We start from the raw sequence: 115343 nt of genomic DNA on the forward strand, positions 1-115343 counted from the left end.
GTACCTATTTAAGTGGTGCTTCCACGACGTTTGCGATGTTTTTAATTATGAGAGCAATTACTGGTTTAGGAGAAGGTACTTATTATGGTTCACAGTATGGTATCTCTTCTACGATAACCCCAAAGAAATATCGCGGCTTAGTATCAGCCATTATTAACAGTGGAATGGCTTTTGGTATTTCGTTAGGATTTATGTCGTCCAGTTATTTTACCTACACATTAAATAAAGGCTGGCAGTTTCCGTTTTATGTTTTTGCAATCCCTACCGTTTTGGTTGCTATTTTAATAGGCATATTTGTTCGTGACAATTCACATAAGGAGAAGAAAGTAGAATCTGAATATGAAAAAGTCGAGATGAAGAAAATTTTCACTAAAAATCATATTTTTGTATATATCTTAATCTTTTGTTCCTTATATGGTTTTTTCGGTATGCTGACATGGCTTCCTTATTACTTACAAACAGCAAGAGACATTGAGGCCTCCCAAACTGGGATTATTTCTTCTTTAGTGCCTTGGGCTTCCATTCCAGGTGCCATTCTATTTGGCTTCTTGTCTGATCGCATTAAAAGTAAAAAGCCGCTCATTATCGCGCTGGCATTAGCTGGAGCAATTTGTCAATTTGCAATTCCTAATACAGACAATTATTCCTTGCTGATTGTCGGATTATGTTTATATGGTTTGCTTGGAAAATTAGCGCTGGATCCAGTATTAATTTCATATATGGCAGATATTACTCCAAAGTCTATGTATTCAAGAGTTTATGGATTCTTTAACTTTAGCGGGATGCTTTCTTCTATATTTGCGCCATATATTACGGGGTATTTCGCTGATAAAACTGGCAGTCTAGAATTCGGATTTTATCTAGCCGGCGGGTTATTAATCATTGGTGCCATATTGTTTATATTTACAAGCGATAAAGGGAAAGAAGACAATAAAGCAGCGATTAATGTTGGACTTAAGGAGGAAATAGTAAGTTGAATAAAGTAATAGTAGGCACAGAATCAATGATTGTAAGTCCACATTATTTAGCTTCACAAGCAGGTGAACAAATTCTCCAAAAGGGAGGCAATGCATTTGATGCTGCTGTTGCTGTGAGTGCTTGCTTAGCTGTAGTATATCCGCATATGACTGGTCTTGGGGGAGATTCTTTTTGGCTGACTTATAAGGAAAAGACAGGGAAAGTGCGTACTTATAATGGAAGTGGGAAGTCAGGAGCGGCTGTTACAAGAGAAATGTTTAAGGGAAAAGAGAGCATTCCTTTTCGAGGAATAGAAAGTGTTCTAACTGTTCCTGGCATGGTGGATAGCTGGGATGCTATCTTAAAAGAATATGGAAGCATGACTCTTGCAGAAGTCTTACAGCCTGCTATTGAATATGCAGAAAAGGGATTTCCTCTTTCTAATGATCAATATGAAAATACGGTGAAAAATGAGGGACTTTTAAGAAATATAGAAGAAACTGCGGCTGTTTTTCTGCCAGATGGAAAGGTTCCAGAAAAATTTTCTCGGTTTGTGCAAAAGAATTTAGCGAACACGTTAAAACAATTAGGAGCGAATGGAAGAGATGATTTTTATAAAGGAGAACTGGCCAACAGAATTATTTCTGGTTTGCAGAAAAAAGGCAGCTATTTAACAATAGCAGATTTTGCCGCACATAAAGGGGAATGGAGTGAACCGCTTGCTAGTACCTATCGCTCTTATACTATGTATCAGGCTCCTCCCAATTCACAAGGCTTTGTGGGACTCATGATTTTAAATATATTAGAAAATTTCGATTTTTCATCCATTCCGTATGAATCCTATGAATATTATCAGCTAATAATAGAAGCAGTGAAACGAAGCTTTCAAGACCGGAATGAGCATCTGACAGATCCGACATTTCATGACATTCCATTAGAGCAGCTATTAAGCAAAAAGTATGCAAAGGAGATGGCGGATTCCATCTCATTAGAATATACAGCAGATTATACTTCGCGCCCTGTTGGAAGCGATACAGCCCATGCCGCTGTTGTGGATAAAGATGGGAATGCTGTTTCTTTTATTCAAAGTCTATATTTTGAATTTGGTTCTGGTGTGGTTGCAGGAGATACGGGGATTACTATGCAAAATAGAGGGTCATTTTTCTCACTTGATCCTGATCATGTCAATACATTGGAGCCAAATAAGCGGACATTCCATACTTTGATGCCTGCCATGGCTTTTAAAGAGAATAAACCATATGTGTTGTATGGTACACAAGGCGGGGAAGGCCAGCCGCAGACTCAAACTTTGATGATTACGAGAATGCTTGACTATGGACTTGATCCCCAAAGAGCAATAAGTGAGCCACGGTTTGTATGGGGGCGTACATGGGGAGAAAAAACCGAAGAGCTAAAAATAGAAAACCGTATTTCGGCAAATGTTTTGGAAAAGCTGCAAAAGGCTGGTCATACCGTAAACCGAGTAGAAGCATTTGACGGAATTATGGGGCATGCAAATGCTATTTTGATCGATGAACAAGGATTTTTATATGGTGGTGTCGACCCAAGAAGTGATGGAGCTGCCATAGGAAAATAAGTAATCAAGAGTTTATGACTAAGAGTGAACTTAGAGTTTAGAAGGAAAACTTTGAATTTTATTGATCTTATTTTTTATAGTAAAATCTTGTTATGATCGCTAGGATAGGTTGCGAAATTATAGGATAAAAAAGAAAGGATGCCGTTTTGATCTCGGCATCCTTTCTTTTTATTCTGTTTTGAACCTTGCTATTTCAGCTTCTGTTGTCTCAATCAATGTAGTGAGAGAATCAGCATATTGTTTCACTTCATCTGTAGAAGCAGATTGTTCTTCCATAGAAGATAAGATTACTTCTGTAGAAGCAGTTGTTTCTTCTGAGGAAGCAGAGATTTCATTAATCATGCCACCTACCACATCTTTTTGCACATCGATTTCATGGATTGCATGATTCGCTACTTGAATATCTTCCACAATTTTTTCTAAAGAATTAGTGATTTGATTAATGGAATCAGTAACGTTATTTACCGCATCTTTTTGCTGTTCACTAATCGTATTTGTTTCCTTCATCATTGTTACAGCTTGAGCAGTATCTTGGATAACAGAGTAAATAATATTTTGAATATGTTCAGCAGATTCCTTCGATTGTTCTGCTAAATTTCGTACTTCATTTGCTACTACTGCAAAACCACGTCCGTGTTCACCAGCACGTGCAGCCTCGATACTTGCATTTAAAGATAGTAAGTTAGTCTGTTCAGAAATTTGCTTAATAACCTCAGTAACTTGGGAGATGTTTTTAGATTTATCACTTAAATCATTAACAATGAAAGCAACCTTTGATAATGAGCTTTCTAAATTTTGATACGAACTTTCTAAGTTTGTTACATTTGTTCTTCCAGACCCCACTTCTTGATGGGCATCTTGCAGGGAAAATTCCATACTTTTTGATTGTGCCACCAATCGATTAATTGTTTCATTTAACTCTTGAATGGCCATGGAGCCTTTTTCAACTTCTGAAGATTGCTGGCTATTGGCAGTAGCTATTTCTTCTATTGAGCTTGTAACTTCTGCAATGGAAGCACTATTTTGAGAAGCAATTTCAGTTAAACTTTGGGAAGTCTCCTTCACTTTAGAAAAATCAGTTTGGATTTTTTTCGTCATATGTCGAATATTTACTAACATCGTATTAAAATTTTTAGAAAATTCACCGATTTCATCATCGCTATTAATAGCCAAAGAAACGGTTAAATCCCCTTTGGAAGCTTTTTCTGTTGCTTCATTAAATTTGCGTAAATAGTTAAGAATCATTTTGGAAAGGTAGTAAGCAATTATGATACCAATGATTAAACCACCTGCACTAGTGCCTAATCCAATCCATGTAATACCTTTTAATTTCTTGGAAATCACACTATCTGCTGTCACTGAAACCACTTTCCAACCAGTCTCTTCAATCGTTGAAGAATTTACTTGATAAGAAGTACCTTCAAAGGATGCAGTTGTATCCACTGTATCTTTATCGTATAAGGAGTCTACCCAATTAAATTCTCTTTTAAAGGCTGCTTTATCTTTCACTACATCTTCTACATCTTTAATTTTTCCACTCTGTTGAATGGAAAGATTTTTTCCATTTGCGTCCAAGAAGGAAGTGACTACAACCCCTTGATTATCCAAAACCAATAATTTATTTTCTTTTCCTTTTTGTAACTGCTCTCTTAAATCACCAATAGCATCTAATGAAATATCGTATCCTAATACCCCAATAAGCTGACCATTCTTTTTTACTGGTGTGATAACGGAAGTCATCATATCGCCTGTAACATTATCTTTGTAAACTTCCATCCAGTGGGTTGTATCTGCTTCTTTTGTTTCTTTAAATGCTCTCGTATCTAATGCATTCCCAAAATCAACCCATGGAGCAATATCCATTCTGCCTGATTCAGCATCAATAAAATAAGCAGCAACTAGTGATTCATCATGAGACTTTGTATTCTCTAACAATTGAAGAATCGTTTCATTTTCTCCTTTATCGTCATACAAACTGGCAATATGTAAAGAAAGCTCTTCTACTGATTTTTCATGTTTACTTAAAAAGATTTGGATGCTTTTAGCTGAACTAACGGCAGATGCTTCGTTTTCTTCTTTATAAACATTTTTTAAAGTATTGTTAGAATAACCATAGTAGAGAGAAGAAGATCCTAGGATAGTAATTAATAGGGTAAGACCAATAATTCCGATTAATTTAACACGTATTGATTTTTTGCGAGTTGTCTTTTCTTTGTTTCTCATCGTTGAAAATTCCTTTCTTCTTTGACAATAAAACTATTAAGTTGTTTTGCTGATATTCAATTAAAAGATTGATGGAATGGCTGCAGAATTAATCTATTAATCTCGAAGGCATAGTTTTCCTATTAAGAAATGACCATTTGGTATGAAATGAGAAGTATAAAATCACTTCAGGTCAATTGCCTATATTTGTAGATAATTTAGAACCATTTTTGAAAAATCCTTTAATGTTAAAAAAATTCTATTTTATAGAAATATATAGTGCATTACTCCTTTCTATATAATCCACAATCGGAAAAATTAGTTCTATTGTATCAAAAATAAAGAAGCATAATGGGGAAAATTTCACGATTTTTAGTTTGGGACTTTGTCAATGTGATTATACGTAGGGCTGTGGTCTAAAAGAAAGTTAATTAATAAAATTGGAAATATTTTGGTTTATAATTAGAAAGAATTTAATAAAGTTTAGTACTGAAGAGAAAAAATTGAAAATCTCATAGCTTAATTACCATTATCTAGTACAATAATAGTAGCGAATTAGTACCTATTTTATATGAAAAGTAAAGCGGCCTATCTAGGTTTTCTTCCAAATATTAAATGAAACTGGATTTTTTAATTGATTAATGGAAGTAAGTAAAGAAATAATAAAATATATACTAGTAATTTCACAAATTTTTTTAGCTCATTTTTGTTGACTACAATTGTACTATCATTCATAATAACCCTAAAATGTTAAAAATTATTTTAACTCTGTTGGAGGTTTTTTAAATTGTATACTATCAGCAAAGAAAAAGTAAGAACACATATGAGAAGAAAAGGGATAGCCACCCAAAAACAACTAGCTGAGCATTTAGGGATAAGTAAAAATCAATTATCAATGTTACTTTCCCCAAACTTTAATCCAATAAAATCAAATGCAATGAAACTATGTGGGATACTAGATGTAGACTTTGAGGAGATTATTGAATCCGAGCAATTTGAATTACCTTTAGAAACAGATACTTTAATGGAGCAATCCCAAGATGAAGTAGCTATTAATGTTTTTGACTACGAAGGTCATGATTATGTAGATATAAAAAATGTTAAAAATTCGAGAGCGTATTCTGTTGTAGAGCTTTTTGCTGGAGCAGGAGGCCTTGCTCTTGGGCTTGAGAAAGCTGGGTTTCATTCTAAAGGTCTTGTAGAAATTGATAAATATGCGTGTCAGACTCTTAGAAAAAACAGACCAAATTGGAATATAATTGAAAAGGATATTATTGATGTAGCTGAGCAGGGAATCAGAAATTTTATTGATCTTCCTATAGGTGAACTTGATTTACTTTCAGGGGGGTATCCTTGTCAAGCTTTTAGTTATGCTGGAAAGAAAATGGGTTTATCTGATACAAGAGGAACAATGTTTTATTATTATGCTCAGATATTAAAACAATTACTCCCTAAAATGTTTTTAGCAGAGAATGTTAAAGGATTACTAAACCATGATAACGGTAGAACTTTCTCTTTAATGTTGAAAGTATTTTCTGACATTGGTTATACTGTTAAATGGAAAGTTTTAAGAGCATTAGATTATAATGTAGCTCAAAAAAGAGAAAGATTAGTAATGGTAGGGATTAGAAATGATCTTGTAGAAAAATATGATTTTCTCTACTGCCTTCCTCAGCCATATGGCTACGAACTTACTCTAAAGGATATTCTAAAAGATGTACCTAAATCTGAAGGAGCTAAGTATCCTGAATCCAAAAAAAAGATATTAGATCTTGTACCTCCAGGAGGGTATTGGAGAGATCTTCCTGAAGATATTGCAAAGGAATTTATGGGAAAGAGCTATTACTCCGGAGGAGGAAGAACAGGAATGGCTAGGAGGCTTTCATGGGATGAGCCATCATTAACATTAACTTGTTCTCCTGCACAGAAACAAACCGAAAGATGTCATCCAGATGAAACTAGACCATTTACTGTTAGGGAATATGCTAGAATTCAGAGTTTTCCTGATAGCTGGGATTTTGACTGTTCTATGAATAATGCCTATAAACAGATTGGTAATGCTGTACCTGTAAATATGGCTGAAGCAATAGGATTATCAATTGTTAATGTACTAAATCAAGTTAAGTAATTGTATCCGAAATGTACCTGCTGCTTCATAAATAAAATATTGTGCTACTAACCTAACTATACATTTAAACAAATTTTAGTTGGCAAATTTCAGATAGCCTGAAAAAGTATAAGGAGTATAATATACAAAAATGGGATAATACATCAATAGTTATCCCATTTTTATATTTTATGTATTAAAGATCATACTTACTTTTTTCCTCAGCAGCAATTTTCTTTTCAATGACAGGTTGCAGATTAGTAGGTTTTAATGTTTCCTCAATTTCTTTGGCTAATTCCTTAATTACTGTCTCAATCATCTCAGATCCATCAACTTCAGAAGCAACATCCCCAATTGCGTCTGTTAGCTTTTGATAAAAGTTTAATTCGCCAGTTAGTCTATACCAAAATTCCTGCCCAATTATTACCGGATACTCAATATTTATTTTTTTATAGTGGGCACTTAAATCTTTTGGTGTGCCATAAAATACACCAACAATTAAATCATCAAAACTAATACTCAACTTATTAGTTCGTGCTAGGTTTTTAACTGCTTGAAAATGGCCTTTAATTGTTTCGATATCATCCTTATTAATTGTATTTGGGCCTGCTTTGATTTGACAATATTTTTTCCTTCCATCCACTTTATCAAAAAATTCTATATCAATACCTGAAGTTGTAGATGCAAATCCCTCTAATACCTCACTACAGAATTTCTGTAATTTGTCACCGAAGATTGTATTAATAGATGTACCTAATGCTCTTGGATAGACTAGAGCCCTAGCAATACTTTCAGGATCATCATTTCCTGTTAAGAAACTTGCTTTATACTTATCCAAAAAAGGATTGAGATTGAAAGTTTTTAATCTCTTAAGTTTTAATGTATTAGTTTTGTGGCTAGGAACTATTTCATTTTTAAAAAAATCTCGTGCTTTCTTTATAATTTGATTTAAATCATCTTCGTTTAGCTTACTTTGCTCCATATTCGATTCCTCCCAACACGATGAACAAGTCATTATTACTTTCTTAATTATCGTGTTTTAGTTAAGTAACAAGTGATTTTTAAGTCATTGGATGTTTATTATATTTAAATTTACAAATGTAATGATATATTTAGACAATAAATTAAATAAGATATATTTGTGGTTATTGTCTTTTTTGGGTATTTGTAAATATGAATATGTCTTATGAACTATTTAATCAAATTAACCACTCCTAGAATATTTCCTTTTTATTACTTTAATACTAAAATAGAAAGAGTCATAATTCAATAGGAAGAGATTTAGATGAATAAAAATTGGTATAATTATATAAAATTTTAACTTTGTTTGCGCTTCCTTCTAAGAAGTAAAAAAAGGACGCGAAGGAAAGGTTGAGCTATATGAAAATGATCTACTGGTAATGGAGAAATATAGAATATAAAGTGAAATTAAATGATATTTACATAAAACTTTTGGAAAAAGATATCCAAATGTACTATTATTCAGTTGATAGAGAAGTCTAATGAGATTAAGTAGTGATCAGGGCACATACACAACTTGCGTAAAGATATATTTGGGAGAAAATTCTTTTCATTAAAGATTACAAATTGCTTTTTCTCATAAAAGATAAGATTAATTGAAAGTATACGTGGGATAATAGGGAGTATACTTCCATTTAAGTTTGATATAATTGATTGAGGAATTTTATGGTACTTTATTCAAAAATAGATTTATAAAATAAATATTCAGGAGGATACATGAATTATTTTAATATACCTACAGAATTAATTGAAATGATAAAATCTAGGAAGGTCATTCCTTTTATTGGAGCTGGTTTTTCTTCACCTTTAAATTTACCTGAATGGGAAGATCTTTTAAGAGAAATAGCTAGGGATGTAGAAGAAGATTATAAGATTACATATGAAGAAGTAAAAGAATATTGTCAAGGAAATCCATTAGAGATTGCTGAGTATTACCTTATTAAAAGTAATAAAAATATTGGCCCATTAAGACATTCTATTTCTCAAGCGTTCACTTATAAAGTACCTCCAATAATGTCTGGAGCACATGTTGAATTAATAAATTTAGGAGCTCAGCAAATTTATACTACTAATTATGACGATTTATTAGAAAAAACGTACAGATCTTTAGGGGTCAAAGTTGACGTAATAGCAACTGCAAATGATGTTGCTAATATTAAAAATGGAGATTATCAAGTAGTAAAATTTCATGGCGATTTAAAGTATGAGGATACATTAGTTCTAACTGAATCCTCCTATTTTTCTAGATTGAATTTTGATTCTCCAATGGATATTAAGTTTAGAGGGGATATTTTAGGCAAGGCAGTTTTGTTCATGGGATATAGCTTTCGTGATATTAATATACGAATTATCTGGTTTAAATTAATGGAAATGATAAACGGATTAACACAAAATAACAAACCAGTTTCATACATAGTTCGCTTTACTGAAAATCCAGTATTAGAGGAGTTATATAAATCAGTCGGTATTAAGACAATTATTTTAGATCCTAAAAAGCAATTTACTGAAAAAGTAGAGATGAATCAATTATTTGCAGAATTTATGTTTGAAATGGTAAATAAAGCTTCGTATAATAACTTAATTCCAGGGACTAAGGATTCATTGTATTTTTCTAGAGCTTTGTATAATCGTACTATGGGGCTTTTAGAGCATTATTATATGGATGTAGATAATGTAAAAAATACCATGGGTTTATCCTCCAGTTTAGATTTGGTAAGTAAAAGAAAAATCCCTGAAGAATTATATAAGGATATAGAAAAAATACTTCTCTATGTCAGTGCTGAGAATTTTAATTTAAAGGTTTTTACTTCTGAAACTATGCTATATGTTTCAAAAATTGCACTAAAAAAATTAAAAGAAAAGGGATTTAGCGATTACGTATTTCTCACATTACTCACAGGTATAGTATTTAATAGTAAGGTAAGAGAATTAGTAAAAAATGATGATATCTGCTGGGATGAGTTTTGGTCACAAAAAATGATACCGGCTCATGCAGAACGTTTTTTAAGTTTACTATTCTTTTATCATGATAGTAAAACAGATAGTTTAAATATACCTTCTCAAGAGTCTTTTGGTTTTTTAGTAGATATTGCATGTAGAATGTTGGAAGGAAGGATAGTATACAATTCTCCTACATTCATTAAGCAAAAATCAGAAGAAATTATAAATAAGTTAAGTGAATTCTATCCTACGATTAATGATTATATACCGGATGACGAATTTCCTAATATAGAAATGATAACTTTTGAATATATTGAAAAAAATAATCTTTCGAAAACATTAATATAAAAATTAATATCATAGAAATGACTTTTGATAATATATCTTACTTTAAATAAAGATAATTTAAAGTAAGATATAGTTTTATTTAGGAATTGTTGTATTAAGATAGATAAGTTAATAGCATTAGGAGATGCTTAAATGATTTGTCATCTATTTTAGAGACTGGTAGAACTTATATATAATTCATTCTTACTCATCATGAGCTAGATATTCACATAGAAATATATAAATAGTAGGTGGATTAAGATTTTTTCGTAAGACTATTTTATGGATAGCCCTCATGAGTGATTGCCAAAATATGATTATATGTATATACTTATTTTATAATCAACTATACCTTTGATAGTGGAATATGTATAGTTAAATAATTAATGTTAAGTCTATCGAATAAGGAGTGTAGCCAAATGATTCACCAATCTTTGAAAGCGTTCCCTAGTAACTTCCTTTGGGGTGCTGCATCGGCAGCTTATCAAGTAGAGGGTGCATGGAATGAGGATGGCAAGGGAGTATCCATTTGGGATACGTTTGTTAGAATACCGGGAAAAACATTTAAAGGTACAAATGGGGATGTAGCGGTAGATCATTATCATCGTTATAAAGAAGATGTACAGTTAATGGCAGAAATGGGAATGAAGGCATATCGATTTTCTGTTGCTTGGACGCGGATTTTTCCGAATGGAAAAGGAGAGGTAAATCAAGCGGGAATTGACTTTTATAATGATTTAATTGATGAATTAATTAAATATAAAATTGAGCCAGTGCTAACTCTTTATCATTGGGATCTTCCACAAGCATTGCAAGATGAATATGGTGGTTGGGAATCGCGTCAAATTATTGAGGATTTTACGAATTATAGTATTGAATTATTTAAGCAATTTGGAGATCGAGTGAAATATTGGGTAAGTTTAAATGAACAAAATATTTTCACTGGTTTAGGCTATCGAATGGCTGTGCATCCACCTGGAGTAACAGATGAAAAACGATTCTATCAAGTGAACCATCATGCGAATTTAGCGAACGCTAGTGTTATCAAGGCTTTCCGCCAATATGTCCCAAGTGGGAAAATTGGACCTAGCTTTGCTTATTCTCCTGCATATGCTTTAACTTCAAAGCCAGAAGATATTATTGCAGCAGAGAATGCGGAAGAATTAAATAGTCATTGGTGGATGGATATGTATGCTTGGGGCAGATATCCAGAAGCTGCATGGAATTATTTAGAAGCAAATGGATTGGCTCCAGAGGTTGAAGAGGGAGATTTTGAATTATTGCGAGAAGGCACTCCAGATTTCATGGGACTTAACTATTATCAAACAACGACCTTTGAGAAAAATCCTTTAGAAGGCGGAGTAGGCAGTGCTGAAATGAACACTACTGGTAAAAAGGGAACTTCGCAGGATTCAGGAATTCCTGGAGTGTTTAAAACAGTCGAAAATCCAAACTTGGAAAGAACGGATTGGGATTGGAATATTGATCCACAAGGATTGCGGATCGCTCTTCGCAGGATTACAAATAGATATCAGCTTCCTATTCTTATTAGTGAAAATGGCTTAGGTGCTTTTGATAAACTAGAAGAAGGCGATATCATCAATGATGATTACCGTATTGATTTTATTCGAGCACATATAAATGCGATGCAAGAAGCTATTACGGATGGTGTAGATCTGCTAGGATATTGTGTGTGGTCATTTACAGATCTGTTAAGCTGGCTGAATGGCTTCCAAAAACGATATGGTTTTGTCTATATCAATCAGCATGAAGAGGGAACACATGATCTTCGTCGAATCAAGAAGAAGAGCTTTTATTGGTATAAAGAAGTAATTGAATCAAATGGTGAGAATCGCTAGGAAGGTGCAGACCTGCATATATTTGCAGGTTCGCCCTTCTTTTCTTTTCGTATAGATTGCTGCTGTTCGGAAGCGTTTAAAAAAATATTAGGTTGTCTACTTTCATTTTCCTAGGTTTGAGATAGTAAAAGAGATCAAAATAACAACGTTTCTGAGGATGATAACGTAAATTTAATATCATTGTTGTTTTTTGACATCTTCTACTATAATACTAGAGCAATTGGCCATAGATAATAGTTCATCCAAATTTGTAATTTCAAAAGGATAAACCACACCTTTTATATCTGTTTTTAGAGCGATCTTGGCCAATGAAGCTGTAACTATTGCTGTTGTATGATAATCTGAAAAAGTAGATAAGGAAATTGTTCTTATCATTTTTTTATTATCGATATTCCCTTTTACTTCAACGGTAAGAAAAGCATTTTCATTCTTATTAGGGTTGTGTTTTACTACTTTAGAAACCAATTTCTTATTAAGATTTTGAAGTATATTTAAAAGACCAATCTTTCTAAGTAACGAGACTAATTTATTAAAAGGAATGACGTTCCAAGAAGTCCAATAATATATTGGTGCAACTGTCAATTTATCTTTTATAATCATTTTCTCTGAATGTTCTATAAGTCTTACCACCTTTTCTTTTGCATGATTTTGAAAATTCATCTTTCTTTTTTTGGTAAATCCCGAAAGGACATTATTTTGAAATTTAACTGGCTGTGCAATTATACTTAACATATCAAAAATTCCAGTAACTCCTGCTTGGGCATTGGCATTTTGTAATAATGCTACATTTATTTCTGTTATTTCCTGAAACTCTGCAATAGCTTTTTGTGTGATCAAGCCAGATAAACCAGGGAAAAAACCGGACATGACAACAGAAGCTGTATTATTCTTTTCAGCACGTTGATTTAGTTCCTGCACTGTCTCTACAAAGTCATAAAATGGGGTGACATCAATACACAATATTTTATTTTCTATACAAGTTTTTTGAATAGATGGTGTTTTCTGTTTTAATCCAACAATTACAATATCCACATTACGAATTACTTTTTTTATATTTTCTTCATTATCAACATCTAAATATTGGAATTCTACTCCACTGTTTAATGAGTTTGCTAAATTTTTCCCTCTTTTAATTTTATAATCTGTCACTACTAACTTTATTGAATTATTAAATATTCTCAGTAATTCAGTACAGATTAATTTGCCTAATACTCCAGCAGCTCCAACAACTATAACTTTTTCCACTTTTATACCTTCTCTCTATAAAACTAAGACGACCTTAGCTTATTTCTGTTATAGCTAAATAGACTGTTTTAAAGCTCTTCGTTAAATTAAAAAATCTTTACGTTTATAAATACGAAAGTAGTTAATATAAGAAATATGAAGAAGACAAGGGAAACTTATACATTCTTATATTATTAGATTAATTTTATCATAATATTTTCCAGTGAAAACAGTAGAAATATGGATATATACACTGAAATCTTTATATACATATCTCCATATTTTCATGTGAGAATAATCTATGCGAAAACAGCCTGCTTTTCTTTTAGTCTAATTATCTTTTTATATTTTCTGCTAGACATAAAAATGACAAAAGATGTTCATGGAATCGTCAAAAATCCACTCCATTTTTACCTTAAAAAGAATATATAATGAAACTGCAAAAGATGTATTTCAATTATTTCTTTTGAACACTATGATGAAAAAATCCTTACTCCAATAGAGTGTATCGTCAAGAAGGATAATTTGGGGATATGACTATTCTCATTAGCATAGTGATAAGAGGACTTATGAAATTTATGAACGGATTGTTTATTATGGATTTCCATGTGATTTATTTCACAAAATAATTACCTTACTAGATAAGTCTTGGAGGGACGAAAATGAAAAAGAGATTAGTGATGATTGGAAATGGAATGGCAGGAGTTCGGACGATTGAAGAAATATTGAAGAGAAATGCTGACCTTTTTGACATAACGATTATTGGGGATGAGCCTTATCCAAACTATAATCGGATTATGCTTTCAAATGTTTTGCAAGGGAAAACAACTGTAAATGATATTCATATTAATGACTGGAAGTGGTATCAAGAGAATCATATTCATCTTTTAACAGGCGAAAAAGCAATAAAGATTGATCGCGAAGAGAAAGCGGTCCTTACGGATAAAGGAAAAACGATAGAATATGATGAACTTATCCTTGCAACAGGATCTAGTGCCTTTATTTTACCGATCCCTGGAAGTGATTTAGAAGGTGTAATTGGATTCAGAACCATTGACGATACGGAAAAAATGATGGAAACAGCAAAGACTTATAAAAAAGCGGTTGTTATTGGCGGAGGATTACTAGGATTAGAAGCCGCAAGAGGATTAATAGATCGTGGAATGGAAGTTCATGTTGTTCACTTATTGCCAACTTTAATGGAGCAGCAGTTAGATGCAGCAGCAGCAAATCTTCTTAGAAAAGATTTAGAAGCACAAGGTATGAAATTCTTAATGGAAAAACAGACGGCAGAGATATATGGAGATAAACGAGTTCAAGGATTGAAATTTACAGATGGAACAACAGTTGATTGTGATCTTGTCGTAATGGCTGTTGGTATTAGACCAAATGTAGCAATTGCCCGTGAGGCAGGGTTAGAAGTGAATCGCGCGATCATTGTTAATGATCATATGGTTACATCTGACCCATCTGTCTTTGCAGTAGGGGAATGTGCAGAGCATAATGGAATTGCCTATGGATTAGTTGCTCCTCTATATGAACAAGGAATGGCTCTTGCTGATCATATAACAGGCAAAGAAGGAAAAGGATATCAAGGATCAATTCTTTCTACTCAATTGAAAGTAGCAGGATGTGACTTATTCTCAGGAGGGAAAATCCATGAGGATGAAAATACGGAAGCGATTATTGTTCATGACCAATTTGCAAAAGTCTACAAAAAGATTTTAGTAACAGATAATAAAATTGTTGGAATTGTCTTATACGGAGATGCTTCCGATGGAACTCGGCTATTTAATATGTTGAAGAAACAAGCAGATATTAGTGAGTATACAAGTTCCTCAGTATTGAGCAAGAGCGGGGAGGACGCAGAAGAAGATTTAGCAGCAAGCATGAGTGCAGATGACACTGTATGCGGCTGTAATGGGGTAACAAAAGGTACTATCGTTCATTCTATCCTAGAGCAAGGATTAACTACTTTTGAAGAAGTGAAAGGATGTACAAAGGCAGGAGCATCTTGTGGTAAATGTAAACCACTAGTTGAAGGGATTTTAGCGCATACACTTGGTGACAGTTTTGATGCATCCATTCAAAAAACAGGGATGTGCGGCTGTACAACACTTACTCGTGATGAAGTAGTAGCACAAATAAAAGAAATGCAGCTTAAATCTCCAAAAGAAGTTAGAATGGTGCTTGGTTTTGCAAGTGAAGAAGGCTGTTCAAAATGCCGCCCAGCGTTAAACTATTATATGCGTATGCTGTTCCCAGAAGAGTATGAGGACGATAAGGCATCAAGATTTGTTAATGAGAAAATGGAAGGGAATATTCAAAAAGATGGTACATTCTCCATCATTCCTCGTATGTATGGCGGAACAACTACTGCAGAGGATTTAGTGAAAATCGGAGAGGTAGCGAAAAAATACAATGTGCCATTAGTGAAAATTACCGGGGCAAGCCGGATTGGATTATATGGCGTGAAGAAAGAAGATGTCCCACATGTTTGGGAAGAGCTAGGAATGCGTTCTGGTTATGCTTATTCTAAATCGCTTCGTAACGTAAAATCATGTGTTGGGTCAAGATTTTGCCGCTTCGGCACCCAAGATTCATTGGGACTTGGCATTAAGTTAGAACAAGAACTAGAAATGGTCGACACTCCGCATAAAATGAAAATGGGAGTAACAGGCTGTCCAAGAAACTGTGCAGAAGTATTGACAAAAGACTTTGGTGTTATTTGCGTAGAAAATGGCTATCAATTGTATATTGGTGGAAATGGCGGAACAGAAGTACGTGAATGTGATAGCTTAACAACAGTTCAAACAGAAGAAGAAGTAATTACAATGGCCAAGGCATTTGTTCAATATTATCGTGAGAATGCGAATTATGGAGAAAGAACGGCTCCATGGGTGGAACGTATGGGGATTAAAACAGTGAAAGAAACACTATTAAATGCTAGAAATATGAAACAGTTTGTAAGCAGATTTGATCGTGCAAAATCAACATACGAAGAAGCTTGGTCTTCTGTCTTAAACGACCAAACAAAGAGAGAAATGTATGAAGTGATAAAAGGCTAATAGCTATAGAACAAAAATGGAGGGAATACGAGATGACGGCAACTTTAGAATGGAATAAGATTATGAAACTAGCTGATTTACCTAAACAAATTGGTAAAGAGGTTCATTTAAAAGGAAAATCAATTGCTTTATTTCATCTATCTAATGGAGAGGTTAGAGCTATTGCGAATAACTGTCCCCATCAAAATGGTCCATTGGCAGAAGGAATTGTATCAGGTGAATTTGTTTTCTGTCCATTGCATGATTGGAAAATTTCTTTAGTCACAGGAGAAGTTCAAAAACCAGATGATGGCTGTGTAGAGGTTTATGAAACACAAATAAAAGATGATTATATTTATATAATGGTGTAAGAGATGAATACGAACAAGGGGTATGTAGCATTTGTTGGAGCAGGGCCTGGGGATATTGGTTTAATTACAACTAAGGGGATAGAATGTTTAAAAAAAGCAGATATTGTCTTGTATGATCGACTTGCCAATCCACGCTTATTACGTTTTACAAGCAAAGATTGTGTGTTTATCTATTGTGGAAAATTGCCAAATAATCACATTATGAGACAAGAAAAGATTAACGAAACATTAGTAGCAGAAGCTTTAAAAGGAAAGTATGTTGTGCGGTTAAAAGGAGGAGATCCTTCTGTTTTTGGAAGAGTCGGGGAAGAAGCAGAAGCAATAGCAGCATATGATATTCCTTTTGACATAGTACCTGGTGTGACGTCAAGCATTGCAGCAAGTGCTTATGCCGGTATTCCGGTAACACACCGAGATTATAGTACTAGCTTTACGATACGAACAGGCCATGCTTGTAAGAAAAATGAAGCTGCCATTCATCATAAGCCTAAGCAAGAAGCGATAGGAGATACACTTGCTTATTATATGGGGGTGAAAGGCTTACCGGGAATTTGTGAAAGCTTAATAGCTCAAGGCAAGGCTAGTGACACAAAAGCAGCTGTTATTGAGTGGGCCACTCTGGGAAAACAACGAGTAGTCGAAGGAACCTTAGAAACAATAGTAGAAAAGGTAAAGGAAGCAAAGCTTGGAAACCCAGCACTAACAATAATTGGTGATGTTGTCCAGTTAAGATCGTCTATTGCATGGTTCGAGAAAAAATCCTTTTATCAAAAGAAGCTATTGATTGCAAAAAGCTCATCAGAAGAAAGTGTGCTAGAAAGATATTTTTCTAAAAATGGTGCAGAAGCTTATGCCTTCCCTACCATAAAATCTAACCCTCATTCCTATACAGCGGAGGAGCTGCAATTGATAGTAAATGCGGAAAGGCTGATTTTTGCTTCCGTAGAAGGAGTAGAACTTGTGTTTACCCAGCTGTTTAAAGCAAATTATGATGTGAGGGATCTTCCTCGACAAATAGAACATCTGTCTGATAAAACACGCAAGGAATTAGAAAAAAGAGGCATACACAGTCTAAAGGCATCGTATGACAAAAGAAGTGCTATTTTAATAGGAAATGAACAAGCAATCGAGAAACAAGCCTTCTCCGATAATTTACTAGCACTACCTAGCCATACTATTGAAATAGATGAACGTTTTCAAGAAGTAAATGAACGCTTGTTGACAGAAAACCAATGGGAAACGGTTATTTTTCCCAATAAACGGTCTATTGATTTATTTTTACAAGAATGGCGTAAATTTAGCACGCAGAATCCGATGGAATTGTCATTCGCGGCAATCGGCCAATCGGTGCAGGAGTATGCTGTTAAGCAGGGATTTAATCATATAGATGAACAGGTACAGCAAGTATTAGATAATCAGAAATGGAAGTGTGGAAGCTGATGGATGCAGTTGTGTATATTGGCCATGGCAGCCGTATAATTGAAGGTAATAAACAATTCATCGCATTTATCGAAGAAGCAAAAAAAGAAATAAATATTCCTGTTCAAGAAATTGCTTTCTTAGAATTAGCGTCACCATCTATTGATGAAACGATGGAAAAAGTAATCCGGGCTGGAGCAAGGGATATTCTCGTCGTACCTGTTCTATTATTTTCAGCAGCTCATTTTAAAAGAGATATACCAGAAGAATTACTGGCAGTGAAAGAAAGGTTTCCAGAAGTACGATTTTCTGTTTCTAAACCATTTGATGTCCATCCCAAAATGATGAACTTAGTTAGGAAAAGAATCTATGAAAAAGGATGGGATCATGATGGAGTAATTCTATTAGTCGGGAGGGGCAGCAGTGATCCCGAACCAATTGGGAAGCTGAAGAAAATAAGTGAGCATATACAAAAACAATTAGCTTGCTCTGTATATCCTGCATTTTTAACAGCAGGGAAGCCAGACTTTGATGAGGAACTACAAAAGCTTCAATTAGCATATAACAAGATTTATATTGTCCCTTATTTACTTTTTACAGGAAGGTTATTAAAAAGAATCGAAAGCAAGATAGAAAACAGCGACAAAGAAGTGATTGTTTGTCAGTCTTTAAAATACGACCATTTGATGAAGGAAGTTTTGCTGGAAAGAATGGAAGAGCAATTCATGAGCCTTACAATATAAAACAAAAAGGTAGAGGAGTGTCGTTATGAAAGAGGTTATTACTGCATTTAGTAATACGGCATTAATGAAAAGCAATGCTTTAAATACAAGTAAAAAGAAGTATTTAGTTGGTTCAATGCTTGCTGGTTTTTTTGTTGGATTAGGAATTATTCTTATTTTTACAATTGGCGGCTTACTTGGTGCGACTGGATTTGCAGGTACCAAAATTGTCATGGGAGTCTCCTTTGGGATTGCATTGAGTTTAGTTATTATGGCAGGGGCTGACTTATTTACCGGTAATAATATGGTAATGACAATAGGCATGCTGGAGAATAAAGTCACATGGAAGGATACCGGAAAAGTGTGGGGATACAGCTATATCGGCAACTTTATCGGCTCTATTATCGTTGCATTATTATTTAGTTATTCTGGTTTGGCAATTGGAGGGGTAGCAGAATTTATAACAAACGGAGCGGCAGCAAAAATGAATGCTCCTTTTATGGAATTATTGATTCGAGGGATTCTCTGTAATATTCTCGTTTGTTTAGCAGTTTGGTGTTCCGTAAAATTAAAGGATGAAACAGCGAAATTAATTATGATCTTTTGGTGTCTGTTTGCCTTTATTACATCTGGCTTTGAACATAGTGTCGCCAATATGACCTTGTTGTCTATTGCACTCATCATTCCTCATCCTGAAACCGTATCGATCGGCGGACTAATTGCTAATTTACTGCCAGTTACAATTGGGAATATTATCGGTGGAGCTGTTTTTGTAGGAGCTGCTTATTGGTATCATATATCAGAGAAGACAAAAGCAGTGGTTAAATCTTTTAAAAAAGAGGCTTAAATTTACTTATTTATGTGAATAATATCACAAATTGGCTATCTCGTTTGAAAAAAGAGATAGCTTATTTATATTTTTTCGGCATAAGTTTAAAAGCGTATAACGTATTATTTTCGGAACAAAATAAAAGGTGGGAAAAAACGTATTTTAAAGGATGTGCAAAAAAGTGGTTACAAAAATAAATGAAATACTTCAGCCTATTCAACAATATAGTCAACCATTTAAGAATATAGAAGATTTGCGGCACTTAATCAAAAAAGCAAGTAAGGCAAAATATGCATTATTAGGAGAAGCCACCCATGGTACGGCAGAATTTTATACGATTCGAGCAGAGATAAGCAAGAAGTTGATTAGTGAGTATGGTTTTTCCTTTATTGCTGTGGAAGGAGATTGGCCTTCCTGCTATGAGGTGAACCGATACATCAAGGGAAGATCTAATTATACCGATGCCAGGGAGGTGCTCTCACAATTCCAGCGATGGCCGACGTGGATGTGGGCAAATGAAGAAATTATTCCGCTTATTGAGTGGCTGAAAGAACATAACCAATCGAAGCAGGAAGAAGAAAAGGTTGGTTTTTATGGGATTGATGTTTATAGCTTATGGGAATCGATGGAAGCGATTATTGCCTATTTGCAAAAAATAAATTCTCCAGATCTTGAAAAGGCAATGCAGGCCATTACTTGTTTTCAACCATATAATAAGCGGCCAGAGCAATATGGCATGTCTGCAGCATTTTTAGGGGAAAGCTGTCGGGAGGAAGTACTAGAGCTTTTACATTCCATTATGTCAAAAAGAAAGCAGTATTTGGAGGAGAATAGGGAAAACTACCTTAATTTGCAAATGAACGGAATCGTATCGAAAAATGCAGAATCCTATTATAAAACAATGCTTACAGATGATACAGAATCTTGGAATATTCGTGATCATCATATGGTGGAAGCTTTAGAAATCATCCGTCATTTTTATGGGGAGGAAGCGAAGGGAATTGTTTGGGAACATAATACGCATATTGGTGATGCGAGAGCAACTAGTATGGAGCAAGAAGGCATAGTAAATGTTGGACAAATAACAAGGGAAAAGTTTGGGTCGCAAAATGTATATGCTATTGGTTTTGGTACATATAAAGGGACTGTCATTGCAGCGGAGAAATGGGGAGATCCTTATAAAATAATGAATATACCCGAAGCCCAAAAGAACAGCTGGGAAGAGCAGCTTCATCGGGTTGGCGCTTTTAATCAAACATTCATCTTTACGGAAGATAACCGCCGTTTTTTTAACCAAATAATCGGTCATCGCGCAATCGGAGTTATTTATGATGCAGCATATGAACAGTATGGAAATTATGTCCCGACGAAAGTTTCTGAACGTTATGATGGGTTTATTTTCGTTGATCAGTCGACAGCAGTTACACCGATTGCGTTCAATGCTGAAACAAGTAACCATGGGTAAACGAAAAAAGTCTAAATAATTTTAAGTAGCCAAAAAAAGCTAGAATAGAAGCTTTTTGGCTATTTTTCATTAGAAAAAGTGCTGTTAGTTTAATCACAGACAATCGTTTGCCCATGTTTCGAGGCTGGCAGACTGATACTTGCCTAGCCACTTTAAAGTATCGCAACAAGATAGATGGAATTACAGCGCACTATGACATAGATTGGGATTAGTCTTTAAAGCATTGAAACGATTAATCTGCTTATAGGGGATAAAGTAGCAAAAATGGAGGCTAACGATTTAGTGTTAACCTCCATTTCGTATGAATGATTATAGTTTAGCACCTAGCTGAACTTTATTGTTCCATTCTTAAAAGAAGAGCTCATTTGATAAGAACCTTTGGGGAAAATAAACGTCCAAGGCATACTTGTATGGGCTGGAATAACAAAATTTGGAAGGGTGAAAGTCCTTTCAGCAATGATATCTCGGTTAATAGAATAAGCCAATTTAGTATCATGGAATACCAGTGGACTATCTGCGAAATTATGAACCAATACAGAAACAAGCAATGCTTCTTTGTGATTAAATGCTTCTCGGATAGGGGAGAAAAGGATGTTTAAACTTGTTAAATCCTTAGTTTCTCGGAAGATTTTTTCTAAATTTATTCGATCCTGAGGTGCTAATTGTTTATCCCAGGAAGCTTCAAATTGTAATTGCTGCATATGCACAAAACCACCTTTTGAAGTGAGTGTAACATAAGTGAATGAAAGAATCTATTAATGCTGACTTATGCACTATTTGTTTTTCTTAGTCAGTAAATTTAAGATGAAATCTAAACCGAAAGCAACTAGCAATCCTGACCAAAAAATGACGGTTGTGCTAAAAGGCTCCTTCTTGAAAAACAGGGAGCTGGTACAGTTGATAAATAACAATAATAAATAGATGTAGAACCCGGCTATTGCTCCTTTTCGCCAATTAGCCGCTTCACTGTTAGACATTTTTCTGAAAAACATTATTCTCATACACCTACTTTAATTTTCTGCGTTACCATTATTTTACCATTAACTAGTTTTTAGTTTAATAGACATTATCTATTTTCTGTAAATGAAATTAATACTAAACAGAACAAATGTTTTGGTGTAGAATAGTAATGTTGCAAAACTATTAAATGTTAGAGGGGTAATCAACTTGAATGGAACATCACATGCTGTAATTGGATCAGCGACTGGATTTATTGTTGCTAATACGGTGCAATCCACACCGTCAGAGACACTCTTGTTTGTTTCTTTAGGAGCAGTGTCTGGATTAATTCCCGATCTTGATATTGATGGGAAACTTAGAGGGAAAATTACTTTGCCCCATCAAATGATTCAACTATCTGCCCAAGTCATCGGAATAATGATGATTCTATATAGCTTCTTTGATAGAACGGCTTTAGAGAGGTGGATGGGTGTCGGAATCGGTATACTGATTTTATTTATTGCATCTTTGATTAAACAAAAACATATGCTTACTATCACTGGTATCGCTGTTCTGATGGGAGGAATATCTCTAGAAGAGCGCTGGATTATTCTGCTGGGAATTTATATCATGATTGCATCCTTTACTTCCCATCGAAGTTATACACACTCCATCTTAGGGGTGATCTTTTTTGGAATTATTGCAGCTGATTTAGAGACATCACTCGATATTAATGGATTGTTTTACACTTGTATAGGCGGATACATAAGTCATCTACTAGCTGATTTAAAAATACTGCCAGTTAATAAGCGCGGTGTTAAACTGTTCTTACCTTTATCATCAAAGGAATTTTAATTAGTTGATAGTTATCTATCTTTATACATAACTAGAAGTTAGATAGGAAGAATCCCCCATTCAGGCGTGAGGAGGATTCTTTCTATTGGAAGCATAAATCATTAACATTGTCTAATCAGTTATAATCGAAGTTTACATGTGATTATGTTATAATATGGAAAAAGAGGTGGCGTTAAGTATGGGATACGCTTTTCGCAAGAGTTTTAAAATAGCTCCTGGTGTTCGTGTAAATGTGGGCAAAAAAAGTGTGGGCATAAGCGCTGGTGTAAAAGGGTTAAGATACAGTGTGAACTCACGGACAGGCAGTAGAGTGACAGCAAGTATTCCAGGAACAGGATTATCTTATAGTACGTCAGGATCGGGAAGCAGAAGTAGAAAATCGCCTGCCTATCAAAGACAAACTGATATAAATAGAAGACAACGAGAGATAGCAAAGCTAAATGAATTAGAGCAGGCAAGACTTGCAGTGGAGGCATATGAAAATACAATTGAACGTATCCATAGCATTCATATAGAAGCAGATGACCCTGTTAATTGGATTAAAGTAAGAGGTTCAGAAGCACCTTATCAACTTCTAAGTGGAGAAATGGGGGAAAAGGAAAAAGCGGCATTACAGAAGCTGCAAAATTATAAACCAAGTCTTTTTTCTAAACTTTTCAATCGAGAAGCTGCGGAACAGAAGCTGCGAGAAGAAGTGATAGCAGCAAGCGAACAGGATAAACAAGAATATCTTGCCTGGGAGCGAGACGTACAGGTTGCTACAAAGGTGTTAGAAGGGGATATAGATACATATTTTCAAGTTATCGAAGAATTTGCTCCATTAGACGACTTAACGGAATTTGGAAGCGGGTTTGAATTTGGCTGCGAGGACCCGAAAGTAATGGAAATTGAATTTGAAGTAAATACAGAGGATGTTGTTCCGAAAGAACAATTATCTTTAACGAAAACAGGGAAACTTTCTAAAAAACAAATGCCGAAGGGCAGATACTTTGATATTCAACAAGATTACGTATGCAGCTGTGTAATCCGAATTGCCCGTGATATGTTTGCTTTATTACCCTTACATACAGTCTATATCCATGCAGTCGATAATCGTTTAAATACCGCAACCGGATATATAGAGAAAATCACCATTCTATCTGTCAAATTAGAAAGAGGCAAACTAAATAGATTAAATTTTGCTAATATCGACTGCTCCGACGCTTTAGAAGCTTTCGAACACAAAATGAATTTCAAAAAGACTAAAGGCTTTGAACCAGTCACTCGATTAGCGATGAAATAAGAGAATCAGAGGAGACGATTCTAATGAGGGCTTTTTTAATGCAAGGGACTCAGAAGAACGTTTCCTTGATACCCTTGCTTTTTTTTATTAATGAGTTTATTATATAAATCGTAATGATTACGATTTATATAAAATAGAGGAGTGGTAAAATGAAAAAAATACCAATTACGGTGCTAAGTGGTTATTTAGGGGCAGGGAAGACGACTTTGCTGAATCATATTTTACATAATCGAGATGGGTTGAAGGTTGCAGTAATTGTAAATGACATGAGTGAAGTGAATATTGATAGTGAATTAGTGCAAACGGTAGGTGGATTTTCCCGAACAGAGGAGAAGCTTGTAGAAATGTCTAATGGCTGCATTTGCTGTACATTGCGTGAAGATTTGCTTGTTGAAGTGGAAAGGCTGGCGACAGAAGGGGATATTGATTATATTTTAATTGAATCCTCGGGTATTAGTGAGCCTATCCCGGTTGCTCAGACTTTTTCTTATATTGACGAAGAGATGGGGATTGACCTAACAAAGTTTTGCAAGCTGGATACAATGGTAACGGTCGTAGATGCAAATCGCTTTTGGCATGATTATGAGTCAGGAGACTCACTGCTTGATCGAAAAGAGGCAGTGGGAGAAGAGGATGACAGAAATGTCGCTGATTTATTAATCGACCAAATTGAATTTTGCGATGTTCTCATCTTGAATAAATGTGATTTAGTAAAAGCGGAGGATTTGGACAAATTAGAGAAGGTAATTAGAACGTTGCAGCCAGTTGCTAGAATTATTCGCACAGTGAACAGCGAGATAGATCCTCACGAAATACTAGATACGAATCTATTTGACTTTGACAGGGCTAGTGAATCGGCAGGCTGGCTCAGAGAGTTAAATTTGGGTCCGAGCATGCATACTCCAGAAACAGAGGAATATGGAATTAGCTCGTTTGTTTATTCTAGTAAAAAGCCATTTCATTCAGAACGTTTTAATGATTGGTGCAATTCAATGCCAATCTCTATTGTACGGGCGAAAGGGATAGCATGGTGTGCGACGAGGAATGACTTAGCATTATTATTATCGCAGGCAGGTCCTTCTGTAAGTATTGAGCCAATTTCTTACTGGGTTGCAGCACTTCCAGAAGTTAGGCAAGAGGAAATTTTGCAGGTCAATCCTAGTTTGCGCGGAAATTGGACCCTCAATTTGGAGACAGACATACAAAACTTGTATTAATCGGAATGGATTTAAATGTAGAGCTTATAAAAAAGGAACTGGATGAATGTTTATTAACAGAAGAAGAGTTTCTTGGAGAGTGGCAGCAGTTGAGAGATCCATTTTATTGGCAGTTATCAGCAAGATGATTTCGCAGAAGCAGAAAACTTGCAAATCGTAATCATTTCGTTTTAATATATAAGAAGAGTATAAATTAAATAATTTTTGATTGGGTAAATCGTAATGGTAACGATTTGTAGAAAAGGAGGAAAAAAGCTTGGCAAAAAAATCAAAGGTAGTAAAAGAAAGAAAAAGAAGAGAAATAGTGGAGAAATACGCTGAAATCCGCAGAGAGTTGAAGGAGAGGGGCGATTTTGAAGCATTAAGAAAACTGCCGAGAGATTCCTCACCTACTAGGTTAAAAAATAGATGTGAAGCTACAGGAAGGCCGAGAGGTTATTTAAGAAAATTCAAAATGTCTAGGATTGCATTTAGAGAGTATGCGCATAAAGGACAAATACCTGGTGTGAAAAAATCTAGCTGGTAATAAGAAAAATTGGAGGAATGATTAGTATGAAAAAAGGAATACATCCAAATTATCAAGAAGTTGTTTTTATGGATGTTAATAGCGGATTCCAATTTTTATCTGGATCCACTAAACAATCAAAAGAAGAAATTGTTTGGAAAGATGGAAAAACCTACCCGCTTCTAAAAGTAGAAATCAGTTCTGATACACATCCCTTTTATACTGGACGTCAAAAATTCTCCGATCGTGGTGGTAGAGTGGAACGCTTTTATGAAAAATATAAACAAAAAAAATCATAATAAATGAGTGTGATTTCCGTTTTCTTTTCTAGTGAAATGTTTTAACTCCCTTGCGAATGTGAATAATTTAAGTAGAACGTGCAAATGAAAAGGAGGATAAAAATATGAACAGCCAATTAGAGAGAATGAAAACGAAAAAAGGGTTCATTGCTGCATTAGACCAAAGTGGTGGCAGTACGCCAAAAGCGCTGCTTCATTACGGAGTGCCAGAAAGTGCTTATACGAATGATGAGGAAATGTTCAATCTAGTACACAAAATGCGGACAAGGATTATTACTTCCCCAGCATTTAATTCTGAATATATTCTTGGAGCAATCTTATTTGAACAAACGATGGATAGCAAGATTGAAGGTATGTATACGGCGGATTATTTAGCACAGAAAAAAGACATCCTTCCCTTTTTAAAAATTGATAAAGGATTAGCAGATCAAGCAAATGGAGTTCAGCTAATGAAGCCAATCCCAGACTTGGATGAAATTTTGCGACGTGCCAATGAACGTAATATTTTTGGCACAAAAATGCGTTCTGTTATTAAGGAAGCTAATCGAGATGGAATTAAAGAAGTTGTGGAACAACAGTTTGAAATAGGAAAACAAATAATAGCAGCAGGATTAGTACCAATTATCGAACCGGAAGTAGATATTTATAGCCAGGATAGAGAACAGTCTGAGGCTATTTTGAAAGAAGAATTGTTAAAGCATCTTAATGACCTAAACGAAAATGAAAATGTCATGTTAAAGCTATCGATTCCTGCTATTGCGAATACTTATAAAGAATTAACCACCCATCCACGAGTGGTTCGAGTAGTTGCCCTTTCCGGAGGATATAGCAGAGAAGAAGCAAATCAAAAATTAAAAGAAAATGACAATATAATTGCAAGTTTCTCGAGAGCTCTAAGCGAAGAATTAAACGTTAATCAATCAGAGGAAGAATTCAATCAAAGCTTAAAAGAAGCCGTAACCTCTATTTACGAAGCTTCCACCGTCAAGGAATAAGGGGACATTTTTAATTGTAATTCCGTTTGAATAAGAAAAACTATATATTTAGAAGATGAGAAAAAGAAATTTTAAATGGAAAGGCTCTGAAACAGTTTATCAGAGCCTTTATACGATCAATCAAGAATTCTTTTTTCTCCGTCTATCGCTTGGATAGGATGTATATTCTGCGTGAACTCCAGTGTTCCCATATATTCGCTTTGTTCATTTCTTACAGCAAAGTACCGTATATATACATACTTATCTTTTAATTTAATCCAAAAGTCTTCACTATCTTTTTTTCCTGATTTAAAGTCATTTAATAACTTTTCTACTATATGCACGCTTTTTGGTGGATGACAGTTTTGGACAGTGCGTCCAATGACAGCTTTTGTTCGGGCAAAAATTCTTTCTTTTCCATGGGAAAAGTAACGTACAACATCGTCTTTATCAATAAAGGTGATATCCACTGGCAAATGATTCAGCATCAGCTCTAGCTGTTTGACAGATAAAATTCCAGTTTCAAATTGAATCAATCCACTTTCAATCTTATCTAAAGCAGATGTCTCTTGCATAGAAACTCGCTTTGGAATCCACTTTTCGACCGGTTTAATCAAACAATAGCCAATTTCTTCGCTTTCCGCTGCAATTTTTATCCATTCATCTTCGGTTAATGTGCTTAGGGCCATTGGAAAGAGAATATTCTCTTCTTTAAAAATCATTTCAGTAGCTTCTTGAATGATAAAGTAAATATTATTCAGAATGTCTTGTTTTTCCCCATGATAGTCTTCCAATTGTTGCTTGGCTAATTTGATAGCTGCACGAATTCGATCATCTACTCCCCACATTACCTGGGTTGGTCCATATATACCGTATTTTTCAAGAAAGGGGAATAGTAAATTTTCCTTGCGGCTATAGTGTTTATCGATTTCTACTAATAATTGTATATCTTCTGAAAGTTTTTGGATATTGTCTGGAGAATCTTCTTTTTCAAATCGTTCATAATGAAGCTGAAGCTTGAAATTCACCAACAAATCAATTTCCTTATTTTCCAGTTTAAAGGTATGGATTGGATGTCCTTCTTCTTCTTCTGCTTTTTGGGAAGTGGAGGCATGAATATCATCAATAGATCCTTTGAATACTGCTGTGTGCACAGAACATAATCGTTGTACCTCTTCAACTGGGATACCTTCCTCTTCCATTAATGCTTGTTCAAGCTGTGATATTTCCGATACCGATATATTACCAACTGCTTTTTCGAATTGAGTTTTTACTTCTTCCACGGACCTGCCAGAATGTAAATCTTTAATAATTTCTTTTAAAAGCTGCTGGCGCTCAGAAGCTTCTTTTTTTAATTCTGCTCGATTGTTTATTAATTCACTCATATGTTGTCTCATCCCTCTTCTATAATTGTAAATCCATGATCTATACAAGTTTGCTTTACTGTTTCCATTGATATTTTTCTTATGCGGCATCCCTTTGGAATCGTCATTATTTGTCCGGCAGTTTGTATTATGCGAGGGTCTGTAATCTTTTCAAAGCCAAGGTCTTTTAAAACGCTGACTAATTCTGGATAAGTAGTGGTTAGATTTAAATCTAATAGTTTAGCCAATCGATAACACCTCTTTTTCTGATAATAATTCTCAATGGAAGTATAACAAAATAATCAAAACAAAAATGTGATGGAAATCAGACTTCAAAAATAATGGATAAACAATAGTACTTTTACAGGAGCTATTTTATTTAGGTTCATGATTTGTTTAGGCTCCCAACAAAATAAGAACTCAATGAACGTTGAAGAAGTAAGCGCTACAAACTACAATTTAATTAAAGGTGATCACTTTAAAAAATAAAGACATGGAGGATGTATAGCTTAAAAGAGAGTTAATACAATAAGGCTGAAATGAAAAAAAGGAAACGGCTTTAAAGGAGGTAGTGATATTGTTAAGCAATATCTTAGAGGAAGAATTTATCCAATTAAATGTGAGGGTGGATAATTGGGAGGAAGCAATTAGAAAAGGTACACTACCTCTCGTAATGAAAAACAAAATAACAAAAGAATATGTCAATAAAATAATCGAAATTGCTAAAACAATAGGACCATATATTGTCATTACTAAGCATGTAGCTTTACCACATGCTCCTGCAGAATTTGGGGCAAAGGAAACAGCAATTGGGATTACTACTTTAGAATATCCTGTTAGGTTTGGAAATGAGGCAAATGATCCGGTTAAGTACTTGTTCTGCTTAAGTGCTACAGATAGTAATAGTCATTTGGAAGCATTGGCAGAATTGGTAAAGCTCTTGGAAAATGAGGAGTTTTTTAAGCTGTTAGATACAAGCAGTAGTCCGAAAGAGATATTTTCATATATTAGTAAAATTTAAAAGGGAGAGATTTCTATGTATAAAGCATTAGTAGCGTGTCGAGCAGGTGTAGGTTCAAGTTTGATGCTAAAGATAAAGGTAAATGAGGTTGTGAAAGAAAATAAACTGCCTATCCAAGTCGAACATTCCTCATTGGATGGAGTGCCTGGGTTTGATGGCGAATTATTAATCACGCTTGTCGACGTTGCACAGGAATTGAGTAATAAAGGAATAAAGCAGCATATTATTGGTATTGCAAATATTGTAGATAAAAAAGAAATTCTTGAAAAATTAAATGCATTTTTACAGCAAACGGAAATTTGAATAGAAGGAGCTGTTAGTAAATGATGCAATTCATAATTAGTTTATTTAGTAATCCTGCAATCATTCTAGCGTTAGTTGCATTGATTGGATTGCTGGCACAAAAAAAGGCAATGACAGAAGTAATGACTGGCACCTTTAAAACACTGATTGGGTTTTTGATCTTTGGAATAGGTGCTAGTACGATGACAGCTGCATTGAAAAACTTTAATGTCTTATTCCAAGATGGCTTTGATTTAACTGGAGTTGTCGCATCTCCAGAAGCCGCAACAGCCCTTGCACAATCGGAGTATGGGTTTGTTGTATCCTGCACATTGATTTTAGGGTTTGTAATGAATCTAGTTTTTGCAAGAATAACTCCTATGAAGAATATTTTTTTTACAGGAGGGCATAGTTTATTCTTTGCATGTGTACTGTCGCTCATTATTAAATCTTATGGGTATTCAAATACTATTTCAATCCTTGTTGGCGGGGTTATTTTAGGATTTTGTTCAGCTGCTTTACCGCAATTATGTCAGCCTTTTATGCGGAAAATTACAGGCAGCAATGCTACTGCTATAGGGCATTTTAATATGTTAGGCTATGCTTTATCAGGCAGTATTGGAATGTTATTCAGCAAGCATCAAGAGAAAAGCACGGAATCAATTAAATTTCCTGCTTGGTTATCTTTTTTTAGAGATTTTCTGATGGGAATGGCTGTTATCATGTTGATTCTTTTCTATGTCTCTGCTCTAAAGGCGGGAAAAGATGTTACACAAGAATTAGCTGGTACAACCCACTGGCTAGTCTTCCCCTTAATCCAAGCATTTATGTTCACAGCAGGGATGTCGATTTTAATGACAGGTGTACGTATGTTTTTGGCCGAAATTACAGCAGCTTTTGTGTCTATCTCGGAGAAATTTATCCCGAATTCGCGTCCGGCTCTAGATGTTCCCACTGTCTTCCCATTTGCCCCAACAGCAGTAATTGTTGGTTTCCTGTCTGCGTATGTAGCTGGACTTTTGGCAGTATTTATTATGGTGTTTTTTGATTTCCCAGTTGTTATTATACCTGCTGCTCATATTGCTTTCTTCTCAGGAGGAACGGCTGCGGTTTTTGGTAACTCAACAGGGGGCTGGAGAGGAGCAGTAGCAGGATCATTTGTGGTTGGATTATTACTAGCCCTCTTACCAACAGTTCTCTATCCAGTGTTTGCTGGTATGAATATTGAAGGGTCAACTTTTCCAAATATTGACTACAATATTACTGGTATGCTTCTCAATAAATTCTTAAGCTTTTTCCACTAAATTTTAGTTAAGTTATGGGGAAAAAGAAATCAAGAGGAAAGGAAAAGAAGAAATGAGTGAGGCGAAGAACTATTTAGAAGCGATACAAGAAGAGATGAATCAATTAATCAACCATATTTCCATAGCTAATCTAGAAGAAGCAAAGACCTGTATTATTAATGCTAGGAAAAAAGGAAAACGATTACATCTCACAGGTATTGGAAAACCTAGCTATGTTGCACGTTATAGTGCATCTTTATTATCCTCTACCGGAACTCCAGCCTACTTTTTAGATGGAACAGAAGCAATTCATGGCTCGTCAGGTCAAGTAGTGGAAGGAGATGTCGTAATTGCCATTTCCAATAGTGGAGAGACAGAGGAATTAAAAAAGACGATTCACACTTTAAGAGAAAATGGGGCAATTATCATTTCCATTACAGGGAATCTGCAGTCCTCGATTGCTCGGCAAAGCGACTTTGCAATTTTTGCAGGTGTATCAAAGGAGGGGGATGGTCTTAATAAGCCTCCTAGAGCTTCTGTTGTTGCTGAACTGCTTGTACTGCAAACCTTATCAGTATTACTTCAAAATGAGATAGGCTTGGATGCACAAACTTATGTAAAGTGGCATCCTGGTGGAACCCTTGGACAGTCCATTAAATAATAGGAAATTTTAAAAGGCTATAGAGGAAGAAACTTTTTCTATAGCCGCAAAATAAATAGTTTAACAGAGGTGAAGATAATGAGGCCTAGTGGAATCATTACGGCAATGGTTACCCCTTTTGATCAGGAGCAAAAGATAGATATACAAGCAACACGTAATCTAGTAAATCGCTTAATCCTTTCAAAGGTGGCTGGATTATTTATTTTAGGTACGAATGGAGAATTTCATGTTTTATCAAGAGAGGAAAAAGTCGAATTTGCCTCACTTGTCATTGATGAAACAAATAAACGCGTTCCTATTTTTGTAGGAACTGGAGGGAATAGCACAGCAGAAGTCATTTCTCTATCAAAAGAAATGGAGAAGCTGGGAGCAGATGCACTTTCTGTCATTACGCCATATTTTCTGTCTTTAACAGAAGATGAATTATATCATCATTATAAAAAAATTGCTGAATCGGTAAGTACTCCAATATTACTCTATAATATTCCGAAAAATACTGGTATTCACTTAAGCCCGCCATTAGTAGCACGACTGGCTAAGGTGGATAATATAGTAGGAATTAAAGATAGCAGCGGGGACATTGAAAATATTAAAAACTATATTAGCGTGACAAAAGAAGAGGCCTTTTCTGTTTTATCTGGGTCTGATTCTTTAATTTTAAAAGCTTTAGATGAAGGAGCGACAGGAGCAATTGCCGCAACTGCGAACCTATTAACATATATAGATGTCTCTATTTATAAGCATTGGCAAAAGGGCGAAAGACAGGAAGCAGAAGAAGCACAGCAAAGTTTAGAGGAGCTGCGTCGAGTATTAAAACTTGGTTCCACCCCTTCTATCTTAAAAAAGGCAATGGAGCTTGCGCAGATTCCAGTTGGGCCAGCTAGGTATCCAGTCTTAGAACCAAAAAGTGAAGTAATCGAAGAAATTAACTCGGTAATAGCAGCATATCTACAAAAATATCATCAATTATCGTATGAAGGGGCTGCTATTCATGTACAAAAATAACATTCTTAATAGAATCGAAAATACAGCAATTATGGCAATTGTAAGGGTAGAAACATTAGAACGTGCCTATGAAATTGCAGATGGATGCTTAGCTGGAGGAGTAGATGTATTAGAAATTAGCTACACATTACCAAATGCGGGGGAAATTATAAAGGGGTTAAATGAGAAATATGGTGCTCGTTTACTAGTAGGGGCTGGTACAGTCTTAGATACAGAAACAGCAAGATTAGCGATATTAGCTGGAGCGAAATTTATCATTGCACCAAATTACAAAGAAGAGGTTAGTAGAATATGCAATCGATACCAAATACCTTATGCTCCAGGCTGTACAACCATTTCGGAGATGGTGGATGCGATGGAATCAGGTGCTTCCATGATTAAAGCATTCCCGATTTCTAATTATTACGGATCCCAGCTTGGAACAGTTTTCAAAACACCGATTCCATATATGCCTATAATGGCTTCTGGAGGTGTAACGATAGATAATATCATAGATTGGTTTGAAAATGGAATTGACTGTGTAGGAATCGGTAGTTTGTTAACAAAAGGAACATCATCACAAATTGAACAAAATGCTAGAGAACTTGTAGAAAAATTAAGAGAATATCGAAACAAGAAGTGAAACATAGAGAATAAAGCAAGAGAAATAGTTAATGAGAAATAAGGCAGCAATCATTAGTCTATTTTTCTTCTATTATTAAATGTATCAATAAATGGAGTGAAGTCATTTGCTAGATGAACGATCATACCTCATTATCCAAAAAATTATGGAACGCCCATTTATAGAAAAGCAAAACTTACAAGAACAAACGAAATTAACGCAAAGACAAATTGATTATAGCCTAGAGAAAATAAATAGCTGGTTAGCATCCCATCATAAAAAACCAATCGAAATAAATAGCTACAACCAAATTTCTGTTGACTATGAAACGAGGGAATTATTAATAAATGAGGTATCAAATACTATTCCAGTTGATGAGTATGTGTTAAGTAGTGAGGAACGGATACAATATATGTTTCTTTATCTTTTCATAAACATAGAGTATCTGTCGATAAACCATTTCATTGATGCTTTAAAGGTTGGCAAAACAACAATAATGGGAGATTTAAAAGCTTTAGCTGCAAAATTACAGCATAGGGGAATTTCTTTGGAGTACAATCGGAAACAGGGATATCATTTGGTAGGAACCGAGAGCGAGATACGCTATTTAGGATTAAAGTTAATAGTAAAAGAATTAAATACAAATAAAAACACCAAATTATTTGGCTATTTTTTACGAGAAAATCATCTTGAAAGCTACGAGCAAATGAAGCAAATTGTATTATTTTATTCGAATAAACATAAGATTCATTTTATCGAGAACAGGTTAACAGAATTTATTTATTCCTTTTTATTTTTAAAGACAAGATTAAAAACGAAGGAATCTGTTAACTTCATCCATGAATGGAAATCGGTTAAATCTACAAAAGAATATCAGTTTGCAGAAGAGCTATTATCATTTTATCATTTGCAGAAGGAAGATAATATTTGCTACTTAACAGCCTGGGTACTAGGTCTAACATTAGGGGAGGCCGATGAATATCGCGAAGATTTTCCACTTATTATGGACTTGGTTGAACATATCCGCATGCGTTTTGAATCTTTTTCCGGCATTCGCTTTGAACATCCAAGAGAAGTATCTAAGCAAATTTTCCGGCATTTCCGATCTGCCTATTATAGATTGCTTTTTCATTTGCCGATCGTTAATCCATTGTATGAGAAGATTATAGAGGAATACAATCATCTATTTACTATAGTGAATGAAACGATGAAGCCGCTTAGCGTGCTATTTAAACATCCTATTCCCGCAGAAGAAGTAGCCTATTTGACGATTCATTTTGCATCCTTATCCAGGAATGAAAAAGAGGGAAAGGTAAATAAAAAAGTAGGTGTGATTGTTTGTCCAAATGGAGTTGGGAGTTCCTCTATTACGCATACCGTTTTAAAGTCTATTTTTCCCGAGTTCACTTTTTTAGCTCCTATCGAAACACAACAGCTGGATAAAATAGACGTTGATTATGATTTGTTATTTTCTACTGTACCAGATATTCGCTTGTTTTATACGAAAAAACCTGTTTTTATTGTAAGTCCTGTTATGGACATATCAGAAAAGTATCGTTTAATAAGAGATGTTTATACAGAGCTGGGGAATTCCTTTTTCAAATTGCCCAGTGTAGAATTAATTACGCAAATTGTGGAAAAGTATGCTGTAGTGAAAGAAAAAGAGCAAATGAAGCGAGAATTATACGAGTACTTTGCAGTAAATGAGAAAGTAGAGCTAAAAAAAGAGCAGGGACCAAATTTAAGTGAAATTATCTCCCCAAATCTTATTCAATTACGTGTATTGGCAAAGAATTGGCAAGATGCCATTTCCTTATCTGCCTTACCATTATTACAAGAAAGAAGAATAACAGAAAATTATATTCAGAAAATGATCGAAAATGCTAGGAAAGATGGTCCTTATATGGTCATCATGCCAAATGTAGCGCTTCCCCATGCAAGACCAGCAGATGGCGTAAATCAATTATCCATAAGTATAGCTGTATTGAATGAGCCAGTGTACTTTGATAAACATACAAATAAACCGGTTCAATTTGTCTTCTGTTTGGCAGCCATTAATCAGGAATTTCATTTGAATGCACTTTCACAGTTAGTACAATTGCTGGAAAAAGAGGAATTTTATCATATCTTAAAAACAAGTAATACTTCCGAAGAGGTTTTTGATTATATATGCTGTCAGGAAGAAACCAATTTAAAACTAGTGCCATAATAAGGGATGAGTGCTAATAAAACAAGGAAGGCAAGGCACCAATGAAGAGAAGGTGCCCTGCCTTATTGAATTTCTGAATGGAACATAGGTACACAGTAGAACGGTCCACCGGATTACCTTATTGGGTGATGTGCTCTTGGCTGGCTACAACGATTTCGATGTTGTTTTCTTGGGCGAATTCCTTGTATTCGCTGTTTGGTGCTTGATCGGTTACGATATAATCTACATCTTCTAATCGGCAATAAGTCATAAGGGCGTATTTTTCAAATTTCTTATGGTCTGTGAGCAAGAAGATTTTTGAACTTCTATCAACAACGTTTTTTTTGATTTCGCTTTCTAGTGGGGAAGAGTTTGTTACTCCATTAGAAATAGAAATACCTGTAGATGCCATGAATGCTTTATTGATATTATATTCTTTAATAATATCTGTACTTTTCACACTTGCAAAAGATTTGGTATTTCTTTGCAGGAGCCCCCCTAATGTAATGATATTTAAATTCTCATAAGGTAAAGCACGAATAATAAAATCCAAATTATTGGTAATGATCGTTAATTGTTTTTGTTTAACATATTCCATCATTTCAAGTGTGGTAGTTCCGCTATCGATAAAAATAATATCTCCATTCTCTACAAAACTAGCTGCGGATTTTCCGATTAATTCTTTTTCGTTTTTATTTTGAACTTGTCTTTCCGTAAAAGAAACTAATGTACTGTTATTAACCGCAACTCCTCCGTATACTTTTTTTAATTCGCCTCGATCCACTAATTCTTGTACGTCTCTCCTAATCGTATTCTTCGATACTTTAAAGACTGTGACTAATTCATCTAAAGATACTGTTTGATGTTCAAATACATAATCTTGTATTTGTTTAATTCTTTTTGTTTTTAACATATGATTCATCCTCTGTTTAGGTAATTTTTTAGTCCATGTACTCGATACTATTTCTTATGTTATCTATTTTAGGAGATTATAAACAATATCTGTTCTATTTTTGAAAGATTACTGGATACATATCGATTATACCAAAAAATAATCAAAAGTTCATCATTAAATTAAATATAATGATTATTTTATTGGGGGGATTTTAAGTATATTCCTATATTCACTGTTTAAGTTTTCCAAAAAAATAAAAAATATCGTTTGAAATGATTGACTGTAAGCGTTATACATATTATGATGTAATCATAAGTTATCAAAACTTAACCAAAAGATGATAATAACATCATTGGAAATACACTCGGTAAGTACAAGGGAAATGAATAAACAAATAATTGAGTGTTTTGGCTGGGAAAAGGTAAGATATTTTGGTTATGTTTTGGGATAAGAAACAGGAAATGTGAAAGTAGATCGTAGGAGGGAAAGGGAAATGGCTGTTGAAAAACTAAAAAATTATATAAATGGAGAATGGGTAGAAAGTAAAACGACTACATATGAAGATGTATATAATCCAGCTACTAAAGAAATAATCGCACAAGTGCCAATTTCTACAAAGGAAGATATTAATTATGCAGCAGAAGCAGCGAAAGTTGCGTTTGAAAAGTGGAAGAATATCGCTGTTCCTCGTCGGGCTAGAATTCTATTCAACTATCAACAACTATTAGCTCAACATAAAGAAGAATTAGCTCAGTTAATTACAATCGAGAATGGTAAAAACTTAACAGAAGCACTTGGTGAAGTTCAACGTGGGATTGAAAATGTAGAATTTGCGGCAGGTGCACCTTCATTAATGATGGGAGATTCTCTTTCATCGATTGCAACAGATGTTGAGGCTACTAATTATCGTTATCCAATTGGAGTAGTTGGCGGGATTGCACCATTTAATTTCCCAATGATGGTACCTTGCTGGATGTTTCCAATGGCGATTGCTGTAGGAAACACATTTATTTTAAAACCTTCTGAACGGACACCATTACTAACGAAAAGATTAGTAGAATTGTTTACAGAAGCAGGGCTGCCAAAGGGTGTATTTAATGTTGTGTATGGTGCCCATGATGTGGTAAACGGAATTTTAGAGCATCCAGAAATTAAAGCGATTTCGTTTGTAGGCTCTAAGCCTGTTGGGGAGTATGTATACAAAAAAGGAAGCGAAAATTTAAAACGAGTACAGGCGCTGACAGGAGCGAAAAATCATACCATTGTATTAAATGATGCGAATTTAGAAGAAACGATTACAAATGTTGTATCAGCTGCATTCGGTTCAGCTGGGGAACGTTGTATGGCATGTGCCGTAGTAACGGTGGAAGAAGGAATTGCGGATCAGTTTATGGAAGCTTTAAAAGAGAGAACAAAAAATATTAAAATCGGAAACGGTTTAGAAGATGGCGTGTTCTTAGGTCCTGTTATTAGAGAAGAGAATAAACAGCGCACACTTAGCTATATTGAAAAAGGAATTGAAGAAGGAGCTAATCTTGTATGTGACGGAAGAGAGACGGCGCCAGAGGATGGATTTTTTGTTGGACCAACTATTTTTGATCAGGTAACAACCGAAATGACCATTTGGAAGGATGAAATCTTTGCGCCTGTTCTATCCGTTATCCGTGTGAAAAATTTGCAGGAAGCGATTGAAATTGCAAATCAATCTGAATTTGCCAATGGTGCATGCTTGTTTACATCTAATGCATCGGCGATTCGTTATTTTAGAGAAAATATCGATGCGGGTATGCTTGGCATTAACCTTGGAGTACCAGCTCCAATGGCATTTTTCCCATTCTCAGGCTGGAAGTCTTCATTCTATGGAACATTACATGCAAATGGGAAAGACTCAGTAGATTTTTATACGCGTAAAAAAGTAGTAACAGCAAGATATGCAAAACCTTCTTTTGAATAATTGTAAGAAATCTGTACAGGGGATACGAGTGCCCTGTACAGAAAATAAAATAATAGGAGGTTAATAGAAGTGAGTAAGTTACTTCGTAAATATCAGCAAAAAGAAGAAAGAAATGGCGTGAAAACTATTCATGAGGTTCTAAAGGAAAATGCCCCTTTAGAATATGTCGAATTTAGATTGCTAGATTTTACGCCTGGTGCAAAATATACGGAGACGCTTCAAGACAAAGAATGCTGTATCGTCGTTGTTACTGGGAAAGTAACAGTCACGGATGGTACGTCTATTTTTGAAAATATTGGTACAAGAGAAAATGTCTTTGAACGAATTCCCACAGACAGTGTGTACGTATCAAATGACAAAACCTATGAAATTACAGCAGAGAAAAAGGCGGTAATTGCGCTTTGCTATTCCCCCTCATCTAAACCACTACCAACTAGATTACTGAAAGCAGAAGAAATAGGTGTAGAGGAGCGTGGTAAATTTAACAATAAGCGCCTTGTACATAATATCTTGCCAGACTCTGATCCCACAGCGAATAGTTTATTAGTTGTCGAGGTATTTACAGAAACAGCCAATTGGTCAAGTTACCCTCCCCATAAGCATGATGTGGATAACTTACCAGAGGAATCTTTTTTAGAAGAAACCTATTATCATGAAATCGATCCAAGACAGGGATTTGTTTTTCAACGCGTGTATACAGATGATCGCTCTTTAGATGAGACAATGGCCGTAGAGAATGGAGATGTTGTCATCGTTCCGAAAGGCTATCATCCCGTGGGAGTGCCAGACGGCTATGCATCATATTATCTAAATGTGATGGCGGGACCAAAGAGAATTTGGAAGTTTAATAATGATAAAGATCATGAATGGATCATTCATCGCTAAATAGAAAAGGGGTGCCTGAAATGGGTTACACATTTAACGATAAGAAAGAATTCGATATCATCGCAATTGGCAGAGCATGTATTGATCTAAATGCAGTAGAGTATAATCGTCCGATGGAAGATACGATGACTTTTTCTAAATATGTAGGAGGGTCTCCAGCTAATATCGCTATCGGTGCTAGTAAATTAGGGCTGAAAGCTGGATTTATCGGAAAGCTATCTGATGATCAGCATGGCAGATTTATAAAAAGATATATGCAAGGTGTTGGAATTGATGGTTCTAATATGGTGTTTGATAAAGAGGGACATAAAACAGGTCTTGCCTTTACGGAAATTTTAAGTCCTGAAGAATGCAGTATTTTAATGTATAGAGAGGATGTCGCTGATTTATATTTAACGCCTTCTGAAGTCAATGATGAATATATTAAAAAGGCTAAGGTCTTGCTTGTCTCCGGAACAGCTTTAGCGAAAAGTCCCTCCAGAGAAGCCGTCATTAAAGCGGTAAATGCAGCAAGAAAAGATAATGTCAAAGTTGTATTTGAATTGGATTATCGTCCTTATACATGGCAATCTCTTGAAGAAACAGCTGTTTACTATTCTTTAATTGCTGAACAGGCAGATATTGTAATCGGAACAAGAGATGAATTTGATGTAATGGAGAATACGAAAGACGGCAAAAATGAAGAAACAATTCGATATTTATTTAGTCACCAAGCAGATTTAGTCGTTATAAAACATGGTGTAAAGGGCTCTTATGCTTATACGAAGTCAGGGGAGCTTTATCGAGCTCAAGCCTATAAAACAAAGGTGCTTAAAACATTTGGTGCAGGAGATTCTTATGCATCAGCTTTCCTTTATGCATTGATTTCTGGAAAAGATATCGAAACAGCCCTTAAATATGGAAGTGCCTCTGCTTCAATCGTAGTAAGCAAACATAGTTCTTCTGAAGCAATGCCAACAGTAGAGGAGATTGAAGCCTTAATTAAGAAGAACGAAAAAGTGGAAGTTTAAAGAGGGGAGGATAACAATGGAAACAATTCGCTTAACAGCAGGGCAAGCATTAGTGAAATTTTTAAACCAACAGTACCTTCATGTAGATGGAAAGGAATTTCCTTTTGTGGAAGGAGTCTTTAATATTTTTGGACATGGAAATGTTCTGGGAATTGGAGAAGCGTTGGAACAAAATCCAGGTCATTTGAAAATCTATCAAGGGAAAAACGAACAAGGGATGGCACATGCAGCTATTGCATATAGTAAGCAGATGCTTCGCCAGAAAATTTATGCGGTAACTACTTCATCAGGACCAGGATCTGCAAATGTGGTGACAGCTGCGGCCACAGCATTTGCTAATAATATTCCTGTATTGCTTCTTCCAGCTGATACCTTTGCAACGAGACAGCCAGATCCGGTGCTGCAGCAATTGGAACATAATCACAGTCTTGCAGTAACCACAAATGATGCGTTTATGTCTGTGTCACGTTTTTGGGACCGTGTGACAAGACCAGAGCAATTAATGTCTAGTCTAATACGTGCTTTCGAAGTAATGACCAATCCAGAAACAGCTGGTCCAGCAACGATATGCATTTCACAAGATGTGGAAGGAGAAGCTTACGACTATGATGTGAAATTTTTTGAAAAAAGAGTTCACTATTTAGATAGAAAGAAAGCATCTGAGAGAGAGCTAAAGAGTGCTGCTGATCTTATTAAAGAGAGTAAAAGACCATTAATTCTTGTCGGGGGAGGAGCGAAATACTCAGAAGCAAGAGGAGTTCTTATTAAATTATCAGAAACCCATCAAATCCCATTAGTAGAAACACAGGCTGGTAAATCAACCGTAGAAAGCGACTTTGCTAATAATTTGGGTGGAATGGGGATTACGGGAACGCTGGCAGCAAATAAAGCAGCTTATGACGCAGACCTTATTATTGGGATTGGTACTAGATACACGGATTTCGCTACATCGTCGAAAACAGCGTTTAATTTTGCTAAGACGAAATTTTTGAATATAAATATTAGTCGTATGCAAGCATATAAATTTGATGCTTTTCAAGTTGTGGCAGATGCGAAAACAGCCTTAGAAGAGCTAGTGCCGCTATTAGAGGGATATCAAACATCTTATGGCAATGATATCCGTATTCTAAAAGAAGAATGGCTTCAAGAAAGAGATCGCCTGGCACAAGTAACATTTACTCGGAAAAATTTTGATCCAGAAATTAAGGGGCATTTTTCCCAAGAAATATTAAATGAATACGCAGATGCTTTGCAAACCGAATTAGCGCAAACAACGGCTTTGCTTGCTATTAATGAGACGATTTCTCCAGATAGTACCATTATTTGTTCTGCCGGTTCTTTACCAGGAGATTTGCAAAGATTATGGCATTCCTCTGTTCCAAATACCTATCATCTTGAGTATGGTTATTCATGCATGGGATATGAAATTGCCGGTGCCTTAGGAATTAAATTGGCAGAACCGAATAAGGAGGTTTACTCCATTGTCGGTGATGGCAGCTTCTTAATGCTTCATACGGAGTTAGTCACAAGCTTACAGTATGGGAAAAAAATAAATATTTTACTGTTTGATAATGCTGGTTATGGCTGTATTAATAACCTTCAGATGGACAACGGAAATGGCAGCTTCTTCTGTGAGCTGAGAGATCATAGTCAAAATATCATGAACATTGATTATGCCAAGGTTGCAGAAGGATATGGAGCTAAAGCTTATAAAGCTAATACCGTAGAGGAATTAAAGGTGGCTTTAGAAGATTCCAAGCAACAAAATGTTTCGACCTTGATTGAAATGAAAGTGCTGCCAAAAACAATGACAGATGGATATGAAAGCTGGTGGAATGTTGGGGTGGCAGAAGTTTCTGAAAGAGAAACAGTAAGAAAGGCAAATGAGCAAAGACAAAAGAAATTGCAGCAAGCTAAACAATATTAAAAGGGGAAAAGGAAAATGAGAGAAGAGATTTTATGGGGGATTGCTCCAATCGGCTGGCGTAATGACGATTTACCCGAAATTGGGGCTGAGAATACTCTATCACATTTGTTAAGCGATATTGTTGTTGCAGGTTTTCAGGGAACAGAGGCTGGAGGATTTTTTCCTGATACAAAGATATTGAAAAAAGAGCTGGCTCTACGAAATTTAAGAATTGCTGGTAAATGGTTTAGTAGCTTTCTGATACGTGATGGAATACAAACAGTATCCAAACAGTTTCATGAGCATTGTGCTTATTTAAAGGAGGTGAATGCCTCTGTCGCAGTTGTTTCGGAACAGACTAACAGTATTCAAGGAACAGAAAAAAATGTATTTGGAGAGAAGCCCTTTTTTACGGACGCAGAGTGGGAGGTATTCACACAAGGATTAAATGAACTTGGCAGAATTGCAAGTGATTATGATCTTCATCTCGTTTATCACCATCATATGGGCACAGGAGTACAAACATTAGCAGAAATTGATCGGTTAATGGCGATGACAGATCCATCATATGTTCATCTATTGTATGATACAGGACATATTTTTGTATCTGATAATGATTATATGACTCTATTAAGGAAACATCGAAATCGAATTAAACATGTACATTTTAAAGATGTACGGCTAATTTCCTTAGAAGAATGCAAGAGAAATAATCTATCCTTTTTACAAGCCTTTCTAAAAGGGATGTTTACAGTCCCGGGGGATGGATGTATTGATTTTAAGGAAGTATATAACTATTTGCTCAAGACAAATTATAATGGCTGGATAGTCATTGAGGCAGAGCAAGATCCAGCCATTGCACACCCTTTAGAATACGCTCTTATTGCTAGAAAATATATTGATGAAACATTATTTGAAAAAAATCATATATAAAGGGGATTAAGAGAATGGGGACAGAACAAGGGAGTAGAGGTGGCAGCTCTCACAGGAAATCCTTAATGTTGATTACGCTAATCTCGACATTTGGTGGATTGCTTTTTGGATATGATACAGGGGTAATAAATGGTGCGCTGCCATTTATGTCTGATGAAACGCAGCTTCATTTAACACCTGTAACAGAAGGGCTCGTTACGAGTTCCTTATTATTCGGAGCTGCTTTTGGAGCAGTATTTGTTGGTAGATTGGCAGATTTATATGGACGTAGAAAGAGCATTTTAAACTTAGCATTAATTTTTTTTGTCGCAACGCTTGGCTGTACATTAGCCCCAAATGTTTTGCTCATGGTTATATTTCGCTTCTTACTAGGTTTGGCAGTGGGAGGAGCTTCTGTTACAGTACCAACTTTCCTAGCGGAAATGTCTCCTGCTGAACGAAGAGGGCGAATGGTCACGCAAAACGAATTGATGATTGTAACAGGTCAATTACTTGCATTTACTATTAACGCCATAATAGGAAATATGTTTGGTGATGCCACACATGTGTGGAGATATATGCTGGTAATTGCTGCAATTCCGGCAGTGTTCTTATTCTTTGGAATGCTGAGAGTACCTGAAAGTCCACGCTGGTTAGCTTCAAAAGGGCGTAAAGAGGAAGCGTTACAAATATTAGAGAAGGTAAGAGATAAAAAGCAAGCAAGATTAGAACTGCAGGAAATTGAAAACGCTATCTCGAAAGAAGAGAATACGGAGAAGGCTACATATAAAGACCTTACGACTCCTTGGATAAGAAGAATTGTTTTTATTGGGTTAGGAATCGCGATTGTTCAACAAATTACAGGTGTTAACTCGATTATGTATTATGGAACGGAAATTTTGAGAGACGCTGGTTTTGGAACGGAAGCAGCATTAATAGGGAATATCGCAAATGGAGTCATTTCTGTTCTTGCCACGTTTGTGGGAATATGGCTTTTGGGTAAAGTGGGGAGACGACCGATGTTATTAACAGGGCAAATTGGTACAACACTTTCCTTGCTGTTAATCGGCATCTTTTCTTTAGTCCTAGAAGGCCAGCCATCCTTGCCGTATGTAGTGCTGTCTTTAACCGTAACATTTCTAGCATTCCAGCAAGGGGCTATTTCTCCAGTAACATGGCTCATGCTGTCTGAAATTTTTCCGCAAAGGGTCCGCGGACTTGGAATGGGAGTAACCGTATTTTGTTTATGGATTACTAATTTCCTAATCGGATTTTCTTTCCCTATTCTTATGGCTAATATCGGATTATCTACTACATTCTTTGTTTTTGTTGTATTAGGAGTGTTTGCCATAGCATTTGTTAAGAAATATCTGCCAGAGACAAGAGGTCGATCTTTAGAAGAGCTAGAAGAATATTTCCGAAATCAGGATAAGGAAATGATGAAAATCGCCAAATAGTATTTTATCACTGATCACTTATACCTTAAATTGGAAGGAGTATAAATAATATGACATTAAAAATTGGTGTAATTGGAACTGGTGCCATTGGCAGAGAACATATTAATAGAATTACAAAAAAGCTAGCAGGCGGAGAGATTGTTGCCGTAACGGATGTGAATCAAGAATCTGCTAGAACAACAGTGGAACAATTTAATTTAAATGCAGGGATATTTCCAGATGATAAATCGTTAATTGCAGATGGAAATGTAGATGCTGTTTTTGTAACAAGCTGGGGACCTGCACATGAAGAAAGTGTTTTGGCTGCTATCGAAGCAGGAAAATATGTCTTCTGTGAGAAGCCGCTTGCGACAACTGCTGAGGGATGTATGCGTATTGTAGAAGCAGAAATGAAGCATGGAAAGCGTTTGGTGCAAGTTGGATTTATGCGCAGATATGATAGTGGATATGTTCAATTAAAAGAACTACTTGATGCTAATTTTATCGGAGATCCATTAATGATTCATTGCGCACATCGCAATCCAGAAGTAGGCACAACTTATTCTACGGATATGGCAATAAGTGATACATTAATTCACGAAATTGATGTTCTGCATTGGCTCGTAAATGATGATTATAAGTCGGTGCAAGTATTGTTTCCGAAAAGGAATCGGTATGCCCATGAGAATTTAAGAGATCCTCAAGTAGTAATTTTAGAAACTAAATCAGGTATTGTTATAAATGCGGAAATCTCTGTTAACTGCAAATATGGCTATGATATTCAATGTGAAGTAGTTGGAGAAGAAGGGATTGTAAAATTACCAGAGGTTGCAACGGTTCCGTTCCGCAAAAATGCTACATTAGGATCGCAAATTTTGATGGATTGGAAGAAACGTTTTGTAGATGCCTACGATGTGGAATTACAGCATTTTATGGATTCAATCAAAGAAACTGGTGAGCCCAATGGTCCAACAGCATGGGATGGCTATATTGCTCAAGTTACCGCAGATGCATGTATTAAAGCACAGAATTCGGGAGTGAAAGAAGAAATAGTATTGCAAGAACAACCAAGCTTTTATAAAGATAATGTGCAGCCGACAAATGTTTAATAGCTAGAAACTTATTATTTTAGTAGATCGCTATCTATTTTGGGAAAATAGCGGTCTACTATCTAAAAAGTATATAAAGAAAAGAGGAATGAACATGCGTTTAGCTTATGATCCATCTCATTATAGAGATAATACCGGCTTAAAAGAAACAATTGATCATGTCGCAAGACTAGGGTACGAATATGTAGAACTTTCGCCTCGTAAAGACTTTATTTGGTTTTATGAATATCCAAAGGTAGATAAACAACTAATCAAAGACTTGAAGCGATACTGTTCGGATGCAGGAGTGAAAATTTCTTCTGTATTACCTGTACAACAATGGTCTTCGCCAAATGAATTAGAACGGCAATCAGCTGTTCGTAACTGGAAACGCTGTATTGAGATTACCTCTGAATTAGGGGTGGATTTAATGAACAGCGAGTTTGCTGGTGATAAGAGTCGTCCAACAGAAAGCGAAGCAGCTTTTATTCGTTCAATGGATGAGTTAATACCTATTTTTGAAAAAGAAGGAATCAAACTAAATTTACAATCTCACCCTAATGATTTTATCGAGCTTAATACAGAAGCGGTGCGGATGATTCGTGCGTTAGATAAGGATTGGATTAAGTTAGTCTACTCTGTAGCCCATGCCTTCTTCTATGATGATGGAAAAGGGGATATCGCTCAACAATTGGATGAAGCAAAAGATTTACTTGCACATGTATTAATCGCAGATACGATGAACCATAAAGCTGCATTCGGGCTTCGTTATATCGTAAATCCACCAAATGCAAATGTTACTATCCATCAACATTTAAACCCTGGTGAAGGGGAAATTGATTTTGATACGCTTTACCGTAAGTTAAGAGAATTTAAATTTGATGGAATTGTAACCAACTCTGTATTTGCCTATCCGGACAAACCAGACTGGTCAAATGAAGTAACTTTAAAGTCTATTAAGGAAGGATTAAATATTGAATAGAATAGGAGGAATTGCTGATGAAGTTAGCAATGAACCAAGGGACAACATTAGAAAATTCCACATTAGAGCAAGATCTGCAACTGCTTGAAAAATATGGATATGATTATATCGAAATCCGCTCGATTGATAAGTTAAAGGAGTATTTAGAGACACATTCGATTGAGGAATTAGTGGAGTTCTTTCAAACACATCACTTAAAGCCATTATCGTTGAATGCACTCGTTTACTTTAATAACCGCACTGATGAAGACTACAAAGCACTGCTTGAAGAATATAAAGAAATGCTTGAATATGCGAAAATATTAAATGTCGATCGAATGGTAGTCGTTCCCTTAGTATCAGAAAAGAAGATTCTGCGGCCGGTCATTAAGCAAAGCTGTGTCGAAGTTTTAACGGAACTATCTGATTTAGCTAAACCATATGGGGTAAAACTAGCGCTCGAATTTATTGGTCATCCACATGCTACCGTTAATACGTTGAGCTTTGCGAATGAGATTGTAGCTGCAGTTGATCGTGAAAATGTCGGCATCGTTTTCGATACATATCAGTATTATGCAATGAATTCTACCTTAGAAGATTTAAGAAATACTGATTTTTCTAAAGTCTTTTTATTTCATATTAACGATGTAGAAGACTATATTCCGGGAATCATGCTGGATGAAGATCGAGTTTTTCCCGGAGATGGCGTAATCGATTTAAAGAGCATTTTGAAAATTATAAAGGAAAAAGGGTTTTCTGATCACGCGTCTATAGAAGTGTTTAGACCAGAGTATTATCAACTTGAGGCAGAAGAAGTAGTGAAAACAGCTAAAGAAAAAACGCTTAAAGTGCTGGCGCCCTATTTCTTAACAGAAGAAGTGAAGTAAGGCTTTGATAGTAATAGAGAGGAAGAGTTTGAAAGATAACTCACCTCTCTAAAGGATTCTTTCATCGATTAATATTCAGAATATACAGAAAAAAGGAGGCGGCTTTTATGTCAATAGTTTCCATGCATGATATGCTCCAAAAAGCAAAGCGGGAAAAATATGCAGTTGGTCAATATAATATGAATAATTTCCAATGGGTTCAAGCGATTCTCCAGGCTGCCGAAGAAGAAAAGTCGCCGGTCATCGTAGCGGCATCTGATCGTTTAGTCGATTATTTAGGTGGATTTAAAACCATAGCAGCTGGAGTTAAGGAGCTTATAAAAGAACTGAAAATTTCCGTACCGGTCGCACTACATCTCGACCATGGAATGAGTGTTGATAGATGTAAACAAGCGATAGATGCAGGCTTTAGTTCGGTTATGATAGATGGATCACATTATTCTATCGAAGAAAATATCTTAATGACAAAAGAAGTGGTAGAGTACGCAAAGCCAAAAGGAGTATCGGTAGAAGCAGAAGTTGGAACGGTTGGAGGAATGGAAGACGGATTAATTGGAGGGATTCAATATGCAGATCCATTTGAATGCACTCGTCTAGTGAAAGAGGCTGGAATAGATGCCTTGGCTGCAGCATTAGGATCTGTTCATGGACCATATCAGGGAGAGCCAGTATTAGGGTTCGAAGAAATGAAACAAATTGCAGGGCTTACAGGTGTGCCATTAGTGCTTCATGGAGGTTCCGGTATACCTGATCACCAAATAAAAAAAGCGATTGCATTAGGGCATGCAAAGATAAATGTAAATACAGAATGCTTACAGGCATGGGCGAAAGCAGTTCGCCAAGTATTAACAGAAAATCCTGATGTGTATGATGCACGATTTATTCTTGCACCAGGAATGGAAGCAGTGAAAGAAACAGTACGAAATAAAATTAGAGAGTTTGGAACAAGTCAAAAGGCATTGGTGTTTAGTGAATAAAGGAAATTGTTGAAGGTACCTTTGAAAAGAGGTATCTTTTTTATGCGGAAAATTAAAGAGAGACTCTACAAAAAGTAGAATCTCGTTTTATAGTTTCCCAGTAAGGAATTGTGCTTCACCAAATCCAAAACTCCAGTCATCGTCTCCATTAATCATGAATGAAACCATTACATCATTTGGAGCGATACCACATTTGGCCTCTAACTCTTCAGTTAATTCCTGATAAAACTTCTGTTTATGTTCTTGCTTTCTTTCTCTGCTTGTAATGGTAAAAACAAGCATCTTTTCTGAACGTTCAAATCCTAGACCAGTGTCTTGAATAATCATTTCATACGGTTTATGCTGCGAGACAATTTGATAGCGATCTCGTTCAGGAACTTGAAAATTGCGTACCATCACATCGTGAGTCACATCCAGAATTTGTCTTATTTCATTTTCTGTTCTGCCTTCCAGCATATCTAGTTTGATTAAGGGCATGAGCTTCACTCTCCTGTTCTTTATATGGTTAATTGTTGCGTATAATTTGATAATATTTTTATTAAGTTTATATATAGTTTACTATAATGTATCAATTATGTCACCGAAAAAGGCACTGGAAAAGAAATATTTATATTTAGAATATCCACCAAAAAAATCTCTCAATAGGGTATTTCTAGTTTGACTAAAGTTGAACTCTTAATACTTTTCCTAGGGTGGGTTACTTAACTTAACTAAGAAACCTAAAGGAAAGGTGTATTTGTATATTCGTAAATCTTATAGAGAAGGGGAAGAAGGTAAAACATCAATATATATGGACTTGGACCAATTGAAACGGCCAAAGAAAAGCTATATAAAATTTTGGAGGGAGAAATAGAATTCCTAAAAGAATGGAAGGTAAGTGGATTTATCTCGATGATGTCTATGATTGGATATAACCTTTATAAAAAGGAAAAGTTCGATATTAGGTTAACAGGAAAACAAATAACTATTGATTAATCTTTTACATGAAATCATACGAGGTTAAAAAGCGCTTATCTTGAATGTTTAATGATATTTCAAAATGAACATTAGTTAGCAAGATTAATGATACAAATGGAAGATCAATTTTCTATTCCTATGTTAAAAAATAAAAGTGGAAGAACCAAAATAGAAAAGTTAATGCCCTGTCTATATAACGATGATTCCTTAGCGTAGGAAGAATCGACTTTATTTATGTTAAAGCATATGTTTGTTTTCCACGCCTTGTTGCTCTTTATTTTCCTAAGGTTAAGGAATTCCTATGCAAATGCAAGTGCGCGATAATCGTCCCTTTTTAAGATGGGCATGTAAACAGGAAGAATTCTAGCTCCGATTAGAGAAAAATTAATGCAACACTAATTGATTTAAGGTTGATGTAAGGTTCTCTTTAGATTGAGGAAAGGTTGGTTCATTACTTTTGAAACAGGGGAGAAATATCAAGAAATATGATTTAAATGGAGCTGATTTGATAATGAGTGCGGTAACTATTGTACAAACGCAAAATCTGACTAAAACATATGGGGCTGTTAACAGTGTAAATAAACTTGACCTTTATGTTCGTGAAGGAGAAATTTATGGTTTTTTAGGTCCAAATGGTGCGGGGAAAACAACCACGCTAAAAATGCTACTCGGACTTATCAAGAAGTCGGAAGGGACAATCAAAATTTTTGGTGAGAGTCTTGAAAAGCAACGTCAATCTATTCTGCAAAGGACCGGATCGTTAATTGAGTCACCCTCCTACTATGGACATCTAACAGGGCTTGAGAATATGAAGGTCATGCAGCGCCTGAGAAATGTACCAGATAAAAATGTAGATGAGGTGCTTCGTATTGTACGGTTGGAAAATCAGAAAAACAAAAAGACACAGCAATATTCGCTTGGAATGAAACAACGACTAGGAATCGCAATGGCTCTTCTTTCATTCCCCAAGCTACTGATTCTTGACGAGCCGACGAATGGTCTCGATCCCGCAGGCATTGGTGAAATTAGAGAACTTATTAAAGCCCTCCCTACACGCTATGGGATAACTGTGTTACTCTCCAGCCACCTACTCTCAGAGATTGATCAGATAGCTACTACTGTAGGTATTATCAGTGAAGGGAATATGCTGTTCCAAGGTAGCATGACAAGCCTTCGACAAAAAAGCAGTTCTACAATCTATCTGAAAACTGGAGACAATGCCAAAGCGGAACAATTACTTATTACTAAGGGTTACAGTCCAGCTATAACCGGAAGTCGGCTATGGTTAGGTCATCTTGAGGATATGGAGGTGGCAGAAATGAATAGATTACTTGTTGAACATAACATTCCTGTCTCACGGATCGAGGAACAGAAAAAAAGTCTGGAAGATATTTTCTTAGAGTTGACAGGAAAGGAGCGAAGCTTGTGATTAAAACATTAGGATTGGAATATTTCAAAATTCGCCGCAAAAAAATATGGATGATGATTCTGTTATTTCTTATTGTAGAAATGCTGTGGGCCTTCATGTCTATTAGTCGATCCATTGCTAGTAATCCAAATCACGCCATCTGGGAATCTGTCATTTTTAATGTATCCTCTATGAATGGGCTTTTTATGCCTATTATTTCAGCCATTGTGGTCTCACGAATTTGTGATATGGAGCATAAAGGGGCTACATGGAAAATGCTTGTTGCTACCAATGTAAGCCGTAATCATCTCTATATAGCGAAGTATATATGTGCTAACAGCTTGCTCTTGTTTGGCATCTTTGCACAAACTGTACTCATGATTGTGTTTGGACTGATAAATGACTTTCCTGGGTCACCTATCGAATTTTTCAGCCAGTTTATTATGGGGACTTTGTTGACAACACTCGCTGTTACGGCACTTCAGCAATGGATTTCCTTTGCTATAAAAAATCAAGCCTTTGCTTTATGTTTGGGCATGGTGGGTGGCTTTATTGGAATGACTGCTGGATTGATACCAGCTGCTCTTAGACATATTTTTATATGGTCTTATTATTTGGATATCAGTCCAGTTACTTTTCGATACGCCGAGTCTTTTGGCACTTATATAATGCAACCTATAGATATCGAAATTGCTGTGGCTGCATTGATTATGACTGTTCTACTCTATATTGCCGGAAATATTCATGTAAACCGGCAGGAAATTTAGGGAGGGAAGTAGATGGAACGAAGTATTTCTGCTGAATGGTTGAAATTAAGGCATACCCGGATTGGTCTTGTACTTGCTGTACTTCCTATCCTAAGCCTTCTAACTGGAGGTGCAAATTATTATTTTAACCAAGGTGTTCTGCAAAATGGATGGTATAGCTTATGGACACAAGTGAGCCTTTTTTATGGTGAGTTTTTCCTACCAATCTTGATAGCTATTTGTTGTGCATATGTATGCAGGCTGGAGAACCTAAACCGGAATTGGCATATGGTAATGACCTCTCCTGTATCGGCTGCAAGTGTGTTTATTGCCAAATTGTTTGTTACTAGCATTTTAATCTTATTTGCACAAGCGTTGTTTATGGGACTTTATTTGATTGCAGGCATCCTATTTTCTTTACCCGGACCTTTCCCTATTGAGACTTTGGGTTGGATAATACGTGGGTGGTATGCTTCTTTATCTATTATTGCCTTTCAATTATGCTTATCGCTGCGAATTCGGAGCTTTGCTACACCTATTGGTATTAGCCTTCTCGCAGTCTTTATCGGTCTGGGCATGTATATTGCAAAGTTGGGCCTGCTTTTCCCTTTCTCGCTACTCACCATTGGTATGAGCGTGTTAAGCCAGGATAAGCTTACTGGCTTACAAAACATTCAATTTTGGGCAATGAACATGGCTTTTGTTGTTATTTTTGCGTCTATCTTTATTCATCGATTGAAAAATAAAGATATTGTATCATCCTGATTGGGCTTAGGAGGAATTTGTGATGAAAAAAATATTGCTAATGCTGGGGCTCGTCATCATAATTGGGATTTGCTTGTGGATGTTCTTCATGAATCCAGAAAAGTTGAAACCTGATAACCCTGCTGGAAAAACCGTCTACTATACTATGATAACCGGTTCCGGTGTTCAAGATGACAATGAACGTTACGATTATGAACTAGCTGCCTATAACGAAAAAGGAGAAGAAAAAAAACTTGAGTTTTCCGCTGGGAAACAATTGAGGGAAGGGGCTTATATTCAACTATATCACACGGGGGTTCGGGGAGTTACACATTGGGAAGAGATAGACTTCGAGGGGCTACCTGAAGCAGTAAAACAGCGATATCGAAAGTAAAAAGATTTAAAGAAGAAAAGGTCTTTCTCAAAGATATCTAGTTGAGATAACGATACAAAAAATGACCACCTTAATCATTATAAACGTAAAAATGAAAGGCATGTCTTAGCTTTTTATTACTCAACATTCACTTCTGTCTTAACTGGGAATTGAAAGAATATTAATTATTTTCTTAAGCATGTATAATAAAATTGGGTGATGTAGATTGGCGAATTTAAAAGAAAAAAAGATATTAATTGTAGATGATGAACCTGAAATCAGAATAATGATTGAAAAATTTTTAAGGAAAGAGGGGTTTTTTCGCGTTTTTACTGCAATTGACTGTGCTTCGACTTTGTCTTTTTTCAAAACAGACAAACCGGATATTGCGATTCTTGATGTTATGTTACCTGATGGCGACGGATTTTCCCTTCTCTCTTCTATCAGACAGCTTTCAGATATACCGGTGCTTTTTCTCTCTGCCCGTGGAGAGGATGAAGACCGTTTGCTCGGACTGGGTTTAGGCGCAGATGATTATATTGTGAAACCATTTCTACCCCGCGAGCTAATATTACGGCTTATGGCAATCTTAAAGCGTGTTTACGCTTCTCCTGTGACAGAGCAACTATCTGTTTTCCAGTTGGGGGATCGTATAATCAATCTGGAGAGCGCTATTGTGCAAAGCTACAGTGACCAGAAAGAGTTTTCATTGACTGCGAAGGAACATGCTATTCTTGTAAAGTTGTACGAAAACGAGGGGAAAATTGTTACGAGTGATGCGTTATGTCAGGCTGCCTGGGGAGACGACAGCTATGGTTACGAAAATACATTGATGGTTCATATTAGGCGAGTCCGTGAAAAAATTGAACTAGATCCCTCTAAACCAATCCATCTTATTACTGTTAGGGGACTGGGATATAAACTTCTACTACAGGAGACAGATTAGGTGGAAGGGATTATTCGCATTTTGCGTCGGTTCGTCACCACCACCATCTTTATCTCGATATTTTTGCTTATATTTAATTTGGTTCTGTTAGGGACACTGGTATTCAAGGAAATTAACCAAAGTCCGTCACCTGAAGATATGCTTCGGCAAGTAGCCGAAGGTCTAGGCAAACAGAACGATAGCTATCGTATAGATGAGGATGTAGCAATGCTGTTGAAACGCAATCAATCATGGGCGATGCTGCTTGATGAAGATGGGCATGTGCGATGGGATTATCACCTGCCTGATGATGTTCCACAAACCTACAACCTAGTCGATGTAGCCAAGTTTTCACGGTACTATCTTATGGAATATCCGGTTTATGTTTGGGAGCATGATGATGGATTGGTTGTGGTGGGATACCCCAAGGAAAGTCATTGGAAGTATCAATTTGACTTTCTTTCTGATTGGGTGAGTTCATTACCTCTTAAGCTTATTCTGCTGCTAGTTGTTAATGTGGCCCTGACTCTACTAATCTCAGTTCTGATTGGTATGCGTCTTATAAGAGGAATACGTCCCCTTGTAGAGGGTGTCCACAAACTAGCAAGGGAGGAGAAAATTCAGTTGGATTCCAAAGGTATATTTGGTGATTTGGCACATAGCATTAATTCTGCATCGGATAAGCTTCAAAAAAAGACGGATGCATTGAAGACAAAAGACGAAGCTCGTTCTAACTGGATCGCTGGAATCTCCCATGATATTCGTACACCTTTATCTATGATCCTCGGCTATGCAAGCGAGATGGAAGATGGTTCAGAGTTGCCTATGGAGCAAAGGTATCAGGCTGGTATTATTAGGCGACAGGGTGAGAAGCTACGATCACTTGTAAGCGACTTGAATTTGGTCTCAATGCTCGAATATGAAATGCAGCCTTTGCATTTGAAGAGTATCCGTCTGTCAGTATTGGCAAGACAAGTTGTTGCGGAATTTCTGAATAGTGGATTAGACGACCAGTATGAGATTGAATTGAAGCTTGCCGAAGAAGCAGTTAAAATCACTGGAGATGAGAAATTATTACTTAGGGCTATCAGAAATCTTGTTAATAACAGTGTGCGACATAACCCAAAAGGCTGTAAAATCATACTGGAAACTTTTCTATCCGAAGATTCCCGATATTTTTTTGTTGTAAGTGATAATGGACGAGGAGTTCCGCAAGAAAAATTGGCGGAGATAACCGAGTTGCCTTATTCATCAACGAGAAAGCAAACTGATGATCAAGGACATGGTCTGGGGCTTCCGATGGTAGCAAGAATTCTTCAGGCTCACCATGGTCACCTCATTCTTTCAAAAGGCACAAATCAAAAAGGTCTAAAAGCTGTTATGAGATTTCCTGTGCAATCAAAAAATGGGGAACATTGAAAAAATACAAGATGAATTATTAATCCATCCCATGTCACAAGAAGACCATATTTTTGGTTGATAGTCATTAGTAACCCGTACCGATAACGGTGAGGTACTTTCATTCAAAATGCTGCGTATTATTTAATGATATAGGGTGAGTATATAAAAACTTAAAGGAGATATTATGTTTTTAATAGGGTTTTTATTGAAATATATCACTGAGCAAGTATATTTAAGTTCGGGGACATTACTTCTAGCCATTGCAGGAATTATTTTATCCTGTAAAGGGTTAAAAAAGAAAAAGCTAAGTCCGGTTGTACAAATAAGCCGTATTTTGCTTTGTTTGGTATTGCCGATTGAAAACTTCCTTATGTATTTAGGTAATTTTGATGGGAATGCTGCAGACGGATTTGAATTCATTCCTTTTAGTGACGGGCAGAAATTAAGAATAGCATGTCAGGTTTTCTTTATCTTCATACCGGAAATATTCCAAGGTATTTCTAAAAGAATTAATGTGGGAACCATTAAGTGGCTGCATTGGATCTATCCCGTTGGTATTATAGTATTTCATTTGCTGTTACCTTTATAGATAGAAGGGGAATGTAACAATAAAGCATTACGTGGATTGAAAGATGCAACAATCTAACATTACCAGTTATGGTCATATATTCCTTGTTCGTAGTATAATAGTCACATAACTACTTTTAAGCGAGGTAGTTATACACAATCAAGACCCTCACTCTATAAGTGGGGGTTTTTAGTATGAAAAATACTCTTACACTACTATAAATTGAATATATAATTAAATTTACGACTTTTAAAAAATATATTATGATGCATCAAGAGATTAATATGCAGTGTTGGCACTGTAATTAGGAGAGAGCCTTTCCGAACGGTTAATTACATTTTGAAAGGCTTTTTCTATTTTTCTGCAAAGGATTAATAAGACTGGTGGTAAAAAGTAGTCGTTTTATTGGTTATGGAGTGTTAAATGAAGAAACAAGGGAGAAAAGTGAGGTTACATTTAAAGTAAGTAGTTTAGGACAAATTTCATTTTTCTAAAAGAGAACAATTTTGAGAGTTTAAAAATCTTCAGTTAGCATTTCCATTTTATTTATATGGAATAAGCAATACAAAATTCATATACATTAATTTTGTAATTTTAAAAGGTGACTATCATAAGAATAGAGAATAAATAAAAGAAAAATTTTCAGCAAAGATATTAGTTGGGGATGGTGGCAAGTTTATTTTTAATGTTTTGAAAACGTTTTAAATAGGAGGGGTTAAGGATGACGGAAAAAATAATCGCACTCTATCGTTTAATGGATAAGGTGGAAACTTATGAAGATTTTAGTTACCATTCTCATGATAGGTATGAAATATACTACTTTCATGGGGGAGAATGTAAATATTTAATTGGTGATCGGATTTATCGTTTACAGGAGGATGACCTAATTATTATGAATGGCCTAACATTACATCGAGCCTATCCTGAGCCTGGCGCTTATTATGAGCGCAGTGTGATTGAATTTTCTTCCGAATGGCTGCGGCCACTTTTAAACAATTTAAATGTCCCGGAATTGTTATCGCCATTTAATCAATTGAGCAATACTTTATTTCATATAAAAGATAAAGGACAGTCTGCTGAAGTAAAAGCATTGATAAAGAAATTGGCAGAGAAAGTGAAAAGATCCAAGGAAGAAAACGCAGTCGACGATCGCTTCCAAGTGGGAGAGTTAACAGCGATGCTGATGCAGCTTTTATTTAAGGTTTATGAGTTAAGTAAGCAGCAACTTGAACATAATATTCATGCTGAATCTGATAAAAATCTTCATGTCAAAAAAATGATTGAATGGATTGATACGCATTTCTGTGAACCAATCACGTTAGATGATATTGCCCATCATTTAAATATTAGCAAGTATTATATGTCGAGAATTTTTAAAGATGTAACAGGATATACAACTATGCAATATATCATGAGCTGTCGAATAAACCGCGCCAAATATTTGCTGGAGATACATCCAGACAAATCGATTCTTGAAGTATCTCTTGAATCAGGATTTGAAGATTCCTCTCATTTCAGTCGTTTTTTTCGAAAACAAGTGAAACTAACTCCTACAGAATACCGTAATAGCAAAGCCATTCGTATGAAAAACACGAATTAAGCTAAATTCTCCCACAATGTCTCTACAGCACCGATTTTTAAATATGATTATTTAAAAGAGCAATAAAAAACAATTTCTTTATCAGATTACACAATTCTATCCACGTTAAAAGTAGATAACTTTCATACAATGGAATCAGAAGGGAACATAAACACGTAATCTCGATAAAAGTAATAGTATTGTTTATAGAAATGAGCATGCGAGAGATATAGTTAGTATCTCGTGATTATTTCTATAAAATTGAAAGCGTTGTCATATTGGAAAAAAGTAAAATCAATCCATTAAGGAAAGGAGATTTTATGGAAAATAATCATGTTACGGCTACGGAAACCAGTATGTACATGGAGGCTGCGAAGAAGAAAAAGAAAAGAAGAACGACACAATGGACATGGTATATTTTCTTAATTCCTAGTTTTTTAGGGATTTTGCTGTTTATGGTTTATCCAGTTATTGAATCATTTAGATTAAGTTTTTTTAAATCAAATGGAACAATAGAAAGGTTTACGGGTTTAGATAATTTTCGCACGGTCTTAACATCAGGACCATTTTGGAATGCTGTTTGGAACACTTTTTTTATCGGAATATTTCAAGTGCTAATCACCATTCCCTTAGGATTCATTTTTGCTACCTTAATTAACTCTGTTGGAAAGGGAAAAAATTTCTTTAAAGTTATCTACTTCTTGCCCAATGTTACTTCAATTGTTGCTGCGGCCATGATCTTTCAATTTGTTTTACATCCAGAAATGGGAATTGTTAATTTTGCGTTAGACTCTATGGGACTGCCGACTCCAGGGTGGTTTTCTGAGCCTAGTACTTCTAAATGGGGCGTTATACTGCTGGCAGTTTGGCATTGGATTGGCTTTGTTATCATTATATGTCTTGCTAATCTTCAAGCGATTCCTTCAGAAATGTATGAAGCTGCAAAAATTGATGGAGCAAGTGGGTTACAGCAATGGCTGTTCATTACGATTCCTAATATGACGGGTACCTTTGCTTTCTTATTAATAACAGGCTGGATTGGAGCGCTGCAACGTTTTAATGAGGTGTATGTAATAGGAGGACCAAATGGAAGCCCTGCTCGTTCTATACAAACAATGGGAGCCTTTATTTACGAGCGTGGGTTTACCGGTTTTGAATTCGGGATTGCCTCAGCTGCCACATATATTATGTTCATTATTATTTTAATTTTTACGTTTATCAATTTAAAAATGTCGAAAATGAAAATCTAATTTAGTGGGGAGGGAGACGATGAAAAATACGATCTCCATGAAAAAGCTGGAAAGAACGACAGTTATTCTAAAGTATATTGTACTATTTGTGTTTGGAGTAGTTTTGATGGCGCCATTTGTTTGGATGATCAGCGTAGGGTTTGATCGAACGGCTAATATTGTCATGCCTTTTCCGCCGCGGCTAATACCAGAAGCAGTTTCATCCTTCAATTATGGGATCGTTTTTGAGAATGGGAGACTTATCCAAGCTTATCTTAATTCCGCCATTGTAACCGTAAGTTCTGTCTTTTTAAGTGTATCTGCTTCTTTATTAGCGGGGTATGCATTTTCAAAAGGGAAATTCAAGGGGAAGAGAGTCTTGTTTGTCATCGTTCTTTGTACATTAATGATTCCAATGGAACCACGGTTAATCCCTTTATATACTTTTTTTAATCAACTTGGCTTATTAAATACTTTTTGGCCCTTAATTCTTCCATCCGTTATTAGTGGAATGCTTATTTTTCTATGTAAACAGTTTTTCGATCAGCTGCCAGATACATTAAGGGAAGCGGCACAAATTGACGGGGCGGGAGAATTTAAAATTTTCTTCCGTGTGTATTTGCCGCTGGCAGGTCCGATAGCAGCAACAATGGTCATTTTATCGTTCATCTGGAGCTGGAATGATTTTATGTGGCCATTAGTTGTTATTAATGATTTGAATTTGCAGACGATTCCGCTTTATTTAGCGAGTTTCTCGCTGGAAAATGGGTCCAGTCTCGGCGGGTTAACGATGGCCCTAGCAACAGTAAGTGTATTACCAATTGTCATTGTGTATTTATTTTTACAAAAATATATTATCCAGAGTATTGCATTGAGTGGTGTCAAAGGGGAATAGATCATTCAAATAAATTGGGGGTTGGAAAATGAAAAAGAGGTTATTTTCTAAGACGGCTGCATTTGCTTTGGCATGGATGATGGTAATAAGTGCTGCGCTTGCTGGGTGTAGTTCTAAATCAGGAAGTTCTTCAGGTTCCGATAAGGATGGAGAATGGGCAGGACAGCAAATAACCGTTATGATGATTGGTGATTTCGCGATGGAAGACAAGACAGATCCGATTACAGGTGATTCAGTCAAAGGGGTAAAAGTGCTGAAAGAAGAATTTGAAAAGCAGCATCCTGGCGCCACAGTGAAATTCGTTCTGATGCCTTGGGAAGGATACACGGAGAAAACCCAAGCAATGATTACGTCAGGGGAAGCAGATGTGTATCAAATGCCAGGTGTTGCTGATTTTGCTCCACAAGGTGTTCTAGAACCATTGCAGCCATGGATTGAGAAAGATCCAGAATTTGATTTAGATAATTTTATTGATAATCAAGTAGAAGGGTGGAAAGCATTAGGTCCAGATAGTAAGGAGTTAGATATTTTCGGACTTCCATTTTTGGGTGATGCACGTTTTATCAGCTATGATAAACAGTTATTTGATGAATGGGGAGTAGAATATTTGTCTGAGTATCCAACAATGGAGGAAGTAGCAGAAAAGGCGAAACAAATGACTGGGAAAAATCCGAAAACAGGGGAGCAAAACTATGGGATTTGGTTCCGGGGTGACTGGTCTTCTGCCTTCACTTTAGTCGATTTGGCGGAAGGACAAAACGGACAGTGGGGAACTGGATTTGCCTGGGATGAGGTTGAATTTGCTTTTAATTCAAAAGAAATGCTGAATGGCTTAAATTGGCTACTAGATATGCAAAATTATGCTCCTAAAGGCATTGTGAGTAACCAAGGCAATGAAAAATGGTTAACAAAAGAAAATAATATTGCGATTATGCTAAACCAGGGACCTGGCGATACGGTAAAACCAGCCTATGCTCAAGGACTTGGCGATCGAATTGCCATTTCGCAAGAGTTCAAGAATGATGATGGGCAAGGCGGATTATTTGCAGGAAGTCCAATTACCATTGCCAAAGACAGCAAGAACAAAGAATTAGCCTGGGAGTGGCTTAAATTTGCTACAAGTGATTTTGTTCAAAAATATGTCTACGAAGAACTTGGTTTAGTACCATCTGTGAAATCAGCAACAGAATGGGATAGTGTGAAAGAACAACCTTTGATGCTTTCAGTGTTTGAAGCGATGTCTACTCCTATGACACCAAGATATCCATGGGGCTCTTCACAGCCACGTTATATTTTAACGTCTGAAATTGAAGCAGCATTAACAGGAAAAAGAAGTGCAGAAGATGCGCTGGAAAAAGCGCAAAAGGAAAGTACGGAGTGGGTCAAAAACCGCTAGAAGATAGACTTTAAATTGCAGGAATGAGGCAGATGGGATACTAGAAACTAAAAAAAAAAAGGTGTATCCAGTCTGCCTGTTTTTTATAAAAGGAGGAGCATGTCTAATGTTAAAATTAGCTGTGATTGGTCTCGGTGATATATCGAGTATTCATCTCTCTGCTATTCAAGCAAACCCAACAGCTGAGTTAGTAGCAGTAAGTGATATCGATGAAACACGAAGGGAGAGTGTGCAGGGGGTAAATTTTTATACAGATTACCAAGAAATGCTTGAAAAGGAAACGTTAGATTGTGTACATATTTGTTTACCACATTATCTTCATTATCCAGTGACAAAAGCTTGTGTGGAAAAAGGCATCCATGTCTTGCAAGAAAAGCCACTGGCTTTACACACAGAAGAAGGTCTTGAACTACTGAAACTTGAAGAGGACAACAAACAAGTGAAAATCGCTATTTGTTTTCAAAATCGCTTGAATGAAACGGTTGAAAAACTACGGCAGATTATCGCAGAAAATAAGTATGGAAAAATCGTAGGGATCAAAGGGATCGTCACTTGGGCAAGGACAAAATCCTATTATGACAATAAGCCGTGGCGCGGGAAATTAGACTTAGCTGGTGGGGGAGTCATGATTAATCAAGCGATTCACACTTTAGATTTAATGCAGCTTTTGGGAGGGGAAATAGCGACAATAAGAGGAACTGTTGACCAGCTTCTTGATTATGGCATTGAAACGGAAGATACGGCAGCAGCCAGAATAGTTTTCAAAAATGGGATTAATGGGTTCTTTTTTGCTACAAACGCGAATGGAAATAACTCAAGTGTAGAGCTTCAAATCGTCTGCGAAAATCAAAAGTTGACCATTAAGGACAATAGGCTAACGATGCTAGATGATAATGGCGGTAAGATAGTGATAGAAGAAGATACTAAGCTTTATGGTTCTAAGTTTTATTATGGAGCAAGTCATAAAAAACTGATTGACGGCTTTTATGCTTGTATTCTAGAGAATAGAAGGGACTTTATACATGTCAAAGATGCCCTGCCTTCCTTACAAATGATTGATGCGATCATCCAATCATCTATGCTGAAGAGGGAAATCAGAATCGATGAAGTCCTTGTTTCCAATCGAAGTTTAGGAGATATGTAGTTTTTTAGGAGATTATATTTACTTAAGAATGATACCTTTTTTATTTTTGTGCACGATTGAGCAAATCGTCTGCCTTAAGACATTGAAAAAGCAATAGGGGTAAAATAATTGCCAATAATGAACAAGATTAGCTGATGTGTTTCTCATTTTAGCGATTAAGATAGAGGTATCGACTTTTATTTTACAAAAAAAGGAGCGAGTTCGATGCATAATCAGTTTGCTGCCCAATTGTTTACAGTAAGAGAAGAATTAAAGAGAGGAATTTCCCCTGTATTTAAAGAGTTGAAGGAGATGGGCTGGGACGGGGTTCAGCTATCTGCATTACCTGCTGACTATGATCCGCATGAAGTTGCAAAGGCCTTACAGGAAAATAATCTAGGCACAGCTGGAATACATATCCCGCTTGATCGGTTAGAAAACGATTTAGAACAAGTAGTGGAGGAAGTAAAGCTATATAACACAAAAGATATTGTCTGCCCATTTTTACCAGAGGATGTAAGAAATCAAGACGGGTATGAGGGGGTAAAGGCGCTTTTGAATGAAGTGGCTGAAAAAACACCAGAATTTCGCATCAGCTACCATAATCATGCCTTTGAATTTGATACAGACATAGATGGGAAATCAGCGCTGGAATATTTATTGGAGCCTACTTCCGATAATAAGATTTTTGCGGAAATTGATGTTTTCTGGGTAAAAAAGGCTGGAAAAGATCCGCTGCAATTTCTTAAACCCTATGCAAATAGAATGCCAATCATTCATTTAAAAGATATGACAAATGATGAAAGGCAAACTTTTGCAGAGGTTGGTACAGGGCTGATCGACTTTCCCCCTATTTTAAATTGGTGCAAAAAAGCTGGGGTTGAATGGTATGCAGTTGAACAAGATATTTGTCCAGGAGATCCGATGGATAGTCTCCGAATAAGTTTAGAAAATCTTAAACGTTTAACAAGACTTTTGCAGTAAAGCTTTAGAAATGAAAAAGAGAGGTTAGGAAGGAGACGGAGAAGATTGGCTAAAGTCAAAATAGGCATTATCGGTATTGGTAATATGGGAAGTTCGCATGCAATGTATTTAAATAATGGCGAAATTGAGGGAGCGGAATTAATTGCTGTGTGTGACAGCAATCCAGAAAGATTGAAATGGGCAAAGGAAACATTAAGAGAGCATGTTCAGCAGTTCGATCATGTTGACCGCTTTTTTGAATGTTCGGATATGGATGGAGTTATTATTGCAACACCTCATTATGATCATCCACCATTGGCGATTCAATCACTAGAACAAGGGTTTCATGTCTTAGTTGAAAAACCTGTAGGTGTATATACAAAAAACGTAAGGGAATTAAACGAGACTGCAAGCAAAAGCGATAAGGTATTTGGGATTATGTTTAATCAGCGAACCAATCCCTTATATCAAAAGCTGAGAGAGCTTGTGCAAAGTGGCGAAGTGGGAGAAATTAAACGAACAAACTGGATTATCACAGATTGGTATCGTTCACAAAGTTATTATGATTCAGGTGGCTGGAGAGCGACATGGGCTGGGGAAGGAGGCGGAGTTCTTCTAAATCAAGATCCGCATCAACTGGATTTATGGCAATGGACAAGTGGATTAATGCCTAAACGAGTCCGCGCATTTTGTGGATTTGGGAAGTTTCATGATATTGAAGTAGAAGATGATGTGACCGCATATGTGGAATATGAAAATGGAGCAACGGGCGTCTTTGTTACATCTACAGGTGATTCTCCTGGAACGAATCGCTATGAAATATCGGGTGATCGCGGAAAAGTAGTCATAGAGGATGGAAAGTTAACCTTCTGGCGACTAAGACAATCGGAAAGGGAGTTCAATAAAGAATATAAAGGGGGATTTGGCGAACCGGAATGCTGGAAAATTGATATTCCTATTAAAGGAGAAGCAACACAGCATAAGGGGATCACAGCAAATTGGGTAAATGCTATCCGCAATGGGACAGAGCTGCTTGGACCTGGTGTAGAAGGCATAAAGGGATTGGAAATCTCGAATGCCATGCATTTATCGGCATGGATCGATGATTGGGTTGAACTCCCTATTAACGAAGATCTTTTTTATGCTAAATTACAAGAAAGAATTAAGACATCTACTTTTAAAAAGAACAAGCATGCATCGATCACATTAGATGTGAAAGGTTCTCATTAAAGACAGGGCAGATTAGTCTGTCCTTTTTTGTAAGAATAAGAGAAATGTGGGAGGTACAGAAGATGAAATTAGCTTTTACTACTCTTGGATGTCCTCATTGGAATTTAGAAACAATTATCCAACATGCAGTGGAAAATGGTTATTCAGGCATTGATTTTCGTGGGCTGCTAGGAGAACTTGATCTATATAAGCTTCGTGAATTTTCAACAAACGTAAAAGAAACGGTACGTCTCTTTAAGGAAGCTTCTTTAGAGATTCCGTGTTTTTCCAGTTCAGTCAAATTGGTTACTCAATCACAAGAAGAATATGAGAAGTATGTAGAGGAATTAAGAGAATACGCATTGCTCTGTAAGAAATTCAACACTCCTTATATTCGTGTATTTGGCGGAGCGGTTGGAAAGTGGAAGAGAGAAGAAGCAATGGAAATCGCTGAGAAAAATGTTCATGATTATTTGGCGATTGTAGAGGATATTAATGTCAAACTTCTCCTAGAAACACATGATGATTGGACAGATAGCAGATATGTGAAAGAGCTAGTTCAGCGAGTTTCCTCTGATTATTTGCAAGTATTATGGGATATCCATCATCCCTATCGAACAATTGGCGAAAAGCCTGATGTTACTTGGGAGAATCTTGGGGAATGGGTTGCCTATACCCATTGGAAGGATTCTTATCTAAAAAAGGAAGCAGAAAGAGGCTATCAGCTTTGTCTTTTAGGAGATGGGGATATACCATTACAAGACATATACACTTTATTAAAAAGGAACGGGTATGATGGCTACTATACATTGGAATGGGAAAAAAAGTGGTGTCCTGAATTGGAGGAGCCGGAAATAGCCTTTAAGCAGTTTAGTAAGTATATGAAAAATATTCTTGTGTAAGGGGGAAATCCTATGAGGTTCGGATGCTGTGCTGCTATTGATCAGGCAGAGGCATTGGATAAAGCGGGGTATGATTTTATCGAATGTACGGTTATTTCCTTGATGCCAGAAGAAAAGGAAGAGGTATTTAAAACAATATTAGAAAAATATCAAGCATCACCTTTACCTATTGAAGCTTTTAATATTCTTTTGCCAAGTGACTTAAAAATAGTGGGAGATAAGGTAGATAATCAGCGAGTGAAAGATTATTTAAAATCTGCATTAGAACGTGTTTGCCGAATAGGTGCGGACACAATTGTATTCGGAAGTGGTGGTGCAAGAAGTTTTCCGAAAGGACTGTCGAAAGAAAAGGGCAGAGAACAAATGGCAGCCTTTTTATCGACAATATCGGATATGGCGGACCAATTAAGCTTAACGATTGTAATAGAACCGCTCAACAAAAAAGAATCGAATATTATTAATAGTATTTCAGAAGCTGCTGCATGGTCAAAGGAATTTAATCAAAAATCTTTAAAAATATTGGCTGATTTCTATCATATGGAAGAAGAAAAGGAACCACTTACGAATTTCTATGAATATAGAGATTTTATCCAGCATATCCATGTTGCTGATACGAATAGGCTGGCTCCTGGTACAGGAATGTATCCCTATCCTGAGTTTGTGCGAAACATACATAAAGCAAACTATGATGGCAGAATCTCCATTGAATGTAATTGGCGGAATTTTGCAGAAGAAATTGGACCAGCACTTGATTTTTTAAAAAAGCAGTTTTCTTGTCATTAAATGAGTCTCTAAATTTTTTTTAGTACCTTCTTATTTTTTGTTACAGATAAAAATGGTTTGTAACAATCTTGCCTAAAATTTCCTAAATTTAGATGTTATTTGCTAACTAACTCGATTGGTTAATACTTCCATCATGTTGTAAATCTCTTTTCTAGTAAGCTATCAACCTAGCAATCTTTTGTTTACCACTTTTTGGACGATGAATCGAAATATTACATCTGCTAGCCTAATAGAAGACACCAGAAACAACGACTACTAGGAGGTAAGAGTTTTGAAAAAATTAATAGTAGCCGCTGGATTAGTGCTATCTATTTCAGCATTTATGTTAATCGATAAAGCAGATGCAGCAACGAATCGAACGATTCAGTCTGGGGATACTTATTGGAAAGTGGCTAAGGGCTTTGGGATTCCAATCGGTGATTTAATGAAAGCAAATAATAGCAAAGCCTTAATTACAGGTCAAAATATTATTCTACCAAATGCCACTGTTTCACCAGCCGATAAAGATTTAATGGCGAGATTAGTTCGCGCTGAGGCTGTTGGTGAACCATATGCAGGAAAAGTTGCAGTAGCAGTGGTTGTTTTGAATAGAGTAAAAAGTAATCAATTTCCGAATACTATTCGTGATGTCATCTATGAAAAATCGAATGGATATTATGCTTTTACCCCTGTTCAAAATGGGGAAATTAATAAGGCAGCTGATGCGGAGTCAAAAAGAGCAGTTAATGAAGCAATTGCATTAGATGGAAAAGGAAATGGTTCTCTTTATTTCTTTAATCCAAAAACAGCTACAAGTGACTGGGTTTTCTCACGAGAAGCAACGGTTACTATTGGAAACCATCGTTTTGCTAGATAAATAGTAGATATTTCCTTTTAAAAAACAAAATAACTAAAAGAGCTATCTAAAATCCATACTCTCGGTTTTTAGACTAGCTCTTTTTTAATTCTAAATTATTTCTTTATGGTTGATGTATATTAGCTCTTTTTAAGTATTAGTATTTAATTCATACTAAATTATTGTTTTATTGGTTAATGGTACCAGATTCTTTAACTCTACTACCATATCCTGTATTATCCGATTTGTTAATTTTGATAGTTTAGATATCTTAAATATAGTAAGGAATAATATAAGGGATTTAAGTTATGAATGGGAAGTTTTGGCCGATTATCTAGATTTATTGTAGTATATTTATAGAAAATATTGGAGGTGAACTTTATGGTGGAAAGTTTAAAAGTAGTTAATATGACAAAGAAATATTCAGATGATAGGGAAATTATCAAAATAAAGAATTTTACTGTAGAAAAGGGAACCATTCATGTCATCGAAGGAAAAAGTGGTTCTGGGAAATCGACTTTTTTAAGTATTATAGGTGGATTGGAATTTCCTACAAATGGAAAGGTTTATTATAATAATGAATCATTTTATGATTTGCCTGAGCAAAGACAAGCTGAAATAAGGGGGCATAAATTTGGCTTTGTATTTCAATCCTTTCATTTAATACCAGAATTGACAGTTCGAGAGAATATTGAACTTCCATTGAAACTATTAAAAAAAAGGGAGAAACAATTGAAATATAGTATTGATGAGCTTTCGCAAGAATTAGGAATTCACTTTTATTTAAACAAGCTTCCAACTTTTCTATCAGGTGGGGAGCAGCAAAGAGTGGCTATTGCCAGGGCTTTAATAACTGAACCAGATATATTATTTGCGGATGAACCAACAGGTAATTTAGACCAAATTACAACTAAAAGTATTACTAGCTTATTAACTAAATTTAATAAGGAAAGAGAACTTTCTTTAATTATAGTTACACATGAGAAGAATTTAATTCAAGTTCCTCACTTTTTATATTCCATGAAAAACGGTGTATTAGAGGAGATGAGTTAAGTGTTTACATTAGGATTTAAATTTCTATGTTCTAGAAGAAAGTGGACTATATTGATAGTCCTTGCATTGTGTCTCATTATTTCTTCTGTTCTCTCTATATTTACAGCATCTGAGGCTATTAGAGCTGCTCTAATGGAAAAATCTTATTTGCAATATGGGAAAAATAGTGGAGTTCTGGTTGGTATTGAAAAGTCTAAATCTGAAATAAATAAGGAAGTAAAAAATATAGGCGAATTCCAATTGATTGATTGGATTCCTTTAGAGAATTCCAATTCCGCTACAATTGGATGGATGGATAAGGGAGCTGTAGACTTATCGAAAATTAAAGTAATGGAGGGACGGTTGCCAATTGGAAAAAATGAAGTAGCCATTGAATCCGCATACTTAAAATTATTTAATAGTAGCTGGGCTATTGGAGACATGATAACACTAGATGGTAAAGAAAAGCAATGGAAAGTAAAAATTGTTGGGATTATTTCAAATTATTCCTCGAAAAGGTATATACCTTTTCAATTTCAAAAAGAATTAGCTTTCCCCAATATTTTTATTAGCGAGCAATATAAAGACAAGTCTAGTAAAAGGAATTATCTAATTAACTATGAAGACGGCAAAAATACTACTCTCAAAAAAACAGAAAATTTATTAGCTGAGTATGATGATAAGGGTTTTGTAAATGAAAAGCTATTTTTGGAAGGCCTAAGAGATTATGATACTATTCGTAATATTTCAATCTTTTATCAAACGGTTATTCTTTTCATTTCGATATTTTCTATAAGCAGTTTATTTGCTTATTTTAATAAATCGCAACGGAGAAAAATTGGGGTATTAAAGGCACTTGGAATAAAAAGAATGCAGCTGTATTTTTTTTACTTTTCTCAAACATTTATTCTTTTCTTTTCTGGTTTGATTTTAGCAGTTCCCCTAAATTATGTTTTTAAATTCCTAATAATAAATAAGAGTTTTAAAGAAGGTATAAGTACATATCAAAATCAGACTTATACTTTTAGTATATGTTGGATTCTCTTTCTTTTTTTCATGGTTTTATTTCTATCTTTTTGGGAGATATTTCGTTCTAGAAATCTATCTATAAAAATGTTAATTAATGGAGTAGAAAAAATACCGATTGTGAATATACTAATTAATAAAAATATAAAAAGATTTGAGATAAAACAGTTAACAAGACAATTATTTTTGTTTCCTAAACAATTTATTTTAACTGTAGCAATGATAAGTTTGTCTATACTTATTTTATTGTTTTCTGTCATTTTTCAAAAAGAGACGGAAGGTATATGGGATATAGATGAATATTATTATTTAAATTCCCAGGAGGTTTACGGATTTGACACGCAAGATAATCTGCCTATCCTTTTAAGGAAGGGGTTAACTTTTTCAGAACAACAAGTTACGAATCTAAAGATTCTGCCTGGTGTTCAATATGTTGAGAAGAATCCTTTTATGGTAGATGTAATTCCATTAATCACATCACAGCAAAAAACAAAAGATATTACTCAATGGTTGGATAATCAGGGAGAAATAATCACTTATAATCAAAAATGGATTGTGCCAAATGTTAAATATGAAATTATTGATAAAGAGGAATTTTCACAACTTTTCCCAGAGGATGATTATAAAGCATTTCGAGGCAAAATCATGATCTTTGTTCCTAATAAGGATGGTAGAAAAGATGCAAATTTAAATAATCTGAAAGGAGAAACAATCGAATTCATTAAACAGGAAAAGCATGAAGGGAAATTGCAGAAAATAAAAGAACAGTTCGAAGTATATAGTGTTAACAATGAAACATATGTAAAACAAATTAATAACAAAAACAAAATAAGTTATGATGGTTTTACTATTATTTTTGATAAAGATACAATGCAGAATTCTAAACTCTTCAACGGTTATATGGAACTCGGAATATTTCTTGATACTAATATTACAGAAAATGAATTAAAGAAGATTGATGATTATGTTAATCAGATGATTGCTACTGTACCTGGTAGTTTGTTACAGAACATACCAGAATTTATCCAAAATGATACAAAGATAACTTCGTTGTTAGGTTTCCTTGCAAAATTTTCTTTCATAATTACTTTTCTTCTTACAGTTACTAGTATGTTTATAATCGTATTTAGTAAATACCAACTCCAAAAAAAGGAGTGGGGGATTTATCTGTCTTTAGGAATGTCAAAAAGAAAATTATATTATTTTCTGACATCAGAAATGGTAGTTTATTGTTTAATTGCTGCTTTAATGAGTTTTATTATTATATTTTTGTATTTAATGGGCGCAGTTTTAACCTTTCCTCTCTCTTACTATTTATATTATTATCTTCTCGTTATTATATATATGTCGCTTCTATTAATAGTTGGAAGTTTTATTATTTATAAAATAGTCATAAATCAAACAGTGTATAATATGTTAAGGGAAGTAGAATAAGTAAATTTTTAGTTGCTTTTAAACAGTCCATACAATTATAAACAAAAATCTAGTCGTATATTATAATAAGAGAATGTAGACAGAATCTGTATTTTAGTGGAAAGAGGGGGGAAGAGTGAATAAGAATTTATGGGCTGGATTTATTCTGGGGATTGCAGTGACCATTGGCATCGGATTAGCAATTATCTTTATTGGGGATTATTCTGTTCAAAAGGAAACGAAAACAGGATCTCAATCAATTACAGAGGAGGGGAATAGTAAAGAGGAAAAGTCTAGCAAAATAGACGGAAATAACGAGAGTGAAGGAATATCCTACAGTATCGAACCATATGTTTTGCTATTAAAAAAGGAGGATGGATCTATAGAATCATTTAATCATGATAGTGCATCAAGCGAAATGAAGCCTGTTGATTATTCACCTACTCGAAAAAAAGTTTTGTTAACTCCACAATATGGGTGGGAGGCAGGTGGGGCGCTCTATGTTTATTCGAAAGAAGATGGATTAAAAGAAATAATCAATGTGAACGCTACCTCTGGTGAACAAGAATATCCAAGTGGAGCTGTTTGGCTAGATGAGCGATATATACTTTATATGAATAGTAATTTGTATGGAACGATTCCTAGTGGAGAATTAAAAATCTATGATACGGAAACTAAACGGCAGCTGCCACTTGACCTATTTAAAGGTGATGCGGCAACGCACCTTGCTCGATTAACTAGTATGGGAAAAACGTATATAGTTATTGGAGGAATACAGTTCACAGATGATATGTTAAATGATACGAAAGCATATGTGGAGCAGCATGATTTAGAAGAAATTCTTAAATTGGTAGAATGATAGATAGTTTGAATTGAAAGACCACAAAGGGGTTATAGAAAATCTATAACCCCAACATATCAGCCTTATAAACTAATCAATAAGCCCTTCTTCTTTCAAAAATTCGACCGCAACATCTTCATATTGCTCTTTATCAATATCTACTTTTGCATTTAATTCTTGCATTTTTTCATTATCAATTTTTCCGACAAGCATGCTTAATACTTCTTCTAATTCTGGATATTTCTCTAATGTTTCCGCTCTAATTACTGGTGTTGCATAGTATGGCGGGAAGAAGTTCTGATCATCTTCTAGAACTTGTAAATCAAATGCTGGGATACGGCCGTCTGTTGAAAAGGCGTCAATAACATCGACATCACCGTTTTTAATCGCACTGTACATAATACCAGAGTCCATCGCTTGCGTATTTTTAAATTGTATTCCATAGGTATCGATAAGACCTGGATAGCCATCTTCTCTTTCTAAGAATTCCGGTTCAGATCCTAAGGTTAGGTCCGGTGCGATCTTTTTTAAGTCTGAAATAGTCTTTATTTGGTACTTTTCCGCATCTTCTTTGCGCATGGTTAATGTGTATGTGTTGTTAAATCCAAATGGCTCTAGCCAAACTAAATTATAGTCTTCTTTAAATCTTTTTTTCACTATTTCATAGGCTTCGTCAGGATCACTAACCATATCTTCCTTTAAGATACTTAATAATCCAGTACCTGTATATTCCATATACATATCATAATTTCCGGTATTAACCCCCTCAAAGGCTGGGGCGGTTCCGCCAAGGAAAGATTCATAGTTTACTTTTAAGTCTGTGTGCTCTTCAATGAGATGCCCCATGATGTACACCATAATTTCTTGTTCTGTGAAATTTTTTCCAGTAATAGTGATGCTATCCTTTCCGCTTTTTCCACTGCTGAAATTGGCAATCACAGTCGAAAGTGGAAGGATTACGATTAAACCTGCAACAATCCAGATTCGTATTTTGCTTTTTTTCACTTTTTTATTTTGAAGACCTTGAGGGGTCACATCTGTTTCTAATAGTTTTAATAAGTAATCAAATATAATCGCCAAAAGGGCAGATGGGATTGCTCCAGCAAGGATAAGGCCAGTATTATAGGTTTGTAAACCACGGAAGATCAAATCTCCCAGTCCGCCTGCGCCGATTAATCCAGCGATTGTTGCCACCCCGATTATTAATACTGTTGCAGTCCGAATTCCTCCCATAATAACGCTTAAGGATAGTGGCAATTCAACCATCCATAACACTTGGCGATTGGTCATACCCATCCCTACGCCAGCTTCGATTGCAGATTTTTCTACTCCGACAATTCCTAGATATGTATTGCGCAAAATAGGTAATAGACCATAAACAGTTAAAGCAATAATGGCTGGAAGTTTCCCAGTACCGATGAATGGTACTAGAAATACTAGTAATGCCAAACTTGGTATGGTTTGAAATACGCCGGCTACTCCAATGATGGAGTCTGCGATTTTTCTGTGGCGAGTTAAATAGATTCCTAGTGGAACGGAAATCACGATTGCAATGGCAATAGAGATAAGAGAAAGATACATATGCTCTAAAATTAAATTCCATATTGTCGGCCAACGGTTGATGAAGACATCTATTGTGTCTGTGATTATATTAGGAATGGCTCATCCCTCCTTTTTATTCTCCAATTTGGTCAGCAATATATTCCACAAGACCTGCACGGTTGACAATACCAATAATTTTAGAATGCTGGTCAATTACTGGAATAAAGCCATATTGGGATTCACTAACAAGTTGAAAAGCTTTTTCAGTTGCTTCTTCAAGATGAAGCGTTTTTATATTCGTATCCATTATATCTTGCAAGGTTAATTCTTCTTCTCTATATCGTTTTTGTACCTCCCACACATTCGCTATTCCGAGAAAGGTATTAGATTTGTCGACGACCACTAGACTATCCACACGCTTTCTTCTCATTAATTTTAATGATTCTGCAAGACCGCGAGACTCACCGGCTGTTACAGGAGGAACCATTAATTTTGCTAATTTAGGTAAAGAAATATTTTCTTGCAAACGATCTTCTCCAATAAAATTGCGGACAAATTCATTTGCTGGGTGACGTAATATATTTTCTGGCCGATCTAATTGCACAATTTCTCCGTCTTGCATAATACAAATTCGATCCGCTATTTTAAGGGCTTCATCCATATCATGTGTAACAAAGACAATTGTTTTTTTGATATCCTGCTGCAAGCGGACTAATTCATCTTGCAATTGTTCGCGGCTGAGAGGGTCTAAGGCACTGAACGGTTCATCCATCAAAATTATTTTCGGCTCTGCCGCAAGGGCTCTAATAACCCCAATCCTTTGCTGCTGTCCACCGCTTAATTCAGAAGGGTAACGATCACCAAATGTATCAGGATCTAACCCGACCATTTTCATTAAATCATTAATTTTGTCTAAATATTGTTCTTTTTTCCATTTTTGGAGTCGAGGAACGAGCGATACGTTTTCTTTAATTGTCATATGGGGTAACAAACCTATTTGCTGAATGACGTAGCCAATAGTTCTGCGGAGTTTTACAGGATCCTCTGTAGAAATATCCTTTCCTTCGATCGTAATGGAACCACTAGATGGTTCTATAAGTCGATTGATCATTCTCATCGTAGTTGTCTTACCAGAACCACTTGGGCCAATTAGAACAAGTAATTCTCCTTCTTTTACCTCGAAGGTAATATTCTTTAGCGCTTTAAATCCATCTTGAAACGTTTTGGTTACTTCTTTAAATTGAATCAATTTCTACGAACACCTCCAGACCTTTCTTTAAAACTAATTACCCGTTTTTGCTAACTAACTAACCACCTTTTTATAAACTATTTATGAAAGACATTTACTATTATTATATCATTATTTTTAGAAAAAAAAGACCGAAAAGGAATGATTAAGGGAATAATAATTAGAATTTTCAATCAAATAACATAGGGGATAATAATAATGTAATTAAATTTTGGAGAATCTTAGATTGAATATCTTACAAGCTATTCGTTACCAATATTTATTTATAAGAAATATTTAATACGGACAGGGGTTATCCTAACACAAGTAAATAACTATTGGATAAGCCCTAATTCTATTCTCTATAAAAAATTAACCGTATTCTTTCTAAATTGTTTAGGAGTAATTCCGGTATACTTTTTAAATACTTTCGTGAAATAGCTTTGATCGGTAAAATTTAAAAGGGCATGAATATCAGATAAGGAATGTTCTGCAAAAGTCATCAGTTTTTTTGCTTCCTCAATTTTCATTTGCTGTATGTATTCACTAATAGGAATTCCCACTTCTTTTTTAAATAAATTGGATAGATATTTGGGGCTGATAGATAAATGCTCTGCAATGGACTGTAAGGTTAATGGTTCATAGATATGCTTGTAAATATAGTTTCTGCATTGAAAAATAGGTCGCGAATAATTTTCCCTATTTGTTTTAGCTACTTTATCTGCAAATTCATACAAGATATTTTCTGTGAAGAAATGAATGTCCTTTAAATCTTGTAATTCCTCTAAGTCTTGAATGTAGCGGTCTCCTAAAGAATAGGCGATTTCAGGATGAAGACCGCCTGTAATGGCCGCACGGGTTGCAAGGGTAATGGTTGCAATAGTTAAATTTTTTTGATTTCTTACTTCATTTTTTTTAGAAAGCTTTCCAAAATGAAAGGAAGTGCTTTCTTTAAAGGCTTTCCAATATGCAAGCAGATTTTCTTTTTGTCCATCTATAATAAATTGATAGAGTTTTTTCTCCGCAATAGGATCATGATGAAAGGAGGAATTTTGGTGTGTTTCTAATATGTATTTATTTGCAGTCTTTTCATCATTTAAATGATTGGGCAATTGCATTTTTGGAAAGGTAATGTCTTTGTCATAAATCTTGTTATTGTATAAAAAATAGATAAGTTTGCAGATTTGTCCTAATTTCGCAATGCTTATGACGGGAAGAGAATAATAATAGTCGCTTAAAGCATCTTCCAAACCACTTTGGCGATAGGCAGTGATCAAGTTATCTATCAGCAGTCTACTTGGCCGTTTAGATAAAACGGGGCCTAAAATAATGGTACCTAAGTTGGTAATTGGAATGATGGATACGTTTTCATAAAAAGGTGTACCTATTATGGCGGGAGATAGAGAATTCTTTCCATTACTAGGAATGACCTGTCTGTAAAAGGATTGTTTAGAAGGATAAAGAGGATTAATTAGTTCGTTCGCTGTTTTTTCTGCCATTATAGTTCCTTCATTATTAAGTAAAGTAATTGAGATATTTAATATATCTGTCATTAAATTACATATATACTCCAAATTCTTCATATTTAGACGATTTCCCACTAGATTCTCCTCCATTAAATTGAAAGTTGTCAAAATTTAGAGAGTGATACGGTAGTTAAAATACCAAAATAATAGAAATTATACCATAACCATCTTTGATATCAGTATATACTTGGACTACTTAGGTAAGCGCTTTCTATTCATTTTGTTTCCTTTTTAGATTTATAGAAAGCAGAAAAAATCTCTATCAAAAGGAGTGGAACTTTATGAGGAAAATCTATGGTTTTGTTTTATTATTTCTACTTACGATTGTGTTGGGGGCATGCAGCAATAGCTCCTCAACGAGTACAGAAGATCTAACTATTCCGGATAATCCAGAGGATATAAAAGGAGATGTCACCGTCTGGGCCTGGGCATTGGAAGCAAATTATTTAGAAAAGGATGTACTTCCTGCTTTTAATAAGAAATATCCTAATGTAAACGTGAAGATTGAGCATATTGGTGTTGATCAAGTATACCAAAAGGTTAGTGCGGGTCTTTCATCAGGTGGAAGCGGATTACCAGATGTAGTACAGGTAGAAAATAATCGTATTCATTCATTTACAGATGATTTTCCAGATGCATTTACGAATTTAAGTTCACTTGGCTTTGATAAACATGAAAATGAATTTTCTAAGTCGAAAATAGATGGGTTAAAGGATAAGGATGGAAATATTATTGCAGCACCAAGAGACTTAGGACCAGTGGGTGTTATCTATCGGACAGATATTTTTGAGGAGGCAGGAGTTGACCCAGCGACTATTAAAACATGGGATGACTATATCGAAGCGGGGAAAAAGGTTGTTGCTCATACGGGGAAGGCATTTCTTGGAACAGATGGAGATGGATTGCTTAGAATTATGCTGCAGCAGCAAGGGAGCTATTACTTTACAGAGGATGATAAATTAGATCTTACTTCAGACGCAGCCAAAAAGGCCATTGATATTTTGCAAAAAATGAAGGATGCAGAATTAATTATCTATACAAATAACTGGGATGGCCAAGTAGCAGCAATGAAAAATGGAGAGGTCGCAACACAGCCTGGTGCTGTCTGGTGGAGTGGAACGATGATTGAACAAATGCCTGAGCTGTCAGGTAAATGGGGCATGTTCCAACTGCCTGCTTTTGAAGAAGGGGGAGGGAGAGCTTCTAATGATGGAGGATCTGCCTTAGCGATTCCAAGTAAATCGGATAATAAAGTAGCAGCATATGTGTTTGCTGAATTTGCATCAACAGATGTAGAATCACAAATTAAGGCACTTACGAATAGAGGATTATTCCCAGCGTTATTAGCAGCATATGAAGAGCCGGTTTTCAGTGAAGAACAAGAATACTTTAATAATCAAACATTCTTTAAAGATTTTGCTGATACAGTAACAGATATTCCATCTGTTAATCACAGCAGTGCAGAGTTAGAACTCAGATCCATTATGACAAGTCAAATGGAAGCATTTTTACTTGAGAATAAACCAGCAGCACAAATATTGGAGGATGGAAAGAAACAAGCTGAGCAGCAAACTGGATTGGAATCGAGCAATTAAAAACCATTTTTGCTAAAGGAGTAGAGGCTGACTTTTGAGAATAGCATTTGAACCTATTTTTGAATGCAGCCTCTAAAAAGGAGGGGGAGAAGAATGTCGGATAATAAAATGCTAGAAACAGGAACAAATTCATTAACTATAAAAAAGAAAAAACAATTTATCACGCCTAAGACCGTTCCTTATCTATTTGTTGGTCCTGCCTTGCTATTGTTTATTGCTTTTACGGTTTATCCTATAATTGCTTCTTTTCTATTAAGCTTTCAAACAAAGGTTGCAGGTGTTTATACTTTTTCTGGGCTTGCAAACTATACGCGGCTTTTCAATGATCCGCTCTTTTACAAAGCGCTTGGCAATACATTTATTATTTTGCTAGTGCAGGTTCCGATTATGTTATTCCTAGCCGTCTTATTAGCGAGTGTATTGAATTCTAGTTTATTAAGAATGAAAGGTTTTTACCGGGTCGCTTTTTTTACTCCTGCTGTTACTTCATTAGTCGCAGCCTCTATTATTTTTGTATTGCTGCTAAATACAGACTACGGTTTAATTAATTACTTATTCACTTCGATCGGCCTTGAGAAGGTTCACTGGCTGACAGATCCTTTCTGGGCGAAGGTCTCCCTTATTCTAGTAACAACTTGGAGATGGACTGGCTATAACATGGTTATCTTATTAGCTGGTTTGCAAAACATCCCGAATAGTTTGTATGAAGCAGCTAGTATAGATGGTGCCAGTACAATCAAGAAATTCTTTTATATCACGATTCCACAGCTTAAGCCCGTTCTGTTATTTACTTTTGTAATGTCAACAATTGGCTCCTTCCAATTATTTGATGAGCCGTACAATTTAACAAATGGCGGTCCAAATAATGCGACAATAACGATTACTTACTATCTTTATAATCAGGGCTTCAGTTTCTTTAATTTTGGTTATGCATCAGCCATTGCTTATGTAATTGTGCTCTTTATCGCGGTTCTATCATGGATTCAATTTAAGGTGGTGAGGAATGACTGATGGCAAAACAGAAACGTATTCAAAAAATATTTATGCATCTTTTTTTACTTATTGGTGTTGTCATTTCGATTGGTCCATTTTATTGGATGCTTGTAGGGGCAACAAATCCTTCAGGCGATGTGCTGGCCTTTCCTCCAAAATTGATCCCTGGTGATTATTTGCTGGAGAACCTACGAAATTTAAGCAATTCTATCGATATTGTCAAAGCAGTAACTAATTCATCTATCATTGCCATTGTTTTTGTCGTAGTAAGTTTATTCATTTGCTCTGCAGCAGGCTATGCTTTTGCGAAATTTAAATTTAAGGGGAGCAATCTGATTTTTGCATCCTTTTTATTGGCGATGATGATCCCCTATCAAGCTACGATTATTCCACTATTTCAAATTTTTGGATCGATAGACTGGATTAATACGTATCAAGCGATTATATTGCCGCAAATATGCTATCCCTTTGCTATCTTTTTGATTAGGCAAAATATGCAGGGAATACCAGATTCCTTAATAGAAGCAGCAAGAATAGATGGAGCTGGAGAATTCTTTATCTTTTTCAAAGTTGCTTTACCAACAATGAAGCCTGCTTTAGCGGCTGTTGGGATATTCCTTTTTACCCATCAATGGAATAATTTTATGTGGCCATTAATAGTGATGACAACACAGGAAAATTATACTTTACCAGTGGCTTTGTCCACTTTAGCTGGTCTTAATTCCATTGATTATGGACAATTGATGTTAGGGACAGCTATTTCGGTAATCCCAGTAATGGTCGTCTTTCTTATCCTGCAAAAACACTTTATTTCCGGTATTTTAGGTGGTTCGATAAAAGAATAAAGAATATAGATAGGAGTGCAAATAATGACGAAAAAATGGACGGCGGAAAAATTAACACTAGGTGTTTGCTATTATCCAGAACACTGGTCAGAGGAACTGTGGGAAAATGATTTTCGAAGAATGAAGGAGGCAGGATTTACCTATGTTCGCATGGGGGAATTTGCCTGGACGATTTTTGAGCCAGAAGAAGGAGTATATTCTTTTGCTTTATTCGATCGGGCGATTGAAAAGGCCCATAAATTAGGACTGAAAACAGTGCTCGGAACTCCAACGGCAACACCGCCAGCATGGCTCACCCATAAATATCCCGATGTATTGAATGTATCTCAATCTGGTATAGCTTACCAGCATGGCGCTCGTAGACATTATAACTACAATTCGGAAAACTACCGGAGACTAAGTTCGGCTATTGTGACAGAAATGGCAAAACATTATAGCTATAATCCAGGGGTTGTCGGCTGGCAGATTGATAATGAACTAAATTGTGAAATAGATGTTTTTTATTCCGAGGCCGATCATTTTGCTTTTAGAAAATGGGCAAAGGAAAAGTATCAAACGCTAGATCAATTAAATGAGGCATGGGGAACCGTTTTTTGGAATCAGACATATACCAGCTGGGACCAAGTCTATTTAACTCGTACAACGGTTCCCAATTCTCCGAATCCCCATCATATGTTAGATGAAAAGAGGTTCATTTCTGATAGTGCTATTTCTTATGCAAAAATGCAAGCAGACATTATTCGGAAATATACAAGCAATCAGTGGGTTACCACAAATGGGATGTTTAAGCATCTCGATAATCATAAGCTGACGAATGAAGTGCTAGACTTCTATGCTTATGATTCCTATCCTAATTTCGGCAGAGTCTTAGAAGATAAGAGCGATAAGCCTTTACGAGACCGGAAATGGAGCTGGAACTTAAGTGTCGTCCGCAGCATTTCCCCTAATTTTGCTATTTTTGAACAGCAGTCTGGTCCAGGCGGATGGGTAACACGACTAGAACAGCCGTCGCCTAATCCAGGACAGCTTCGACTTTGGACCTATCAATCGATTGCACATGGTGCAGATTTAGTTATGTATTTCCGCTGGAGAACAGCAACGAAAGGAACAGAAATTTATTGGCATGGCATTAATGACTATCATAATCTGCCTAACCGCCGTATAAAAGAAGTAGAGCAAGTAAGCAAGGAGATTCAACTAATAGGAGAGAAGATAGCAGGAGCGACTTATCAGGCAGAGATAGCGATCGTCACTAATTATGATAATGAGTGGGATGCGGAATTTGATAAGTGGTCTGGACCTTTTGCTTCCCTTAGCATAGAGGCATGGTTTAAAGCGCTGCAGTATAACCATGTACCTGTAGATGCCTATAATCTAAATAGAAACTCTAATCTAGAAGAGTTGAAAAAATATAAAGTACTGGTGTATCCTCATGCAGCGATTGTATCAGAACAAACAGCGAATTTGCTGGAAAGGTATGTAAAGCAAGGCGGCAAATTAATACTAGGCTGCCGAACTGGATATAAGGATGAAACAGGTCAAGTCTATATGAAAGCATTCCCAGGTTATCTAGCAGCTCTTACGGGAATATCGGTAGAGGATTTTACAAGGGAAGCGCCGTTTGAAACTACTCCAATCGTAATCTACAAAGATAAAACAGAGATTAAGACTAGAGGATTTTATGAGACTTTGAAAGTCGAATCAAAAGATACGGAAGTAATAGGGAGGTTTTCTGACTGTTATTTTGAAGGAAAGCCCGGCCTGGTTAAGCACCAATTTGGAGAGGGAGCTTGTTATTATTTTGGAGGCGTTTTCACTATCGAGCTTGCTGAAAATTTACTCGAAGAAATACAAATTAATAATTATAATAATAAGTTTGATTTACCTGAAAGTGTAGAGTTGTCCATACGCAAGAAAGAAGGAAAAGCATATGTTTTCTTATTAAATTATTCCCATGAGATGCAGGAACTGGAGGTAAAGGAGGAAATGACCAATATTTTAACAGGAGAGAAGATACATCAGAAGATACAATTAAAGGGTTATGATGTGCTTGTGTTAGAGTAGAATATCAAGGGATAAATAGGTTTAAGGAGGGACGTTGTAAATAAAGCAACGTCCCTTTTAAATTGCTAATATCTGCAAAATAAAAATTATTATTTTCATATTGTATGATTGTCCTTTATACTAGGGAAGTATGTTAAAAATAGAGTAGCTAGATCCCTCAAAGAAATGATTCTTTTCAAATAAATTAAGCTAGTGAATTTTTGTAAGGAGGAAATGTCGTTTGACCACTATTGAAAAAGAAACAATGATTGTTGAAATTAAGAATGTTGATGAAAAAGGTGCTGGACAGGCAGTTGTTTGGCGTGAAAATGAATTAGGAAACAAAAAAAAATTAAAACTAACAATTCCGCAAACTTTACCAGGTGAAAAGGTAAAGGTAACAGTTGATCAGCCTCACAGAAGACATCGAAAAGCGATGCCAGAAGAAATCTTAGCTGCACATGCGGAAAGAATTGGACCAGCTTGTCCACATTTTGAAAAATGCGGCGGATGTGTTTGGCAGCATTGGGATTATAATGGGCAATTACAACAAAAAACCAATCATGTAAAACGGGTGATTGAAGAACAAGGATTTGATCCGAGCTTAGTAAAAGATACTATCGGCATGGATGAGCCATGGAGATACCGTAATAAAATGGAATTTACCTTTGCTGCGGATGGTTCTCTTGGTCTGCATGAGCAAGGGAATTTCAGAAAAATTATTTCCTTAGAAACTTGCCTGATTGCTGGAAAAGAAATGGTGGAAGCAGCACTTGAAATAGCCAATTGGGTACAGGAACATGCATTAAAAGGTTATAATAAAGATACACATGAAGGACTTCTTCGTCATTTAATGGTGAGACAGTCTTTTGCTACAGGGGAAATGATGTTGGCGCTATTTGCGACAGAAGCTCCAGATGGTTCTTTGAAAGATGCAGTGGATACAGTAGTTGCTCGTATTACCGAAAAGTTCCCGCAAGTTAAAAGCTTTATGTGGCTAGAGAATACCGATTGGGCAGATCGTACGCAATCAGAAAAAAGCCATACATTAGCTGGCAGGGATTTTATTTACGATGAAATGGATGGATATCGATTCCGCGTGTGGTTTGATACTTTCTTCCAAACGAATCCAACACAAGCACAAAAATTAGTCGATTTAGCAGTAGAAATGGCAGAACCAAAAAAATCAGAAAATATGATTGATCTATTCTGTGGCGTCGGAACATTCTCTCTTCCATTTGCGAGCAGGGTTGGCAAGCTTGTAGGCATTGAAATTGTCGAAAGCTCGATTGAATCAGCTAAACGAAATGCAGGAGATAATGGTATTGATAATACTACTTTCCTAGCACAAGATGCCCGAACTGGACTAGCACAAGTATTGGAAACATTTGGCAGACCTGAGTTATTGCTGTTAGATCCTCCTCGCTCGGGTGCAGGTGGAAAGGTAATGAGACGTATCGGACGTTCTCAACCAGAAAGAATTGTATATGTATCATGTAATCCGGATACCTTTGCTACTGATATTAAGCAGCTGGAGCCATTTGGATACACGTTGAAAGTGGTTCAGCCAGTGGACTTATTCCCGCATACGGTCCACGTCGAATGCTGTGCATTATTAGTAAGAAATAATTAACATTTGGGAAGCTGATTTCAGATTTTTTCTGCTATCAGCTTTTTTATTGTTATAGATAGAAAATGGGGTTGTATTAGTATTGTAGAATCTCCATTTTAAAAAAAATTATCCCCTATGTAGGGGAAATATGAGCAATTGGAGAAAGAGGAATTGTAAATATTTAGTTATTTCTCCCAAATACCCCGGCAAATATTACAGTTCTTCCAACAATTATGCAATGAGTTTTGTTTCCAAACCTGTTAGCCTTGTATATGGGCCTGTTAAAACAGGAGGTATACAAAAAATGAAACAGTTATTATTTATTGCAATTATATTCACTTTTATTAGTGGTTCTTATATATATATACCATCTATTGCAAATGCAGAAACAATTAGTAAGGAAGAAACAACAACTGTAGCGACAAGAAAATTTGCTGTTGATAAAAAAGAAAATGTAAAAGCTTCTGATGAATCAGCAGACATAACAAATAATGAAAAAAAATTACTGGCCCGTCTTGTTCATGCAGAAGCGAAGGGTGAGCCGTTTGCCGGTAAAGTAGCAGTAGCTGATGTAGTACTAAATCGTCTAGATGATAAGCAGTTTCCTGATACAGTAGAGTCTGTCATCTATGAGAAAAATGCTTTTCAGCCTGTTCAGAACGGTTCCATCGATAAAGCAGCGGATAAAGAGTCCATGGAAGCAGTAGAAGAAGCATTAAATAATGGTAAGGAGAATAAAGAGCTTCTTTACTTCTATAATCCAGATACAGCAACAAGTGATTGGATTTTTACAAGAAAAGTTATTAAGCATATAGGAAATCATGCATTTTCTATTTAATAAGTATTAATTAGTTAATTATTTTGCCATTATTTCATATATTTGTAGTAGTAGCTGGGGAGATTTTTGAATAGAATTTCTCCTTTTTTTATTTAAAATTCTTTATTAATTATAGCTAATACGCGAAAAAGGAAAATATTTGAAACTTTTTTAAATACTATTCGTATAGTTTTTTATTGAGGAGGTGATGTGGTGAAGAAAAGTAATCATCGTATATTCATAATCGCATTATTTCCTTTTCTTCTTATTTTATTAGTTGGATGTACTGAGAAAACAGTTAAGGACACAGATCCATACATACAACCAGTAGAAGCAGTTTTACAAAATGCTTTAAATGGCCCGAAGGATGAGTTAATAGAAATATGGAACAAACAAAAGGAAAGCAAAGTAAATGGAGAAGAAAAGCAGGCTGCTCTAGGAGAATATGAAGAAGCAGTCTTTAAAGATTATTTTTCTAATCAAAAATCCTATAATGATTTCATTACAAGATATGGAACGAACCTAATGATGGAGCCGTATAAAAAGGATTATAGTCTTAAGGTGAAAAATATTGAATTCGAAAGAACAGATTCGAAAGGAAAGATTTATAACTTTTCAATATCATTAGCATATCATAAAAAGGGCATGGATGAGCCAAAAGTAAAACAAGTAACTGGGCAAGCGAATGTAAATGCTGATTATAAAATTGAAAGAATGTTAATCCGTGTAAATGATTTATGGGGATCATTTGATAAGAGAAAGTAAAAGCTGCTATGTTAATGAAGAAGTGGATGAAGATAGCGTTAGAAAAAGAGATGTAATTATTCGGGTGAAATGATAAGAGACAGGCAAAAATGCCTGTCTCTTATTTCATTGTAATTCCATATCGCATTTTTTCCGATAATTCTTTTCCCGTTGTTTTCAATAGCTGTAAATAGTCATTAAGGAGATCATCGCTTACTGTAGAAACTAATGTTGAGATGCTAAGCGCTGCTAGTATTTGTCCATGTTGATTTAGAATTGGTACCGCGATACAGCGGACACCTAGTTCATTTTCTTGATTATCCACAGCATACTCGTTATAACGCACCTTTTCTAATTCCATAAGGAAATCTTCTTTCTTGGTAATAGTCCGGTTTGTTGCTTGTGTAAACAGATAGTTATCTAGTAGTGAATGAATTATATCTGGAGGTTGATACGATAACAATAATTTTCCGATTGCTGTACAATGGAGGGGAATTCTTCTCCCAATCCGAGAGTACCGAATAACAGAATTAGCCCCTTCTTCCTTGTCAATGTATACACCTGCATTCCCATCAAGAATACCTAGATGGCAAGTTTGGCCCGTCTTTAGTGCTAACTCAACGAGATATTTATTAGCTATTTGCCTGATGTTTAAAGTATTGATAACTAAATTCCCTCTTTCAACGAGCTTTAAGCCTAATCGATATTTTCCATTTTCAGAATTTTGATCAATATAGCGAGATTGCTGCAAAGTCTTTAATAAAGAATGTACTGTACTTTTATGAAGCCCCATTTGTTCGCTGATTTCCGTAATCTTTAATTCTACGGTGTGATCGTTAAATAAATCTAATATTTGAAGTGCACGTTCAACAGATTGAATGATTGGCATAATATCTTCTCCATTTTTGCTTTATAATATCTAACTATTTCCTAGGATAACAAACATTATAGTGTACTTTTACATTAATACAGCCATTTCAAAATAGCAATCTCTATTTGTAAATTAGAAAATATTCAAAATTAACAAAATGTAAGTGTTTACTTTTAAGGGCTGTATGTTATAATCAATTCACACAGACTAAATAATAGTATTGAGTTTTATAATGTAAAACAAAAAGGAGAGATAAGAAAAAATGACCGAACTGAATCGATTTAAAGGCATTATTCCGCCAGTGTCAAGCATTCTTGATAAAGATGGTAATCTGAAAGAAGGCGAAATGGCGTTATTAATTGATAGACTAATTGAGGAAAAAGTAAATGGCTTATTCTTTTTAGGTACTGGTGGAGAATTTTCGCAAATGTTTGTAAAGGAGAGAAAGAGGATTGCTGAATTTGCTGTTAAGTATGTTGCAAAAAGAGTTCCTGTCTTAATTGGAATTGGCAGCACGAATACAAGGGAGGCAATTCTGCTCGGTCAGCATGCGGAACAAATAGGCGCAGATGGAATTGTTGCTATTAATCCCTATTATTGGAATTTGACCAAAGAGAATTTATATACCTATTTTAGTGACATTGCAAAGTCCGTTAAGCTGCCAGTTTTACTCTATAATTTTCCCACCCTTACAGGGCAGGATTTAACACCTGATTTTGTGAAAGAGCTTGTTCTAAATCATCAAAATATAGTTGGTATTAAAGAAACGATTGATTCTATCGGACATATTCGCGAAATGAATGATAAGGTAAAAATGATTAATCCTGATTTTTCTGTTTTTTGTGGGTTTGATGACCATTTATTTAATACGTTACTGCTTGGAGGAGATGGAGCAATAACAGCTAGTGCAAATTTTGCACCACAATTATCAGTTGGTCTGTATAATTCCTTCTTAGCAGGGGATATAGAAAAAGCAGTTTCTTTGCAGAAACAATTAGCTATATTGCCACAACTATATAAAATAGATAGCCCGTTTGTAAATGTAGTGAAGGAAGCAACGAAATTATGTGGTATAGATATTACAACCGAGGTGTTGCCTCCTGCTAAAGCGCTCAATGAAGAGAAGAAGCAGCAAGTTAGGGAAATTTTACAACAGGCAAATTTATTATAAGAAAAGGTGATAGATTGCTTTTTTTAAAATGATTATTTGTTTACTAAACAAACAGATATTGGAGGGTGATAGGATGACATTACCATTTATATTTGAAAACGAGAATAAATCCCTTTATGAAGTAAAAACGAATGCAAAGGGGCCAACTGGAAAGCTGCCACTTACTGCACAAATGCTGGAGGATTCGCCGAGCGGGGATTTATTCGGACTTAGCCAAAATGTAGGAATGGGATGGAAACCGAAAGATTTATTAGGAACAGAAGTCCTTATTCTAGGTACAAAAGGTGGTATAAGAGATCATAATGGTGAGCCAATCGCGCTAGGGTACCACACAGGACATTGGGAAGTTGATATCCTCATGGCAGAGGCAGCTGCAGAAATTCGAAACCATAAAGGTGTTCCTTTTGCGGGTTTTGTTAGTGATCCTTGTGATGGTCGTTCGCAAGGAACATTAGGAATGTTTGATTCTTTTCCTTATCGAAATGATGCTGCAATTGTTTATCGGCGTTTAATTCGTTCATTGCCTACTAGAGAAGCAGTAATAGGCGTTGCAACGTGTGATAAAGGATTACCTGCCATGATGATTGCGCTTAGTTCTATGCATGATTTGCCAACTATTATTGTGCCTGGTGGTGTTACTCTGCCTCCAGCAATTGGGGAGGATGCAGGAAAAATCCAAACAATTGGCGCACGATTTGCGAATAAAGAAATTAGTTTGAAGGAAGCGGCAGAACTTGGCTGCGTGGCATGTGCTACACCAGGAGGAGGCTGTCAATTCCTTGGTACTGCTGCAACCTCGCAAGTAATTGCGGAAGCACTAGGCATAGCAGTCACTCATTCAGCACTTGCTCCTTCTGGACAAAAGATTTGGGTAGAAATGGCAAGGCAGTCAGCAAGAGCTGTTTTAGAAATGGAAAAGAATCAAATTACAACAAAGGACATTATTACAGACAAAGCAATCGAGAATGCGATGGTTCTTCATGCTGCTTTTGGTGGTTCAACTAATCTTTTATTACATATCCCAGCTCTTGCACATGCTGCCAAATGTAAAATCCCCACAGTAGATGATTGGGCAAGAATAAATCGCAAAACTCCACGTCTAGTAAGTGTTTTACCTAACGGACCAGATCATCATCCCACAGTTCGTGTTTTTCTTGCTGGTGGTGTACCAGAAGTAATGCTTCATTTACGAAAATTAGGGCTTTTACATGAAGATGTCCTAACTGTTACTGGTCATACTTTAGGAGAGAACTTAGATTGGTGGGAAAAATCCAAAAGAAGAACGCAATTAAGGAAACGTTTATTAGAAGCAGATGGAGTCAATCCTGAGCAAGTATTTATGGATCCAGCTACAGCAAAAGCAAGAGGGCTCACTTCCACTATCACCTTTCCAAAAGGGAATATTGCACCAGAAGGATCTGTTATTAAATCGACTTCAATTGATCGCACTGTAGTAGGAGAAGATGGAATCTATAGACATACAGGAGCAGCAAAAGTATTTACATCTGAGAAATCAGCTATTACTGCAATAAAAACTGGGGGCATAAAAGCTGGAGATGTAATGGTCGTAATGGGAGGAGGTCCATCTGGAACCGGAATGGAAGAAACCTATCAATTAACGTCTGCTTTGAAATATTTGCCTTTTGGCAAATATGTATCTTTAATTACGGATGCTCGTTTTTCAGGTGTCTCAACTGGAGCCTGCATCGGTCATATCGGTCCGGAAGCATTGAGTGATGGACCAATCGGAAAGCTGCGAAATGGAGATTTAATCGATATTATGGTTGATTGTGAAAACTTGATAGGAACAGTTGATTTTATTGGTACAGAAGATCAACGATTGTCAAAAGAAGAGGCGGCATCCGTTTTAAAAACAAGAGAAGCACATCCAGATCTTAAACCAGACCCTAATTTGCCGGATGATACAAGGCTTTGGGCGGCACTGCAAGCGGTTAGTGGCGGGACATGGAGAGGCAGTGTATATGATGTTGACCGAATTATTGAAGTATTGGAAGCAGGGAAGAAGGCTTTAGCGAAAGAAGAAGGTTCTTTGACAAGATAGTTCCACAGTATCTTAGTAGAAGATAGCTCTGGTTGTCGTTGTAAGTTTAAATTAATTGTAAGCGTGAACAAAGCAATGGATGGAGGATTAAGGTGTCGACCAATTTACAAAGGGAAGAGGTTACTCCGACACAAAGTGCACCAGCTGGTGAAAAGATAAGTTTAATAGAAAGATTAGGGTATGGTTCTGGTGACTTAGCTAGTAATTTTATCTGGCTTATTTTACAGATATCATTGGCATTGCAGCAGGAATTGTAGGATCCATTATGTTGTTTTCCCGGATATTTGATGGGATAACAGATGTATTGATGGGTTATGTCATAGATAAGACGAAATCAAAGCATGGTAAGGCTAGACCGTGGCTATTATGGCTTGCGATTCCTTTTGCAATCTCAGCTGTATTACTGTTCACCGTTCCAGATGTAAGCACTGTTTGGCAAGTTGTTTATATTACGATTACCTATAATTTAGTATGCCTTGTCTATACTGGTCTAAATGTACCGTATGGAACCTTAAATTCCTTAATTACACAAGATCAATACCAAAGATCTGTTTTAAATGTCTTTCGTATGAGTCTTGCATTAATAGGATCACTTATAGTTAGTAATTTGACCCTCCCACTTGCAAATGCCTTTGGAGGTGGCCAATTTGGATGGATTGTAACTTTCCTTATTTTTGGATCGATTGGCAGTAGTCTTTTCTACTTTTGTTTCAAATCAACTACTGAAAGAGTTAAGCCTGCTAGCAAGGAACAACAGCACAATCCCGTAAAACTAAAAGACAGCTTAAGAACGCTTGGGAAAAATAAGTATTGGGCACTTGTGACGACATTTATCTTTATGACCTATATTTTTAACGCCTTAAATTCTGGGGCAGTCATTTATTTTGCTCAGTATATTTTAGATGACACCCTTCTTGTTGGACTTGTAACAACAGCATATACAGTGTTTATCCTTTTAGGAATGGTGATTGTAGCACCAATTACGAGAAGATTTGGTAAAAGGAATGCCATTATTGTTGGGGAAGTAATTACGTTAATCGGTTATCTAATTATGTTAATTGACATCACCAATATAGCTTTAATTGTAGCCGGTACGATAATTCGAGGAATCGGTAAAGCGCCGATTAATGGAAGTATGTTTGCGATGCTAGGTGACACGATCGAGTACGGGGAGTGGAAAACAGGAATTCGAAATGAAGGTATGGTATATAGCGGCGGAAGCATGGGTATCAAAATCGGTAGTGGATTAGGAACCGCTATTATAGGATGGGTATTATTCTATGGAGGATATGTTGGCGGCGGAGGCACGCAATCGAATGCAGCATTGCTTTCTATTCAATCCCTGTTTATTTACATTCCAATGGCAATTACTATTTTCTTAATTATCCTCATGCTATTCTATCGTTTAGATAAAATCTATCCTCGTATTATTAGTGATCTAAAAGCTAGAAGCGCAAACTAATTTCTAACATAATATGTTATAGCAATAGTTGAAGCTATTGGGAATGTACTAGTTTTGTAGATTCCTTTCCTAATTTACTTTAGAATTTACCAATGTTAAGAAAAGGGGTTATGAAATGAGTAAAATAATCAATCCAGTCTTGCCAGGCTATCATCCTGATCCTTCTATTTTGCGAGTTGGAGATGACTATTATATAGCGGTCTCTACTTTTGAATGGTTTCCAGGCATACAAATATATCATTCTAAAGACATGATTAATTGGAGATTGCTAACATATCCATTAATAAGAGAATCCCAATTAAATATGATTGGAAATGTCAATTCAGGAGGAGTTTGGGCGCCCTGTTTAAGTTATTCAGAAGGGATGTTTTTTTTAATCTATACAGATGTAAAAAGTAGAATGGGAGCTTTTAAGGATACACATAACTATTTAGTGACAGCTGAAAATATTGAAGGGCCTTGGTCTGAGCCGATTTATCTTAATAGTAGTGGATTTGATCCTTCCTTGTTTCATGATGAGGATGGGAGAAAATGGTTAGTCAATATGATTTGGGATTTTCGTAAAGGAACTAATTCTTTTGCAGGAATCGCCCTGCAGGAATATTCTGTAGAAGAAAAAAGGCTAGTGGGACCGGTACAAAATGTTTTTAAGGGCTCAGAGATAGGTTTAACAGAGGCACCTCATATATATAAGCGGAATGGCTATTATTATTTAGTAACAGCAGAAGGAGGAACTTGGTATACCCATGCGGTTACAATAGCTAGGTCAACGTCTTTATTTGGTCCATACGAAATAGATCCAACCAATCCAATCTTGACATCAGATGAGAACAAAAAAGACCAGCTGCAAAAGGCAGGTCATGGAAGCTTGGTGGAAACACAAAATGGTGAGTGGTATATGGCACATTTATGTGGGAGACCAGTTGTCGATAAAAAATGTATATTAGGGAGAGAAACGGCCATCCAAAAATGCTATTGGACAGCAGATGATTGGCTGCGTGTTGAAGGAGGACCAAATCCATCCACTATTGTGGAGGCACCGGATTTACAATTACATCCTTTTGAACAAGAGAGCAACCTTGATGATTTCCAAGGTAATTCCTTAAAAAAATATTGGAACTCATTAAGAAGAACATTTACAGAGGATTGGATTTCACTAACAGAACGACCAGGTTATTTGACATTAAAGGGTGGAGAATCGATGAGCTCCCTCCATCATCAAAGCCTGTTAGCACGCAGACTAGAGAGTTTCACGGTGGAAGTAGAGACAGCAGTTGAATATGCACCCGAAAACTTTCAACAAATGGCGGGATTAATTTTTTATTATGATACAGATGATTATGTGTACCTCCGAATTACGACACATGAAACATTGGGAAAATGTATCGGAATTATTGAATCCAAGCATGGGGTTTATGATGAATTACTCGATCAAGATATACCATTAAAATCTACAGGGGAGGTTAAGATAAAGGCAAAAGTTGACCAGCAATGGCTACAATTTGCTTATGCAGAAGAAGATGAATGGAAGAATATCGGCAGTAAAATCGATATTAGTCATTTATCAGACGATGATGCAGATTATATATGTTTCACTGGAACCTTTGTTGAGATATGTACACAAGATTTAAGCGGGCAAAAGAAACCAAGTTATTTTTCATACTTTAAGTATGATGAGTTGTAAAAAAGAATATCAGAAAAGGGTACTGTGAAGTTTACAGTACCCATCTTTATGTGGTAAGAAAAGGAATAGTTAATCATTAATTATGTTTCCTTATAGATAGTGATAATCATGTCCTTAGTTCACAACTTCGCCATAACTTTGTGAACTAAATGTGAAATACATCACAATATACTTTCTCATAGTGAAAATAGTGCTATTATATAAGTGTAGTAAGAAACAAACAAGATCTTGTAAAAGTAAATGTGAATCAATGAACAAACTAATAATTTATCATTCTAAGGAGATGGAGAGAAATGTTAGATTTATTGAGAAATAATAAAGTAGTTGCAGGAATTTTAGCTTTTATCCGAATTTATCTTGGTTATCAATTTATCCATGCAGGCTATGAAAAAATAACAAGTGGTGCCTTTGACGCAAGTGGATTTTTACAAGGGGCGATCGCAAACAGCACAGGTGAACACCCAGCAGTGCAAGGATGGTGGGCAGCATTCTTAGAACATGTAGCACTTCCGAATGCGGATTTATTCACTTTCTTAGTTCAATGGGGAGAATTATTAGTAGGGATTGCATTAATTCTCGGTTTATTCACAAGCTTTGCAACTTTAATGGGAATGGTCATGAACTTCGCATTCTTGTTCAGTGGAACAGTAAGCACAAACGGACAAATGATTTTACTAGCCATCTTCGTAATAGTGGCAGGAGCTAACGCTGGTAAATTTGGTCTTGACCGCTATGCAATGCCATATATCAAAAATCAAATAAATAACAGAAAAAATAAACATAAAAAAGAAGCAGCCGCTGTTTAAGGGGTCTAAAAGAGAGAGCCAGTTACAATTAGTAGCTGGCTTCTTTTTCAAATGCAGTTCTTTTTTCTTCTTCCTGTTTAAAATAAGCTTTTGCTTCTTCGATAAAATAATGGACGATTGGAGAAACCCATCTGCTTTTATGATAAAAAAGAAAGGAAGCGACTTGACCATGTTTCTTATCTAAACGCCGTGCAGATAATCGTCCCTCCTTTAATTCATTTTGAATGGTAATTTCCGGCACAAGAGCAAGTCCCAATCCACATTGTACACATTGCTTTATTGCCTCAATACTCCAAAATTCATGAAAAGAGGTTGGAGTAATATTTTCTTCCGCTATAAATTTATCAAAAATGGTCCGATAGGGGCAGTTGCTTTCCGAATAAAGAATGGAATTAGGCTGCATATGACTAGGGGAGGAAATGATACTCATATTTTCGTCTAACATTTTAATGGTTTCTAAGGACGGATGCTTCTTGAATTCCAGATTAAGAAGCAAGGCAATATCTAAATCGCCAATCTCTACTAAATGCTGTAGTTCCTCGCATGTCCCCATTCGAACAGATAAATGAACATCCGGAAATTTCTCTTTATATGCCTGAATGATAGTAGGAAGACGGTAAACAGTTAATGATTCAGAAGCCCCAATCGTTATTTTTCCTTTTTTCATTCTCGAAGATTGATGCAGTTCTTTTGCTCCCTTATGCAGGCGCAGCATTTCATTTGCATAAGGAAGAAATGATTTGCCTAACTCTGTTAACGCAATGGATTTGCCGAGACGATCAAAAAGTGGGCCTTCTAGTTCCATCTCTAATGCTTGTATATGGGAAGTAATAGAGGATTGTGCATAGCCAAGCTGAGTAGCTGCCTTGGCAAAACCACCAGCTTCCACGATGGCCTTAAACGTTTGTAAATGGCGTATTTCCATATAGTATCCTCCTGTTATCGGTATAATCGATATTGTTTATCGTATATATCTATTTTACTGAATGATAAAAGACAAATACAATAGGAAATGAGAAATAATTAAAAAACATCAGGAATGGGGAAAAAGAATGAATCAAAGAAAAATTGGTTCCTTGACCTTAAGCGGCTTAATCATTGGACCGCTATTAGGATCAGGAATTATTTTATTGCCAACTATTATTTATGAAAATATCGGAAACTATGCAATCTTTGCCTGGTTCATTATGTCCATCATTGGCATATGTTTTGCATATGTCTGCGGAGAGTTAATGATACAGTTTCCAGGGGAAGAAGGGCTTGGTACTGCCATGGAAAAAGCATTTGGAGCAAAAATAAAAAATCTTTCATCTGTTTTTCTTATGATTGCTGCTTTGATGGGACCAGTCGCAGTCATGATGACAGCAGCTGAATATATTCAAACCTGGCTATTTTCAGGCAATATCAAAGTAGAATGGATTGCGTTTGTTTTACTCATCATGAACGGGTTGATACTGTTATTTCGTCTGAATTTTCTTGGGAAATTGTCTTTTATCATCTCTACATTTGCCGTATTGATATTAGTAAGTGGTAGTGTCTTTTCTTTAATAAACCATCCTTCTGACACTTGGGATTTTCCTGTATTTCATTATTCTTCCTTTGGTTATAGTCTCTTATTGCTTTTTTGGACAATAGTCGGCTGGGAGATTGTTGGGAATTATTCTAGTGAAGTGAAAAATCCAAAAACAACCATTCGGAGAGCGATCTTTTTTAGTGCAGCTGTCATTTTGGTTGTTAATTTAGTCCTTTCTGCTGCTGTTCAGTGGACAACATATACAGGTACGTTTACTATTCGTTTAACGGGGATTATGTATCCATTGTTTGGGCAGCTGTCTATTGGCTTATTGGCAATCGTCGCAACAGGACTTTGTATAACAACACATTTAATGGTTGTTGGTGGAGTAGCAAGACTAATAGCATCGTTATCAAAACCTATTTCCTCTCTCCATTTTCTAACTAAAAAGTTCTCTAATGGAGCACCATATAAAGCAATTGGTTTGCTTGTTTTTATCCATCTTCTATTTGCCTTTTTAGTCTTATTAAAATTAGTGTCAGTAGAACAACTTGTCAGCTTGGCAAATGCCTTTTTCATTGCTAATGCTCTAATTGGTCTCTGTGCAGCAATTAAGTTATTAAAAAAACCGTTGTTAAAAGGAATGGCCATTATGTTAAGTATCCTGTTTGCCATCTTGCTATTACGCTCTTCCATTATTGCATTAGTCATTATCCTTATTTTAACTGGATTATTTAGCGGTTGGCACAAAAGAGAACTAACCCGCAAGAAAAGAGTGATGTACGATAAAAAAATGACCAAAATGTAGGCAAGATAAGATAAAATGGCTTATATAGTGAGTGACCGTATGCTATTCATTAAATATAAAGCCAAGGAGAAAAAGAAATTGATTGGAACGTTATTTAACTGTTTTATGATTTTAGCAGGGTGCATGATAGGCAGTTTTTTGAAAAAGGGAATTAAAGAGGAGTATCAGGATATTTTAATGCAGGCAATGGGACTTGCTGCAACTGCACTTGGAATCCATTCCATTGTTCAATACATGCCAGACAGCAAATATCCTGTTCTGTTTATAGTCAGTCTAGCTATTGGTGGTTTGATTGGCGAAAGGTTAGATATAGAAAATGCTTTTAAACGAATTGTAGGCAAATTCTCGAAGGGGAATCTGGCAGAGGGATTATCGACTGCGATTTTACTTTTTTGTGCAGGGACTTTATCAATCTTAGGACCAATTGAAAGTGCATTAAGAGGGAATCATACTTATCTATTTACAAATGCCATTTTAGATGGCGTCACATCGATTGTTCTATCATCGACCTTTGGATTAGGAATTGCTGTTTCGGCTCTCGTCTTATTTGTGTGGCAAGGCTTTTTTTACATAACAGCTGGCTTGCTTGCAAACTTTTTAACGTCTGATTTATTAGCAGAAATATCGATTATTGGCGGAATTCTTATCTTTAGTTCAGGACTTAGCATACTAGGAGTAAAAAAATTCAAGACCTTAAATCTGTTGCCGTCTTTGTTAATACCAGCAATTTGGTTTATGATTCTAAAGCTTTTTTAAACAAGCGAATTTTGTCTAAATCACTTTTGATTAAAAGTTTTTTATAAGGGTAATATACTTTTAAAACAGTTCAAGAGGTGATTATAATGGAAAACACAATTAGACAAGAAGAACTTGAAACGTTAAGAGAACTGATTAAAGATGTCGATACAGCCATGTTAACAACCGTTTCAGAAGAAGGGCTAGTTTCTCGTCCAATGAAAACGCAGGAAGTAGAGTTTGATGGTGATTTATGGTTTATAACAAAGAAAGATACCGATAAGTATGAAGAGATTCTACATGAAAATGAAGTGAATATTTCTTACGCAGGTAAATCCTATGTTTCGATAAGAGGTAGAGCAGAAATTGTAGAGGATATTGCAAAGAAAAAAGAGTTATGGAGTAAGGCCTACGAAAAAATCATGAAAGCGTCTTACGACGATCCGAATGTCGTCTTGATTAAAATAAAGGCAGAAGCAGCAGAATATTGGGATACCAGCTTTACAAAAAACATTGTTTATTTTTATAAAAGACTAGCAGGCAAAGAAGCGGAAAACACAGACATTAACGAAACAATTGAATTATAAGGAACCGTTAAAGCTCAGAGAAACTCTGAGCTTTTTTATATGCAGAGAAATGGGGACGGTTCTGCTGAGGGCAGAAATAGAAATAAGGAGAACCGTCCTCCCTGTTTTTGTTAGTAAAGAAAATTAAAAAAATATGAAGAGTGTAAAGCGAACTTGAAGTTTGTCAAAGGACTATTAGGTGTTTGTTAATTATTGGTAAATTTGGCTATTTCGTTAAATTTGTATGGTTAAATAGGGATGTAATTCAATTGGGGAGGGGTTTGTTAGTGATTGCAGTAGAATTGAAGGACATTTCAAAATCATATGATAGACAAAAATCGGTAATTGATCTGATAAGTCTTTCCATAGAAGAAGGGGAATTTTTTGTGCTAGTTGGTCCATCAGGATCAGGGAAAAGTACATTATTACGAATGATTGCGGGGCTTGAAGAAATTTCAGATGGCGTATTGAAGATGAATAATAAGATTGTCAATCACTTGCCTCCAAAGGAACGCAATTTATCTATGGTATTTCAAAATTATGCATTATACCCACATTTAACGGTTGAACAAAATATTCTCTTTGGTTTACGTGCCAAAAAAATAGACAAGTTAGAACAGCAAAAAAGATTACAGGAAACAGCTGAGATGATGGGATTAACGGATCTGTTAAAACGCAAGCCAAAGCAATTATCTGGCGGTCAAAGACAGCGTGTGGCCCTTGCTAGATCTGTTGTCAGCGAAGCCCCAATTTGTTTAATGGATGAGCCGCTTTCTAATTTAGATGCAAAGCTCCGCGCGCACATGAGAATAGAAATCCGCCGGTTACAAAAGAAGCTGGGCTTAACGATGATTTATGTAACCCATGATCAAGTCGAAGCCATGACAATGGGGGATCGAATCATGGTTTTAAATGATGGGAAAATCCAACAAGTAGGCGAACCTATTACTTTATATAATCAGCCAGCCAATTTGTTTGTAGCTTCTTTTATCGGTTCCCCGAAGATTAATTTAAGTAAAGGGAAAATAATAGATTATAAATTAGTGTTGGAGAGTGGGTTGCAAATTAGCATGGATAAAGAAGAAATTATACCACTGCTATCCTATCCAAATTTAACGATGGGGATAAGAGCGGAACATATTTTGCCAGCAGCTCCAGAAGAGAAAACACATACTTTAGAGGTTATCAATGTGGAGCAGTTAGGAAATGAAACGCTGTTAACCTTTGAAGTGGGTAAGGAGCTTTGGACAGCTAAATGGTTAGGGCAATGGCGGATTCAAGCAGGAAATCATGTACCAGTTCAGTTGTCCTCTAAGAATATTTGCTTTTTCGATTCTGAATCGGGAGCATTGATTCGACCAGCAATTGCAGCCAAAGAACAAGAGGTTGTTGGACTATGAGTGAAGTTGTATACCGGCAGGAAGTGGAACCTTCCATTGATTTTATAAAAGAAAAAAAGAAGCAGCGGTTACAGTATTGGCTGAAAGGAATGCTATTTCTATTACCTTCTATTCTATTATTTAGTGTTTTCTTATTTTATCCATTAGGAAGAACTATCTTTTTAAGTTTTTTCTTAACGGATAATCGAGGTGACCCAACAGTCTTTGTAGGGCTGGAAAATTACTTAGAAATTTTCAAATCTGCTATTTTCCTGCAAAGTTTAAAGTCAACCTTTCTTTTTGCTTTATACACAGTTCCAGGATCGATTATCGTCAGCTTATTCCTAGCGATTCTTGCAAATGAAAAGTTACGTGGAATTGGTGTTTTTCGAACCATTTTTTCCTCTTCCATGGGGATTTCAGTTGCGGCAGCTTCTGTATTTTGGATGTTCTTATTTCATCCGACAATTGGGTGGCTGAACCGTATTATAACAACATTTGGCTTAGAGTCAATTGGGTGGCTGACCGATCCTAATTGGGCGCTTTTTTCTGTATCTATTTCTACCATTTGGATGAATGTCGGATTTACCTTCTTAATTTTATTAGGTGGACTTCAATCGATTGATTCTTATCTCTATGAAAGTGCAGATATAGACGGAGCCGGCTACTTTTATAAATTGAGACGAATTACGATTCCGATGCTTTCTCCCACTTTATTTTTTGTACTGACTGTAACATTAATAAATGCCTTTCAAACATTCGGTCAAGTAGATATGTTAACAAGAGGTGGACCGCAAAATGAAACGAATTTAATCGTTTATTCTATCTATCAAGAGGCGTTTATGAATTACCAGTATGGAACAGCAAGTGCACAAGCAATTATTCTATTTGTCATCATTCTGGTTCTCACTATTATTCAATTTAAGCTTGGAGAAAGGAAGGTCCATTATCAGTGACATTGCCAATTCATAAAAAAATTATCTTTTACATCTTCTTAATCGTTTCGGCGCTGCTCATTTTTTCGCCAGCTATAATCGCTTTTCTAATGAGCTTTATGTCTTCACAGGATATTATGACAGGAAAAATAATTCCAACCGGATTAACATTGGACAATTATATAAAAGTGTTTGAACGCTTTCCCTTAATGCAATATTTATTAAATAGTTTTGTCGTTTCCCTTGTTATTATGCTCGGACAATTAATACTTGCTAGTTTAGCTGCTTATGCATTGGTCTTTTTAGAGTTTAAAGGGAGAGATGTAATCTTCTTTATCTTTATTGCAACCATGATGGTGCCATTTGAAGCATCCATCATCCCAAACTTTCAAACGATAAGGAATCTAAACTGGCTGGATCATTATAATGGTTTAACCATTCCGTTTTTTGCAACAGCCTTTGGTACGTTTCTCTTACGGCAAAATTTTAAACAAATTCCCAAAGAACTTAAGGAAGCAAGTGAAATTGCGGGAATTGGAGATTTTAAATTTTATTTAACGGTTGTTCTGCCAATGGCGAAAACGAGTTTGATTACACTAGGTGTGTATGGATTTGTTACTTCTTGGAATATGTATTTATGGCCACTACTGGCCACAACAAATGATAGTGTACGTACTGTTCAAATAGGGTTAAGACAGCTTCAATCACAAGAACAGTTAAATGAATGGGGCATTATTATGGCAGGAGCAATAATTGTGGTTCTGCCAACATTAATCCTATTATTTTTAGGCCAGAAAAAGCTTCAAAAGGGATTAACAGAAGGAGCTTTAAAATAATTTTTTTACAATATTTAACTATAAGATATTTAGGGAGTGTAGGGAAAATGAAGAAAACAAAACAGTTATTCAGTATATTCATGCTATCAATCGTTTTATTTATGGCAGGCTGCAGCAATAATGCAGAATCCTCTACTAGTGGTGAAAAACAGGAAGGACCGACTACGGTTACATTCTGGCATTCCATGGGCGGAGCAGCTCAAGAAGCATTGAATAGTATTGTAGAGGAATACAACAGTTCGCAGGATAAGGTGAAAATCAATGCAGAATATCAAGGTACATATGATGAGGCATTAACAAAATTTCATACAGTTGCAGGGACAGAAAGTGCGCCAACTATGATGCAGGTTTTTGAAATCGGCACAAAATCGATGATTAATAGTGGATTTGTGGAACCAATTCAGACACTCATTGATGAAGATGGTTATGATATGAGCGGTTTAGAAGAAAATATCACAAACTACTATAAAATTGATGACACTTTTTATTCGATGCCATTTAACTCTTCTACACCAGTTATGTATTACAACAAGGATGCTTTTAAAGCAGCAGGTCTAGATCCCGAGAAAGCTCCTGCAACATTTGAGGAGGTAGAAGAAGCTGGAAAAGCGATAACAAAAGCAAACCCAGAAATGAAAGGATTTGCCCTCCAAGCATATGGTTGGTTATATGAGCAATTATTAGCTAACCAAGGTGCTTTATTAATGAATAATGATAATGGACGAACAGAAACACCAACAGAAATTGGTTTTACGGATGAACAAGGAAAATCGATTTTTCAATGGGTAAAACGAATGATTGATGCTAAAACCTTTGCTAATTATGGTACGAATGGTGACAACATGGTAGCAGGATTCCTTGCAGGAGATGTTGCAATGTTTATGCAATCTTCGGCTAGTGCCAGAGATGTCATTGATAATGCGCCATTTGATGTAGGTGTTGCTTTTATTCCCCATCCAGAAGCTGTAGAAAGAAAAGGTGTGGTTATAGGTGGAGCAAGTCTGTGGATGATGAAAGATAAGAGTGATGAGGAGAAAAAAGCGGCCTGGGAATTCATGAAGTACTTACAAACAAAAGAAGTTCAAGCGAAGTGGCATGTTGGCACAGGATATTTTGCTATTAATCCAGATGCGTATAGTGAACAAGTTGTAACAGAAGCATATCAGAAAATGCCACAATTAAAAGTTACAGTGGAGCAATTACAGTCTACTAAGTCTTCTTATGCTACACAAGGTGCTTTAATGGATATGATTCCAGAGGGACGTCGCATTAGCGAAACAGCACTTGAGACAGTTTATAACGGTGGAGATGTCGAGGAGACGTATAGCAATATGGTAAAACAATTTAATGAAGCAATTGAAAAGGCGAATCGAGCTAGAAAATAATAGATAGTTTAGGAAACAGATTAATTTTTATACTAGTTAGTCTGTTTCTTTGCTATTAAAAAAGGAGAGGGAAGCATGAATCAAACCAAAGTTTACGGACACAGAGGCGCAAAAGGCAGGTTTCCTGAAAATACACTTCTCGGTTTTCAACAAGCGATACTACAAGGAGTAGATGGAATTGAATTAGATATCCATCTGACAAAGGATGGGGAAGTAGTTGTTATTCATGATGAATTTTTAAATCGCACAACCGACGGAATTGGCTTTGTAAAATCCTATACACTAGAAGAGCTTAAACAGTTTAGTGCGGGAAGTAAATTTTCCTCCCTTCCTGATTATGAAGAAAGCTGGATTGCAGAAAAAGTGCCTACATTAAAAGAGGTATTACAGTTGCTTGCTCCATACGATATCGAATTAAATATTGAGCTTAAAACTTATACATTTGCATATGAAGGAATTGAAGAAAAGACTCTAGCACTTGTGAACGAATTTGGAAATGGGCGGAAGATTGTTTATTCTTCTTTTCATTTGCCGACTTTATTAAGAATAAAGGGATTGGATCCATCTGCATCGATTGCCTGGCTATTAAATCAATTCATTTCCAACCCTCTTGATTATATAAAAAGCTTGGAATTAGAGGCTTTGCATCTCCATAAAGAAATGGTGATTGATAACTTAAAAGATTGGCAGGAATTAAGAAAGCATGTAAGAGTATGGACAGTAAACAAAAAGGAAGAGTTGACTAATCTTATCGATGCAGAAGTAGAATCTATTATAACTGATTATCCAGAAATGGCCATAGCGATAAGACAAGAAAGGGCTGTGTCTGTTGAGTAAATTCTTAAATAGAAGCACCCTCCTGCTGATTTTAATTATCTCCCTTTCTGCTTGCGGAAATAATCAGTCAGTACAAACTATGGTCAGTCCATCTGTGACAGAACACGAAGAAACTCCAAGGGTAATCGCACATAGAGGGGCAAATGAATGGTACAACGAGAGTACCATTACTGCCTATCAAATAGCAGCTCAATCTGGCGTAGATTCATTAGAAATAGATTTAAGAATGACAAAGGATGGCGAGTTAGTTGCCATGCATGATGATACAATTGATCGGACTACAAATGGCAAAGGGAAGGTTTCTGATTACACATTAGAAGAACTAAGGGCGTTTCAAACAATCGAATCGGATAATAGGAAAGAGATAAAGGAAAAAATTCCTACATTAAAGGAAATAATCGATACTTTTCAAGATACCCAAAAGTACTATATTGAGACAAGGCTCGTTGATGGAAAACTAACAATGGAAGAAAAACTAATTCAGCTATTAAAAAAGTATGAGCTTTTAGACAAAAATTTGGTAACGATCCAATCCTTTTCAGAAGAGAGTTTATTGAAAATTAAAGAAATGGCACCAGATACTGAATTAGCACTTCTTTTTCGCAAAGGCTCTTTTTCCCTAGAAAAAGCTAGTACGGTTGATTTTCCTATCATCGGCATAGAGTCTACAGATATTACAAAAGAGGTGGTAGACGAATTACATAAAAAGGAAAAAGAGGTACATGTCTATTTTACGAATAAGAAAACACAAAAAGTGGAACAAGAACGAGTTCACGAATTTGGAGTGGATGGCTATTTCACCGACTTTATTCATTTTACGAAAGAGATTTTAGCCATATAAAAAAGGGAAAATGGGTGTGAAGGAATTTATTCACGCCCATTTTTATTTTTATAAATATTACATAGTTAGCTTAAACAAATGTTTTTATATGTTTCGTTACATAGAGTCTTAAATATAGAGTCAGGCAGCGGGAAATAGCAGTCATAAGCAATTTTTGCATAATCTCGCGCTTTATCGATATTATTAAGTTCCTTATAACAAAGAGCAATAAATATATCTTTGCTAAAATAAATAGCTTGGTCAACAGGATGGTTAGTATGTTTTGGTACATAAATTGTTTTTAAAATGTGGAGTGCTTCTGAATATGCTTTTGCAAAATACATCGCTTTTCCCTTTTGAAGCATATTCCAATTATCACCGGTTATTTTTTGAGTGTTATCGTCAAAAGTTAAATATTGATCAATGATAGGCATTGCTTGATGGTATTCTCCCTTTACATGCAGTAAGTATTCCACATAAATTACATCACAGAGTTCTTCAAAAATTTTATCTTCTACAAATTCACCATATTGCTTTAGTTTTTTTAGGTAGTAATGAAATTTTTCGTCATCTCCCACTAGCAAGGCAACCACTGTAGCAAGCTTATAGATATCGTCTATTTTGTAGTAGAGTTTTTCTTTTCTCGAGTATTCCAATGCGCTTTCCACTGCTTCTGAAGTTGCTTTTATGTCTCCAATTGCTGAATATAAGGCAGCGATATGATAATCCATAGTGACTTTAGTCATAGGATCTATCTTTATATGGGTTGTTTCAATATGATGTCGTTCTTCCAAATAACATTGTAAAGCGTCTTGATAGCGGTGTTCCAAATAAAAGTTTATTCCTCTGAAGAATGCAATGTTTGCCCGATTAGCAGTAAGATTAAGCAAATCATAAATTAATGCAGCTTTATCACAATATAATGTCCATTCCTTTTTATTCAGACAAAATAGACTGCGGCTATAAATTTCCAATAAGCGAGCTGATTCATAGCTTTCATTCAAATTAGAGATATAGGGCTCAATTAAGGCGGTCAGTTTGGAGCATTGTTCTATGGTTTCCTCAGAGTGTTTAAAATAAATACGAAATTCTTCATGTATCTTTTCTGCTTCCTCTAATACTTTTCTTAATTCAACAATACTTACCTTTTCTAATAACTCTGATATATCAACGCCTAGTCTCTCCGCAATATATTCCAAACTCTCCATAGAAGGGCGCGCTTTATTATTCTCAATTTGACTAAGCATGCCTTTGGTTAATCTATCGCCAGCTAATGCCTCAAGGGTCATTTTTCTTTGTTTTCGTAATGTGCGAATGCGTTCGCCTAGCATAATCGTACAACTCCTTCTTTCGATAGTTTAATTATATTAAACTTTTCCTTGAAAGGAAAGTTTTGGTGTGATATGATTTGTTTAATTTAATTAAACTTTTAAAGGAAGGACGATGTTTTGGTGAAAGAATATTCGTTAGAAAAGAGGGCCGCCTACCATTTATGGACATTTGTCAGTAGTAAATTAATTGCCACAGCTGGGTCACAAATTTATACATTTGCAATTAGTTTATATATTTTGCATTTAACTGGCTCTTCGATGAGTTTTGCCGTAAATATGTTGTGCAATATTTTGCCGCGGACACTAGTAGCACCTTTTGCTGGGTCTATTATTGATAGATATCCTCGTAAACATATTGCGATTACAGCGCAAACTGTCTCTACCATATCTATTGGTGGATTGCTGCTTTACAGTGTCACGATAGGATTATCTTTACCTGCTATTTATACAACATCTTGTATTTTATCTATTACCTCGATGTTTGCGAGCAATGCTTTTACTTCTTCTTTAACAGGATTAGTTGATGAAAGCCGCATTCAAAAAGCGTCTTCCATGAATCAAATTGCCGTTTCCATTGCGCAAATTGCCAGTCCTGCTATCGGTGGAATATTATTCGGTCTTGTCTCCATGTCTGTCTTTTTAACAATTTTTCTGATTGCTTCGTTGATTGCTGTTGTACTTGATTCCACGATGAATTTTACATTGTTTGAAAAGGAAAAAGAAAAGGCAGAACAACAGGAAACGGTTTGGATGAGTTTGAAGGCAGGTTTAGTTTATGTTAAGAATCAGCCGCTATTAGTAGCTATTATTAGTATTAGTCTTATCGTCAATTTTATTTTTACTGCTTTTAATATTGGTTTCCCATATGTAGTGAATACAAAGCTACATATGCCATCTGTCCAATTTGGAATGGTAGAAGGTGCTTTTGCTGTTGGAACTTTATTGCTTTCTATTTATCTTTCATTAGGAAAGGAATTTAAACAACCCTTCCAAGTAAGTAAAATAGGAATTATAGTGCTAGGAATATTAATGGCAGCTGCAGCTATTCCAATCTTCATTCCGATGTCGGCAGCCTCTATATTTATCTTTTACTTAATGCTAATGTTTTTGTTTGGATCTGTTAATATACTGGTTAATATCCCAATAATGGTATTAATGCAAAAGAAGATTGCGAATGAATATAAAGGAAGGGTTTTTACTATATTAGAGACATTTGCAATGGGAATGATGCCGGTAGGAACACTTATATTTGGTGTGTTATATGATTATATTCCTGCGCAATGGATTCTCTTAATAGCTGGTTCTTTATTGATTATATCTGTATTCATCCTTGCAAGGCCATCTGTGATGGAAAAGGCCGCAGAATCAGGGGATACAGTTCCGGTAACCAAACATAGAGCAACTTCTGTATAATAATGAAGTAAATTTCTACAGTTTCGTACTCAAAGTATTCTGGGATGAACTATGGTTTGCTGGCTTCTGATGGAGTAAAAGCTTTATCCAACAGAAGAAGCAAGAATGAATTAAATCTTCGATATTTATGCGAAAGAAGCAAAGGGAATATGGAAGCATTGTATGGAAAGTAATAAAGTGTTTGCTAATAAATCTAGCTATTGTTAGAGACATTTTTAAGATAATCGGGAATAAAAAGGGAACAGATAAAAAGCTGCATCCAAAAATCAAACTCTTTATACTAAGACTCTCCTTCCGTAATAGGAGAGTTTTTTTCTATGGTATATATAAGATTAATAGGAGATAATGAATATTCTAGTTATAATAAAGAGGAAAGCTGATTATATTAGATTAGTTAAATGAACTTTAAGTAAAAGCAGAGGTAATGTTCATATGGATAAAAAGGTAAAAGATAAAAAAAAGGAGGAATATCGATCGGCAGAGGACAAAGCTGCTCGTTACTTCGAATCCCTTCAAAAGCAGTTAGTGGATAAGGCTTATGTGTCGTGCTTAACGAGCGACTTTCAAACATGGAAAGTAAACCATATTCATTCTCCATCCATCCTTAGTTATTTTTCCCGAAAAAAAAGAAAACCACGAGTAAAAGGATATCGCCTTTATATAGAGTGGTTAAACTATGCAGGCAAACTAGATAACTATTTGCATAGAAGTATTTCCTATCTATATATGCGCGATTTAGGAAAGACGCTTTCTTCTCCTTTCACACAAGAAAGAGTTAATGAAGCAGTTGGAAAGGTGAAAAATTATTTATTAAAGAAAGAAACAAAGGAAGATAATTTTAGTGTCTCCCGTATATACAAATTAGCTAAAAAAGCTGCTGTTGAACATACAATGATTTGGGTTATGGAAAAGCTGAAACGAGTGACTTCACATATTCCTGCTGGGATGAGCGTGGAGCATGCCCAGCGGAAAATCTTGAAGATTCTTGCAGGGGTCTTGATGCACGAATTAGAAGAAAGAAGAACCATGGACCTTTCAGACGAAGAGCGCCAGCTGCGACTAGAAAAAGCTATTAAACTAGGCTTCTATTATGGATTGACCTATCCTTTAATTGATGATTTACTTGATGCCCATATTTTATCACCGGAAGAGGAAGAACGCTATTCTGCTCTAATCCGAAGTACCTTAGAAACAGGGATAGTCCCACATTTTGGTTTGTGGCATGGAGAAAATAAAGAGCTTATTTCCTTCATCCATAATGAGTTAAAAGAAGCATTTGAATATATGAAAAAACAGCATGATAATCAAACATGGGAGCTATTTTTAAATCAATCCTATATCTTTTTTCATTCACAAGAGGTCGACAGAAAAAAGAAATTGACGGTTAGCACATACTCTAATGAAGAAATATATATCCCTGTAATCCTTAAATCTTCTGCTTCGCGACAGATTGTTCGCTCGTTAATGAATGCACCTGAGGATGAAGGCTATGATCAAAGAACATTTTATTATGGAATTTATAATCAGCTGGCAGATGATTTAGCCGATATGTTTGAGGATAAAAAGGATGGTGCTGTAACGCCTTATACGTATTATCTCACCTATTATCAAACGAGAAAGGACTTACTTAATCCTTTTGAAATGTATTGGACCGTCATTTCCTATTTGATTCACGATGTATACCATTCTGATTTAAAAACCCAAGAAGTCTTATTAGACCGTGCAGTTAACGGATTAAAACGACTAAAGGAAAAATTGGGAAATGAGAAATATAATGATTTAATGGGAATTCTCACAAAAGATTTTCCCGTCTTTAATCGATTATTACAGCAGATGGTGGAAAAATCAGATGATGTCGACTTTTTCGATAAGTTATTACGTGATCATATGATTAGTATTTTAAAGGAAAATCACAGAGAACAAGAAGCGTTTTCTGAAATGATTCAATCAATCAGGGTATCTATCGATAATATGCTGCCAATTACAGAAAATGTACAATTGAAAAAAGATATCGTGACAGAAGCAGCAAATTATAGTCTTACTGGAAATGGGAAAAGATTACGGCCGGTTATTACTAGTTTTATCGGGGAAAAAGAATGGGGACTAGATAATGCCCAAATCGCCCCCCTGCTGCGGTCAGTGGAATATATGCACACAGCTTCTCTAATATTTGACGATTTGCCATCACAGGATAATGCCGCAATGAGGAGAGGACGACCAACGCTGCATGAAGTGTATGATACTGCAACAGCAGAATTAACTGGACTATTCCTGACACAAAAGGCAATAGAAGAACAAGCTAATTTACGTGGTTTTGATGAATCCAGGATATTACAGCTGATTCAGTATACAACGAAAGCTACTGCTGATATGTGTAAAGGCCAGATAATGGATTTAGAATCGCGAGGAAAAAAACTATCTCTTCAAGAGCTGAATACTCTTTGTTTTTATAAGACGGGAATTGGGTTCGAAGCAGCACTTGTCATGCCAGCCATTTTAGCGGTAGTTCCAGAAGAGGTTAAGGATTTGCTGAAGAAATATGCTTATCATGCTGGGATTGCATTTCAAATAAAGGATGATTTACTCGATGCAGAGGGAAGTAAAGAAATATTAGGAAAAGAGTCTGGAATGGACAAAGACAATAATACGTCCACTTTTGTAAGTGTGCTAGGTGTAGAAGGTGCCAGAAAGGAAATGTGGGAGCATTATAGTTTAGCATTAGATATAGTCGATGCTATACCGAAGAAGACTAATTTTTTGAGGTACTTAGTAGATTATATGGTCAATCGAAATCGGTAATAATAAATAGATATAGATTGTTTAAAGGAGAATAGTGTGATGAAAATTACCTTTTTAGGAAAATATGGAGGTTATCCTGGGAAAGAAAGTCCGACTTCTTCCTTCTTAATGGAGTCCGCTGGATTTCATTTATTGGTCGATTGTGGGAGCGGCGTGCTAGCAAAGATGCAATCCTATGTGGATTTAAAAGATTTAGATGCGTGCATTCTTTCCCATTATCATCATGATCATATCGCAGATGTAGGCGTGCTGCAATATGCTATGTTAGTGGAATCTATACTTGGAAATCGCGCAGCAGCTTTCCCAATTTATGGACATAAACAGGATAGCAAGTTTGAGGAATTAACCAACGATATTTATACAGAAGGGCGAGAAATTTCTGTAGGAAAAACATCTAATATTGGACCGTTTACTATTTCTTTTTGTGAAACGATTCATCCTGCCTACTGTTTGGCAATGAAGATCCAAGCAAATGGCAAAACCATTCTTTACACTGCAGATACAGAGTGGAAGGATGAGTTAGTTGTTTTTGCGAAAAATGCGGATCTCTTAATAAGTGAAGCAAGTATATATAAAGAACAGTTCGGCGTGGTAAGAGGACATTTAACTGGTGAAGAAGCTGGAAAGTTAGCGGAACTTGCCGGTGTAAAGCAGCTTTTATTAACCCATCTTCCCCATTATGGAGAACAGGAAAAACTGGTGGAAGAAGCAAAAGAAATTTATAGTGGTCCCGTTCAGTTGGTATATCCAGGCATGGAAATAGATTTTAAATAGCAGTAAAAAAAGTGTTGGTTTCATTTAATTGAAATCAACACTTTTTTTTGCACGGATATATCATTTTTACAAATTCATATTCTCCACCATTAGTATACTGAAGGAATGTAGCTGCCTCTTTAAAGCCTGCCTTTTTGTATAATTTTATGGCTCGATCATTAAAGACGGCAACAGCCAAGGTGATAAAAGCTGGAGAAAAGCGTTCCTTTATATAAGTGATTCCAGTAGCTAAGAAGGTATAGCCAAGCCCTTGTCCTGTTAGGTCTGGCCTTAAACCAAGGCCTATATCAATGGTGTCGTTTTCTTCCTGATGGATACTAAAAAAGCCAATGAGTCGATTGTTTTCTGTAACAGCATAAACTGAGTCAGCTCTTTTATCCCTATCAAGAAATTCTGTTAAATCCTCTTCATCCGCTTCCATATTATAAAACGCATACTTTCCATCATAATGCCAGTTAAAAGCAATTTCCTCTGCTTGCTCTTGGGTAATAAGTTGAAATGAATACATAAAGAAAAACCTCTCTTTTTTTAATCATAACATATAGAAATATTTTGATAAATGAGAAATTATTCTTCCTCTCGTCTAGTTGAACAGGCTATACTTAAGAAAATAAGAAGGGGGCATCAGACAAATGGAAAAAGAAAATCAAAATCTATTTCATATAGAAGAAACAACTATTTTTGAAGTACAAAAGGCTCTGGATTCGGGGCAGATTACTTCATGGGAGCTAACAAAACAATATATAGAACGAATCAAGACATTTGATTCGACATTATGCTCCATTAGAGAAATTAATCCAGATGCATTAGCAATTGCTGCTGAGCTAGATAAAAAAAGACAAGAAGTGGATCAAATTGGCCCCCTTTACGGTATTCCAGTCATCATTAAGGATAATATTGATACAAAGGATGCGATGGCCACAACGGCTGGCTCGATTGCTTTAGCAAATAATTTTGCCAGTGAGGATGCCTTTATTGTAAAAAAGCTGCGCGAAGCAGGAGCGATTATTATAGGCAAAGCTAATTTATCCGAATTTGCCAATTTCATTACGGAATTAAATATGCCAAATGGTTATAGCTCATTAGGCGGCCAGGTAATGAACCCGTATGGGCCAGGAGTATGGGATGTTGGTGGTTCAAGCTCTGGCACTGGAGCAAGCATTGCTGCCAATTTTGCTGTGGTAGGAATAGGGACAGAAACATCTGGTTCGATTCTTAGTCCTGCTAGCAACAATTCCCTTGTTGGTATTAAACCAACGTTAGGTCTCATTAGCCGGACCGGAATTATTCCGCTGGCGCATAGCCAGGATACGGCAGGGCCGATGACTAGAACGGTTCAAGATGCCGCTATCTTACTTGGAATAATGGCAGGAGTGGATGAAAGAGACGAGGTGACATTAACAAGTATTGGTCAGCCTAGGGATTATACTGCATTTTTAAAAGCAGATGGTCTGAAAGGAAAAAGAATTGGAGTTGATCGTTCCTTCTTACCAAGAGAGGAAGAAGAAGTTGCATTATTTAATAATGGGTTAGAAGAATTAACGCAGCAAGGTGCTATTTTAATAGATATGACGATCCACCGTGAAAAATTTGACTCCATTGTTCTTTATCATGAGTTTAAATATGGGATAGATAATTACCTGCGTAAATGTGCAGAAGAAGTTCCTGTCCATTCATTAAAGGAAGTAATTGAGTTTAATAAAAATCATTTAGATGTTGTAAAATATGGCCAGACTATTTTGGAATACTGCGAAACGTTAAATGGAGATTTAAAAGACCCTACCTATAAGGAACATCGGGATACAGATATTCGATTATCCGCTTTGGAAGGAATAGATGCAGCGATAGAAAAATATGAATTAGATGGTTTAGTATTCGCGAAATATGTAGGCTGTGAGCTGCCGGCAAAAGCAGGCTATCCATCGATTACTGTACCAGCTGGTTATACTCCGAAAGGAAAGCCGATGGGATTAACCTTTACTGGAATAGCTTATAGTGAACCGAGCCTGATTGAAATGGCCTATAGCTACGAACAAGCAACAAAGCATCGTGTCCCGCCAGCTTTAGCATAGAAAAGGCCGGAGCAAGAAGGATATATTAAAAAAGAGAATAGGCAGAGAAAGTGATGGCATTAAACTCCGTCTATTCATTTTTTGAAAAATTCCTTATTAAAAATCAAAGTAGAAGAAGCAGGTTTTCACTAAATAGCTACATGAGACTAGACTTCCTCATCTTCTTCATTTAGTCACGCTCCGTTTAGGCATAAGCTAATTGGCAGGATAATATATTAATAGAAATGATTATAGTTTACTAGCTATCTAAATAGTTTGTCCTAGATTGATTTTCGTATATAAGCTATAATAAAAACAAAAAGAAAGCTCTTACATTCGAATCATATAACCAAAAAGAAGTAGGGAAAAACGGCTGTTAGTAGAAGATGAGTACTAACAAACGGTTAACAAAATAAGAGGATTTCATGTTTTTAAGGAGGAAAAGCAATTGACTTTATCACGTGTACTAGTTGGTATTTTTAAAAGTTTTGAAGAAACAAAGGAACAGCCTAAGGTTCCTGAATTGAAGACTCGTTATTATAAAAAAAGCCGAGATCGCTTAATGGAAACGATTAAGAATGTAGTCGAAAGAAAACTGACAAATTGGGATCTGAAAAAAGTAGATATGGAGAGAGGAGAAATCGTACTCAGCAAAGGCTCAAGCTTAATGATTGTGACTGTTTACAAATTAGCAGGAATGCAATCAGCTGTGGATGTTTATTGCTCAAAGGAAGGAACTTTGGGTGATTTCGGCTCAAGCTATAAACATATTCAACATTTTTTTAAAGCACTTCATACAGAGATACAGCCAGAAAAAGGGTAAATGTCAATAAAACTACATTCAATTGGAATGGAAGTGGATTAAAAGTGAAAATTTTAATTACCGGGGCAAATCGAGGCTTGGGAATTCATCTAGCTAAAACTGCTTTGAAAAGGGGACATACTGTGCTTGCCGGAGTTCGAACGGTTCAAGAAACTTCTCCTATTAATCTCTTGAAAGCAAAATATCCAGATCATTTACATACATATTACCTTGATGTCACTCAGGAAGAATCAATTATCAAAGCGGCTGAACTTGCTGCCAAGGATGTTGGAGCCATTGATGGGATTATTAATAATGCAGGAGTGTTAACAGAACGAGGGAAAAAGATCGAAGAATTAGATTTCGAGCATGTCCAATTTACGATGGACGTCAATGTATTAGGACCAATGAGAGTAGTGAAGCATTTTCTTCCGCTTATATATAAAGGCGAGGATAAAGCTATTATTAATATTTCTTCCGAAGCAGGAAGTATCCAAAACGCCTATGGAGGAGATTTTCCGTACGGTATTTCCAAAGCAGCACTGAATATGTTTAGTGTTCAATTATCAAGATATGTAAATGAAAAGAATATTACGGTATATGCTATTCATCCTGGCTGGATCAAAACGGATATGGGTGGGGAAGATGCAACAGGCTATCCAGACGAGTCGGCAAATGGGATATTAGATATTTTAGAAGGGAAAATCGTCGGAACGAGTGAATTAGGTTTTATTGATTTTAAAGGACGGGAAATGAAAATCTAAATAATATATAGATAGTATCAGAAATGGACGGCACGATGCAAAGCTATTTCTGATTTTTTTATGAATGGAAACTCTTTTAAAAGAAATGATAAAAGAAAAATCCCCACTTTTTGTAGATTCCCATTATAATAGAAATATTATTTATAATATTCTGTTGATTTGTTTTGGAAGGAGAATCTGATGAACAAGGAAAAAATCGTAACAATGCAGCTTTTAAATCAAATACATATGGAAGAACTGCTTTCTCTAGCGACTATTGTCGGCTGGGATTATGATAAGCAAGAAATCCGCACCTTACTTGCTTCGGGGACGGTCTTTGGGCATGTTAATGATAAACGTACTGTGATATCCTGTGCTGCAATTATTCCATATGGAAGCAATTTGGCATCTATCGGTATGGTTATTGTTCATCCAGATTATAGAGGAATTGGTTTAGCCAAGGAGTTATTAGTTACATGTATGAATCAGGTTTCAAAAGATTCTGCCCTTATGTTAATTGCCACGCGAGAAGGAAGACCAGTCTATGAAAAATTGGGATTTAATGATTATAGTCATGTGACAAAACTACTTGGAGAAGGGCAGCAGTGCAGACAATCGCTAAATGGTTATACGATAAGCCCATATCAGTCAAAAGATTTTAAAGAAATGCTCGAACTGGACAAAGAGGCATTTGGCTGTGAGAGAGACCTGTTTCTAAAGAATAGATTTGAGCAGGCAAAAGAAGTAATAGTGATAAAGAAAAGTAATTTGATTGTCGGCTATGCTGCTGCGGTAAGAAAGCCTGCTAATCTCGTAATAGGTCCAGTTGTTGCTCAAAATGATGAACAGGCTATGCTTCTTATACAAACAATCATCTCTAACTATAGGGGGATGATAAGAATGGATGTAGTAGAAGGGAAAAAAGAGATAATAAAAGCACTCGTAGAATTAGATTTTCAAGAAAAGGATCGTCCTCCGGTAATGGTTAAAAATAGCGAAGCGTTTCCTGAGAGAAATGGCAGTCTTTATGCGATTGCAGCCCAGTCTTATGGATAAAGGATTTAGATTTGCCAAATAAGAAAGAGGTTTTTGGATGAGTATAAAGTTAGAAGAATTATTAAAGCTCCCTTCCCTGCGTGAGGCAAAAGTAGTTGCAGGGAAAGAGGGACTAACAAAGCTAGTTTCCTCTATTTCGGTTTTAGAATATACGGATGTAGCTTCTCTGAAGGAAGATTTGTTTAATAATGATGAGTTTTATGGAAGTGAAATTGTTATTTCTGCCTTGATCATGATTAAAGATGATATTGAGGCACAATGCAGAACAATTGAGCATTTGCATAAAGTAGGGGAAATTGGCTTAATCTTATATTATGTCGGTGTTTTTCTCCCGAAAATTGATGAGAAAGTTATCGAATTAGCAGATACACTCGGTTTTACATTAATTGTTATGCCTGAAAAGCAAATGTCTTTGCGTTATAGTGAAGTTATATATGAAGTCATTGAAGCGATTGTAAAGAATGAGATGGCTTCCCCTAGCTTTGTAAGTGAGATGGTTGAGCAAATATCTGGAGTACCACTTCCACAAAGAAATATGGACACTGTCTTAAAAATACTGGCTGACCGTACTCGTTCTTCTCTTGTATTAGCCAATAAAAATAACCAGGTCATCCATGCAGTCACATGGCCAAGAACAAGTACAATGAATATCTTTGAAACAGTTGAGCAATATAAAGAATTGTCTGTTGACCAAGTTTTGGTGAAAAGAAATGGCGACCAGCCTTTATATATATCAAAAAAAGTAATTGCCCAAGAAGGAATCCCTTTTTTAAATTTATATATTTTGAAGGAAAAGGATCCTTTAGTTCTTGATACAGCTGTTCAACTAGCAGAAGTCGTGCAAGTATTTATTAATTTATGGGGAAAACACTACGATGAAATAAGTACAGCAGAGCTAATGAAGGCGATTATGAACGATGAAAGTGTAAAGATGCGACGTCTGGCCAATATATTAAATATTGATGTCACAGCTATACATATGATGTGGATTGTGGAAACGAACAATATGGAGGAAGAGCAACTGCTGAAGAAAGTGAAAGAATACGTCAAACAGAATTATCATGTTTCATTGGTTGATTTTTATAATGGTTTTCTTATTATCCTAGTAGATGATTCTATTATTCAAGAAGATCCCTTTCAGTCAGCAAATCGATTGTTAGCTTTGTTGGATGAAAAGGAACAGAACTTTACGATAACTATTTGTCAAAATATGAACAATACAACAGAGGTTCAGCAAGCATATACGAACTGTAATGAGTATTTACGGATAGCGAAAATTATTTATCCGTATAAAAAAATATTTACCCTGCAAGAAATGAATTTTTCTTTAGAGTGTTTTCAGATTATTAATAGCGGAGAATTGGCAATTGAGAAAATATTGCAGCCTATTTCGCCTATAAGAGAACATGGCAACCAAGCAGAAGAGCTCTTAAGTACACTTACGGTATATTTATTAGAAGGTAGTAATCGTTTTCAGGAAACAGCTGATATTCTTTACTTACATAAAAATACGATAAAATATCGAATTCAAAGGATAACCGAAATTCTCAAATATCCTGTTACGAAATCACCAGAAGTTTTTCAGTTATACAAAGCTGTCGCTGTTTATCGAATGTTAGCACAAATAAAAGAGCAATAGAAAAAAGAGCATTTTTGTTCAATTAAACAAAGAATGCTCTTTTTATTTTTCGGTTCAGCTAAATACATATAGTTTCGTTATCGATATAATAAGTTTTAATTACATAAAGGAGGCGTGAAAATGAGTGATAACAGAGACGGAAATCAGGAGGCACAATCATGGCAGAGTCTAGCTTTTCTATGGACGGGCTCGATGATTTGTATACCTAGTTTATTAATAGGCGGTACACTAGTTAGTGGTATGCCTTTATGGGAAGCTGTCCTTGTCGGGTTAATAGGGTATGGAATTATTGTTGTTTTAATGATCTTTCAAGGAATACAAAGCAGTGATATACACAAGCCGACCGTTAGTGTCGCTTCGCAAGTTTTTGGAGAACAAGGCTCAAAGAAAATAATTTCGATTATATTAGCTGTTGCATGTCTGGGCTGGTTCGGAATACAAGCAAATGTGTGTGGGGCAGCATTTTCCCAATTTTTAAGCGTATATGGGATTAACCTACCAGTACCGCTTTCTTCCCTCATATGGGGCATCATTATGCTGTTATCAGCCATTTATGGGATTAAAATACTGAATATTCTAAATTACGTTGCAGTTCCCATTTTGCTTGCAGTCTGTGTCTATGCAGTTGCGGTTTCTTTAATGGGTGACGGTGTTGCACAAATAAAAAATTATATGCCGGCTGGATCCATGTCCTTTTTATCTGGACTTTCTATTACGATTGGTTCATTTGCGTTAGGTGCAGTTATTGCAGGGGATTATTCTCAATATGCGAAATCACGTAAAGATGTTGGCAAAGCAGCATTTATTGGGATATTGCCTTCTGGAGTCTTAATGATCACTGTTGGGGCTATATTGACCCTTACTGCTGGAACTGCTGATATTACAAGTGTATTTACAGAACTAGGACTACCTGTTTTGGGAATTATTGCTCTTATCTTAGCAACCTGGACTACGAATGCAGTAAATGCCTTTTCTGGTGGAATTGCCATTATCAATGTATTTAATATTTCAAAAGAAAAAGAACGGATAGCAGTTGCGATTGCAGGTGGTGTAGGCACACTTCTTGCTGTGGTTGGAATTTTAGATTATTTTGTTCCG

General features: G+C 35.9%; 99 protein-coding genes and 1 pseudogene (2 of these 100 cut by a window edge). 85 read left to right on the forward strand and 15 right to left on the reverse strand.

Annotated elements, in window-relative coordinates; all coding sequences use genetic code 11:
• Both NSQ89_RS04645 and ggt read left to right on the forward strand, forming a co-directional pair.
• Positions 1-977: the 3' portion of an MFS transporter gene (locus NSQ89_RS04645; protein WP_341132304.1), read on the forward strand. 256 nt of this gene lie to the left of the window's left edge; the window shows 977 of its 1233 coding nt (coding positions 257-1233); its start codon lies off the left edge, out of view; the stop codon is at positions 975-977.
• On the forward strand, positions 974-2554 hold the full coding sequence (gene ggt, locus NSQ89_RS04650) for a gamma-glutamyltransferase (RefSeq protein ID WP_341132305.1): 1581 nt from the start codon (positions 974-976) through the stop codon (positions 2552-2554). The genes NSQ89_RS04645 and ggt overlap by 4 nt, the downstream gene beginning before the upstream one ends.
• A gap of 168 nt (positions 2555-2722) precedes the next feature.
• Here the strand turns inward: ggt and NSQ89_RS04655 are convergent, their stop codons facing one another.
• Positions 2723-4777, reverse strand: a complete 2055-nt coding sequence (locus tag NSQ89_RS04655; protein WP_095257837.1) for a methyl-accepting chemotaxis protein — start codon at positions 4775-4777, stop codon at positions 2723-2725.
• A 766-nt stretch (positions 4778-5543) separates the two neighbouring features.
• On the opposite strand from NSQ89_RS04655, the gene dcm reads away from it, so the two are divergent.
• A complete protein-coding gene (gene dcm, locus NSQ89_RS04660; protein ID WP_303981795.1) occupies positions 5544-6884 on the forward strand; it encodes a DNA (cytosine-5-)-methyltransferase in 1341 nt (446 codons plus the stop codon).
• Between the two features lie 175 nt (positions 6885-7059).
• Here the strand turns inward: dcm and NSQ89_RS04665 are convergent, their stop codons facing one another.
• On the reverse strand, positions 7060-7845 hold the full coding sequence (locus NSQ89_RS04665; protein WP_341132306.1) for a PmeII family type II restriction endonuclease: 786 nt from the start codon (positions 7843-7845) through the stop codon (positions 7060-7062).
• A 755-nt stretch (positions 7846-8600) separates the two neighbouring features.
• Here NSQ89_RS04665 and NSQ89_RS04670 point away from each other — a divergent pair.
• Together NSQ89_RS04670 and NSQ89_RS04675 are read left to right on the forward strand one after the other, a co-directional pair.
• Positions 8601-10172 (forward strand): SIR2 family protein, encoded by a 1572-nt coding sequence (locus tag NSQ89_RS04670; protein ID WP_341132307.1) that lies wholly within the window; start codon positions 8601-8603, stop codon positions 10170-10172.
• Positions 10173-10570: 398 nt separating this feature from the next.
• Complete coding sequence (locus NSQ89_RS04675) at positions 10571-12010, forward strand: glycoside hydrolase family 1 protein (protein ID WP_341132308.1); 1440 nt, start codon at positions 10571-10573, stop codon at positions 12008-12010.
• 177 nt (positions 12011-12187) lie between these two features.
• Here the strand turns inward: NSQ89_RS04675 and NSQ89_RS04680 are convergent, their stop codons facing one another.
• Complete coding sequence (locus NSQ89_RS04680; RefSeq protein ID WP_341132309.1) at positions 12188-13255, reverse strand: saccharopine dehydrogenase NADP-binding domain-containing protein; 1068 nt, start codon at positions 13253-13255, stop codon at positions 12188-12190.
• Between the two features lie 641 nt (positions 13256-13896).
• Between NSQ89_RS04680 and nirB the strand changes: the two genes are divergently transcribed.
• The 6 genes from nirB (at position 13897) to NSQ89_RS04710 (ending at position 21087) form a co-directional block, all read left to right on the forward strand.
• Positions 13897-16302 (forward strand): nitrite reductase large subunit NirB, encoded by a 2406-nt coding sequence (gene nirB / locus NSQ89_RS04685; protein ID WP_047941449.1) that lies wholly within the window; start codon positions 13897-13899, stop codon positions 16300-16302.
• Between the two features lie 32 nt (positions 16303-16334).
• Positions 16335-16652 carry a nitrite reductase small subunit NirD gene (nirD, locus tag NSQ89_RS04690; RefSeq protein ID WP_047941450.1) on the forward strand — a complete coding sequence of 106 codons (318 nt, stop codon included), beginning with the start codon at positions 16335-16337 and terminating at the stop codon, positions 16650-16652.
• Positions 16653-16655: 3 nt separating this feature from the next.
• Positions 16656-18092, forward strand: a complete 1437-nt coding sequence (gene cobA / locus NSQ89_RS04695) for a uroporphyrinogen-III C-methyltransferase (RefSeq protein ID WP_341117526.1) — start codon at positions 16656-16658, stop codon at positions 18090-18092.
• Positions 18092-18814 carry a sirohydrochlorin chelatase gene (locus tag NSQ89_RS04700; RefSeq protein ID WP_341132310.1) on the forward strand — a complete coding sequence of 241 codons (723 nt, stop codon included), beginning with the start codon at positions 18092-18094 and terminating at the stop codon, positions 18812-18814. Before cobA ends, NSQ89_RS04700 begins: the two co-directional genes overlap by 1 nt.
• Positions 18815-18839: 25 nt before the next feature.
• A complete protein-coding gene (locus NSQ89_RS04705) occupies positions 18840-19640 on the forward strand; it encodes a formate/nitrite transporter family protein (protein WP_061800207.1) in 801 nt (266 codons plus the stop codon).
• Positions 19641-19803: 163 nt separating this feature from the next.
• Positions 19804-21087 (forward strand): erythromycin esterase family protein, encoded by a 1284-nt coding sequence (locus tag NSQ89_RS04710; protein ID WP_236691782.1) that lies wholly within the window; start codon positions 19804-19806, stop codon positions 21085-21087.
• Between the two features lie 323 nt (positions 21088-21410).
• On the opposite strand, the gene NSQ89_RS04715 is transcribed toward NSQ89_RS04710, so the two are convergent.
• On the reverse strand, positions 21411-21788 hold the full coding sequence (locus NSQ89_RS04715; protein ID WP_341132311.1) for an SLAP domain-containing protein: 378 nt from the start codon (positions 21786-21788) through the stop codon (positions 21411-21413).
• Between the two features lie 466 nt (positions 21789-22254).
• Between NSQ89_RS04715 and NSQ89_RS04720 the strand changes: the two genes are divergently transcribed.
• The 6 genes and pseudogenes from NSQ89_RS04720 (at position 22255) to NSQ89_RS04745 (ending at position 27179) form a co-directional block, all read left to right on the forward strand.
• Positions 22255-22881: a metal-dependent hydrolase gene (locus NSQ89_RS04720; RefSeq protein WP_047941456.1), complete on the forward strand. Its 627-nt coding sequence runs from the start codon at positions 22255-22257 to the stop codon at positions 22879-22881.
• 178 nt (positions 22882-23059) lie between these two features.
• Entirely contained in the window at positions 23060-24163 is a 1104-nt protein-coding gene (locus tag NSQ89_RS04725; RefSeq protein ID WP_341132312.1) for a DUF4236 domain-containing protein, read from the forward strand.
• A gap of 149 nt (positions 24164-24312) precedes the next feature.
• Positions 24313-25508: pseudogene (locus tag NSQ89_RS04730) on the forward strand (GTP-binding protein).
• A 128-nt stretch (positions 25509-25636) separates the two neighbouring features.
• Entirely contained in the window at positions 25637-25906 is a 270-nt protein-coding gene (gene rpsN / locus NSQ89_RS04735) for a 30S ribosomal protein S14 (protein WP_095320319.1), read from the forward strand.
• Between the two features lie 26 nt (positions 25907-25932).
• Positions 25933-26184, forward strand: a complete 252-nt coding sequence (locus NSQ89_RS04740) for a type B 50S ribosomal protein L31 (RefSeq protein ID WP_047941460.1) — start codon at positions 25933-25935, stop codon at positions 26182-26184.
• A 104-nt stretch (positions 26185-26288) separates the two neighbouring features.
• Complete coding sequence (locus NSQ89_RS04745; protein ID WP_047941461.1) at positions 26289-27179, forward strand: fructose bisphosphate aldolase; 891 nt, start codon at positions 26289-26291, stop codon at positions 27177-27179.
• A 116-nt stretch (positions 27180-27295) separates the two neighbouring features.
• Here the strand turns inward: NSQ89_RS04745 and NSQ89_RS04750 are convergent, their stop codons facing one another.
• Both NSQ89_RS04750 and NSQ89_RS04755 read right to left on the reverse strand, forming a co-directional pair.
• Positions 27296-28543: a DUF438 domain-containing protein gene (locus tag NSQ89_RS04750; protein WP_341132313.1), complete on the reverse strand. Its 1248-nt coding sequence runs from the start codon at positions 28541-28543 to the stop codon at positions 27296-27298.
• Between the two features lie 8 nt (positions 28544-28551).
• Positions 28552-28770, reverse strand: a complete 219-nt coding sequence (locus tag NSQ89_RS04755) for a DUF1858 domain-containing protein (protein WP_341132314.1) — start codon at positions 28768-28770, stop codon at positions 28552-28554.
• Positions 28771-29093: 323 nt separating this feature from the next.
• Here NSQ89_RS04755 and NSQ89_RS04760 point away from each other — a divergent pair, with 323 nt between their 5' ends.
• The 7 genes from NSQ89_RS04760 (at position 29094) to NSQ89_RS04790 (ending at position 35584) form a co-directional block, all read left to right on the forward strand.
• Complete coding sequence (locus NSQ89_RS04760) at positions 29094-29543, forward strand: PTS sugar transporter subunit IIA (RefSeq protein ID WP_235850318.1); 450 nt, start codon at positions 29094-29096, stop codon at positions 29541-29543.
• A 15-nt stretch (positions 29544-29558) separates the two neighbouring features.
• Positions 29559-29846 (forward strand): PTS sugar transporter subunit IIB, encoded by a 288-nt coding sequence (locus tag NSQ89_RS04765; protein ID WP_047941465.1) that lies wholly within the window; start codon positions 29559-29561, stop codon positions 29844-29846.
• A gap of 20 nt (positions 29847-29866) precedes the next feature.
• Positions 29867-31129, forward strand: a complete 1263-nt coding sequence (locus NSQ89_RS04770) for a PTS ascorbate transporter subunit IIC (RefSeq protein ID WP_235844517.1) — start codon at positions 29867-29869, stop codon at positions 31127-31129.
• A gap of 52 nt (positions 31130-31181) precedes the next feature.
• Positions 31182-31769, forward strand: coding sequence for an SIS domain-containing protein (locus tag NSQ89_RS04775; RefSeq protein WP_095257824.1), 588 nt, complete (start codon positions 31182-31184; stop codon positions 31767-31769).
• 78 nt (positions 31770-31847) lie between these two features.
• On the forward strand, positions 31848-32774 hold the full coding sequence (gene dapA / locus NSQ89_RS04780; protein ID WP_095257823.1) for a 4-hydroxy-tetrahydrodipicolinate synthase: 927 nt from the start codon (positions 31848-31850) through the stop codon (positions 32772-32774).
• Positions 32761-33396: a ketohydroxyglutarate aldolase gene (locus NSQ89_RS04785; protein ID WP_061799794.1), complete on the forward strand. Its 636-nt coding sequence runs from the start codon at positions 32761-32763 to the stop codon at positions 33394-33396. Before dapA ends, NSQ89_RS04785 begins: the two co-directional genes overlap by 14 nt.
• A 106-nt stretch (positions 33397-33502) precedes the next feature.
• A complete protein-coding gene (locus tag NSQ89_RS04790) occupies positions 33503-35584 on the forward strand; it encodes a BglG family transcription antiterminator (protein WP_061799791.1) in 2082 nt (693 codons plus the stop codon).
• 118 nt (positions 35585-35702) lie between these two features.
• On the opposite strand, the gene NSQ89_RS04795 is transcribed toward NSQ89_RS04790, so the two are convergent.
• Entirely contained in the window at positions 35703-36476 is a 774-nt protein-coding gene (locus NSQ89_RS04795) for a DeoR/GlpR family DNA-binding transcription regulator (protein WP_047941469.1), read from the reverse strand.
• A gap of 475 nt (positions 36477-36951) precedes the next feature.
• Here NSQ89_RS04795 and iolA point away from each other — a divergent pair, with 475 nt between their 5' ends.
• The 10 genes from iolA (at position 36952) to fba (ending at position 48474) form a co-directional block, all read left to right on the forward strand.
• A complete protein-coding gene (gene iolA / locus NSQ89_RS04800; protein WP_047941470.1) occupies positions 36952-38412 on the forward strand; it encodes a methylmalonate-semialdehyde dehydrogenase in 1461 nt (486 codons plus the stop codon).
• A 69-nt stretch (positions 38413-38481) separates the two neighbouring features.
• A complete protein-coding gene (iolB, locus tag NSQ89_RS04805) occupies positions 38482-39297 on the forward strand; it encodes a 5-deoxy-glucuronate isomerase (RefSeq protein WP_047941471.1) in 816 nt (271 codons plus the stop codon).
• Positions 39298-39317: 20 nt separating this feature from the next.
• Positions 39318-40307: a 5-dehydro-2-deoxygluconokinase gene (iolC, locus tag NSQ89_RS04810; RefSeq protein ID WP_061799789.1), complete on the forward strand. Its 990-nt coding sequence runs from the start codon at positions 39318-39320 to the stop codon at positions 40305-40307.
• A 16-nt stretch (positions 40308-40323) separates the two neighbouring features.
• On the forward strand, positions 40324-42234 hold the full coding sequence (gene iolD / locus NSQ89_RS04815; RefSeq protein WP_341132315.1) for a 3D-(3,5/4)-trihydroxycyclohexane-1,2-dione acylhydrolase (decyclizing): 1911 nt from the start codon (positions 40324-40326) through the stop codon (positions 42232-42234).
• A gap of 15 nt (positions 42235-42249) precedes the next feature.
• Positions 42250-43146 (forward strand): myo-inosose-2 dehydratase, encoded by an 897-nt coding sequence (gene iolE / locus NSQ89_RS04820; protein WP_061799786.1) that lies wholly within the window; start codon positions 42250-42252, stop codon positions 43144-43146.
• Positions 43147-43160: 14 nt separating this feature from the next.
• On the forward strand, positions 43161-44582 hold the full coding sequence (locus NSQ89_RS04825; RefSeq protein WP_047941475.1) for a sugar porter family MFS transporter: 1422 nt from the start codon (positions 43161-43163) through the stop codon (positions 44580-44582).
• A gap of 50 nt (positions 44583-44632) precedes the next feature.
• Positions 44633-45670, forward strand: coding sequence for a Gfo/Idh/MocA family protein (locus tag NSQ89_RS04830; protein ID WP_047941476.1), 1038 nt, complete (start codon positions 44633-44635; stop codon positions 45668-45670).
• Between the two features lie 94 nt (positions 45671-45764).
• On the forward strand, positions 45765-46631 hold the full coding sequence (locus tag NSQ89_RS04835) for a sugar phosphate isomerase/epimerase family protein (protein ID WP_047941477.1): 867 nt from the start codon (positions 45765-45767) through the stop codon (positions 46629-46631).
• Between the two features lie 17 nt (positions 46632-46648).
• Positions 46649-47497 carry a sugar phosphate isomerase/epimerase family protein gene (locus NSQ89_RS04840; RefSeq protein WP_047941478.1) on the forward strand — a complete coding sequence of 283 codons (849 nt, stop codon included), beginning with the start codon at positions 46649-46651 and terminating at the stop codon, positions 47495-47497.
• A gap of 107 nt (positions 47498-47604) precedes the next feature.
• Complete coding sequence (gene fba, locus NSQ89_RS04845; RefSeq protein WP_095257817.1) at positions 47605-48474, forward strand: class II fructose-1,6-bisphosphate aldolase; 870 nt, start codon at positions 47605-47607, stop codon at positions 48472-48474.
• A gap of 87 nt (positions 48475-48561) precedes the next feature.
• On the opposite strand, the gene NSQ89_RS04850 is transcribed toward fba, so the two are convergent.
• Positions 48562-48951, reverse strand: a complete 390-nt coding sequence (locus NSQ89_RS04850) for a tautomerase family protein (RefSeq protein ID WP_047941485.1) — start codon at positions 48949-48951, stop codon at positions 48562-48564.
• Between the two features lie 991 nt (positions 48952-49942).
• On the opposite strand from NSQ89_RS04850, the gene NSQ89_RS04855 reads away from it, so the two are divergent.
• From NSQ89_RS04855 to NSQ89_RS04950, 20 genes are all read left to right on the forward strand, one after another.
• Entirely contained in the window at positions 49943-50860 is a 918-nt protein-coding gene (locus NSQ89_RS04855) for an ABC transporter ATP-binding protein (protein WP_047941486.1), read from the forward strand.
• On the forward strand, positions 50857-51606 hold the full coding sequence (locus tag NSQ89_RS04860) for an ABC transporter permease (RefSeq protein ID WP_341132316.1): 750 nt from the start codon (positions 50857-50859) through the stop codon (positions 51604-51606). The genes NSQ89_RS04855 and NSQ89_RS04860 overlap by 4 nt, the downstream gene beginning before the upstream one ends.
• A gap of 12 nt (positions 51607-51618) precedes the next feature.
• A complete protein-coding gene (locus tag NSQ89_RS04865; RefSeq protein ID WP_341132317.1) occupies positions 51619-52350 on the forward strand; it encodes an ABC transporter permease in 732 nt (243 codons plus the stop codon).
• A 22-nt stretch (positions 52351-52372) separates the two neighbouring features.
• Positions 52373-52723: a YxeA family protein gene (locus NSQ89_RS04870; RefSeq protein ID WP_341132318.1), complete on the forward strand. Its 351-nt coding sequence runs from the start codon at positions 52373-52375 to the stop codon at positions 52721-52723.
• A 205-nt stretch (positions 52724-52928) separates the two neighbouring features.
• Positions 52929-53648 carry a response regulator transcription factor gene (locus NSQ89_RS04875; protein ID WP_047941490.1) on the forward strand — a complete coding sequence of 240 codons (720 nt, stop codon included), beginning with the start codon at positions 52929-52931 and terminating at the stop codon, positions 53646-53648.
• Positions 53649-55046: a sensor histidine kinase gene (locus NSQ89_RS04880; RefSeq protein WP_341132319.1), complete on the forward strand. Its 1398-nt coding sequence runs from the start codon at positions 53649-53651 to the stop codon at positions 55044-55046.
• A 166-nt stretch (positions 55047-55212) separates the two neighbouring features.
• Positions 55213-55617, forward strand: coding sequence for a hypothetical protein (locus NSQ89_RS04885; RefSeq protein WP_341132320.1), 405 nt, complete (start codon positions 55213-55215; stop codon positions 55615-55617).
• A 700-nt stretch (positions 55618-56317) separates the two neighbouring features.
• Complete coding sequence (locus tag NSQ89_RS04890) at positions 56318-57196, forward strand: AraC family transcriptional regulator (protein WP_341132321.1); 879 nt, start codon at positions 56318-56320, stop codon at positions 57194-57196.
• Positions 57197-57495: 299 nt separating this feature from the next.
• The gene (locus NSQ89_RS04895; protein WP_341132322.1) at positions 57496-58425 is read left to right on the forward strand and encodes a carbohydrate ABC transporter permease; all 930 of its coding nucleotides are present in this window, start codon (positions 57496-57498) and stop codon (positions 58423-58425) included.
• A gap of 19 nt (positions 58426-58444) precedes the next feature.
• On the forward strand, positions 58445-59299 hold the full coding sequence (locus tag NSQ89_RS04900) for a carbohydrate ABC transporter permease (protein ID WP_047941494.1): 855 nt from the start codon (positions 58445-58447) through the stop codon (positions 59297-59299).
• Positions 59300-59327: 28 nt separating this feature from the next.
• On the forward strand, positions 59328-60695 hold the full coding sequence (locus NSQ89_RS04905) for an extracellular solute-binding protein (RefSeq protein ID WP_047941495.1): 1368 nt from the start codon (positions 59328-59330) through the stop codon (positions 60693-60695).
• Between the two features lie 106 nt (positions 60696-60801).
• Complete coding sequence (locus NSQ89_RS04910) at positions 60802-61839, forward strand: Gfo/Idh/MocA family protein (protein ID WP_341132323.1); 1038 nt, start codon at positions 60802-60804, stop codon at positions 61837-61839.
• 204 nt (positions 61840-62043) lie between these two features.
• Positions 62044-62802, forward strand: coding sequence for a sugar phosphate isomerase/epimerase family protein (locus NSQ89_RS04915; RefSeq protein ID WP_047941497.1), 759 nt, complete (start codon positions 62044-62046; stop codon positions 62800-62802).
• A gap of 45 nt (positions 62803-62847) precedes the next feature.
• Positions 62848-64011, forward strand: coding sequence for a Gfo/Idh/MocA family protein (locus tag NSQ89_RS04920; RefSeq protein WP_047941498.1), 1164 nt, complete (start codon positions 62848-62850; stop codon positions 64009-64011).
• 62 nt (positions 64012-64073) lie between these two features.
• Positions 64074-64892: a sugar phosphate isomerase/epimerase family protein gene (locus tag NSQ89_RS04925; RefSeq protein ID WP_047941499.1), complete on the forward strand. Its 819-nt coding sequence runs from the start codon at positions 64074-64076 to the stop codon at positions 64890-64892.
• A 12-nt stretch (positions 64893-64904) separates the two neighbouring features.
• The gene (locus tag NSQ89_RS04930; RefSeq protein ID WP_047941500.1) at positions 64905-65675 is read left to right on the forward strand and encodes a sugar phosphate isomerase/epimerase family protein; all 771 of its coding nucleotides are present in this window, start codon (positions 64905-64907) and stop codon (positions 65673-65675) included.
• A gap of 322 nt (positions 65676-65997) precedes the next feature.
• Positions 65998-66531, forward strand: a complete 534-nt coding sequence (locus tag NSQ89_RS04935; RefSeq protein WP_047941620.1) for a cell wall hydrolase — start codon at positions 65998-66000, stop codon at positions 66529-66531.
• A gap of 360 nt (positions 66532-66891) precedes the next feature.
• Positions 66892-67563, forward strand: coding sequence for an ABC transporter ATP-binding protein (locus NSQ89_RS04940; protein WP_047941501.1), 672 nt, complete (start codon positions 66892-66894; stop codon positions 67561-67563).
• The gene (locus NSQ89_RS04945; RefSeq protein WP_047941502.1) at positions 67564-70002 is read left to right on the forward strand and encodes an ABC transporter permease; all 2439 of its coding nucleotides are present in this window, start codon (positions 67564-67566) and stop codon (positions 70000-70002) included. It begins immediately after the preceding gene.
• A 115-nt stretch (positions 70003-70117) separates the two neighbouring features.
• Complete coding sequence (locus tag NSQ89_RS04950) at positions 70118-70840, forward strand: hypothetical protein (protein ID WP_144544452.1); 723 nt, start codon at positions 70118-70120, stop codon at positions 70838-70840.
• Positions 70841-70912: 72 nt separating this feature from the next.
• Here the strand turns inward: NSQ89_RS04950 and NSQ89_RS04955 are convergent, their stop codons facing one another.
• The 3 genes from NSQ89_RS04955 to NSQ89_RS04965 form a co-directional block, all read right to left on the reverse strand.
• Positions 70913-72403 carry a glycine betaine ABC transporter substrate-binding protein gene (locus NSQ89_RS04955; protein WP_341132324.1) on the reverse strand — a complete coding sequence of 497 codons (1491 nt, stop codon included), beginning with the start codon at positions 72401-72403 and terminating at the stop codon, positions 70913-70915.
• Between the two features lie 94 nt (positions 72404-72497).
• Positions 72498-73613: an ABC transporter ATP-binding protein gene (locus tag NSQ89_RS04960; protein WP_341132325.1), complete on the reverse strand. Its 1116-nt coding sequence runs from the start codon at positions 73611-73613 to the stop codon at positions 72498-72500.
• Positions 73614-73954: 341 nt separating this feature from the next.
• Complete coding sequence (locus NSQ89_RS04965) at positions 73955-75193, reverse strand: helix-turn-helix domain-containing protein (protein ID WP_328283121.1); 1239 nt, start codon at positions 75191-75193, stop codon at positions 73955-73957.
• Positions 75194-75399: 206 nt separating this feature from the next.
• Here NSQ89_RS04965 and NSQ89_RS04970 point away from each other — a divergent pair, with 206 nt between their 5' ends.
• The 7 genes from NSQ89_RS04970 (at position 75400) to NSQ89_RS05000 (ending at position 83788) form a co-directional block, all read left to right on the forward strand.
• Positions 75400-76713, forward strand: coding sequence for an ABC transporter substrate-binding protein (locus NSQ89_RS04970; protein WP_144581112.1), 1314 nt, complete (start codon positions 75400-75402; stop codon positions 76711-76713).
• Between the two features lie 93 nt (positions 76714-76806).
• Entirely contained in the window at positions 76807-77724 is a 918-nt protein-coding gene (locus NSQ89_RS04975) for a carbohydrate ABC transporter permease (protein WP_341132326.1), read from the forward strand.
• The gene (locus tag NSQ89_RS04980; protein ID WP_328283120.1) at positions 77724-78551 is read left to right on the forward strand and encodes a carbohydrate ABC transporter permease; all 828 of its coding nucleotides are present in this window, start codon (positions 77724-77726) and stop codon (positions 78549-78551) included. Before NSQ89_RS04975 ends, NSQ89_RS04980 begins: the two co-directional genes overlap by 1 nt.
• A gap of 24 nt (positions 78552-78575) precedes the next feature.
• On the forward strand, positions 78576-80615 hold the full coding sequence (locus NSQ89_RS04985; RefSeq protein WP_341117543.1) for a beta-galactosidase: 2040 nt from the start codon (positions 78576-78578) through the stop codon (positions 80613-80615).
• A gap of 244 nt (positions 80616-80859) precedes the next feature.
• Positions 80860-82227, forward strand: coding sequence for a 23S rRNA (uracil(1939)-C(5))-methyltransferase RlmD (gene rlmD, locus NSQ89_RS04990; protein WP_445668968.1), 1368 nt, complete (start codon positions 80860-80862; stop codon positions 82225-82227).
• A 283-nt stretch (positions 82228-82510) separates the two neighbouring features.
• Positions 82511-83044, forward strand: a complete 534-nt coding sequence (locus NSQ89_RS04995; protein ID WP_061799735.1) for a cell wall hydrolase — start codon at positions 82511-82513, stop codon at positions 83042-83044.
• A gap of 192 nt (positions 83045-83236) precedes the next feature.
• Positions 83237-83788, forward strand: a complete 552-nt coding sequence (locus tag NSQ89_RS05000; RefSeq protein WP_047941510.1) for a hypothetical protein — start codon at positions 83237-83239, stop codon at positions 83786-83788.
• A 100-nt stretch (positions 83789-83888) separates the two neighbouring features.
• Here the strand turns inward: NSQ89_RS05000 and NSQ89_RS05005 are convergent, their stop codons facing one another.
• Entirely contained in the window at positions 83889-84656 is a 768-nt protein-coding gene (locus NSQ89_RS05005) for an IclR family transcriptional regulator (RefSeq protein WP_047941511.1), read from the reverse strand.
• Positions 84657-84900: 244 nt separating this feature from the next.
• Here NSQ89_RS05005 and NSQ89_RS05010 point away from each other — a divergent pair, with 244 nt between their 5' ends.
• The 6 genes from NSQ89_RS05010 to NSQ89_RS05035 all read left to right on the forward strand — a co-directional run bounded on the left by NSQ89_RS05010 (position 84901) and on the right by NSQ89_RS05035 (position 91823).
• Positions 84901-85809, forward strand: coding sequence for a dihydrodipicolinate synthase family protein (locus tag NSQ89_RS05010; RefSeq protein ID WP_341132328.1), 909 nt, complete (start codon positions 84901-84903; stop codon positions 85807-85809).
• A gap of 73 nt (positions 85810-85882) precedes the next feature.
• Entirely contained in the window at positions 85883-87871 is a 1989-nt protein-coding gene (locus tag NSQ89_RS05015) for a YjhG/YagF family D-xylonate dehydratase (protein ID WP_341132329.1), read from the forward strand.
• A 92-nt stretch (positions 87872-87963) separates the two neighbouring features.
• On the forward strand, positions 87964-88128 hold the full coding sequence (locus NSQ89_RS05020) for a hypothetical protein (protein WP_341132330.1): 165 nt from the start codon (positions 87964-87966) through the stop codon (positions 88126-88128).
• Between the two features lie 8 nt (positions 88129-88136).
• A complete protein-coding gene (locus NSQ89_RS05025; protein ID WP_341132331.1) occupies positions 88137-89333 on the forward strand; it encodes an MFS transporter in 1197 nt (398 codons plus the stop codon).
• Between the two features lie 115 nt (positions 89334-89448).
• Positions 89449-91017, forward strand: a complete 1569-nt coding sequence (locus NSQ89_RS05030) for a glycoside hydrolase family 43 protein (RefSeq protein WP_341132332.1) — start codon at positions 89449-89451, stop codon at positions 91015-91017.
• Between the two features lie 293 nt (positions 91018-91310).
• Entirely contained in the window at positions 91311-91823 is a 513-nt protein-coding gene (locus tag NSQ89_RS05035; protein WP_047941516.1) for a DoxX family protein, read from the forward strand.
• 28 nt (positions 91824-91851) lie between these two features.
• Here NSQ89_RS05035 and NSQ89_RS05040 read toward each other — a convergent pair whose 3' ends face one another.
• On the reverse strand, positions 91852-92748 hold the full coding sequence (locus NSQ89_RS05040; RefSeq protein WP_047941517.1) for a LysR family transcriptional regulator: 897 nt from the start codon (positions 92746-92748) through the stop codon (positions 91852-91854).
• Between the two features lie 127 nt (positions 92749-92875).
• On the opposite strand from NSQ89_RS05040, the gene NSQ89_RS05045 reads away from it, so the two are divergent.
• The 9 genes from NSQ89_RS05045 to NSQ89_RS05085 all read left to right on the forward strand — a co-directional run bounded on the left by NSQ89_RS05045 (position 92876) and on the right by NSQ89_RS05085 (position 101658).
• On the forward strand, positions 92876-94144 hold the full coding sequence (locus tag NSQ89_RS05045) for an APC family permease (protein WP_095320339.1): 1269 nt from the start codon (positions 92876-92878) through the stop codon (positions 94142-94144).
• A gap of 78 nt (positions 94145-94222) precedes the next feature.
• Complete coding sequence (locus NSQ89_RS05050; RefSeq protein WP_341132333.1) at positions 94223-94900, forward strand: DUF554 domain-containing protein; 678 nt, start codon at positions 94223-94225, stop codon at positions 94898-94900.
• An 86-nt stretch (positions 94901-94986) separates the two neighbouring features.
• The gene (locus NSQ89_RS05055; RefSeq protein WP_047941520.1) at positions 94987-95466 is read left to right on the forward strand and encodes a pyridoxamine 5'-phosphate oxidase family protein; all 480 of its coding nucleotides are present in this window, start codon (positions 94987-94989) and stop codon (positions 95464-95466) included.
• Positions 95467-95732: 266 nt separating this feature from the next.
• Positions 95733-96845, forward strand: coding sequence for an ABC transporter ATP-binding protein (locus NSQ89_RS05060; RefSeq protein ID WP_341132334.1), 1113 nt, complete (start codon positions 95733-95735; stop codon positions 96843-96845).
• Entirely contained in the window at positions 96842-97780 is a 939-nt protein-coding gene (locus tag NSQ89_RS05065) for a carbohydrate ABC transporter permease (RefSeq protein ID WP_172866306.1), read from the forward strand. Before NSQ89_RS05060 ends, NSQ89_RS05065 begins: the two co-directional genes overlap by 4 nt.
• Positions 97777-98595 (forward strand): carbohydrate ABC transporter permease, encoded by an 819-nt coding sequence (locus NSQ89_RS05070; protein ID WP_341132335.1) that lies wholly within the window; start codon positions 97777-97779, stop codon positions 98593-98595. The genes NSQ89_RS05065 and NSQ89_RS05070 overlap by 4 nt, the downstream gene beginning before the upstream one ends.
• A 47-nt stretch (positions 98596-98642) precedes the next feature.
• Positions 98643-99980 carry an ABC transporter substrate-binding protein gene (locus NSQ89_RS05075; RefSeq protein WP_061799706.1) on the forward strand — a complete coding sequence of 446 codons (1338 nt, stop codon included), beginning with the start codon at positions 98643-98645 and terminating at the stop codon, positions 99978-99980.
• Between the two features lie 75 nt (positions 99981-100055).
• Positions 100056-100817 carry a glycerophosphodiester phosphodiesterase gene (locus tag NSQ89_RS05080; RefSeq protein ID WP_061799703.1) on the forward strand — a complete coding sequence of 254 codons (762 nt, stop codon included), beginning with the start codon at positions 100056-100058 and terminating at the stop codon, positions 100815-100817.
• Positions 100810-101658, forward strand: a complete 849-nt coding sequence (locus NSQ89_RS05085; protein ID WP_061799699.1) for a glycerophosphodiester phosphodiesterase — start codon at positions 100810-100812, stop codon at positions 101656-101658. The genes NSQ89_RS05080 and NSQ89_RS05085 overlap by 8 nt, the downstream gene beginning before the upstream one ends.
• Before the next feature lie 65 nt (positions 101659-101723).
• Here the strand turns inward: NSQ89_RS05085 and NSQ89_RS05090 are convergent, their stop codons facing one another.
• Positions 101724-102968: a helix-turn-helix domain-containing protein gene (locus tag NSQ89_RS05090; RefSeq protein WP_251686779.1), complete on the reverse strand. Its 1245-nt coding sequence runs from the start codon at positions 102966-102968 to the stop codon at positions 101724-101726.
• 120 nt (positions 102969-103088) lie between these two features.
• Here NSQ89_RS05090 and NSQ89_RS05095 point away from each other — a divergent pair, with 120 nt between their 5' ends.
• The 3 genes from NSQ89_RS05095 (at position 103089) to NSQ89_RS05105 (ending at position 107954) form a co-directional block, all read left to right on the forward strand.
• Entirely contained in the window at positions 103089-104381 is a 1293-nt protein-coding gene (locus NSQ89_RS05095) for an MFS transporter (protein ID WP_095320357.1), read from the forward strand.
• A 432-nt stretch (positions 104382-104813) separates the two neighbouring features.
• Entirely contained in the window at positions 104814-107180 is a 2367-nt protein-coding gene (locus NSQ89_RS05100; RefSeq protein WP_341132336.1) for a polyprenyl synthetase family protein, read from the forward strand.
• Between the two features lie 39 nt (positions 107181-107219).
• A complete protein-coding gene (locus NSQ89_RS05105; protein ID WP_047941529.1) occupies positions 107220-107954 on the forward strand; it encodes an MBL fold metallo-hydrolase in 735 nt (244 codons plus the stop codon).
• 34 nt (positions 107955-107988) lie between these two features.
• Here the strand turns inward: NSQ89_RS05105 and NSQ89_RS05110 are convergent, their stop codons facing one another.
• Entirely contained in the window at positions 107989-108462 is a 474-nt protein-coding gene (locus NSQ89_RS05110; protein ID WP_328283118.1) for a GNAT family N-acetyltransferase, read from the reverse strand.
• A gap of 124 nt (positions 108463-108586) precedes the next feature.
• On the opposite strand from NSQ89_RS05110, the gene NSQ89_RS05115 reads away from it, so the two are divergent.
• From NSQ89_RS05115 to NSQ89_RS05140, 6 genes are all read left to right on the forward strand, one after another.
• A complete protein-coding gene (locus tag NSQ89_RS05115) occupies positions 108587-110026 on the forward strand; it encodes an amidase family protein (RefSeq protein ID WP_341132337.1) in 1440 nt (479 codons plus the stop codon).
• A 427-nt stretch (positions 110027-110453) separates the two neighbouring features.
• Positions 110454-110828: a hypothetical protein gene (locus NSQ89_RS05120; protein ID WP_047941533.1), complete on the forward strand. Its 375-nt coding sequence runs from the start codon at positions 110454-110456 to the stop codon at positions 110826-110828.
• Between the two features lie 44 nt (positions 110829-110872).
• A complete protein-coding gene (locus tag NSQ89_RS05125; protein ID WP_144581125.1) occupies positions 110873-111571 on the forward strand; it encodes an SDR family oxidoreductase in 699 nt (232 codons plus the stop codon).
• A 180-nt stretch (positions 111572-111751) separates the two neighbouring features.
• Entirely contained in the window at positions 111752-112606 is an 855-nt protein-coding gene (locus NSQ89_RS05130; RefSeq protein WP_341132338.1) for a GNAT family N-acetyltransferase, read from the forward strand.
• A gap of 37 nt (positions 112607-112643) precedes the next feature.
• The gene (locus NSQ89_RS05135) at positions 112644-114245 is read left to right on the forward strand and encodes a PucR family transcriptional regulator (RefSeq protein WP_095321790.1); all 1602 of its coding nucleotides are present in this window, start codon (positions 112644-112646) and stop codon (positions 114243-114245) included.
• A gap of 120 nt (positions 114246-114365) precedes the next feature.
• Positions 114366-115343, forward strand: the 5' portion of a protein-coding gene (locus tag NSQ89_RS05140; protein ID WP_047941537.1) for a cytosine permease. It continues 297 nt past the right edge of the window; the window shows 978 of its 1275 coding nt (coding positions 1-978); the start codon lies at positions 114366-114368; the stop codon falls past the right edge of the window.

This window comes from Niallia sp. FSL R7-0648 (genome assembly GCF_038007005.1).
GTDB classification, from domain to species: Bacteria; Bacillota; Bacilli; order Bacillales; family Cytobacillaceae; genus Niallia; species Niallia circulans.

Bases quoted from the DNA above. Each gene is read 5' to 3' on its own strand.
- NSQ89_RS05030 (WP_341132332.1), top strand. From the start codon at position 89,449: ATGAGTAAAATAATCAATCCAGTCTTGCCAGGCTATCATCCTGATCCT.
- NSQ89_RS04955 (WP_341132324.1), bottom strand. From the start codon at position 72,403: ATGTATCTTTCTCTTATCTCTATTGCCATTGCAATCGTGATTTCCGTT.
- NSQ89_RS05105 (WP_047941529.1), top strand. From the start codon at position 107,220: ATGAAAATTACCTTTTTAGGAAAATATGGAGGTTATCCTGGGAAAGAA.
- NSQ89_RS04970 (WP_144581112.1), top strand. From the start codon at position 75,400: ATGAGGAAAATCTATGGTTTTGTTTTATTATTTCTACTTACGATTGTG.
- iolA (WP_047941470.1), top strand. From the start codon at position 36,952: ATGGCTGTTGAAAAACTAAAAAATTATATAAATGGAGAATGGGTAGAA.
- NSQ89_RS04725 (WP_341132312.1), top strand. From the start codon at position 23,060: ATGGGATACGCTTTTCGCAAGAGTTTTAAAATAGCTCCTGGTGTTCGT.
- NSQ89_RS04835 (WP_047941477.1), top strand. From the start codon at position 45,765: ATGCGTTTAGCTTATGATCCATCTCATTATAGAGATAATACCGGCTTA.
- NSQ89_RS05045 (WP_095320339.1), top strand. From the start codon at position 92,876: ATGAATCAAAGAAAAATTGGTTCCTTGACCTTAAGCGGCTTAATCATT.
- NSQ89_RS04905 (WP_047941495.1), top strand. From the start codon at position 59,328: ATGAAAAAGAGGTTATTTTCTAAGACGGCTGCATTTGCTTTGGCATGG.
- dapA (WP_095257823.1), top strand. From the start codon at position 31,848: ATGAGGCCTAGTGGAATCATTACGGCAATGGTTACCCCTTTTGATCAG.
- NSQ89_RS05040 (WP_047941517.1), bottom strand. From the start codon at position 92,748: ATGGAAATACGCCATTTACAAACGTTTAAGGCCATCGTGGAAGCTGGT.
- NSQ89_RS04670 (WP_341132307.1), top strand. From the start codon at position 8,601: ATGAATTATTTTAATATACCTACAGAATTAATTGAAATGATAAAATCT.
- NSQ89_RS05115 (WP_341132337.1), top strand. From the start codon at position 108,587: ATGGAAAAAGAAAATCAAAATCTATTTCATATAGAAGAAACAACTATT.
- iolE (WP_061799786.1), top strand. From the start codon at position 42,250: ATGAGAGAAGAGATTTTATGGGGGATTGCTCCAATCGGCTGGCGTAAT.
- nirD (WP_047941450.1), top strand. From the start codon at position 16,335: ATGACGGCAACTTTAGAATGGAATAAGATTATGAAACTAGCTGATTTA.
- NSQ89_RS05065 (WP_172866306.1), top strand. From the start codon at position 96,842: ATGAGTGAAGTTGTATACCGGCAGGAAGTGGAACCTTCCATTGATTTT.
- NSQ89_RS04655 (WP_095257837.1), bottom strand. From the start codon at position 4,777: ATGAGAAACAAAGAAAAGACAACTCGCAAAAAATCAATACGTGTTAAA.
- NSQ89_RS04825 (WP_047941475.1), top strand. From the start codon at position 43,161: ATGGGGACAGAACAAGGGAGTAGAGGTGGCAGCTCTCACAGGAAATCC.
- NSQ89_RS04910 (WP_341132323.1), top strand. From the start codon at position 60,802: ATGTTAAAATTAGCTGTGATTGGTCTCGGTGATATATCGAGTATTCAT.
- NSQ89_RS04765 (WP_047941465.1), top strand. From the start codon at position 29,559: ATGTATAAAGCATTAGTAGCGTGTCGAGCAGGTGTAGGTTCAAGTTTG.
- NSQ89_RS05025 (WP_341132331.1), top strand. From the start codon at position 88,137: ATGTTGTTTTCCCGGATATTTGATGGGATAACAGATGTATTGATGGGT.
- NSQ89_RS04870 (WP_341132318.1), top strand. From the start codon at position 52,373: ATGAAAAAAATATTGCTAATGCTGGGGCTCGTCATCATAATTGGGATT.
- NSQ89_RS05010 (WP_341132328.1), top strand. From the start codon at position 84,901: ATGACCGAACTGAATCGATTTAAAGGCATTATTCCGCCAGTGTCAAGC.
- iolC (WP_061799789.1), top strand. From the start codon at position 39,318: ATGGGTTACACATTTAACGATAAGAAAGAATTCGATATCATCGCAATT.
- NSQ89_RS04855 (WP_047941486.1), top strand. From the start codon at position 49,943: ATGAGTGCGGTAACTATTGTACAAACGCAAAATCTGACTAAAACATAT.
- NSQ89_RS04980 (WP_328283120.1), top strand. From the start codon at position 77,724: ATGGCAAAACAGAAACGTATTCAAAAAATATTTATGCATCTTTTTTTA.
- NSQ89_RS04740 (WP_047941460.1), top strand. From the start codon at position 25,933: ATGAAAAAAGGAATACATCCAAATTATCAAGAAGTTGTTTTTATGGAT.
- NSQ89_RS04665 (WP_341132306.1), bottom strand. From the start codon at position 7,845: ATGGAGCAAAGTAAGCTAAACGAAGATGATTTAAATCAAATTATAAAG.
- NSQ89_RS04705 (WP_061800207.1), top strand. From the start codon at position 18,840: ATGAAAGAGGTTATTACTGCATTTAGTAATACGGCATTAATGAAAAGC.
- NSQ89_RS04940 (WP_047941501.1), top strand. From the start codon at position 66,892: ATGGTGGAAAGTTTAAAAGTAGTTAATATGACAAAGAAATATTCAGAT.
- NSQ89_RS04915 (WP_047941497.1), top strand. From the start codon at position 62,044: ATGCATAATCAGTTTGCTGCCCAATTGTTTACAGTAAGAGAAGAATTA.
- NSQ89_RS04900 (WP_047941494.1), top strand. From the start codon at position 58,445: ATGAAAAATACGATCTCCATGAAAAAGCTGGAAAGAACGACAGTTATT.
- NSQ89_RS04895 (WP_341132322.1), top strand. From the start codon at position 57,496: ATGGAAAATAATCATGTTACGGCTACGGAAACCAGTATGTACATGGAG.
- NSQ89_RS04750 (WP_341132313.1), bottom strand. From the start codon at position 28,543: ATGAGTGAATTAATAAACAATCGAGCAGAATTAAAAAAAGAAGCTTCT.
- NSQ89_RS05080 (WP_061799703.1), top strand. From the start codon at position 100,056: ATGAATCAAACCAAAGTTTACGGACACAGAGGCGCAAAAGGCAGGTTT.
- NSQ89_RS04795 (WP_047941469.1), bottom strand. From the start codon at position 36,476: ATGTTAAAAACAAAAAGAATTAAACAAATACAAGATTATGTATTTGAA.
- NSQ89_RS04715 (WP_341132311.1), bottom strand. From the start codon at position 21,788: ATGCAGCAATTACAATTTGAAGCTTCCTGGGATAAACAATTAGCACCT.
- NSQ89_RS04830 (WP_047941476.1), top strand. From the start codon at position 44,633: ATGACATTAAAAATTGGTGTAATTGGAACTGGTGCCATTGGCAGAGAA.
- rlmD (WP_445668968.1), top strand. From the start codon at position 80,860: ATGATTGTTGAAATTAAGAATGTTGATGAAAAAGGTGCTGGACAGGCA.
- NSQ89_RS04890 (WP_341132321.1), top strand. From the start codon at position 56,318: ATGACGGAAAAAATAATCGCACTCTATCGTTTAATGGATAAGGTGGAA.
- NSQ89_RS05090 (WP_251686779.1), bottom strand. From the start codon at position 102,968: ATGCTAGGCGAACGCATTCGCACATTACGAAAACAAAGAAAAATGACC.
- NSQ89_RS04775 (WP_095257824.1), top strand. From the start codon at position 31,182: ATGAGTGAGGCGAAGAACTATTTAGAAGCGATACAAGAAGAGATGAAT.
- NSQ89_RS04850 (WP_047941485.1), bottom strand. From the start codon at position 48,951: ATGCCCTTAATCAAACTAGATATGCTGGAAGGCAGAACAGAAAATGAA.
- NSQ89_RS04930 (WP_047941500.1), top strand. From the start codon at position 64,905: ATGAGGTTCGGATGCTGTGCTGCTATTGATCAGGCAGAGGCATTGGAT.
- NSQ89_RS04700 (WP_341132310.1), top strand. From the start codon at position 18,092: ATGGATGCAGTTGTGTATATTGGCCATGGCAGCCGTATAATTGAAGGT.
- NSQ89_RS04865 (WP_341132317.1), top strand. From the start codon at position 51,619: ATGGAACGAAGTATTTCTGCTGAATGGTTGAAATTAAGGCATACCCGG.
- NSQ89_RS05100 (WP_341132336.1), top strand. From the start codon at position 104,814: ATGGATAAAAAGGTAAAAGATAAAAAAAAGGAGGAATATCGATCGGCA.
- NSQ89_RS04935 (WP_047941620.1), top strand. From the start codon at position 65,998: ATGTTAATCGATAAAGCAGATGCAGCAACGAATCGAACGATTCAGTCT.
- nirB (WP_047941449.1), top strand. From the start codon at position 13,897: ATGAAAAAGAGATTAGTGATGATTGGAAATGGAATGGCAGGAGTTCGG.
- NSQ89_RS05005 (WP_047941511.1), bottom strand. From the start codon at position 84,656: ATGCCAATCATTCAATCTGTTGAACGTGCACTTCAAATATTAGATTTA.
- NSQ89_RS04885 (WP_341132320.1), top strand. From the start codon at position 55,213: ATGTTTTTAATAGGGTTTTTATTGAAATATATCACTGAGCAAGTATAT.
- NSQ89_RS05110 (WP_328283118.1), bottom strand. From the start codon at position 108,462: ATGTATTCATTTCAACTTATTACCCAAGAGCAAGCAGAGGAAATTGCT.
- NSQ89_RS04975 (WP_341132326.1), top strand. From the start codon at position 76,807: ATGTCGGATAATAAAATGCTAGAAACAGGAACAAATTCATTAACTATA.
- NSQ89_RS04995 (WP_061799735.1), top strand. From the start codon at position 82,511: ATGAAACAGTTATTATTTATTGCAATTATATTCACTTTTATTAGTGGT.
- NSQ89_RS04785 (WP_061799794.1), top strand. From the start codon at position 32,761: ATGTACAAAAATAACATTCTTAATAGAATCGAAAATACAGCAATTATG.
- NSQ89_RS05015 (WP_341132329.1), top strand. From the start codon at position 85,883: ATGACATTACCATTTATATTTGAAAACGAGAATAAATCCCTTTATGAA.
- cobA (WP_341117526.1), top strand. From the start codon at position 16,656: ATGAATACGAACAAGGGGTATGTAGCATTTGTTGGAGCAGGGCCTGGG.
- NSQ89_RS05075 (WP_061799706.1), top strand. From the start codon at position 98,643: ATGAAGAAAACAAAACAGTTATTCAGTATATTCATGCTATCAATCGTT.
- NSQ89_RS05035 (WP_047941516.1), top strand. From the start codon at position 91,311: ATGTTAGATTTATTGAGAAATAATAAAGTAGTTGCAGGAATTTTAGCT.
- NSQ89_RS04770 (WP_235844517.1), top strand. From the start codon at position 29,867: ATGATGCAATTCATAATTAGTTTATTTAGTAATCCTGCAATCATTCTA.
- NSQ89_RS04840 (WP_047941478.1), top strand. From the start codon at position 46,649: ATGAAGTTAGCAATGAACCAAGGGACAACATTAGAAAATTCCACATTA.
- NSQ89_RS04675 (WP_341132308.1), top strand. From the start codon at position 10,571: ATGATTCACCAATCTTTGAAAGCGTTCCCTAGTAACTTCCTTTGGGGT.
- NSQ89_RS05055 (WP_047941520.1), top strand. From the start codon at position 94,987: ATGGAAAACACAATTAGACAAGAAGAACTTGAAACGTTAAGAGAACTG.
- NSQ89_RS04745 (WP_047941461.1), top strand. From the start codon at position 26,289: ATGAACAGCCAATTAGAGAGAATGAAAACGAAAAAAGGGTTCATTGCT.
- NSQ89_RS04925 (WP_047941499.1), top strand. From the start codon at position 64,074: ATGAAATTAGCTTTTACTACTCTTGGATGTCCTCATTGGAATTTAGAA.
- NSQ89_RS05130 (WP_341132338.1), top strand. From the start codon at position 111,752: ATGAACAAGGAAAAAATCGTAACAATGCAGCTTTTAAATCAAATACAT.
- fba (WP_095257817.1), top strand. From the start codon at position 47,605: ATGTCAATAGTTTCCATGCATGATATGCTCCAAAAAGCAAAGCGGGAA.
- NSQ89_RS05135 (WP_095321790.1), top strand. From the start codon at position 112,644: ATGAGTATAAAGTTAGAAGAATTATTAAAGCTCCCTTCCCTGCGTGAG.
- NSQ89_RS04985 (WP_341117543.1), top strand. From the start codon at position 78,576: ATGACGAAAAAATGGACGGCGGAAAAATTAACACTAGGTGTTTGCTAT.
- iolD (WP_341132315.1), top strand. From the start codon at position 40,324: ATGGAAACAATTCGCTTAACAGCAGGGCAAGCATTAGTGAAATTTTTA.